Here is a 113603-nt window from a genome sequence, read left to right as displayed (position 1 = left end):
AGCGTGACCACGTCATCCAGCGTGCTGCGCAGCGGGAAGGGAATACTCTCCAGAATCAGCTTGCCCGCTTCCAGCTTCGAGAAGTCCAGTACGTCGTTAATAATGGTCAGCAGGTTGTTGGCTGAGCGTTCAATGGTATGCAGATGGTCACGCTGGGTCGGGTTCAGCTCGCTTTTGAGCGTCAGACGGGTGAAGCCAATCACCCCGTTCAGCGGCGTGCGCAGCTCGTGCGACATGTTCGCCAGGAACTCAGACTTAATACGTGCCGCCTCCTGCGCACGTTTTTTCGCCAGATCCAGCTCCACGTTCTGGATCTCCATCTGCTCCAGAGTTTCGCGCAGGTCAGAGGTGGCCTGGTCAACGTTGTGCTGCATCTCTTCGTGATAAGCCGCCAGCGACATCGCCATTGAGTTGATGCCGTTTTTCAGCATATCCAGCTCGCCGAGCATAAAGCCTTCCACGCGGCTGTCGAGCTGACCCCGGCGGATCCGGTCAACGGTATTCACCATGTTGCGGATAGGCCCCGTGACGTCGCGCATCAGTCGCCAGCCGAAGATCAGCGCGATGCCAATACAGAACAGCATCATCACGCCGGAGATGAAAATTTCTTTGTACTGCTGGAGCCGCACCGACTTGAGATCCAGCTCCAGCGCCACATATCCAAGCATATTATTGCTGGACTTCGCATCGGACTGGGCAGATTCGTCGGGTGAATAGCTTTCGGAGATAATCGGCGTGCGCAGGATCATGATATCGCCTCGCCGCAACACCGTAAGATGACGCGGGAAGGGGGTACCATCCGGGATTTTCAGCGACGTGGGATCCAGATGGAAATTCGAGGTGACGAACAGACGGTTATGCTCATCATAAACGGAAATGGCGCGTACGATCTCTGAATGACGGCGGTGCAATACGCTGATTAACTGACCAATGGATTCACGGTTTTGCAGGTTCATGCCGTACTCGCTGGAGACGGCCAGCGGTTCGATAATACTGGCCCCGGCATCTTCAAGCTGTCTCTGCAAATCGTTATAGCGATGCACCACAAAGAAAATGCTCAGCAGCAAACCGATGAGAACGGTAGGAGCGAGGATCAAAATCATCATGCGCGCGCGCAGGCTGTAGTTGGTCATGGAGTTCCGTTATGGGACAATCAGGCTAATTATGTTTATTTGAGAACAATCTCGGCGATGGCGCAATTCTACTCTGCAAAACGACGCGTGACGACGCGTCAGATCATAACTGTTGAAGCCTCTGACCTCGATCCTTTTGGACAGGGGGTGGCGCGTCACAAGGGTAAAACACTGTTTATCACAGGTTTGCTGCCAGGAGAACGTGCAGATATTACGCTGACGGAAGACAAACGTCAGTATGCGCGCGGTCAGGTCAAGCGCCGTCTTAATGATAGCCCGGAGCGCGTGACGCCTCGCTGCCCCCATTTTGGCGTCTGCGGTGGCTGCCAGCAACAGCATGCCAGCACTGAATTACAGCAAAAAAGTAAAAGCAGCGCGCTGGCCCGCCTGGTCGGGCACGACGTGAATGACATCATTGCCGATCGGCCCTGGGGCTACCGTCGCCGCGCTCGCCTGAGCCTCAGCTACCAGCCCAAAACCGAGCGGCTGGAGATGGGGTTTCGCAAAGCCGGCTCCAGCGATATCGTCTCTGTCACGCAGTGCCCTGTTTTGGTGCTCCATCTTGAGGCATTGCTCCCGGACGTGCACCACTGTCTTGCATCGCTGGATGGCGTGCGTTCGCTCGGCCATGTCGAACTGGTGTTGGCCAACAGTGCCCCGCTGATGGTGCTGCGCCACACCGCGCCGCTGTCAAAGGCGGATCGCGAAAAACTGGAACGCTTTTCGCATTCTCATGAGCTTGCGCTTTTCCTCGCGCCGCAAAGCGAGATACTTGAGCAGGTCAGCGGAGAAGCGCCCTGGTATGCGTCAGACGGGCTACGCTTAACGTTCAGCCCGCGGGATTTTATCCAGGTCAACGACGGCGTGAACCAGCAGATGGTGGCGAACGCGCTGGAATGGCTCGACGTACAGCCCACTGACCGGGTGCTCGATCTGTTCTGCGGCATGGGGAACTTTACCCTGCCGCTGGCCCGCAGAGCAGCAAGCGTGGTCGGAGTGGAAGGCGTTGAGGCGCTGGTGGCGAAAGGCCAGGAGAACGCCCAACAGAACGGTTTGCAAAATGTGACTTTCTTTCATCAAAATCTTGAGGATGATGTCACTCAGCAACCGTGGGCTAAGCAGGGCTTTGATAAGATCCTGCTCGATCCGGCGCGCGCAGGTGCGCCAGGCGTGATGCAGCATATAATTAAACTCGCGCCTGAACGCGTGGTCTATGTTTCCTGTAACCCGGCGACGCTTGCCCGTGACAGCGAAGCATTATTGAGCGGGGGTTACCAGATTCGGCGTCTGGCAATGCTGGACATGTTCCCGCACACTGGTCATCTGGAATCGATGGTGTTGTTCGAGCACATCTAATGAGTTTGGCTTGTCGACTTCGACAGGCCCTTGTCCCTAAAGGAGAGGACGATGGTTGCGGTAAGAAGTGCACATTTAAATAAAGCTGGTGAGTTTGACCCTCAAAAATGGATCGCAAGTCTGGGGATTTCCAGCCAGCAGTCGTGTGAACGCTTAACCGAAACCTGGGCCTATTGTTTACGCACAACGCAGGGGCATCCGGACGCTGAACTGCTGTTGTGGCGCGGCGTGGAGATGGTTGAAATTCTCTCCATGCTGAACATGGACATCGAAACGCTACAGGCCGCACTGCTGTTCCCCCTGGCGGACGCCGACGTGGTGACGGAAGACGTCCTGCGTGAAAGCGTCGGCCAGTCCGTCGTGGCGCTCATCCACGGCGTGCGTGATATGGCAGCCATTCGTCAGCTTAAAGCCGCGCAAACTGACTCTGTCTCTTCCGAGCAGGTGGATAACGTTCGTCGTATGCTGCTGGCGATGGTAGATGATTTCCGCTGCGTGGTGATCAAGCTGGCCGAACGGGTTGCCCATCTGCGTGAAGTAAAGGATGCGCCGGAAGACGAGCGCGTCCTGGCCGCCAAAGAGTGTACGAATATCTATGCGCCGCTGGCGAACCGTCTGGGTATCGGGCAACTGAAGTGGGAGCTGGAAGATTACTGCTTCCGCTACCTGCATCCGGCGGAATACAAACGCATTGCAAAATTGCTGCACGAACGCCGCATTGACCGCGAGCACTATATCGAGGAATTTGTCAGCGGGCTGCGCCAGTCGATGAAAGAGGAGAATGTGCGCGCCGAGGTCTACGGGCGTCCAAAGCACATCTACAGCATCTGGCGCAAAATGCAGAAGAAACACCTCGCCTTTGACGAGCTGTTTGACGTGCGCGCGGTGCGTATCGTGGCGGAGCGTCTTCAGGACTGCTATGCCGCGCTGGGGATAGTGCATACTCACTTCCGCCATCTGCCGGATGAGTTCGATGACTACGTCGCGAACCCGAAACCAAACGGCTACCAGTCTATTCATACCGTGGTGCTCGGCCCTGGCGGCAAAACGGTGGAAATTCAGATCCGTACCAAACAGATGCACGAAGACGCCGAGCTGGGCGTGGCGGCGCACTGGAAATACAAAGAGGGTACCTCCGGCGGCGGTCGCTCCGGTCACGAGGACCGTATCGCCTGGCTGCGTAAGCTGATTGCGTGGCAGGAAGAGATGGCCGACTCCGGCGAAATGCTCGACGAAGTGCGCAGTCAGGTCTTCGACGATCGCGTCTACGTCTTTACCCCGAAAGGGGACGTGGTTGATTTGCCGGCTGGCTCCACGCCGCTCGATTTCGCCTACCACATCCACAGCGATGTGGGGCACCGTTGCATCGGGGCGAAGATCGGCGGACGTATCGTACCGTTTACCTACCAGCTCCAGATGGGCGATCAGATTGAAATCATCACCCAGAAGCAGCCAAACCCAAGCCGCGACTGGCTGAACCCGAACCTCGGTTACGTTACCACCAGCCGTGGGCGCTCAAAAATTCACGCATGGTTCCGCAAGCAGGATCGTGACAAGAACATCCTTGCCGGTCGCCAGATCCTGGACGACGAGCTGGAACATATTGGCATTAGCCTGAAAGAAGCGGAGAAGTTCCTGCTGCCGCGCTACAACTTCAACGAGCTCGACGAACTGTTAGCGGCGATTGGCGGCGGTGATATCCGCCTGAACCAGATGGTGAACTTCCTGCAAGCGCAGTTCAACAAGCCAAGCGCGGCAGAGCAGGATGCGGCAGCCCTGAAACAGCTCCAGCAGAAAACCTATGCTCCGCAGCAGCGCAGCAAGGACAATGGCCGCGTAGTGGTTGAAGGGGTGGGTAACCTGATGCACCACATTGCCCGCTGCTGCCAGCCGATCCCGGGAGATGATATTGTCGGCTTTATCACCCAGGGGCGCGGGATCTCGATTCACCGCTCCGACTGCGACCAGCTTGCAGAGCTGCAATCGCATGCGCCGGAACGTATCGTGGAAGCCGTCTGGGGGGAGAGCTACTCGGCGGGTTACTCGCTGGTGGTGCGCGTCACTGCCAACGACCGCAGCGGCCTGCTGCGCGACATCACCACCATTCTCGCCAACGAGAAGGTCAACGTGCTGGGCGTTGCCAGCCGCAGCGATACCCGCGAGCAGCTTGCCACCATCGATATGACCATCGAAATCTATAACCTTCAGGTGCTGGGCCGCGTACTCGGCAAACTGAACCAGGTGCCGGATGTGATTGACGCGCGTCGTCTGCACGGCGGCTAAACATCCTCTTCTGTAGGCCGGGTAAGGCAACGCCGCCACCCGGCTCAGGCATTTAATGGAATCTGTTATGACTCAAATCGACCGCCTGCTCGGCATCATGAAACGCCTGCGCGACCCGGAAAACGGCTGCCCGTGGGATAAAGAGCAGACTTTCGCCACCATTGCGCCTTACACGCTGGAAGAGACCTACGAAGTGCTGGACGCCATTTCACGCGAGGATTTCGACGATCTGCGCGGTGAGCTGGGCGACCTGCTGTTCCAGGTGGTGTTCTACGCGCAGATGGCGCAGGAAGAGGGGCGCTTTAACTTTGACGATATCTGCGCCGCTATCAGCGACAAGCTGGAGCGTCGTCATCCGCATATCTTTGGTGATGCCTCCGCAGGCAACAGTGCGGAAGTGCTGGCGCGCTGGGAGCAGATAAAAAGCGCTGAACGCGCTGAAAAATCCCAGCACTCGGCGCTGGACGACATTCCCCTGAACCTTCCCGCGCTGATGCGCGCGCACAAAATTCAAAAGCGCTGCTCGGCGGTAGGGTTTGACTGGACCTCTCTCGGCCCGGTGCTGGAAAAAGTACACGAAGAGATCGACGAAGTGATGCATGAAGCGCAGCAGGCCGTTGTGGATGAAGCAAAGCTGGAAGAGGAGATGGGCGATCTGCTGTTTGCAACCGTCAACCTTTCACGCCACCTCGGTGTAAAAGCGGAAACCGCCCTGCAAAAAGCGAACATTAAATTCGAACGACGCTTTCGCGAAGTTGAGCGGATTGTGGCCTCGCGCGGCCTGGAAATGAGCGGGATTGACCTCGACGCGATGGAAGAAGTCTGGCAGGAAGTAAAACGCCAGGAACATGATCTCTAACGAGATTTTGCGATCAAGCGCAATTTGTGTGATTTTTTAAATGACAAGCGCTTGATTTGCGTCAAAAACATTTACCCAAAAGGGGCTATTTTCTCACTCCTTATGTTTGTCATGGCCTGGAATGGAGACGGAGAATGAAAGTTTGTGGCGCTCGTCGTGTTCGGGTATACTACTTTCCCGTCCTGGTTATTCCATCGTTTCACCCTAACTTCTCAGGTTCAGCATGACAACGAACTATATTTTTGTGACCGGCGGGGTCGTATCCTCTCTGGGTAAAGGCATTGCCGCAGCCTCCCTCGCAGCCATTCTTGAAGCCCGTGGCCTCAATGTGACCATGATGAAACTGGATCCGTACATCAACGTCGATCCTGGCACCATGAGCCCAACCCAACACGGGGAAGTGTTCGTTACTGAAGACGGCGCTGAAACCGATCTGGATCTTGGCCACTACGAGCGTTTCATCCGTACCAAAATGACCCGTCGTAACAACTTTACGACTGGCCGTATCTACTCTGACGTTCTGCGTAAAGAGCGCCGTGGTGACTACCTGGGCGCGACCGTGCAGGTCATCCCACACATCACTAACGCCATCAAAGAGCGTGTCCTTGCCGGTGGCGAAGGGCATGACGTTGTGCTGGTTGAAATCGGCGGTACCGTGGGGGATATCGAATCCCTGCCGTTCCTCGAAGCGATTCGTCAGCTGGCGGTAGATATTGGTCGTGAGCACGCGCTGTTCATGCACCTGACGCTGGTGCCTTACATGGCGGCAGCAGGTGAAGTGAAAACCAAACCGACTCAGCACTCTGTTAAAGAGCTGCTCTCCATCGGTATTCAGCCTGACATCCTGGTTTGCCGTTCCGATCGCGCGATTCCGGCGAACGAACGTGCGAAAATTGCATTGTTCTGTAACGTGCCTGAAAAAGCCGTTATTTCAATGAAAGATGTCGATTCCATTTATAAAATCCCGGGCCTGTTGAAATCACAGGGTCTGGACGATTATATTTGTAAACGATTCAGCTTGAACTGTCCGGAAGCTAACCTGTCTGAATGGGAGCAGGTGATTTACGAAGAAGCCAATCCGGGCGGCGAAGTGACTATCGGTATGGTCGGCAAGTACATCGAACTGCCAGATGCCTATAAGTCAGTTATCGAAGCGCTGAAACACGGTGGTCTGAAGAATCGCGTCTCTGTGAACATCAAGCTGATTGATTCGCAGGATGTGGAGACGCGCGGCGTCGAAATTCTCAAAGATCTGGATGCGATTCTCATCCCTGGCGGCTTCGGCTACCGTGGTGTTGAAGGCAAGATCGCCACTGCACGCTATGCGCGTGAAAACAATATTCCATACCTCGGTATCTGCCTGGGTATGCAGGTTGCGCTGATTGAATTTGCGCGCAACGTAGCGGGAATGGAAAACGCGAACTCTACGGAATTTGTGCCAGACTGTAAGTACCCTGTTGTGGCGCTGATTACGGAATGGCGCGACGAAGACGGTAACGTCGAAGTCCGTACCGAGAAGAGCGATCTGGGTGGCACCATGCGTCTTGGCGCACAGGCCTGCCAGCTGTCCGACGATAGCGTGGTACGCAAGCTGTACGGCGAGCCGGTCATCACCGAGCGCCATCGTCACCGCTATGAAGTCAACAACATGTTGTTGAAACAAATCGAAGCTGCGGGTCTGCGTGTTGCGGGCCGTTCCGGGGATGATCAGTTAGTCGAGATCATCGAAGTGCCTAACCATCCGTGGTTCGTGGCCTGCCAATTCCACCCGGAATTTACTTCAACGCCGCGTGACGGGCATCCGCTGTTTGCAGGCTTCGTGAAAGCCGCCAGCGAGTACCAGAAGCGTCAGGCGAAGTAAAAAAAGTTAGAACGGCAACGCGTACCTTTGGTACGCGTTGTTTGTCTGGAGTTTTAGTTTAACTTGTACTGAGGAAAATCTAATGTCCAAAATCGTTAAAGTCATCGGTCGTGAAATCATCGACTCCCGTGGTAACCCGACCGTTGAAGCTGAAGTTCATCTGGAAGGTGGTTTCGTCGGTATGGCAGCGGCTCCATCAGGTGCTTCTACAGGTTCCCGCGAAGCGCTGGAACTGCGTGATGGCGACAAATCCCGTTTCATGGGCAAAGGCGTACTGAAAGCGGTTGGCGCTGTTAACGGTCCTATTGCTCAGGCTATCGTTGGCAAAGATGCTAAAGATCAGGCTGGCATCGACAAGATCATGATCGATCTGGACGGTACTGAAAACAAATCTAACTTCGGTGCGAACGCAATCCTGGCGGTTTCCCTGGCGAACGCCAAAGCGGCAGCAGCAGCTAAAGGCATGCCACTGTTCGAGCACATCGCTGAACTGAACGGCACCCCAGGCAAATACTCTATGCCTGTACCAATGATGAACATCATCAACGGTGGTGAGCACGCAGACAACAACGTTGATATTCAGGAATTCATGATTCAGCCAGTTGGCGCGAAAACCCTGAAAGAAGCGGTACGTATGGGTTCTGAAGTGTTCCACAACCTGGCTAAAGTTCTGAAAGCTAAAGGTATGAACACGGCTGTTGGTGACGAAGGCGGCTACGCGCCAAACCTGGGTTCTAACGCAGAAGCACTGGCTGTTATCGCTGAAGCGGTTAAAGCAGCAGGCTACGAGCTGGGCAAAGACATCACCCTGGCGATGGACTGCGCAGCATCTGAATTCTACAAAGACGGTAAATACGTTCTGGCTGGCGAAGGCAACAAAGCGTTCACCTCTGAAGAGTTCACCCACTTCCTGGAAGACCTGACCAAACAGTACCCAATCGTTTCTATCGAAGACGGTCTGGACGAGTCTGACTGGGATGGTTTCGCATACCAGACCAAAGTACTGGGCGACAAAATCCAGCTGGTTGGTGACGATCTGTTCGTAACCAACACCAAGATCCTGAAAGAAGGCATCGAGAAAGGCATCGTTAACTCCATCCTGATCAAATTCAACCAGATCGGTTCTCTGACCGAAACGCTGGCTGCGATCAAAATGGCGAAAGACGCTGGCTACACCGCGGTTATCTCTCACCGTTCTGGCGAAACTGAAGACGCTACCATCGCTGACCTGGCTGTGGGTACCGCTGCTGGCCAGATCAAAACCGGTTCTATGAGCCGTTCTGACCGTGTTGCTAAATACAACCAGCTGATTCGTATCGAAGAAGCGCTGGGCGAAAAAGCACCTTACAACGGTCGTAAAGAGATCAAAGGCCAGGCATAAGCCTGAACCTTCGTTCTTATGAAAAAACCCGCTTCGGCGGGTTTTTTGTTTTCTATAGCAGAAGCGGCAACGTGGCGCTTGCCGTTTGCTGGCTGACGTCACCGTAACGGCTGTCTACTGCAATAAGGGAAGTGGTTAACAGTTCAACCAGCAGCATCACGCCAACCTTGGCATTGAGCGCACCCGCGCTCAGCGGTCCCTCGGGTTTGGCTGCAACCAGCTGTAAATCGCTCAGGGAGGCCAGCGGGCTGCGGGGCGTATTGCTGAGCGCCAGTACCTTAACGCCCCTCTTGCGGGCGAGTTTCACCACGTGAAGCAGATCCCGTGTAGAGCCGGAACTTGAGATGGCCACCACCAGCGTCTCTTTCGAGAGCGTTGCCGCATTCATGGCCGCGCGATGCATATCGCTAAACAGCTGCGCGGGTTTGCCCAGCCGCAGGAGCTTGTAATGCAGATATTCCCCGAGTATCGCGCTGGCGGCCACCCCGTAAATTTGCACTGACTGCGCCTGATGCAGGGCCAGTGTCGCCTGTTCAAGTTGGGCCCGGTCGAGGAGTTTTGCGGTATCTTGCAGCGCCTGGACAGACTCATCCACCACGTTATCTATTGCATCTCCTGCCTGACGCTCAGGCAAACCCTGCTGAATATCCAGCGCAAGCGCCATTTTAAATTCGTTATACCCCTTACAGCCCAGCGTGCGGCAAAGGCGTGTGACGCTGGCCTCGCTGGTGCCGCTTTCACGCGCCAGCTCGGTGATCGTCAGGTAGAGCACCCTGGCAGGATCGTTGAGAACAAACTCCCCCAGTTTTTGTTGCGTTGGGCTGTACCCGGAAGCCTCCTGGCGTAGCTTCAGCAGCAGGTTTTCATGGTCCGACATGCTAGATCCTTAATGCGTTTCTCTGCCAACTAGTGTGGCGGAAAGCGGGGGAGAGATGCCAGTCATTTCGAAAAAGTATGATCGGTGTCCTGGTTTTTTGATGGTAATTTTCACAATTAAAAATATATGTGGTAAAAATTTTCATCAATAACCAGGGGGATAAAAAAATGATGCAAATGTTCAGCGGAGCGTCTTCCGGCGGATGGTTTGAAAAAGCGCAGCGCTTCGGCAAATCCTTTATGTTACCCATCGCCATACTGCCCGCAGCAGGTCTGTTGCTGGGGATCGGCGGGGCGCTATCGAATCCAAATACGCTTACCGCGTATCCATTTTTAGACGTTGGCTGGCTACAGGCCATCTTTACCATCATGAGCAGCGCAGGCTCGATTGTGTTTGCAAACCTGTCGGTACTGTTTGCTGTTGGGGTCGCCGTTGGGCTGGCGAAAAATGATAAAGGCACGGCAGGGCTGGCGGCGTTGCTCGCTTATCTGGTGATGAATGCCACTATCAATGCGCTGCTGATCCTGACCGGAAAACTGGCGCATGAGAACCCGGGCGCCGCAGGGCAGGGCATGACGCTGGGTATTCAGACGCTTGAAACGGGCGTGTTTGGTGGGGTAGTTATTGGGCTGGTGACCTGCGCACTGCATCATCGATTTAATAAAATCGCGCTTCCGCAATTCCTGGGCTTTTTTGGCGGCTCACGCTTCGTTCCCATTATCAGCTCGCTGGCGGCGATACTCGTCGGCGCGCTGATGACCGTGGTCTGGCCGCATTTTCAGAAGCTGATCTTTGGCCTCGGCGGGCTGGTGGATGCCACCGGCTATCTGGGGACTTTGCTGTACGGCTTCATCCTGCGCATGCTTGGCCCGTTTGGTTTGCACCACATCTTCTATCTTCCGTTCTGGACCACCGCGCTTGGCGGCAGTGAAATTGTTAACGGTCACCTGGTTGAGGGCACGCAGCGGATCTTCTTCGCCCAGCTCGCCGACCCGAACACGCAGCATTTCTATGAGGGCACGTCGCGCTTCATGTCCGGGCGCTTTATTACCATGATGTTTGGCCTGCTGGGCGCCTGCCTTGCGATGTACCACACGGCCAGGCCGGAGAATAAGAAGCGCGTCGCCGGGCTGCTGCTTTCTGCGGCGTTAACCTCATTCCTGACGGGAATTACCGAGCCCATAGAGTTCTCATTCCTGTTTATTGCCCCGGTGCTGTACGTCATTCATGCGCTGTTTGACGGGCTGGCGTTCATGCTCGCGCACATTCTGCACATCACCATCGGACAAACTTTCTCCGGCGGGTTTATTGATTTCGTGCTGTTCGGCATTTTGCAGGGGGAAGCGAAAACTAACTGGATGTTCGTCCCGCTGGTGGGCGTACCGTGGTTCTTCCTTTACTACTGTACCTTCCGCTATCTGATCAAACGTTTTGATTTTGCCACGCCGGGCCGTGAAAAGGAGGCGTTGGCTGACGAGGCTACCCTGCCGCAAAGCGAGCGCGCCGCGGCGGTGATCGCCGGGCTGGGAGGAAAAGACAATCTGGATGACGTTGACTGCTGCGCCACGCGCCTTCGCGTCACGGTGAAAGACGGTAGCAAAGTCAATGAATCTGCACTGAAAGCGACCGGCGCGCGCGGCGTCATCGTGCGCGGTAACGGGGTTCAGGTCATCTATGGCCCGCACGTCACCATTATCAAAAACGAAGTGGAAGAGATCTTATCGTAATGAAAACTGTACTGGATAACCTGAAAGGAAAACTGGTCGTCTCCTGCCAGGCGCTGGAAAACGAACCGCTGCACAGCCCGTTTATTATGTCGCGAATGGCGCTGGCGGCGGCCCAGGGCGGTGCCGCTGCGATCCGCGCCAATAGCGTGGTGGATATCGTGGCTATCAAAGGGCTGGTCTCACTGCCGGTCATCGGCATCATCAAACGAGACTATCCGGACAGCGAGGTGTTCATCACCGCGACGCTCAAAGAAGTGGATGAGCTGATGGCGGTCGCCCCGGAGATCGTTGCGCTGGATGCGACCGCCCGAAAACGGCCCGGTGGCGTATCGCTGGACATGCTGATCGCGCAGATCCGCACCCGTTACCCGTCGCTGCTGCTGATGGCGGATATTGCCACCGTGCAGGAGGCCGTGACCGCGCAGGCGCTGGGATTTGATTGTGTCGGAACCACCCTTTACGGTTATACGGCGGAGACCGCGGGCCATTCGCTACCGGAAAATGACTGCGCGTTTTTGAAAGAGGTGCTGTCTGCCGTCACGATCCCCGTGATTGCCGAAGGTAACGTGAATACCCCCGATCGCGCGGCCAGGTGTCTGGCGCTGGGGGCGCACACAGTTGTCGTCGGCGGGGCGATCACCCGACCGCAGCAAATTACGGAACGGTTTATGGCGGCAATTGGCGCGCAAAGCACCGATGGAGCATGATCATCTGACGGGGATCTGCGATACTTATCGTTTATCCCCTTAACAGAGTTGACTATGCAGTACCCGATTAACGAGATGTTCCAGACCCTTCAAGGCGAGGGTTATTTTACCGGCGTTCCCGCTATCTTTATTCGTTTACAGGGATGCCCGGTTGGCTGCGCCTGGTGTGATACCAAACATACGTGGGATAAGCTCGCAGATCGGGAAGTGTCGCTGTTCAGCATTCTGGCGAAAACCAAAGAGAGCGATAAATGGGGCGCGGGCAGCGCGGAGGATCTGCTTGCCATTATTGGTCGTCAGGGCTGGACGGCGCGGCACGTGGTGATCACCGGCGGGGAACCCTGCATTCATGATCTGATGCCGCTCACCGAACTGCTCGAAAAGAACGGCTATAGCTGTCAGATTGAAACCAGCGGTACCCATGAAGTGCGCTGCTCCCATTCAACGTGGGTAACGGTTTCACCGAAAGTGAATATGCGCGGCGGGTATGACGTACTATCGCAGGCGCTTGAGCGTGCTGATGAGATCAAACATCCGGTGGGGCGCGTGCGTGACATCGAAGCGCTGGATGAACTGCTGGCGACGCTGACGGACGAAAAGCAGCGCGTGATCGCGCTACAGCCTATCAGCCAGAAAGACGATGCGACCCGTCTGTGCATTGAAACCTGTATCGCCCGCAACTGGCGCCTGTCGATGCAGACGCACAAATATTTGAACATTGCCTGATACTTTTGTGGCCCCGCTTAACGCGGGGCTTTTGTTGTTGGCAGTAAAGCCCAGGTCACGACTGCCGACCCAAGGCAAATCGCACTGTTGAACAGCAAGGCATACTGCGCGGCACTGGCCGTTCCCATCGGCAGCCATAGGGTGTACAGCGATGCGGTGACCGCGATCCCCATTGCGCCGCCCAGGGAACTGCCCATCTTATAGATCCCTGAAGCCACCCCCACTTTGTTTTCAGGGGCATTCATTACCGCCGTGTCCGTTGAGGGCGTGGCGTAACATCCGAGCCCCAGCCCGAATAAAATATTGCTCAGAAAGACGGTGACAATGTAGACCTCTTTGCTTAAGAAGGTGCATGAAATCAGCGAAATACCTGTTGCGGTCAGCAGCGGGCCGGTCATCATCGGCAGCCTGGCGCCATAGCGCTGAAGCAGTTTTTCACCCACCCGGATCATCGCCAGTACGGTAACCAGATACCCCAGCGTCATCATGCCTGTCTGTAGTGGTGACAGATGATGGCCCTGCTGCAACCAGATGCTGGCGATCATCATGGTGCCAATGCAGCCGTTGAGCAGGAAATTTGAGAATACCGAGGCGCTATAGGCCCGGTTTTTAAACAGGGCGAAATCGATCAGCGCCGCATCGCCTTTCCGTCGCCCGGTAACGACAAAACACATCAGTGCAATCACGGCTCCACACAGTACAAGAAGCGATAAACTGCTGCTCCAGCCCCAGCTGTGTCCTTTGCTAATAAACAGATTGAACAGCACCAGCATAAGGACAAAACTCACCAGGCCGCTGATATCCAGTTTGTGTCGACACGCATCAGGGCTGCGGCTTTCCGGGGTGGCGCGGATAAGCAATAGCGCGGCCAGAGCCACCACCATGGAGAAAATAAATATCCAGCGCCAGCCCAGCGTGGTGGCGATGGCGCCTCCCACAAACGAGCTCAGGCCACTGCCGCCCCAGGAGCCGATAACCCAAAAGCTGATGGCGCGCTGGCGTGCTTTACCGTCATACCAGGTCTTAATCAGCGCCAGCGTGGCGGGCATGATGCAGGCCGCTGATAGCCCCTGTATCGCTCTTCCCAACAGAAACAGGACGGGCTCCCATGAAATGAACAGCAGACCACTCCCGATCATGCTCAGTATCAGGCCAATCATGGTCAGGCGCATGCGCCCATACTTATCGGCAAACCCACCGCAGGCGACGACAAAACAGCCGCTGAACAACGCGCTAAGGCTGACGGCCAGCGTAAGGGTTTCGAGGGCAATATCGAGGCTATTCTGCATGGCCGGAACCACGTTGATAACCGACTGGGCAAACAGCCAGAATGTCAGAACGCTCATGACGATACCCGCCAGCAGCCGATCGTTACCGGCGTAGGCGGATGCGCCTGTCAGGGAAACGGTACTCATAATGCAGCCCTCCCGGGAAGGTGCGAATCAGCGCAGAAAGTGTTCGGTCAGTGCGGCCCACAGCGCCGCGCCGGTGAGGAGAATGTTGTCGTTAAAGTCGTAGCCCGGGTTATGTACCATGCAGCGGTCCGGCTCATCCCCGGCGCCAAGCGTGAAATAGCATCCATTGGGATTTTTCTCGAGCATGAAAGCAAAGTCCTCGCTGCCCATAAACGCATTGACCTCCGCGACGGCATCCTGACCGAACAGATCGGTGGCGACGCTGCGCACCATCTCGTTGGCTTGCGGATTGTTTTTCAGCACCGGGCTGCCGTTAATGTGTCGAATGGTGGCCGTCGCATTGAAACTTTCCGCCTGTGCAACGGCGATATCATGGATACGCTGTAGCACGGTTTGCCGCACGCGTTCATCCAGCGTGCGCACGGTAAGTTTCATCAATACTTTGTCGTTGATAATGTTGGGGGCGTGCCCGGCCTGAATGCTGCCTACGGTAACGACGGCTGGCTGGAAGGGGGTAATGTTGCGCGAAACAATCGACTGCAACGCGATAGTGATATGACAGGCAACCAGGGTGGCGTCAACGGTATGTTCTGGCACCGCGCCGTGACCACCCACGCCGTTAACCTCAATATGAAGGGTGTCGGAAGAGGCCATCATGGCGCCATCGCGCAGACCAATTTTTCCGAGGGGCTGTGACGGCATATTGTGTAGACCAAAGATGTGGTCGCAGGGGAACAGGTCAAACAAACCGTCCTCTACCATAACGCGTCCGCCATACAGAAGTTCTTCCGCGGGCTGAAAAATAAGGTGCAGCGTGCCGTTAAAATTGCGGGTGCGTGCCAGGTACTCCGCTGCATACAGGAGCGTTGTGGTGTGGCCGTCATGACCGCAGCCGTGAAATTTACCCTCAACGGTACTGCTCCACGCCTTGCCGTTGTTTTCCTGCATTGGCAGCGCATCCATATCGGCGCGCAGGCCCAGGCGTTTATGCCCGTTACCCACCTTCAGTGTGCCGACCACACCGGTTTTCGCCAGCCCGCGATGAACCTCATATCCCCATTCCTGAAGCAGCGCAGCAACGCGATCGCTCGTGTTGTGCTCCTCAAAACCAATTTCAGGATGCTGATGAAAATAGCGCCGTAATTCAGTGAACCGAGCTTCGTTGCCACGCAGAGCTTCGATAATTGGATGTGTCATTTTTGTTATCCTTTTTCTGCCAAACGATGATAATTTCGAGTCTATGACGATCGTACTGCCTGAAAATGCAATTTTTTGTTGTAAAGCGACGGCATTGTTTTGATTGTTTTTCATACAATTCAGTTATGACAAAAAAGAGCAGGTCATTATTTGTCTTTGATGAGGGGTAAGATGGCGCAACGGGGAGATGAATTTTGGATAGAGATTCAGGACATTCGCCACTGCGTGGAGGATGAAGGCGATACGCTAACGTTGCTCTGGGTGCTGGAAGGGCGGGCAGAGCTGAACACCGATGCGGGACGTGACATCCTGGAGGCCAATACCCTTGCCATCATAAACCGTCATCGGCGCTGGCAGTTCACGAGCGAAACGGCAAATGTCACCCTGCGCGTAACCCTTTCCGGGCGCTGGGTGGTCCAGCTCTGCAATGATTTTTTTGCCCATGATTATGCTGTACCGGCAGAAGCCGGAGGCGTCTGGCCCCAGTGCGATGCGCTTCGCGATCTGCTGCGCCAGCTTCTTGTGGTCACCCTCATCAACGACCCGCACCGCTACCGGCTGGAGGCGTACCGCTGGCTGAGCGAGATTTTGCTGTTGCTGACCAGCCGCTTTCAACAGCCCGCCCGTATGCTGTCCCGGGAACTTTCCTCAGCGCACAGCAAACGCATCGCCCGGGTGATAGAGCGGATCAATGCCAGTTATTCCCGCCGTATTACGCTTGCGGAAATCGCCGCGAGTGAATATGTCTCTGAAGCCTGGCTCTCTCGTCTCTTTCGCAAGGAGGTGGGGATCAGTTTCATGCAGTACATCACCCACCTGCGGCTGGAAAAGGCGGCCGACGCTCTCCGGCTGACGAACCGACCGCTGCACCAGATTGCGCTTGAGCAGGGTTTCGCCAGCACGCGTATGATGAGCGATCGGTTCAGGCGTGTTCACAATATGTCTCCGGGTGAGTTTCGTAAGGCCCGGCGCCAGCACCCGGAGGCGGCACGTATTCGGACGGACAGGCGTGAGCAGCGCTATCCGGTCGCCGTGGACAAGCTGTTTAGCCTGCTCAATGAACCGGTGGCGCGCGGTTGGGGAGCCTCGCCGCTCATCGTTCATCCGCAGCAGGAGCAGAGCCTGGATCTTGAGCAGCTTAATCCTCTTTCTGCCTCGCTGCGCCGTATGCGGGTGGTCATTACCCTGCGTGAGCTCGACGATTTGCTCCGTGAGGACGTTCGACAAAATCTGGAGGCGATAAATGAGGCCATTCCCATTGAGGGAATTGATATCGCCGAACCTTTTCTCAGCAGTCGTCTGTTTGCTACCGGGTGGGATGACCCCCAGATGGCGGGCTACGCCTGCTGGTACAATCTGCATCAGCTCTTCACCTGGCTGGCAAAAAAGCAGTGGACGGTGCTACTGCACACCGGCGTAACGACCCGTCGCGATCTTCTCACCCGCTTTTTACAACAGTCGGTTAATCATTTTTCGCCAGAAATCACCGCGGGCTGGCACTTCGTCATGCACTGGTCAACACAGGCGAGTGAGGAGACCCGGGAGCAGGTCTGGCTGGCCCAGCAAAAGGCAATACGAACTTATCTTCCGCAGGCAAAGTTTGGTTTATGGCACCGATTTGCCCCCGTCAGCGCGGGCGTAAGCGACGATACCCTGTTCAGTTCAGCCATCCTGATGCAGGCCGATTTTCTTGCCTGCTCTGCCGATGCCAATGAACTTCTCGATCCTGCGCAGCTGGAGGTAACCCCTCTCTCCTCAACGGAAAATTATCCGATACTGAAGGTCCGCCAGATCCTCGCTGCCCTTCGCCTGCGAAAATGTTCGCTTCCCGTCTGGCTTCTCTCCTGGAATACCCTCACCGGCAACACGCGGGCGACAAACGGCTGGTTTTTTCGTGGGGCGCTGCTGATGCAGAACCTGCTCGGGCTTTCGGAGCAGGTCTGGCTGGCGGGATTCTGGCTCAATTCGGGCCTTCAGGGAGAAGCCCGTGCGAACAACACCATCGATACCTCAAGCCTTGCGCTACAGTATAACCATGGTCTGCCGCGTCCGGTTTATTGGGTACTCTAGCTCTGGCAACGTCTGCGGGGCGAGGTGCTGGTCAATGATAAGCGTGTCCTGCTTACGCGCCATCGCAATGGTTATCAGCTGTTGCTGCGTAATGTGGTGGTTTTTAATCCGCTCCTATCCAGTGAAGAAGCCTTCATCCAGCGTTTTCGCCAGCAGTATCATTTACACCTGAAGGGAATGCGCGGTAAATGGCGAATTAAATGCCATCTGTTTGATCAGCACAACGGCGCGCTCTATCCGTTGCTTGAAGGGGTTGGCAGCGAAAGCGGCCCTGATGAAGAGATGTGGCGCTGGATAGCGCATAAAGCGCGTCCAACGCTTTCCGTACGCGATGAACGCCTTTATGACGGCTGGCAACTGAGTGAATCACTGGAGAGTAATGCGCTGGTGCTCTACGAGTTTACGCCGCTCGTGCCTCGTGAGGCCGAAACGGAGGAGATTCACTCCCCGCGGTAGACGCAGCCTGCCGTGCAGGTCTCTTTGATCATCACCGCGCTCAGCAGCGGGACCAGCGGTTTCATCTGATCCCAAATCCATTTCGCCAGCACCTCGCTGGTCGGGTTTTCAAGGCCCGGAATATCATTCAGATAGTAGTGATCGAGACGATCGTAGGTCGGCTTAAACGCGGCCTTCAGTTCGGCAAAGTCCATGATCCAGCCCGTATGGGGATCGACTTCACCGGTGATTTCAAGACGCACCATAAACGAGTGTCCATGCAGGCGGCCACATTTGTGCCCGGCAGGAACGTGTGGAAGGTGGTGTGCGGCTTCGAAGGTGAAATCTTTAAACAGTGTGGTGGACATCATAGCTCTCAGGAATGCGGAAAAAACCGCCGCATAGTACCGGAAAGCACAATTTTTATCATTAACTAAAACGGCTCTGAACGGTCACCGCCTCGCATCCATGGTGTTTATCGGCTTTTATTGTTTTATTTCAAATAGTTATTTAATCGCTTTTATCGTTAAGAACGATAACTAAAACAGGTTAGTCCATTTGGTTATTTATTATTTCCATCCCTTCTTTAATTGTTATTATCCCCGCCGTTAACCTTATCTTCAGTTTGGATTTATTCGCTTAAAGTCCGCTTTGCTACTGGAACATAACGACGCATGACAACACAGGCCCCACCTTCAAATTTGCTTCCCCTTAACCCGGAGCAACTGGCGCGCCTCCAGGCCGCGACTTCCGATTTTTCACCCACCCAGCTCGCCTGGGTCTCCGGCTATTTCTGGGGAATGCTGAACCAGCAGCCGGGTGCTGTGGCTGGCGTCCCGCCAACGGCCGTTGAAATTCCTGCCATCACGCTTATCTCCGCTTCGCAAACGGGTAATGCCCGTCGTGTGGCCGAAGCGCTGCGTGATGACCTGCTCGCCGCGAAGCTGAACGTTAACCTGGTCAACGCCGGGGATTATAAATTCAAACAGATCGCGTCAGAAAAACTGCTGGTGGTGGTGGCGTCAACGCAGGGCGAAGGCGAGCCTGCGGAAGAAGCCGTCGCGCTGCATAAGTTCCTGTTCTCGAAAAAAGCGCCAAAGCTCGAGGGCACCGCCTTTGCCGTCTTCGGCCTCGGTGATACGTCCTATGAATTTTTCTGCCAGTCCGGTAAAGATTTCGACAGCAAGCTGGCGGAGCTGGGCGCAGAGCGCCTGCTGGATCGCGTAGACGCTGATGTCGAATACCAGGCCGCCGCCGCCGAATGGCGGGCGCGCATCGTTGAGGTGCTGAAGGCCCGCGTCCCGAAAGAGACGCCAGCGCAGGCCGCCGTTACCGCAGCGGGCACCGTCAACGAAATCCACACCAGCCCTTACACGAAAGATGCGCCGCTGACGGCGAGCCTGTCGGTAAACCAGAAAATCACGGGCCGTGATTCGGAAAAAGACGTGCGTCATATCGAAATCGATCTCGGTGACTCCGGCCTGCGTTATCAGCCTGGCGATGCGCTGGGCGTCTGGTATCAGAACGATCCGGCGCTGGTGAAAGAGCTGGTCGAACTGCTGTGGCTGAAAGGCACGGAGCCGGTCCAGGTGGAGGGTAAAACCTTACCGCTCTCTGAGGCGCTTCAGTGGCATTTCGAGCTGACGGTGAACACCGCCAACATCGTTGAAAACTACGCCACCTTAACCCGCAGCGAATCGCTCCTTCCGCTGGTCGGGGATAAGGCGAAGTTACAGCAATACGCGGCGACAACGCCGATTGTCGATATGGTGCGTTTCTCACCGGCACAGCTGGATGCCGACGCGCTGATCGGCCTGCTGCGTCCACTGACGCCGCGTCTTTACTCCATCGCCTCCTCACAGGCGGAAGTGGAAAACGAAGTCCACATCACCGTTGGCGTGGTGCGTTACGACATCGAAGGCCGCGCGCGGGCGGGCGGGGCCTCGGGCTTCCTGGCCGACCGCGTGGAAGAAGAGGGCGAGGTGCGCGTCTTTATCGAGCACAACGACAACTTCCGTCTGCCGGCGAACCCGGAAACGCCGGTGATCATGATTGGCCCGGGCACCGGCATCGCACCGTTCCGCGCCTTTATGCAGCAGCGTGCAGCGGACGAGGCACCGGGTAAAAACTGGCTGTTCTTCGGCAACCCGCATTTTACCGAGGATTTCCTCTACCAGGTTGAATGGCAGCGCTACGTCAAAGAGGGTGTGCTGACCCGCATCGATCTGGCCTGGTCTCGTGACCAGAAAGAAAAAGTATACGTACAAGACAAACTGCGCGAACAGGGCGCAGAGCTGTGGCGCTGGATCAATGACGGTGCCCACATTTATGTCTGCGGCGACGCCAATCGCATGGCGAAAGACGTTGAGCAGGCACTGCTGGAAGTGATTGCCGAATTCGGCGGTATGGATGCCGAAACGGCGGATGAATTTTTAAGTGAGCTGCGCGTAGAGCGCCGTTATCAGCGAGATGTCTACTAATGAGCGAAAAACATCCTGGCCCACTGGTGGTCGAAGGCAAACTGTCTGATGCCGAGCGCATGAAGGTAGAGAGCAACTACCTGCGCGGTACCATTGCCGAAGATTTAAATGACGGCCTGACCGGCGGTTTCAAAGGCGACAACTTCCTGCTGATCCGTTTCCACGGTATGTACCAGCAGGACGACCGCGATATCCGCGCCGAACGTGCCGAGCAGAAGCTGGAGCCGCGTCACGCGATGCTGCTGCGCTGTCGTCTGCCGGGTGGCATCATCACCACTAAACAGTGGCAGGCGATCGACAAGTTTGCCCATGACAACACGATTTACGGCAGCATTCGTCTGACCAACCGTCAGACCTTCCAGTTCCACGGCATTCTGAAGAAGAACGTCAAGCCGGTTCACCAGATGCTGCACTCCGTGGGTCTGGACGCGCTGGCGACCGCCAACGACATGAACCGTAACGTGCTCTGCACCTCGAATCCGTACGAGTCCGAACTGCACGCCGAAGCGTACGAGTGGGCGAAGAAGATCTCCGAGCACCTGCTGCCGCGTACGCGCGCCTATGCTGAGATCTGGCTCGGTCAGGAAAAAGTCGCGACCACCGACGAAGAGCCGATCCTTGGCCAGACCTACCTGCCGCGTAAGTTCAAAACCACGGTGGTGATCCCGCCGCAGAACGATATCGACCTGCACGCCAACGACATGAACTTCGTGGCGATTGCCGAAAACGGCAAGCTGATTGGCTTTAACCTGCTGGTGGGCGGCGGCCTGTCCATCGAACACGGTAACAAGAAAACCTACGCCCGCACCGCGAGCGAGTTCGGCTTCCTGCCGCTGGAGCACACGCTGGCAGTGGCTGAGGCGGTGGTTACTACCCAGCGCGACTGGGGTAACCGTACCGATCGTAAAAACGCGAAAACCAAATACACTCTGGAGCGCGTAGGCGTCGAGACGTTCAAAGAAGAAGTGGAGCGTCGCGCGGGCATCAAGTTTGAGCCGATCCGCCCTTACGAATTTACCGGTCGCGGCGATCGCATCGGCTGGGTTAAAGGTATCGATAACAAATGGCACCTGACGCTGTTTATCGAAAACGGCCGTATTCTTGATTATCCGGGCCGTCCGCTGAAAACCGGCCTGCTGGAAATCGCGAAGATCCACAAAGGCGAGTTCCGTATCACCGCTAACCAGAACCTGATCGTCGCCAGCGTGCCGGAAAGCGAAAAGGCGAGAATTGAAGAGCTGGCCCGCGAGCACGGGTTGATGAATGCGGTGAGCGCGCAGCGTGAAAACTCGATGGCCTGCGTGTCGTTCCCGACCTGTCCGCTGGCGATGGCCGAAGCCGAGCGTTTCCTGCCGTCCTTCACTGATAAAGTGGAAGCGATTCTGGAAAAACACGGTATTCCGGACGAGCATATTGTTATGCGCGTGACGGGCTGCCCGAACGGCTGCGGCCGCGCGATGCTGGCCGAACTCGGTCTGGTAGGGAAAGCGCCGGGTCGCTATAACCTGCACCTGGGCGGTAACCGTATCGGGACGCGTATTCCGCGTATGTTCCGCGAGAACATCACCGAGCCGGAAATTCTCGATTCCCTCGACGTGCTTATCGGACGCTGGGCGAAAGAGCGCGAAGCGGGTGAAGGCTTCGGCGACTTTACGGTACGTGCGGGCATCATTCGCCCGGTGCTCGATCCCGCAAGGGATTTCTGGGAGTAACCACGAGAGGTAATTATGTCCGTACTCGATCTAAACGCGCTTAACGCATTGCCAAAAGTCGAACGCATTCTGGCACTCGCGGAAACTAACGCCCAACTGGAAAAGCTGGACGCCGAAGGGCGCGTGGCGTGGGCGCTGGAAAACCTGCCGGGAGACTATGTGCTTTCGTCGAGCTTTGGCATTCAGGCGGCGGTCAGTCTGCATCTGGTGAATCAGATCCGTCCGGACATTCCGGTGATCCTCACCGATACCGGCTATCTGTTCCCGGAGACCTATCAGTTTATCGACGAGCTGACGGATAAGCTCAGGCTGAACCTGAAAGTCTACCGTGCGACGGAAAGCGCGGCCTGGCAGGAGGCGCGTTACGGCAAGCTGTGGGAGCAGGGCGTTGAGGGCATTGAGAAATACAATGAGATCAACAAGGTCGAGCCGATGAACCGGGCGCTAAAAGAACTGAACGCTCAGACCTGGTTTGCGGGCCTGCGCCGCGAGCAGTCCGGGAGCCGGGCAACGCTGCCGGTGCTGGCGGTGCAGCGCGGCGTGTTCAAAGTGCTGCCGATCATCGACTGGGATAACCGCACGGTGTACCAGTATCTGCAAAAGCACGGGCTGAAGTACCATCCGCTGTGGGATCAAGGCTACCTGTCGGTAGGCGACACCCACACCACGCGTAAATGGGAACCGGGAATGGCGGAAGAAGAGACGCGATTCTTCGGGCTGAAGCGCGAGTGCGGGCTGCACGAAGGGTAATGTTTTTTCGCCCGGTGGCGCTGCGCTTACCGGGCCTACAAAGGCTTAATTCTCCCTCTCCCCGTGGGTGGTTCCCCAGTAATTCGAAAGCAAAAGCGATAACGTTGCCTCAGAATAACTGAGGGCTTTCAGCGATGCTTCGGTCCGGCTGTAAATCGCTGAGGCGTTTCCTGTAGGCCGGGGCGAGGCGCAGGGATGCGCCGAGAGGGCGGGCTTTACAGGGATGTTACCTCCGCCCGTCCCCGATAAGCCGGAATGAATAAGCCGAAGGCACCGCGAAGCGGCGATTTTCCGCCGGAAGCCCGGGTCGCCAGGGTGGTGGCGACTGAGCCACCCTGACACGTTCACCGGTCATGTCGTGACAGAGTAGCAAGGAACATAAAGTGAACGGAATGACCACCAGAGCCGTATGTTCCCCCTCACCCCAGCCCTCTCCCTCAAGGGAGAGGGGGCCGTCTGTGCAGGCATTATTTTGTGGGGAACCCTCAGCCCCGTGGGAGAGGGGTGGGGTGAGGGCGTCAGGCCGCACTATGCTTAACGACCTCAGGCTTTCCCCGCTTTCGCCAGCTCCTTCACCAGCGGCAGCATTACTTTCACGACATCCCGGCTGCGGTGCTCAATCCGCTGCGGCAGCGCTTTATCAATGTGCTGCTGATTATCCAGCCGCACATCATGCCAGCTGGTCCCGTCCGGGAAGGCTTTCGATTTGCTGCGCTGCTGATAGCCATCTTTTTTGCCCAGCGCCCAGTTCGTCGCCTCGACGTACAGCACCGGAATGCCCGCCTTATCAAACACTTCACCGTCATTACAGCAGCCTGTGCCTTTAGGATACTCCGGGTTACCGCCCGGATTTGTCGCGGCATAGACGCCATGCGTGCGGGCAAGCGCCAGCGCGCGGTCGCGGGTGAGTTTACGTACGCTGCTCGGCGTGCTCTGTCCGCTATTAAAATAGAGCTTATCCCCCACGATCAGATTATCGAGGTTAATCACCAGCAACGTATTTTTCTTCTCCTCAGCGCTCATGCGCTTAAGGAGATTCTCAGCGCCGAGTTTTCCTTCTTCTTCGCCGCTGGTCGCAACAAAGCGAATGCTGTATTTCGTCGGAATATTCTTCAGGCGTTCGGCCAGCTCAAGCATCACGCCCAGACCCGCCGCATTATCATCCAGTCCCTGAAGCGTCAGCCCGCCGAGATTATTATCGACATCGGCATCGCTCAACGGCGTGTAGGTATCAAGGTGCGCCATAATAATAATCTGCTCAGCCGCCTTTCCTTCGTGCGCCGCAATAACCGTGCTGCCAGTTACGTTATGCCAGTTTTGCGTTTTATTGCGAGTGGTATAGATGTAGCGGCTGTGGAAAGCGCGAATGTCGCTTTCATAGCCCATATCCGCAAACTGCTGACGAATATAGTCTGCCGAGAGCATCTCGGCTGGGGTTCCGGTCATACGGCCCGGAAAGACCGTCGCAATATGCCGCGCCTGCATACTGGCTATTTCACCGTAAGATGGATTTTTTGCCTGAGCCGGAAGGATAAAGCAAACGCCGAGCGCCAGGGCAACGAATCGGTGGCGCATTGCGGAAAACATAGTGAGTCCTTAAAAACAGAGCAAAATTTTAACCCGCATAGTATGAAACTGTGATCGGGTAGACACAATTTGAATTGCTCTTAAATGCCCGAAATTTCGCGTGTTAAGCACTTTTTGATATTTGCTTTTCCACGGCGTTATTCCATTGAGTAACTACTCATTCCAATTCGTAATTTCATTCGATCTAAGCCGCCCCCTATAGTCCCTTTATTCGTGGTTGTTAGTGAGTTGTTGCCTGTGGACTATCTCCCCCTTTTTGCTGCCTTAAAAGACCGACCGGTATTGGTTGTCGGGACGGGTGAAATTGCCGATCGCAAAATCGCCTTCCTGCAACGCGCCGGGGCGCAGGTGCAGATCGTTGCAGAGGCGGATTTTGCAGAGTCTCAGATCGACAGCGTGGTACTGGTGATTGCGGCAACCGAAGATCGGGCGCTCAACAGCCGAATCTCCGACGCAGCCCAGGCCCGTCACCGCCTGGTGAACGTGGTAGACGACCAGCCGTTATGTTCATTTATCTTCCCGTCGATTGTCGACCGCTCGCCGCTGCTGGTGGCGATCTCCTCCGGCGGCACCGCCCCGGTGCTGGCGCGCGTGCTGAGAGAAAAAATCGAAGCGCTGCTGCCGACCAGCCTCGGACGTATGGCGGAGAAGGCCAGCTACTGGCGCAACCATCTGAAAACGCGTCTGACCAGCGTGACGGAACGCCGTCGCTTCTGGGAGCGTGTGTTTCGCGGCCGCTTTGCCAGCCTGATGCAGGCCGGTAACGAGACGGCGGCGCAACAAATCCTCGAAGACGAACTGGATAACCCCGGCAGTACGGGCGGGGAGATCATTCTGGTGGGCGCCGGGCCGGGCGATGCCGGGCTGCTCACGCTGCGTGGCCTCCAGGTTCTTCAGGATGCGGATGTCGTGTTCTACGACCACCTGGTCACCGACGGTATTCGCGAGCTGATCCGCCGTGACGCGGAGCAAATCTGCGTCGGCAAACGTGCCGGCGAGCACTCCGTGCCGCAGCACGACACCAATCAAATGCTGATTGCCGCTGCGAAAGCGGGCAAAACCGTGGTGCGCCTGAAAGGGGGCGATCCGTTTATCTTCGGTCGTGGTGGCGAGGAGTTGCAGGCGGCAGCCGAAGCGGGCGTCCCGTTCCAGGTGGTTCCCGGCATTACGGCGGCGTCTGCCGTCACGGCCTACGCCGGTATTCCGCTGACCCATCGCGATTACGCCCAGAGCGTGACCTTTGTGACCGGGCACTATAAAGCCGACAGCACGCCGTTTGACTGGTCGCATCTCGCCCAGAGCCGACAAACGCTGGCGATTTATATGGGCACGATGAAAGCGGCAGACATCAGCGAACAGCTTATTCAGCACGGTCGCGATGCGGCGACGCCGGTAGCGGTGATCTCCCGCGGGACACGCGTCGATCAGCATGTCGCCATCGGCACTTTACAAGACCTTGCAACCCTGGCGAAAGACGCCCCAATGCCCGCCCTGATTGTGGTGGGAGAAGTGGTGCAGCTGCACAGCACGCTCGCCTGGTTCCAACACACAACCGACACAGAAGGCTTTGGCGCTTCTGTTATAAATTTGGCTTAAGGAACGGTTATGGACCAAAAACGACTTACTCACCTGCGGCAGCTCGAAGCGGAAAGTATCCACATTATCCGCGAAGTGGCCGCCGAGTTTTCTAACCCGGTGATGATGTACTCCATCGGTAAAGATTCCAGCGTCATGCTGCACCTGGCGCGTAAAGCGTTTTATCCGGGTACGCTGCCGTTCCCGCTGCTGCACGTGGATACCGGCTGGAAATTCCGCGAGATGTACGAGTTTCGTGACCGTACCGCCAAAGCCTACGGCTGCGAGCTGCTGGTGCACAAAAACCCGGAAGGGGTGGCGATGGGCATCAACCCGTTCGTGCACGGCAGCGCCAAGCATACCGACATCATGAAAACCGAAGGGCTGAAGCAGGCGCTGAATAAATACGGTTTTGATGCGGCCTTCGGCGGCGCGCGCCGTGACGAAGAGAAATCCCGCGCCAAAGAGCGTATCTACTCTTTCCGCGACCGCTTCCACCGCTGGGACCCGAAAAACCAGCGTCCGGAGCTGTGGCACAACTACAACGGCCAGATCAACAAGGGCGAAAGCATTCGCGTCTTCCCGCTCTCCAACTGGACCGAGCTGGATATCTGGCAGTACATCTATCTGGAAAATATTGAGATCGTTCCGCTGTATCTGGCGGCCGAGCGCCCGGTGCTGGAGCGCGACGGCATGCTGATGATGATCGACGACGATCGCATTGATTTACAGCCGGGCGAAGTGATCAAAAAACAGATGGTCCGTTTCCGTACTCTCGGCTGCTGGCCGTTGACCGGCGCGGTGGAATCCAGTGCGCAGACGCTGCCGGAGATCATCGAGGAGATGCTGGTGTCGACTACCAGTGAGCGACAGGGCCGCGTGATTGACCGCGACCAGGCAGGCTCCATGGAGCTGAAGAAACGTCAGGGTTATTTCTAAGGAGCCGCCATGAATACGACTATTGCCCAACAAATTGCCGATGAAGGCGGCGTAGAAGCTTATCTGCACGCCCAACAGTACAAAAGTCTGCTGCGTTTCCTGACCTGCGGCAGCGTGGATGACGGGAAAAGTACCCTGATTGGTCGTCTGCTGCACGACACGCGCCAGATCTACGAAGATCAGCTCTCTTCCCTGCACAATGACAGTAAACGCCACGGCACCCAGGGCGAAAAACTCGACCTGGCGCTGCTGGTAGACGGCTTGCAGGCGGAGCGCGAGCAGGGCATTACCATTGATGTCGCCTATCGCTACTTCTCTACCGAAAAGCGCAAATTTATTATCGCCGACACCCCGGGGCACGAGCAGTACACTCGTAACATGGCGACCGGCGCGTCCACCTGTGATCTGGCGATCCTGCTGATCGACGCCCGTAAAGGTGTGCTGGATCAGACTCGTCGTCACAGCTTTATCTCTACGCTGCTGGGGATCAAACATCTGGTGGTGGCGGTGAACAAAATGGATCTGGTGGACTACAGCGAAGCGCGATTCGACGAGATCCGTCAGAGCTACCTGACCTTTGCTGAACAGCTGCCGGGCAACCTCGATATTCGCTTTGTGCCGCTGTCGGCGCTGGAAGGGGATAACGTCGCCTCTCAGAGCGGGAACATGCCGTGGTACAGCGGCCCGACGCTGCTGGAAGTGCTGGAAACCGTTGAAATTCAGCGCGTGGTTGATACCCAGCCGATGCGCTTCCCGGTGCAGTACGTGAACCGTCCGAACCTCGATTTCCGCGGCTTCTCGGGCACCATTGCGTCCGGCGCGGTGAAGGTGGGCCAGCGCGTGAAGGTGCTGCCGTCCGGTGTGGAATCGGCCATTGCCCGAATCGTCACCTTTGATGGCGATCTGGACGAAGCCGGAGCAGGTGAAGCGGTAACCCTGGTACTGAAAGACGAAATTGATATCAGCCGCGGCGACCTTCTGGTCGACGCGCAGGAAACGCTGGCGGCGGTGCAGGGCGCATCCGTGGACGTGGTGTGGATGGCGGAACAGCCGCTGACCGCAGGCCAGAGCTATGACATTAAAATCGCCGGCAAGAAAACCCGCGCCCGCGTGGACGGCATTCAGTTCCAGGTGGACATCAACAACCTGACCCACCGTGACGTGAGCGAGCTGCCGCTGAACGGCATCGGTCTGGTGGATATGACCTTCGACGAGCCGCTGGTGCTGGATCCGTATCAGCAGAATCCTGTTACGGGCGGGCTCATCTTCATTGACCGCCTGACGAACGTTACCGTCGGTGCCGGCATGGTGCGCGAGCCTGACGCGCAGGCGAGCGTGACGTCTGAGTTCAGCGCCTTCGAGCTGGAACTGAACGCGCTGGTGCGTAAGCACTTCCCGCACTGGGGCGCACGCGATCTGCTGGGAGGCAAGTGATGGCCGCCCATGATGAGAACGTCGTCTGGCATCCTCATCCGGTCACCGTCGCCCAGCGCGAACAGCTCCATGGTCACCGTGGGGTTGTGCTGTGGTTTACCGGGCTGTCTGGCTCCGGTAAATCCACGGTGGCAGGCGCACTGGAAGAGGCGCTGCATCAGCAGGGGGTGAGCACCTACCTGCTGGACGGCGACAACGTGCGTCACGGCCTGTGCAGCGATTTAGGGTTCAGCGATGAAGATCGTAAAGAGAACATTCGTCGGGTGGGGGAAGTCGCCAGCCTGATGGCGGATGCCGGGCTGGTGGTGCTGACGGCGTTTATCTCACCGCACCGCGCCGAACGTCAGATGGTGCGTGAGCGCGTGGGGCAGAATCGCTTTATTGAAGTGTTTGTGGATACCCCGCTGGCAATCTGCGAAGCGCGCGATCCTAAAGGGCTGTACAAAAAAGCCCGCGCGGGAGAGCTGCGAAACTTCACCGGCATTGACTCCGTTTACGAAGCGCCTGAATCCCCTGAGATTCATCTGGAAGGTCAACAATTGGTAACAAATTTAGTAAGCCAATTATTAGACCTGCTCAGACGGGACGATATTATCAGATCCTGAGACGGTATCGTTCGGGAGCTGTCTTCCCGAGCGATGAGTCACGGTCACAGGATTAGCTATGCGCAACAGTGAAAACTACATGATTACCACCGGGTCGGAACCGTTAACGACCGACGACGAGACGACCTGGTCCTTCCCTGGGGCGATTGTCGGCTTTGTGTCGTGGCTACTGGCGCTGGGTATCCCGTTTTTGATCTACGGTGGAAACACCCTCTTTTTCTTCCTCTATACCTGGCCTTTCTTCCTCGCGCTGATGCCCGTTGCGGTGGTTGTGGGCGTGGCGCTGCACTCCCTTTTCAACGGCAAGCTCCTGTATAGTACGCTCATCACTATCGCCACCGTTGTGGTCATCTTTGGCCTGCTGTTTTTATGGCTGATGGGCTAACTTACGGCATAATTAAAACCCCGCAGTAGAGTCCAGCGGAAAGTTATGGGATGATGATGCCGTTTTTTCAGGGGGCAGGATGGGTAAACTAACGCTGCTGTTGCTGGCTTTGCTGGTCTGGCTGCAATATTCGCTGTGGTTCGGCAAAAACGGACTGCACGACTACAGCCGGGTGAGCGATGACGTCGCGGCACAGCAGGCGACAAACGCCAAACTTAAAGCGCGTAACGATCAACTTTTTGCTGAAATTGATGACCTCAATGGCGGCCAGGAGGCGATTGAGGAGCGCGCACGCAATGAACTCAGTATGACTAAGCCGGGCGAAACGTTTTATCGCCTGGTTCCGGATGCGTCTAAACGCAATCAGGGCTCCGCACAAAACAATCGATAATCAGGCCCAGGATTACGACATGGCAGCAACTTTTTCGGACGTCTGTGCCGTGGTGCCGGCCGCAGGTTTTGGCCGGCGCATGCAGACAGAATGTCCTAAGCAGTACCTCTCAATTGGCGATAAAACGATCCTCGAGCACGCCGTGGCGGCGCTGCTGGCGCATTCTCGGGTGAAACGCGTTGTTATTGCCATCAGCCCCGGCGATGCACGTTTTGCTCAGCTCCCGCTGGCGAATCACCCTCAGATTACCGTCGTTGACGGCGGCGCAGAGCGGGCTGACTCCGTTCTGGCGGGCATTCAGGCTGCCGGGAACGCGCAGTGGGTGCTGGTGCACGATGCCGCGCGTCCCTGTCTGCATCACGACGATCTGTCACGTCTGCTGGCCCTGAGCGAAACCAGTAACGTGGGCGGCATTCTGGCCGCCCCGGTGCGTGACACCATGAAGCGTGCCGAACCGGGTAAACCGGCGATTGCCCACACCGTCGAGCGCGTCGATCTCTGGCACGCGCTGACGCCACAATTTTTTCCCCGCGAATTACTCCACGACTGCTTAACGCGTGCGCTTAAAGAAGGTGCGACCATTACGGACGAAGCCTCGGCGCTGGAGTATTGCGGTTTCCACCCCACGCTTGTTGAAGGGCGCGCTGATAATATAAAAGTGACGCGCCCGGAAGACTTACAGCTCGCGGAATTTTATCTTACCCGTACGACCCCTCAGGAGAAGGCATAATGCGTATTGGACACGGTTTTGATGTACACGCCTTTGGCGGCGTTGGCCCAATTATCATTGGCGGCGTGCGCATTCCTTACGAAAAAGGTCTGCTGGCGCATTCTGATGGCGACGTGGCGCTGCATGCGCTGACCGACGCGCTGCTGGGTGCCGCCGCGCTGGGCGACATTGGCAAACTGTTCCCGGACACCGATCCTGCTTTTAAAGGCGCAGACAGCCGCGAACTCCTGCGCGAAGCCTGGCGTCGTATTCAGGCCAAAGGCTACACCCTTGGCAACGTTGATGTGACGATCATTGCTCAGGCACCGAAGATGCTGCCGCACATCCCTCAGATGCGCGTGTTTATCGCTGAAGATCTGGGTTGCCATATGGACGACGTCAACGTCAAAGCGACCACCACGGAGAAGCTGGGCTTTACCGGTCGTGGCGAAGGCATTGCCTGTGAAGCCGTGGCGCTGCTGGTGAAGGCGGCCAAATGACGGATTTCGACAACCTGACGTATCTGCACGGTGAACCGCAGGGCAAGGGGCTGCTGAAAGCCAACCCTGAAGATTTCGTGGTAGTGGAAGATCTCGGTTTTGAGCCGGACGGCGAAGGCGAGCACATCCTGGTGCGCATTCTGAAAAACGGCTGCAACACCCGCTTCGTGGCGGACGCGCTGGCAAAATTCCTCAATATTCACGCCCGCGAAGTGAGCTTTGCCGGTCAAAAAGATAAACATGCCGTGACCGAACAGTGGCTTTGCGCCCGCGTGCCCGGCAACGGCATGCCCGATTTAAGCAAATTTGAGCTTGAGGGCTGTAAGGTACTGGAGTACGCCCGCCATAAACGCAAATTGCGTCTGGGAGCGTTAAAAGGCAATGCCTTTACTCTGGTGTTGCGCGAAGTGACCGAACGCGAAGACGTTGAAAAACGCCTGAAGGCCATTAACGAACGCGGCGTGCCAAACTATTTCGGCGCACAGCGCTTTGGCATTGGTGGCAGCAACCTGCTGGGTGCGCTGCGCTGGGCGCAAAGCGGTGCACCGGTGCGCGATCGTAATAAACGCAGTTTTTGGTTGTCGGCGGCCCGCAGTGCGTTGTTTAATCAGATTGTGAGCGAACGGCTGAAAAAACCGGACGCGAATCAAGTTGTTGTCGGCGATGCGCTACAATTAGCGGGACGCGGAAGCTGGTTTGTGGCAACGGCCGATGAGATGGCCGATGTCCAGTCGCGCGTGGACGCTAAAACGCTGATGATTACCGCCGCCTTGCCGGGTTCAGGCGACTGGGGAACCCAGGGTGAGGCGCTGGCCGCTGAGCAGTCAGCGGTGGCGGATGCGCCAGAATTACAATCGTTGCTGGTGCGGGAAAAGGTCGAGGCGGCGCGCCGTGCGATGCTCCTCTACCCGCAACAGCTGAGCTGGAACTGGTGGGATGACGTAACCGTCGAGTTACGCTTCTGGCTGCCGGCAGGTAGCTTTGCCACCAGTGTTGTCAGGGAACTTATCAACACGTCGGGTGATTATGCGAATATTGCTGAGTAACGATGACGGGATCCATGCGCCAGGTATTCAGACGCTGGCGAAACACCTCCGCGAATTTGCGGATGTGCAGGTCGTGGCTCCCGATCGTAACCGCAGTGGCGCGTCTAACTCATTGACGCTGGAGTCTTCACTTCGCACCTTTACCTTTGAGAATGGCGATATTGCCGTCCAGATGGGGACGCCGACCGACTGCGTGTTTTTGGGCGTAAATGCGCTGATGCGCCCTCGGCCGGATGTTGTTGTCTCCGGCATCAATGCCGGGCCAAATCTTGGCGATGATGTGATTTACTCCGGCACCGTGGCCGCGGCGATGGAAGGGCGTCACCTGGGTTTCCCGGCGCTGGCGGTCTCGTTAAACGGCTACACCCACTATGACACTGCCGCCGCGGTGACCTGCTCCATTCTCCGTGCGCTTGGCCGCGAGCCACTGCGTACCGGACGTATCCTTAATATTAACGTGCCGGATCTCCCACTGGACGAGATTAAAGGGATCCGCGTGACGCGCTGCGGCAGTCGCCACCCGGCCGATCAGGTTATTCCCCAGCAGGATCCCCGCGGCAATACCCTGTACTGGATCGGCCCGCCGGGAGATAAATGCGATGCCGGGCCAGACACCGACTTTGCTGCGGTGGATGAGGGTTACGTTTCCGTTACGCCGTTGCACGTAGATTTAACCGCTTATAGCGCGCATGATGTGGTGTCGGACTGGTTAGATCGGGTCGGAGTAAACGCGCAATGGTAAGTAAACGTGTACAAACTCTTCTGGAACAATTACGCGCACAGGGGATTGCCAACGAGCAGGTGCTGGATGCGCTTGCCCAGGTTCCCCGTGAGAAGTTTGTAGATGAGGCGTTTGAACACAAAGCGTGGGAAAACGTGGCGCTGCCCATCGGGCAAGGCCAGACGATTTCGCAGCCCTACATGGTGGCGCGTATGACGGAGCTTCTGGAGTTAACGCCAGACTCCCGGGTGCTGGAAATTGGCACCGGTTCAGGGTATCAGACCGCGATCCTGGCCCACCTTGTGCACCATGTCTGTTCCGTGGAACGGATTAAAGGGTTGCAGTGGCAGGCGCGCCGTCGCCTGAAACAGCTTGATTTACATAACGTATCGACACGCCACGGCGATGGATGGCAGGGTTGGCAGGCTCGCGCCCCGTTTGACGCCATCATTGTCACGGCAGCGCCACCTGAAATCCCCGCTGCACTTCTCTCGCAGCTGGACGAGGGCGGCATTCTTGTTTTGCCCGTCGGCGATGAGCAGCAGCTTTTAAAGCGCGTTCGTCGACGCGGCGGCGAGTTTATTATCGATACCGTGGAAGCCGTACGCTTTGTGCCCCTGGTTAAGGGCGAGCTGGCCTGAGACTCGGATTTTTCCAGGGTTATTAAGGCAAATTCAGCGTATGGTGTGGCGCGATAGGTTCGTGCCATCACGGTTATTTTTAAGTCACTGGTAGTTAACACATTCCTGGGGGATAAATGAGCGCGGGAAGCCCAAAATTCACCATCAGCCGTGTTGCGGCATTATCACTGGTTTCGCTCTGGCTGGCAGGCTGTACAAGTTCAAATAACGCGCCTGCGCCCGTCAGTTCCGTTAATGGAACCAGCGGCTCGGGTAACACGTCCAGCGGAATGTTGATTACCCCTCCGCCTAAAATGGGTACCTCAACGGCGCAGCAAACGCCGCAGATCCAGCCGGTTCAGCGTCCAGTTACGCAGCCTACGCAGATACAGCCAGTGGAACAGCCTGTTCAGACTGAAAATGGCCGCATAGTGTATAACCGTAAGTATGGGAACATTCCGAAAGGTAGCTATACCGGCGGCAGTACCTATACCGTGAAGCGCGGCGATACGCTGTTCTATATTGCCTGGATCACCGGGAACGATTTCCGCGATCTGGCACAGCGAAACAACGTCCAGGCCCCGTATGCTCTGGAAGTCGGGCAAACGCTTCAGGTTGGCAACGCGACGGGGACACCGCTTACGCCAGGCAACACCGTTTCAGCAGCCGACGTAACTGCGCAAAATAACAGCGTCACCCCTGCACAAAAAACCACCACGGTGGTTGCTTCACAACCTGTAATTACGTATTCTGAGGATTCAGGTGATCAGAGTGCTAACAAAATGTTGCCGAATAATAAAGGTACTGCGACTGTTGTCACAGCACCGACTACGGCACCTGTGGTTAGCTCTACTGTACCGACTGCAAGCAGTCAGAATGCCAGCTCGTCAATTACCACCTGGCGTTGGCCAACTGACGGCAAGATCATCGAGAACTTCGCTACCTCTGAGGGGGGCAACAAAGGGATCGATATCGCAGGCAGTAAAGGACAGGCAATCATCGCGACCGCAGACGGACGCGTTGTCTATGCCGGTAACGCACTGCGCGGTTACGGTAATCTTATTATCATCAAACATAATGATGATTACCTGAGTGCCTACGCCCATAACGACACAATGCTGGTCCGGGAACAACAAGAAGTTAAGGCGGGGCAAAAAATCGCTACCATGGGTAGCACCGGAACCAGTTCTACACGCTTGCATTTTGAAATTCGTTACAAGGGGAAATCCGTAAACCCGCTGCAATATTTACCGCAGCGATAAATTGACGGGGCATGCCAGCCAGGGTGTCTCGTCCAGGGATCACGGGTAGGAGCCACCTTATGAGTCAGAATACGCTGAAAGTTCATGATTTAAATGAAGACGCGGAATTTGATGAGAACGGAGCAGAGGCTTTTGACGAAAAAGCCTTAGTAGAAGAGGAACCCAGTGATAACGATTTGGCTGAAGAAGAGCTGTTATCGCAGGGTGCCACACAGCGTGTGCTGGACGCGACTCAGCTTTACCTTGGGGAGATTGGTTACTCCCCACTGCTAACGGCCGAAGAAGAAGTCTATTTCGCACGTCGTGCTTTGCGTGGTGATGTTGCCTCGCGTCGTCGCATGATCGAAAGTAACCTGCGACTGGTCGTGAAAATTGCCCGCCGTTACGGCAATCGTGGTCTGGCTCTGCTGGATCTGATTGAAGAGGGCAACTTAGGTCTCATCCGCGCAGTTGAGAAGTTTGACCCGGAACGCGGGTTCCGTTTCTCAACCTACGCGACCTGGTGGATTCGTCAGACCATCGAACGGGCTATTATGAACCAGACCCGTACGATTCGACTGCCGATCCACATCGTCAAAGAGTTGAATGTTTATCTGCGTACCGCGCGCGAGTTGTCCCATAAACTGGACCACGAGCCAAGTGCGGAAGAGATCGCAGAGCAACTCGACAAACCGGTTGATGACGTAAGCCGTATGCTGCGTCTCAACGAGCGCATTACCTCGGTTGACACCCCGCTGGGTGGCGACTCCGAAAAAGCGCTGCTGGACATCCTGGCCGATGAAAAAGACAACGGCCCGGAAGACACCACGCAGGACGATGACATGAAACAGAGCATTGTCAAATGGCTGTTCGAACTGAACGCCAAACAGCGTGAGGTGCTGGCACGTCGTTTCGGTTTACTGGGGTATGAAGCTGCGACACTGGAAGATGTCGGCCGTGAGATTGGCCTGACCCGTGAACGTGTTCGTCAGATTCAGGTTGAAGGCCTACGCCGCCTGCGTGAAATCCTGCAAGGGCAAGGTCTGAATATCGAAGCGCTGTTCCGCGAGTAAGCAACCATTCGTCAGAAAAGGCCCGTCGTGAGACGGGCCTTTTTTATGCCTTACGGCTGCGCCGTTTCGTGCAGCAAACGCCAGGTGATGTTATCCCCTTCCTGATTAAGCACCGCGGTTGACCAGCGCACGTTGACGGGCTGGCCTGGCCGGGTTTGCGTCTCCCGGTAATGGAGCACCGCGCCGTTGTCCCATGTCTGAAGCGTTGTTAACGCATCAATACCGATCCTGAGCCCGGGTCGGGTTCCCCGCTGCGCATTTAAAAATTGGGCAAGCGCGTGATGATCTAACGGGTTGCCACTCGGTGGAACCATCAGAAAATCCGGACGGAAACGGGCGAGCAGGGCGTCCCGATTGCCTTCGCCTGCACCTAACCAGTTTTCAAGGGCGACGTGAATGTCGAGGATCTCTTGTTCGAAATGGGTCATGATTGCTCCTGTTGCAGTTGCGCAAGTAACTGCGTGTTGTTAAGACGGTAGACGTACAGTACGGGCAGTAGAGTGATGACTGCGGCAAAAACAAACATCCCGTGCCAGGCTGCCAGCTGCGAGAGATAAGCCTGCATGAAGCTCAGCGCCTGCGCCAGCAGCAGGGCACCCGCAAAAAAGCTCAACTGACGATTCAGATTCCATAGCGCGCTGGCATCAGGCATATTTTCCGGTCGCATCGTCAAAAACGCGCTGCTCTGAGCCGTACTGCTGCAAAGGCTTCCCCCCGCGCCCATCAGCGCAAACGCAACGGCAGGTAGCAGCATTGCCGGGCCGACGTTAACTAAAAGCAGAATGCCCGTCGCCTGCAAAAGGCAACCGATGACCACCAGCGGCCGGGGGCCGATACGGTTGAAATAGCGTCCTGTCGCGGTGATAGCCAAAAACGAAGCCACAGACCACGGCAGCATAAGCATGCCCGTTGCGGCGGGTGTCATATTGGCCTCGCTCTGGAGGTAATACATGCCCGTTACGTTCACGCCGATAAAAATGCCGGGTACGCACACATAGATAAGCATGGATAAGCGCAACAGCGGATCCGTCAGCAAAGACAGGTTTACTGTCCTGGTGGGGGTTATCGGCGACGGTTCTGTTTTAAGCCACGCGCAGGCCAAAGCAAAGGTGACAATGACGACGGGCAGGGTGGCAAAAAATATCCAGCGCCAGCTGAATGTCTGAACCAGCATACCGCCCACAGCCGGTGAGCACGCGGGGGCAAGCAGTGCGACCAGCATCACCGCCGAGGAGAGTCTGGCCCGCTCATGAGGCTTAAACTGTTGCCAGGTCAGCGCCTGACCAACCGGGATCAGTAACCCCCCTCCGGCGCCCTGCACGACTCGCCAGGCAATCAGACTTTCCAGCGAAGATGAGAGACCCGCCGCAACGGAGGCCGCGCTAAAGAGAAGCAGTGAGAGCAGGATAACGCGCTTCGGCCCGACGCGGCGCGTCAGGATACTGCTGAAAGGGATGACTAGCGTCAGCCCGGCAATGTATCCGTTACTTACCCAGGCAAGCGCGGAAGGTGTGGTATTGAAAGCGCGAGCCATCGCCGGAAAGGCGACGCTGGCAATAAACATGTTTATCAAATCAAGGAAAAAGCCGAGCAGAAAGACGACGGCGATTTTGCTGCGATACGTCATGGAAGTTCCTCCGGTGAGGTGGCGTATCGTATCGGCCCGCGCGTTACGGATAAACGCGACAAACCACGATATACTGTCAACATTATTTTGACAGTTAACCAGGCAAGCGATGCTTAATTTACAGCGTACGGCAATGTTTATCGCCGTAGCGGACACCGGCAGTTTCACCGCCGCGGCGGAGGCGATGGGGCTGACAAAAGCGGTGGTCAGCTTTCATATTCGTCAGCTTGAAGAGGAGCTGGGCGTCACCCTGTTGCTGCGAACCACCCGACGCCTGACGCTGACCGAGGCGGGGAAGCTCTTTCATCAACGAAGCGTGATGCTGTTACGGGATGCAGAGCGATTGCAGGATGACGTTCGCGCCAACCACGCCGGGCTGACGGGAGAACTGCGGATCACCACCACGCCCGAATATGGCTCGCAGGTGGTGGTGCCTTTGCTGGCTGAATTTAGCCAGTTGCACCCGGACCTTCGCGTGCGGCATGTCTCGTCCTCTTTGCATGCCGATCTTATCGCCGAGCGCTTCGATGTCGCTATCCGGCTCGGCACGCTTGCAGATTCGCGCTACCACGCCGCGTTGATGACCTCCTTCACCATCCTGCCCGTGGCAACGCCAGGCTGGCTGGCAAACCATCCGGTTGACTCGCTGGAACAACTGGCGGAAGCGGACTGGATCATTCACGAGCGTTTAACGTCGCCGCTGCGCTGGCAGGTAAGAGGTGTTGATGGACATCCGGTTTCCTTTGAGATCAAGAAAGCGCCGCGCCTGTATGCAGACAGCGCCCAGGCGCTGATGGCTTTTGCCCTCGCGGGATGTGGAGTGGCGCTGCTGCCGGAGTGGCTGGTGCGTAACGCACTGGATGCGGGGGAACTGGTCTCGCTGTTACCGGCGTACACGTTTGCTCAGCAGGGCATCTATGCCGTTTATCCCGATGCCCGGCATGTGCCCGCGAAAGTGCGAACATTTATTGATTTTATGCGCGTCAGGGTGACTTAACCCTGCATCATTTTTTTAATGAGCGCTGAAAATTGCTCTCGTTCCGCGCCGTTAAGGCGCCCCAGAAATACCTCATCCACCTCATTTCCAATCGGTTTACTGCTCTCAAGCAGGGCCTCACCTTCGGCAGTCAGAAAGACAAACCGACGGCGTTTGTCTGCCGGATCGTGCTCGCGCCTGACCAGGCCGCGTGCTTCCATGCGGCTCAGCATTTCTGCCAGCGTCGCTTTGGTGCTCACCGCGACTTCAGTCAGGGCAACCTGCTCAATACCAGGATTTTCAGCAATTGACCGCATCACCGCATATTGTGGCTTGGTCAGTTCGGGCAATGCGTGCTGCCACTGGGCGGTATGCTGTTGAAAAAGCTGACGTAGCAGGTGGAAAGCTTCTTGTCTTAACTCCATGGACACTCCGACGGAAAAATACTCCCTCTATGATAGCCGCTCTTGGGCTGAATTTTAACGCGAGAGTTTTTTAGCGATTAGTGTGATCGTATGCGAACGATCTTGTCAGCAGCAGGATCAAGGCGTAGTTTAATTAATATGTTCGTATACGAACAAGTTAATTGAGGTGCTGAATGAGATTGATTGTGGGAATGACGGGCGCGACGGGTGCGCCATTAGGCGTGGCGTTGTTACAGGCGCTGCGGGAAATGCCGGAGGTGGAAACGCACCTGGTGATGTCGAAGTGGGCAAAAACCACGATTGAGCTGGAAACGCCCTTCACTGCGCATGACGTTGCTGCACTGGCGGATGTCGTCCATAGCCCGGCCGATCAGGCTGCCACCATCTCCTCCGGCTCGTTTCGCACCGACGGCATGATCGTCATCCCGTGCAGCATGAAAACGCTGGCGGGTATCCGCGCGGGCTACGCCGAAGGGCTGGTAGGGCGTGCGGCAGACGTAGTGTTGAAAGAGGGGCGCAAGCTGGTGCTGATTCCCCGTGAGACGCCGCTCAGCACCATCCATCTCGAGAACATGCTTGCTCTTTCCCGTATGGGCGTGGCGATGGTGCCGCCTATGCCTGCGTACTACAACCACCCGCAAACCGCCGATGACATTACCCAGCATATCGTGACCCGTGTTCTCGACCAGTTTGGTCTGGAGCATAAAAAAGCCCGACGCTGGGAAGGTTTGCAGGCAGCGAAACATTTTTCACAGGAGAATAAAGATGGCATTTGATGATTTGAGAAGCTTCCTGCAGGCGCTCGATGAGCAAGGGCAACTGCTGAAAATTGAGGAAGAGGTTAACGCCGAGCCGGATCTGGCGGCGGCCGCCAACGCGACCGGACGCATTGGCGATGGTGCGCCTGCGCTGTGGTTCGATAATATTCGCGGCTTCACCGATGCCCGTGTGGTGATGAACACTATCGGCTCGTGGCAAAACCACGCTATTTCGATGGGGCTGCCAGCGAATACCCCGGTGAAAAAACAGATCGACGAGTTTATTCGTCGCTGGGACAAATTCCCCGTCTCGCCAGAGCGTCGTGCAAATCCGGCCTGGGCGCAGAACACGGTGGACGGGGAAGACATCAACCTGTTCGACATTCTGCCGCTGTTCCGCCTGAACGACGGTGACGGAGGCTTTTATCTCGATAAAGCGTGCGTTGTCTCCCGCGATCCGCTCGACCCCGATCACTTCGGCAAACAGAACGTCGGGATCTACCGTATGGAAGTGAAGGGCAAGCGTAAGCTCGGCCTGCAACCGGTGCCGATGCATGATATCGCGCTGCATCTGCATAAGGCAGAAGAGCGCGGCGAAGACCTGCCTATTGCCATTACGCTGGGTAACGATCCGATCATCACCCTGATGGGCGCCACGCCGCTGAAATACGATCAATCCGAGTATGAGATGGCCGGTGCGCTACGCGAAAGCCCGTATCCGATTGCGACGGCTCCACTGACCGGTTTCGATGTGCCGTGGGGGTCGGAAGTGATCCTCGAAGGGGTGATTGAAGGCCGGAAACGTGAAATTGAAGGGCCATTCGGTGAGTTTACCGGACACTACTCCGGCGGACGCAATATGACGGTTGTACGCATTGATAAAGTCTCTTACCGCACCAAACCCATTTTCGAATCCCTTTACCTCGGCATGCCGTGGACCGAGATTGATTATCTGATGGGGCCCGCCACCTGCGTACCGCTCTATCAGCAGCTAAAGTCGGAATTCCCGGAAGTGCAGGCGGTAAACGCCATGTACACCCACGGTTTGCTGGCGATTATCTCCACTAAAAAGCGTTACGGCGGTTTTGCCCGTGCGGTCGGCCTCCGAGCCATGACCACGCCACACGGTCTGGGTTACGTGAAAATGGTGATTATGGTGGATGAAGACGTCGATCCGTTTAACCTGCCGCAGGTGATGTGGGCGCTGTCATCAAAGGTCAATCCGGCAGGCGATCTGGTGCAGCTACCGAATATGTCTGTGCTCGAGCTTGACCCCGGCTCCAGCCCGGCGGGGATCACTGACAAGCTGATCATTGATGCCACCACCCCGGTTGCCCCGGACAACCGTGGTCACTACAGCCAGCCGGTACAGGATCTCCCTGAAACCAAAGCCTGGGCCGAAAAACTGACCGCGATGCTGGCGGCACGTCAATAAGGAGGAAAAAATGATTTGTCCACGTTGTGCCGATGAACATATTGAAGTGATGGCAACATCACCGGTGAAAGGTGTCTGGACGGTATATCAGTGTCAGCACTGTCTGTATACCTGGCGCGATACCGAACCGTTGCGCCGTACCAGCCGCGAGCATTACCCGGAAGCGTTCCGCATGACCCAGAAGGATATTGATGAAGCACCGCAGGTGCCGACGATCCCGCCGCTGCTGTAAAAAAAGCCCGGTGGCGCTACGCATACCGGGCCTACGGGTTTTGTAGGCCGGGTAAGGCGAAGCCGCCACCGGGCAAAAGACCGCAGAAAACTAAACCAGACTCTTCAACCGATAAATCCACTCCAGCGCCTGACGCGGCGTCAGTGAATCCGGGTCGAGGTTCTCCAGCGCTTCTACCGCCGGAGAGGTCTCTTCCGGCACCGCCAGCAGTGACATCTGCGTACCATCTATCTGCGTAGCTGCCGCATTCGGTGACAAACTTTCCAGCTCACGCAATTTCTGACGCGCGCGCTTAATCACCTCTTTTGGCACGCCCGCCAGCGCGGCGACGGCCAGGCCATAGCTCTTGCTTGCCGCGCCGTCCTGCACCGTGTGCATAAAGGCGATGGTGTCGCCGTGCTCAAGCGCATCAAGGTGGACGTTAGCCACGCCTTCCATTTTCTCTGGCAGCTGTGTCAGTTCGAAATAGTGCGTTGCGAACAGTGTCAGCGCTTTGATTTTATTTGCCAGACTTTCCGCGCACGCCCAGGCCAGAGACAGGCCGTCATAGGTGGAGGTACCGCGTCCTACTTCGTCCATCAACACCAGACTGTTCTCTGTCGCGTTATGCAGAATGTTGGCGGTTTCGGTCATCTCGACCATAAAGGTAGAGCGACCGCTCGCCAGATCGTCCGCCGCACCCACACGGGTGAAGATACGGTCGATAGGGCCAATCTCAACCTTCTGCGCTGGAACGTAGCTGCCGATGTAGGCGAGCAGCGCGATAAGGGCTGTCTGGCGCATATAGGTACTTTTACCGCCCATGTTGGGGCCGGTAATGATCAGCATTCTTCGCTGCGGTGACAGGTTCAACGGGTTGGCAATAAACGGCTCGTTCAGCACCTGCTCAACCACCGGGTGGCGGCCTTCGGTAATGCGAATGCCGGGTTTGTCAGTAAAGGTCGGACAGGTGTAATTCAGCGTGTCGGCGCGCTCAGCCAGGCTTACCAGGACATCCAGCTCGGCCAGCGCAGCGGCGCTCAGTTGCAGGTCAGCCAGGTGCGGCATCAGGATGTCGAACAGCTCGTCATACAGCTGTTTCTCCAGCGCCAGCGCTTTACCTTTCGACGTGAGCACTTTGTCTTCGTACTCTTTCAGCTCGGGTATAATGTAGCGCTCGGCATTTTTCAGCGTCTGGCGGCGAACGTAGTGAATCGGGGCCAGGTGGCTCTGCCCACGGCTGATCTGGATATAGTAACCGTGTACCGCGTTGTAGCCGACTTTCAGGGTGTCGAGCCCCAGACGTTCACGCTCGCGGATTTCCAGCTTATCCAGATAATCCGTCGCGCCATCGGCCAGCGCACGCCATTCGTCCAGCTCTTCGTTGTAACCCGGAGCAATAACCCCGCCATCCCGCGCCAGAACAGGCGGCGCATCAATGATGGCACGTTCCAGCAGTTCGCGAAGCTCGGTAAATTCGCCCATGGTTTCGCGCAGCTTTTGCACTGGCGCGCTGTCGATCTCTCCCAGCTGAGCGCGCAGTTCCGGCAACTGCTGGAAAGCATGACGCATACGGGCGAGATCGCGTGGACGCGCGGTACGCAAGGCCAGGCGCGCAAGGATACGCTCAAGGTCACCCACCTGACGCAGCACCGGCTGCAATTCGGTATAACGATCCTGCAATGCGGCAATGGTTTGCTGGCGGCCAGTCAGCGTTTCGGTATTGCGGATCGGCATATGCAGCCAGCGTTTGAGCATACGGCTGCCCATGGGGGTAACCGTGCTGTCAAGAACCGACGCCAGCGTATTTTCCATGCCGCCAGCGAGGTTCTGCGTGATCTCCAGGTTGCGGCGCGTGGCGGCATCCATGATGATGCTGTCCTGCTGACGCTCCATGGTGATGGAACGAATATGGGGCAGGGCGGTACGTTGCGTATCCTTAACGTACTGCAACAGGCAGCCTGCGGCACACAGCCCGCGCGGGGCGTTTTCCACGCCAAAGCCAATCAAATCGCGCGTGCCAAATTGCAGGTTCAACTGCTGGCGCGCGGTATCAATTTCGAACTCCCACAGTGGACGACGACGCAGGCCGCGGCGACCTTCAATCAGCGCCATCTCGGCGAAATCCTCTGCATAAAGCAGTTCTGCCGGATTAGTGCGCTGTAGTTCAGCCGCCATGGTTTCACGGTCAGCCGGTTCACTCAGGCGAAAACGACCGGAGCTGATATCCAGCGTGGCGTAGCCAAACCCTTTACCATCCTGCCAGATCGCCGCCAGCAGGTTATCCTGGCGCTCCTGAAGCAGGGCCTCATCGCTGATGGTTCCCGGCGTGACGATGCGTACGACCTTGCGCTCAACAGGGCCTTTCGATGTGGCCGGGTCACCAATTTGTTCGCAGATAGCGACAGACTCGCCCTGGTTCACCAGCTTCGCCAGATAGTTTTCAACCGCGTGATGCGGGATACCCGCCATCGGGATGGGCTCGCCTGCCGACGCGCCACGTTTCGTCAGGGAAATGTCGAGCAGCTGAGACGCACGTTTCGCATCATCATAAAAAAGCTCGTAAAAATCGCCCATACGGTAAAACAGCAGAATTTCCGGATGCTGTGCCTTCAGCTTCAGGTACTGCTGCATCATTGGCGTATGCGCGTCGAAATTGTCGATTGTGCTCATGGAGTTATGATATCCATTTCTTTGAAAATATTACGCTTTGAGCGGCTCAATGGCCGATTGTTCCTTCTATTGTCGCATGAAAAAAAGGTGCGGCGCAGAAAAAAGTCACGACTTTACGAGGCATCTTCCGCCATTAATTCAATGATGATTTTTCCGTGCTCGACGCCCACCCGCACCTGCGAGTTGGTGGTAAATCCCGCTTGTTCAAGCCAGTCGCCTTTCAGGCTTAGAGCTGCGTGTACGCTGTACCGTTTTGGAATTTTCGTTTTACGGTCTTCATGACGTTTTCTGAAGTAACCCACTTTCAAGTGACGATAGGGTTTGGCGATCGCGATCTGTTGCATAAGCGCTCCGGTGAATGCGGTCAAAGGTGATTATTTATGCCTGTATAAAATACCAGTAAAACGCGGCGGGGGGCGGGGAAATTCTGGAAGGACGCTTCAGAAAACGGAATGCAATGACTGAAAATGTGCAGATAAAAGGGTATTATAAATGCACTTTAATGTTGAGGACGGCGTTATGTCCGGTAAACGTATTTCACGAGAAAAAAAGACGATCGCCAGAATGATCGCCCTGTACGAAAACAGGTGTCCGCACGCCATAAAAGAAGAGGGGCACTATTCGGCGCTCAAGGCTTATGCTGATAAGCGGCTGGATAAATGCGTGTTTGGTGAGGAAAAACCTGCCTGCAAACAGTGCCCGGTGCACTGTTATCAGCCCGCCCGACGGGAAGAGATGAAGCAGGTGATGCGCTGGGCAGGGCCACGTATGTTATGGCGTCATCCGATTCTGACCATCCGACATCTGATCGACGATCGTCGTCCGGTTCCGGAATTACCGGAAAAGTATCGGCCCAAAAAATAATCGTCTCAGCGCCGCAGTGGACGACAAATCACGCTCAGCGCGACCGCGCTGCACAGTGGAAACACCGCCAGCAGCAGCCACGGGTAAATGGCCTCCGTCGAGGGCACCAGCGCCTTGTCCAGCAGGCTGCCTAAACCTAAATTCCCCACCAGCACCGCGATGCCGCCGGCGGTTGAGAGCGCGCCATAGTGCGCTCCAAGCGTCGACTCCTCGGCAAAATGTGGGATCAAATCTTTTGCCGACGGCACCAGCAGCATCTGTCCAAGCGTTAAAAGGGTGACAAAGCTTGCAGAGGGCAGCAGGCGCAGCCAGCCTTCCGGCGGCTCCGTCGCGGCAAAAAGCGCCACGCTGGCAAACGCGGCGGAGAGCAGCAAAAAGCCCACCGGTAAAATCCTTACCGCGCCAACCTTTCGGGCGAAGCGGGCGAGGGGCAATTGCAGAACAATGATCAGCACCGAGGCCAGCATAAACAGCGGCCCCAGATCTTTTTCGTTCCCGCCGGCGCGTTGGATCTCCACCGGCAGCGCCAGATAGAGCTGGTTATAGCTTAACAGCCACGAACTGTAGGCGATGATAAAGGCGACGAAACGCGGCTGGCGGAACGTCGTCCACCAGGGCAGAATTTTCAGCGGCTTCGTGCTGCGGTGCGCCGCGGGCAGGCAGAAAAAGAGCACCACGAGCGCAACGATAAATATTCCCGCCCCCGCGAGCGCAACCTGGCGGAAACCCAGCCCCGTCAGCAGCGCACCCATCACCGGGCCAAGAACGGCGCCAAGTTCACCGCACACCGCAAACAGCGCAAACCACTCCGCGCGGCTGCGTTTACCCTTTGCCTCACTTTGCGTTCCCGCTTTTGCCAGCAGGGCCTCTATCGACGGTGAGAACAGCGCGCCGCCAACGCCCGTCAGACAGGCCCCCAGAATGACGGGCCACAGGGATTGCCCAAAGGCCAGCAGTAAATAACCCACCACGCGGACGATGCAGCCGCTGAGGATCACGCTCTTCGCGCCAAACCGGTCTGAAAGCGCGCCGCCAACAATAAACATCCCCTGCTGGGAAAAGGTGCGCAGCCCAAGCACCAGCCCAATCAGCCCGCCGGAGAGCAGCATATCGTCACGCAAGAAGATCGCGAGGAAGGGAACGACCGCGTAAAAGCCAATGTTAAACACGAACTGGCTGCCCAGCAGAACGGGCGGCCAGAGCGTGGTGGCAGTGCGAAGAGGCATCGTTTTAACTCACCCCTACACGATAAAATGGATGTGTTTTTTGCCGTGGTACGGCGAGATCTCGATTCTGGTTTTCACCCTGAAGACGTCCCAGAGCAGCTCCTCGGATAAGATTTCCTGCGGCGTTCCGGTCGCCACAATCTGCCCTTGCTGCATCACAATCAGCGAATCGCAGAACATGGATGCGTGGTTAAGATCGTGAATGGCGACGATGCTGGTTACCGGCAGCTCACTGATAAGCTGCATGAGCTGCATCTGATGATGAATGTCCAGATGGTTGGTCGGTTCATCCAGCAGGATCTCGGTGGGCGTTTGCGCCAGCGCGCGGGCGATATGTACCCGCTGACGCTCGCCGCCGGATAAGCTCAGCCAGCCCTGTTCGCTGCGATCCAGCATATCCACGCGTTGCAGGGCGGCGGTGACGGTTTCGTCATCCTGCGCGCTCCAGTTTGAGAAGGGAGAATGGTGCGGAATTCGCCCCAGTTTGACGACGTCACGCACGCGCATATTGGCGTCGGTCATTCCGTGCTGTTCAACAAACGCCACGCGCCGCGCCAGCTGCTTTTTGGCAATGCGGGCAATGTCCTGTCCGTCCAGCGTCACGCACCCGGCATCCGGGCGGCGCAGACCTGCCAGTATGCGCAACAGTGAGGATTTACCGCAGCCGTTAGGGCCAAGCAGGCCCACCGTTTCGCCCCGGGAAACCTTCAGCGAAACATGATTCACAATGATCTTTTTACCTACCTTCCAGGTGATTTTCTCGGCGCAGATGCTCATTACTTATTCCTTGAGCGGTAGATAATCACGGCGAAGAACGGTACGCCCACCAGTGCGGTAACGACGCCAACCGGCAGGCTTTGCGGAGCAATCAGCATCCGCGAGGCGATGTCGGCCAGCACCATCAGGATCGCCCCCGCCAGCGCGCTGGCTATCAGCAGCGTGCGGTGCAGCGGCCCGAACAGGAAACGCATAACGTGCGGCACGACCAGCCCGACAAAACCAATAGAGCCCGCCATGCTGACGATGGTCGCGGTGATCAGGGCGGTGGTGGTAAACAAGGCCAGGCGCACCCAGGGCACGGCAATGCCCAACGAGGCGGCGGCATCATCACCGAACGTAAAGGCGTCCAGCGCACGGGAATAATAAAGACAGACGGCCAGCCCCGCCAGTACCACTACCAGCGCCAGCTGGAATTCCGGCCAGCGTACGCCGCTAAAGCTGCCCAGCAGCCAGAACATCACGTCGCGCGCCTGTTGCGCGCTGGCAGAGGTGCTGATGGTATAGGCGGTAATGGCGTTAAACAGCTGAGAGGCCGCTACGCCCGCCAGGATCGTGCGTTCATTGCCGCCGCGCGCGCCGTTGGTCAGGAAGGCGACGAAGGCAAAGGCGGCGAAGGCTCCGGCAAACGCGCCCGCAGAAAGCGACACTGCGCCGGTGCCGAGACCCAATACGACGACTGACACCGCCCCGGTTGACGCTCCCGCCGACACGCCGAGCACGTAAGGTTCCGCCAGCGCATTCTTCAAAAGGCTCTGCAATACGGCCCCGCAGATGGCCAACCCGGCTCCGCAGCAGGCCGCCACCAGCGCGCGGCTGAGGCGAAAGTCCCAGATGACGCTCTCGTAGATGCGGTTGAGCGGAACGTCAGTCAGCCCCAGCTTATTGCTGATGGCGTAGAACACGTTATTGAGCGGGATAGACAACTCACCGATGCTGACGCCAAGGGCGATCACCAGAAACAACAGCACGAAGGCGAGCAGGCATGACGTGGTCAGGAGCACCCCCTGCCGCATCTGAAGTACGGCGGTGGTCATCAGTTCAGTCCCAGTTTTCTGAGCTGTTCGCCGACCTGCTCAGCACCGTAAAGCGTGCGAATCGTCGGGTTCATGGCCTGGCCGTCCATCACCACAATATGACCCTTCTTCACCGCCTCCATCTGGCTGACGGCTGGATCGCTTTTCAGGAATTTGATTTTTTCTTCGGCGTTGTCCAGCGCCCAGCGGTTACGATCCAGGCTGGAGACCACAATCACGTCCGGATTAGCGGCAATAATACTTTCCCAGCCCACGGTCGGCCATTCGGTCTCAGAGGTAATGGCGTTATGGCCGCCCAGCACGTTAGCAATAAAGCCAGAGGCGCTGTTTTTGCCGCCGACATAGGCATCAGCCGAAGGTGAGGAGCTTGAGAACCAGAAAACAAAGGAGAGGTCTTTGTTGTTTTTGCCAAACTCCTGGCGCAGGTCGGCTTCACGTTTTTTGAAGTCGGCGATAACGGCCTGACCGCGCGCTTCCACGTTGAAAATCTTGGCGAAATCCTCAATCTCTTGATAAAGGTAGGTCATGTCCCACAGCGTCTGGCGGCTGCCGTACATGTCGCCTGCGGCTTTTTTAGTGGCGCACATGCCCGGGGACAAGTAGCTGTTTACCCCAACGGTGGCCAGATCTTCACGCTTTGCGACCTTACTTTCAGGCCCGAGCAGCAGCGGCAGCTGTGCAGGAACAAAATCAGGGTTTTGCGCAAGAAAGGATTCAAGTGTCGGAATTTCGACGGTCAGGGTTTTGATTTTTGCATTCTGCTCAGCCAGCTGCGGCAATACTTTGGTCGGCCAGAACGCGCTGGCTTTCACCTTATCTTCCAGACCCAGCAGAAGCAGGATCTCGACGGTATTCTGCCCCAGGGCCACAACGCGTTCCGGCGCTTTGGTGAAGGTTTCTTTATACCCGCAGTTTTCTATCGTGAGCGGGTACGTGGTAGCCAGAGCTGTACTCATTGATGCAACCGCCAGGCCTAACGCGCAGAGAACCTTTTTCATTAAACGCTACCTTCATTAAAATTATTTTGATGCAAATGAAACGCATTATTAAGGCGGAATTTTATACAGAGGAAAATATATTGTGTCAATGTGAGACAATTACGCAGAGTGATGAAAGGCGGCGCCATATACGGCGCCGGAATGACGGGTTAATTCAGGCTCTCTTTATCGATTCCCAGACGCTTCATGCGCGAGAGCAGGGTGGTACGCTTCAGCCCCAGCCGTTGCGCCGCGCCTTTCGGCCCGGCTACCACGCCGTTGGTCTCCTTCAGCACTCGCATAATGAGCTGATATTCATCCTCTCCATCCTTCGCAACCTCGGTTGCGGCCACGGTCGTTTCCGCAAGAGAAACCTCCGGCAGGGACAGCTGGAGCACGTTCCCGCGCGTCAACAGGACCGCGCGTTCAATGACGTTTTCCAGCTCGCGCACGTTCCCCGGCCACTCCATCGCCGAGAGTGTGCGTAGCGTTTCGGCAGGAATACTGTCGATATTTCGCCCCATCCGGCGGGCAATCTTCGCGGTAAAGGCTTTCACCAGCAGCGGAATATCTTCCGGGCGCTCGCGCAGCGGCGGCAGGCAGATCGGGAAGACGTTCAGGCGATAGTAAAGATCGCTGCGAAACTCGCGGTCGGCGACCATTTTTTTCAGATCGCGGTTGGTGGCGGCAATCAGACGCACGTCGGTCTGGATCAGCTTGTTGCTGCCGAGGCGCTCGAACTCCTGCTCCTGCAAAACGCGCAGCAGCTTGGGCTGAAGCTCCAGCGGCATATCGCCCACTTCGTCGAGGAACAAGGAGCTTTTATCCGCCAGCTCGAAACGGCCCAGCCGCTGGCTGCTGGCGCCAGTAAAGGCGCCGCGCTCGTGGCCGAACAGGTCGCTTTCCAGTAAGCCCGCAGGCATCGCCGCGCAGTTCATCTTCACCATCCGGCGGCTGTTGCGGTTGCTCAGGTTGTGGATCGCCCGGGCAATCAGCTCTTTCCCGGTACCGGTTTCACCGAGGATCAGCACCGTGCTGTCGCTTTGCGCCACCATCTCCACCTGCTTGAGCACGCTGTACATGGCATCGCTGCGCCCGATGATTTCGCCAAACTCGCTGTCCACGTTGTTGAGCTGCTCGGTCAGCGCCAGGTTTTCGTCCACCAGCCGCTCCTTCAGGCGGTGGATCTCCTGATAGGCGAGGGCGTTATCCAGCGCGATGGAGATGCGCTCGGCGATCTGGCGCAGCAGCTTCAGGTTGGCGGTGGTAAATACGGCTTCATCGCACTGCGCCAGTTTGAGCACGCCGAGCATGGTGTTGCCGGACATCAGCGGCAGCAGGCACAGGGTCTGGATCTTGTTGCCCCAGGTGTTGAAGAGCATCCGCTCGTAGGGGGCTACCGGATCCTGTTCATTGAGATTGAGCAGCAGGATCTCTTTGCTTTTAAATACCCGCTCGGACAGCGTTCCCGCTTCGTCCACTTCGCTCTGCTCGTGCGCCGGGTTAGCTTCATCAAGGTAGTGGGTGGAGTAGATGTTCAGCTTGCCTTTCCGGTTGCCGCGTAGCGCAATGCTGATGGCATCGATTTTAAAATAGTGATGGATCTCTTTTGATACTTCGCTGACCAGCTCATCCATGTCCAGGCGGGAGAGCACGGCGTTGGTGATGGCAACCAGAATGCGGAAGTTATCGCGCTCGCGGCTCAGCAGGTCGTAGTCCACGTTATTGGTGACGCGGCTTTGGATCTGCTCCGCGACAACGGCCACAATCTGGGTAAAGGTGTGCAGGCGTTCGTACTCCGCCTCGCTCCAGGGCTGGTCGGTATCGCGGATAAACTCGCAGCCGCCAAAAATTTGCCCTTCCACCGCCAGCGGCAGCATGCTGTAGTGGCCGAAAGGGTGGTAAAGGTTGCTCTCTGCCAGCTTCGGCCAGGCCTGGCGAAACTGGTCAAAATTGCAGTGCAGCGCTTCCGGGCGGGAGAGAATACGCCGCACCGGGCCGTGGGCAAGAAACGTTTCATCTTCATATTCGAAGATTTTGCCGTTATCACGCGTTGAGAAATAGCTCGCGCGGTGGGTTGCGCTATGCCAGAGCACAATGGCGGCGCTGTCCGCCAGCGCAGATTGCCTGACCAGCCGCGTCAGGGCATCGCTCAGTGCGCCGAGGTCGGGCTGTTGTAAAAGTGTGCGCGTGATGTCAAACAGGCCCTGCTGTCCAAGATCGCTCATCGGTGTATACGGCATTGTTGCTTTCCAATAGAAACTGGCAAAAAGAGACGTTCGGCGCTGACCGCTATTGATGCGGTCTAGCAAATACGGGGTAACGGTTCAGCGTGCGGCAGATCCAGCGTGCGCTTCACGCCGTAAAGCCCGGTCAGGCGCACCCCTTTGCGCTCAACCACGTCGCCGATGATGGCCGCGTCTTTCCCTAATGGATGCGCGCGCAGCTGTGCAAGTACGGCTTCCGCCGCCGTGCGTTCCACGCCGATCACCAGCTTGCCTTCGTTGGCAAAGTTAAGCGGGTCTAGCCCTAATAGCTCGCATAGCCCGCGCACGGCGCCTTTGACAGGCAGGCCGCGCTCGGTCAGCTCAATTCCGCAGCCGCTGCTTGCGGCAAATTCGTGCACCACGGCATTCACGCCGCCTCGCGTGGCGTCGCGCAGGGCTTTTACGCCCGGCATGTCGCGCAGCGTCTGGATCAGCGGCGTGAGTACCGCGCAGTCACTGCGCAGTTCCCCGTCCAGCCCCAGGCCTTCGCGCAGGTTCAGGATGGTTGCCCCGTGGCAGCCCAGCGTGCCGCTGACAATCAGCACGTCGCCTGCGCAAAGCTGTTGAGCGCCCCAGTGAATATCGGCGGGGATCGCCCCCATCCCGGCGGTGTTGATAAAAAGCTTATCCGCCGCGCCGCGCTGCACCACCTTGGTATCCCCGGTGACGATAGCGATCCCCGCCTCGCGGGCGGTGTGCGCCATGCTGTTGACCACCGCCGTGAGCGTTTCCATCGGTAACCCTTCTTCGAGGATAAACCCGCAGGAGAGGTAGCGGGGGATCGCGCCGCTGACGGCGACGTCGTTTGCCGTGCCGCAGACGGCGAGCTTGCCGATATCGCCGCCCGGGAAGAACAGCGGGTCAATCACGTAGCTGTCGGTAGAGAACGCCAGCCTGTCACCGTGTGCGGTGAGGGTTGAGAGCGCAATGCGCGCCTGATCTTCCTGCTCGGCGAGCCAGGGATTGTTAAAGGCGTCCATAAACAGCCGGTTAATCAGCTGCTGCATCGCCTGTCCACCGCTTCCGTGCGCCATTTCCACCGTGTTCATGCTTCACACTCCTGGTTGCGATAGTGATACCACGCGGCGCATGCCCCTTCTGAAGAGACCATCAGCGCGCCAAACGCGGTTTGCGGGTTACAGGCGTTGCCAAATAACGGGCAGTGATAAGGTTTGCATTTTCCGGTGAGTACGTCGCCACAGCGGGCGCGGGGATCGTCGCACACCTGCTGCGGCTGCGGTCGGAAATGCGCTTCGGCGTCGAAGGCGCGATACGCGGGCGTCAGGTGTACGCCGGATTCGGCAATCAGCCCCAGTCCGCGCCACTCGCTGTCGCCTTCGACGCTAAACACGTCGGCTATGGCCTGCTGTGCCCGTCTGTTACCTGCATCGGGCACCACGCGGCGATACTGATTTTCCACCGCACTCAGGGCCGCTATTTTCTGCTCAACCAGCATGGTCACGCCTTGCAGTAGATCAAGTGGCTCGAAACCAGCCACCACTAACGGACGATTGTACTGTTCAGCGATAAAACCGTAGGCTTCTGTGCCGATCACCATGCTGACGTGGCCCGGCGCCAGAAACGCGTCGATACCGTTATCCGGCGCTTCCAGCAGGCTGCGCAGCGTGGGAATAAGCGTGATGTGCTGGCAGAAAAAGTAAAAGTTTGTGACGTTGCGGGCTTTCGCCTGCTGGAGGGTAATGGCGGTGGCGGGCATGGTGGTTTCAAAACCCAGCCCGAAAAAGACGACCTTACGCTCAGGATTAGCCATCGCCAGCGTCAGGGCATCCATCGGTGAGTAGACGATCCGCACGTCCGCGCCGCGCGCCTTCGCCTGGAGCAGCGAGCCATTTTTTCCCGGTACACGCATGGCGTCGCCAAAGGTACAAAAAATCACACCGGGGCGGCTGGCGATGTCGAGACAGCTGTCGATGCGCCCCATCGGCAGCACGCACACCGGGCAGCCGGGGCCGTGGATAAATTCGATGTTCTCCGGCAGCAGCTGGTCGAGGCCAAATTTAAAGATGGCGTGGGTGTGTCCGCCGCACACCTCCATGATCCGCAGCGGTTTTTCTTTCGTGTAGTCCAGCAGCGACGCGCGGGAATTCAGGCGATCGATAAGCTGCAACACCTGCTCAGGCGCGCGATATTCATCAACGTAACGCATGTGTTATCGTTCCTCCCCATACAGCAGGGCGCCCACGTCCGGCTCGACGTCAAACATATTCTGTAGCGCGTCCAGCGTGTCGCGGGCTTCTTCCTCATTAATCACGCTCATGGCAAAACCTACGTGGACCAGCACCCACTGGCCGAGACGCGATGCGCCGGTCTCATCGTGGCTGCCTACCAGCGTCAGGTCGACATCGCGCAGGATGCCGCATACCTCCACTTTGGCCTGATTGCCGTCGATGGAATGAATTTTTCCGGGGACGCCTATGCACATCGTTCGTTCTCCAGCCAGTTCAGCCAGGCGTCCATCCCGTCGCCGCGCGTGGCGGAAACCAGCAGGATCTCAATGTCCGGGTTCACTTCGCGGGCGTAAGCCAGGCACTTATCCACGTCGAAATTCAGGTACGGCAGCAGGTCGACTTTGTTCAGCAGCATGAGGGAGGCGGCGGCAAACATATGCGGATACTTCAGCGGCTTGTCTTCCCCTTCGGTCACGGAGAGTACCGCCACTTTATGCCGCTCGCCGAGGTCGAAGCTTGCCGGGCAGACCAGGTTGCCGACGTTTTCAATGAACAGGATGCCGTTGTTCGCCAGCGGCAGGCGCGGGGCGGCGTCGGCAATCATCTGCGCGTCCAGATGGCACCCTTTCCCGGTGTTGACCTGAATCGCAGGCGTACCGGTTTCGCGGATGCGCGCGGCGTCGTTTACCGTTTGCTGGTCACCTTCGATAACGGCGCAGGAGACACGTTTATTCAGCCGTTTGAGGGTTTCGGTCAGCAGCGTGGTTTTACCGGAGCCGGGGCTGGAGACCAGGTTCAGCACCAGCTGTTCGCGCGCGGCAAAGCGGGCGCGATTGCGGACGGCGAGCTGGTTGTTTTTATCCAGCACGTTAATCTCCACCTCCAGCATCTGGCGCTGGCTGATGCCCGGCGCGTGGGTGCCCGCTTCGCCGCGGCCGTAATGCAGGTCACCCGCGTCGGAACGCTGCGGCGCGAAGGTGATGCCGGTCAGTGCCGCCGCCGGACGCGGGGCAGGGGAAAAGGGCGCGGAGCGAAACGCGGAGTGGGGGCGGTGTTCATCCCCTTCGATATACAGGTTGCCTTCAGCGCAACCGCAGGTACTACACATACTTTACTCCTTCTCGATTTCGAGGCGTTGGATCTGCATACCGTCATCCGCCACGATGCGCAGCCCGCTGCTCTGGCACTGTGGACAGCGCTGTACCTTCGATGACAGCAGCGTGACGTACTCCTGACACTGTTCGCACCAGCACTCCGCCTGCTGCTCCTCGATATGCAGTGCGCAACCTTCCGCCAGCGTGCCGCGGCACACCAGCTCAAAACAGAAGGTGAGGGCGCTGGTCTCGACGCAGGAAAACGCCCCGACCTTCAGCCAGACGCCGGTCACGCGCTTCGCATGGTTCTGCACAGCCTGCTGTTCGATAAGTTCCAGTGCCCGCTGGCAGAGGGTGATTTCGTGCATGACGCCTCCTTAATGAATTGCCCCTTCAATGCAATAACAGTGCCAGCTTGATTTGCGTTACGGCGTGACGATGTCAACGCTGTCGAAATGACACGTCGACACCGCGGCGGTGACAGTACGTATCTTGTTAAAAGATATTTAAATCAACAGATTAAAAACTGGCACGAAAACTGCTTAACAGCCGCTAACTCCATTAACCGGATACCTTTTATGACTATTTGGGAAATTAGCGAAAAAGCGGATTACATCGCGCAACGTCATCAGCAGCTTCAGGATCAGTGGCACCTCTACTGCAACTCTCTGATTCAGGGGATCACCCTGTCAAAAGCCCGTCTGCACCATGCCATGAGCTGCGCGGCGCAGGGGGACATGCGCTTTGTGTTGTTTTGTCACTTCACGATTTTTGTCACCCTGGCGGAGAGCTTCAACAGCCACACCATTGAGTATTACGTTGAGACAAAAGAGGGTGAAAAACAGTGTATTGCGAAAGCTCAACTGATGGCCGACGGCATGGTGGACGGTCACGTCAGCAACCGCGATCGCCAGCAGGTGCTGGAGCACTATCTGGAGAAAATAGCGCCGGTTTATAACGGCCTCTACGCCGCCGTTGAGCACGATCAGCCGATCAACCTGAAACAGCTGATCGACGGAAAATCCTCCGCGAACGTGGCCTGAAAAGCGAGTGTCGAGAAGTGTCGATAAGACAGTTTTTTTTCGTCAAAAATGACCATCACCAGAGGATGACCCGGTGAACCGTTTTGTAATTGCTGACTCGACGGTCTGTATTGGCTGTCGGACCTGTGAGGCGGCGTGCTCGGAAACGCACCGCCTGCACGGGCTACAGTCCATGCCGCGCCTGCGCGTCATGCGTAATGAGAAAGAGTCTGCCCCGCAGCTCTGTCACCACTGTGAAGACGCCCCGTGCGCGGGCGTTTGTCCTGTCAATGCCATCACCCGCGTTGACGGCGCGGTACAGCTGAACGAAAGCCTGTGCGTGAGCTGCAAGCTGTGCGGCATCGCCTGTCCGTTCGGCGCCATTGAGTTTTCCGGCAGCCGTCCGCTGCATATTCCGGCGAATGCCAATACCCCGAAAGCGCCGCCTGCGCCACCGGCTCCGGCACGCGTGAGTACGCTGCTGGACTGGGTGCCGGGCATTCGCGCCGTTGCGGTGAAGTGCGACCTGTGCAGCTTCGATGAGCAGGGTCCGGCCTGCGTGCGGACCTGCCCGACCCGGGCGCTGGTCCTGGTCAACATCCGCGACATCGCTCGCACCAGCAAACGCAAGCGTGAGCTGACCATCAATACCGACGTCGGCGATCTTTCGCTGCTGCGGGCGCTTAACGAGGGGGCGAAATGAACGCGATAGTTATGATGACCAGCGGCGTGGCCTGGTTTGCCGCCGCCGCTGTCCTGGCGCTGCTCCTCGCCTTCCATAAAACGCTGAGCGGCGTGATCGCCGGTATCGGCGGGGCGGTCGGCAGCCTGATGACGCTGGCGGCGGGCGGGGTTGTCCTGATCGACGGGCAATCCGTCGACACCCTCATCCCGCTGATTCACCACGCCGTTGAGCTTACGCCGCTGAACGCCATCTGGCTGATAACCTTTGGCCTGTGCGGGCTGTTTATCAGCCTGTTTAATATCGACTGGCACCGCCATCAGCACACCAAAGCCAACGGCCTGCTGGTTAACCTGTTGATGGCCGCCGCGGTCTGTACCGTTGTCGCCAGCAACCTCGGCGCGCTGGTGGTGATGGCTGAAATCATGGCCCTGTGCGGCGTGTTCCTGACCGGATGCAGCGCCTCCGGCAAGCTGTGGTTTGCGCTCGGACGTCTCGGCACGCTGCTGCTGGCGCTGGCCTGCTGGCTGGTGTGGCAGCGTTTCGGCACGCTGGATTTCGCCGCGCTTAACGGCCAGCCGCTGGGCAACGACGTCTGGCTGTTGAGCGTAGTCGGTTTTGGCCTGCTGGCCGGGATAATCCCGCTGCACGGCTGGGTGCCGCAGGCGCATGCCAATGCCTCAGCCCCGGCCGCTGCGCTGTTCTCCACCGTGGTGATGAAGGTCGGTCTGTTCGGCATCCTGACGATAACCCTGACGGGCGATCAGCCGCCGCTGTGGTGGGGCGTGGCGTTGCTGATTGCGGGGATGATCACCGCGTTCGTCGGTGGCCTCTACGCGCTGATGGAGCACAACATCCAGCGTCTGCTGGCGTACCACACCCTGGAGAACATCGGGATTATCCTGCTCGGCATGGGCGCAGGCGTCACCGGGCTGGCGCTCAACCAGCCGGCGCTGATTGCCGCCGGGTTTATTGGCGGTCTGTATCACCTTATCAACCACAGCCTGTTTAAAAGCACCCTGTTCCTCGGCGCGGGCAGCGTCTGGTTCCGCACCGGGCACCGCGATATTGAGAAGCTCGGCGGGATTGGCAAAAAAATGCCCGTCATTTCGCTGGCGATGCTGGTCGGGCTGATGGCGATGGCTGCGCTGCCGCCGCTGAACGGCTTTGCCGGCGAGTGGGTGATTTATCAATCCTTCTTCGCCCTCGGCCAGAGCGAGGCGTTTATCGGGCGTTTACTCGGCCCGCTGCTGGCGGTGGGCCTGGCGATCACCGGCGCGCTGGCGGTGATGTGTATGGCTAAAGTTTACGGTGTCACCTTCCTGGGCGCGCCGCGCACCCGAGAAGCGGAAAACGCCTGCTGCGCCCCGGTACTGATGACCACCAGCGTGGTCGCGCTGGCGCTGTGCTGCATCGCGGGCGGGGTTGCCGCGCCGTGGCTGCTGCCGCAGCTGGGCCAGGCTATTCCGCTGCCGCTGGTCACGGCGCATACCGTCGTTTCCCAGCCGATGATGGCGCTGCTGCTGATTGCCGCGCCGCTCCTGCCGTTCGTGCTGATGCTGTTCTTCAGACGCGACCGTCTCGCCTCCCGCTCGCGCGGCGCGGCGTGGGCCTGCGGCTACGAACACGAGCAGTCGATGGTCATCACCGCCCACGGTTTCGCCATGCCGGTGAAAGAGAACTTTGCCGCCGTGCTGAAGCTGCGCCACTGGCTGAACCCGGTGGGCTGGGTGCCGGGCTGGCAGGGGGCCGCCGTGCCCGTACTGTTCCGCCGCCTGGCGCTGATCGAGCTGGCGGTGCTGGTGGTGATTGTCATTTCACGAGGAGCCTGACATGAGTCTGTTACTGGCAATTCTTCAGGCGCTGGTGCTGTTCGCCGCCGCGCCGCTGCTGTCGGGCATCACGCGCGTGGCGCGCGCCCGGCTGCACAACCGTCGCGGACCTGGCGTGCTCCAGGAGTACCGCGATCTCTTCAAACTGCTCTCCCGTCAGAGCGTCGCGCCGGATGCCGCGGGCTGGGTGTTCCGCCTGACGCCGTTTGTGATGGTGGGCGTGATGCTGACCATCGCCACCGCGCTGCCGGTGGTGACGGTGGCGTCGCCGCTGCCGGTGCTGGGCGATCTGATTACGCTGATCTACCTCTTCGCCATCGCGCGTTTCTTCTTTGCGATTGCGGGCCTGGACACCGGCAGCCCGTTTACGGGTATCGGTGCCAGCCGCGAGGCGATGCTCGGCGTGCTGGTTGAGCCAATTCTGCTGCTGGGGCTGTGGGTCGCCGCGCAGGTTGCAGGCTCGACCCACATCAGTTTCATCACCGACACCGTTTACCACTGGCCGGTTTCACGTTCGCTCCCGCTGGTGCTGGCGCTCTGCGCCTGCGCGTTCGCCACGTTTATCGAGATGGGCAAGCTGCCGTTCGATCTCGCGGAAGCGGAGCAGGAATTACAGGAGGGGCCGCTCACCGAGTACAGCGGCTACGGCTTTGCGGTGCTGAAGTGGGGCATCAGTCTCAAGCAGCTGGTGGTGTTGCAGATGTTCGTCGGCGTTTTCTTCCCGTGGGGGCAGATGACGCACTTCTCTGCGGGCGGCCTGCTGCTGGCCGTGGTGGTGGCTGTGCTCAAGCTGCTTATCGGCGTGCTGGTCATTGCCCTGTTTGAAAACAGCATGGCGCGCCTGCGTTTTGTCGAAACGTCACGCATTACCTGGGCTGGTTTTGGTTTTGCATTTTTAGCGTTCGTCTCCTTGCTGGTGGCGTGATTAAAGAGAGTGTTTATGTCTGAAGAAAAGAAAGGTCAGCAGTATCTCGCCGCGTTGCATCAGGCTTTCCCGGGCGTGGTGCTGGAGGAGTCCTGGCAAACCAAAGACCAGATCACCGTCACCATTAAGGTGAACTATCTGCCGGAAGTGGTGGAGTTTCTCTACTACCAGCAGGGCGGCTGGCTGTCGGTGTTGTTCGGTAACGACGAGCGCCAGCTGTGCGGCAGTTACGCGGTGTACTACGTGATGTCGATGGAGCAGGGCGAGAAGTGCTGGATCACCGTGCGCGTCGAGGTCGACCCGAATAAACCGGAATACCCGTCCGTCACGCCGCGCGTGCCTGCCGCCGTCTGGGGCGAGCGCGAAGTGCGCGACATGTACGGCCTGATGCCGGTTGGCCTGCCTGACGAGCGTCGCCTGGTGCTGCCGGACGACTGGCCGGATGAACTCTATCCGCTGCGCAAGGACAGCATGGACTACCGCCAGCGCCCGGCCCCAACCACCGACAGCGAAACCTACGAGTTCATCAACGAGCTGGGCAGCAAGAAGAATAACGTGGTGCCGATTGGCCCGCTGCACGTTACCTCTGACGAACCGGGCCACTTCCGCCTGTTCGTCGACGGCGAGAACATTATCGACGCCGACTACCGCCTGTTCTACGTCCACCGCGGCATGGAGAAGCTGGCGGAGACCCGCATGGGCTACAACGAAGTCACGTTTCTTTCTGACCGCGTGTGCGGCATCTGCGGCTTTGCCCACAGCACCGCCTACACCACCTCGGTGGAAAACGGCATGGGGATCGTGGTGCCGGAACGCGCGCAGATGATCCGCGCCATTCTGCTGGAGGTGGAGCGCCTGCACTCGCACCTGCTGAACCTCGGCCTGGCCTGCCATTTCGTCGGATTTGACTCCGGGTTTATGCAGTTCTTCCGCGTGCGCGAGGCATCAATGAAGATGGCGGAGATCCTCACCGGGGCGCGTAAAACCTACGGCCTGAATCTGATCGGCGGGATCCGCCGCGACCTGCTGAAAGACGACATGATCCAGACCCGCCAGCTGGCGCAGCAGATGCGCCGGGACGTGCAGGAGCTGGTGGATATGCTGCTCAGCACGCCCAACATTGAGCAGCGCACCGTCGGGATTGGTCGTCTTGACCCGGAAATCGCCCGCGACTTCAGTAACGTTGGTCCGATGGTGCGCGCCAGCGGCCACGCCCGCGATACCCGCGCCGATCACCCGTTCGTCGGCTACGGCCTGCTGCCGATGACCGTGCACAGCGAGCAGGGCTGCGACGTCATCTCCCGTCTGAAGGTGCGCATCAACGAGGTATTCACCGCGCTGAACATGATCGACTACGGCCTCGATAACCTGCCGGGCGGCCCGCTGATGGTGGAAGGCTTCACCTACATTCCAAACCGCTTTGCCCTCGGCTTTGCCGAAGCGCCGCGCGGGGACGACATCCACTGGAGCATGACCGGCGACAACCAGAAGCTCTACCGCTGGCGCTGCCGTGCGGCGACCTACGCCAACTGGCCAACCCTGCGCTACATGCTTCGCGGCAACACGGTCTCCGACGCGCCGCTGATCATCGGCAGCCTCGACCCGTGTTACTCCTGCACCGACCGCATGACCGTCGTGGACGTGCGCAAGAAGAAAAGCCAGGTGGTGCCGTACAAAGAGCTTGAGCGCTACAGCATCGAGCGTAAGAACTCGCCGCTGAAATAAGGATTCGCCATGTTTACCTTTATCAAAAAAGTGATCAAAACCGGCGCGCAGACCAGCAGTTATCCGCTGGAGCCGATCCCGGTTGATAAAAACTTTCGCGGCAAGCCGGAGCACAACCCGCAGCAGTGCATCGGCTGCGCGGCCTGCGTCAACGCCTGCCCGTCGAATGCCTTAACGGTGGAAACGGACCTGAAAACCGGCGAGCTGGCCTGGCAGTTTAACCTCGGGCGCTGCATCTTCTGCGGCCGCTGCGAGGAGGTCTGCCCGACGGTCGCCATTCGCCTGTCTCAGGAGTACGAGCTGGCGGTGTGGAAAAAAGAGGACTTCCTCCAGCAATCGCGCTTTGCGCTGTGCAACTGCCGCGTCTGCAAGCGTCCGTTCGCCGTGCAAAAAGAGATCGACTACGCCATCGCGCTGCTGAAGCACAACGGCGACGTCCGCGCGGAGCATCACCGTGAAAGCTTCGAAACCTGCCCGGAGTGCAAGCGTCAGAAATGCCTGCTGCCGTCTGACCGCATCGATTTAACCCGCCATATGAGAGAGGCCAGCTGATGGAAAACTTACTCGGCCCGCGCGACGCTAACGGCATTCCGGTGCCGCTGACGGTGGAGGAGTCCATCGCCAGCATGAAGGCGTCGCTGCTGAAAAAAATCAAACGCTCGGCCTACGTCTATCGCGTGGACTGCGGTGGCTGCAACGGCTGCGAGATTGAGATCTTCGCTACGCTGTCGCCGCTGTTTGACGCCGAGCGCTTCGGCATCAAGGTGGTGCCGTCCCCGCGCCACGCGGATATCCTGCTGTTCACCGGCGCGGTCACCCGCGCGATGCGCTCGCCTGCGCTGCGCGCCTGGCAGTCTGCGCCGGATCCGAAAATCTGCATCTCCTACGGCGCCTGCGGCAACAGCGGCGGCATCTTCCACGATCTTTACTGCGTCTGGGGCGGCACCGACAAAATTGTGCCGGTGGACGTCTACATTCCGGGCTGCCCGCCGACGCCCGCCGCCACGCTGTACGGTTTTGCCATGGCGCTCGGCCTGCTGGAGCAGAAGATCCACGCCCGCGAGCCAGGCGAGCTGGACAACCAGCCAGCCACTATCCTGCACCCGGACATGGTGCAGCCGCTGCGGGTGAAGATCGACCGCACGGCACGCAGGCTGGCGGGCTACCGCTACGGACGCCAGATTGCCGACGATTATCTGCGTCTGCTCAGCCAGGGCGACCATCAGGTGGCGCGCTGGCTGGAGGCGGAAAACGATCCGCGTCTCAATGAGATCGTGGCGAACCTGAACAACATCGTGGATGAGGCGCGTATCCGATGAGTGAAACGGTGGTGTTCAGCCAGCTGAGCCGTAAGTTTATTGATGAGAACGACGCCACGCCAGATGCGGCGCAGCAGGTGGTTTACTACAGCCTGGCGATTGGGCACCACCTCGGGGTGATCGACTGCCTGGAGGCGGCGTTAACCTGCCCGTGGCCGGAATACCTGGCGTGGATCGCCACGCTGGAGGAGGGCAGTACGGCGCGGCGCAAGATGGAGGGCGTGCCGAAGTATGGCGAGATCGTCATCGACGCCAACCACATTGCGATGCTCGCTAACGCCTTTGACGCGGCGCTGAGCGTACAAACCCCGGCGCAGCAGGCGTGGAGCAAAACGCTGCTCGGCATGCTGCACGATATTCATCAGGAGAGCGCCATCTACCTGATGGTGAGGAGATTACGTGACTGACGTTTTACTGTGTGTCGGCAACAGCATGATGGGCGACGACGGCGCGGGTCCGCTGCTGGCGGAACTGTGCGCCGCAAACCCGCCGGGCAACTGGGTGGTGATTGACGGCGGCAGCGCGCCGGAAAACGACGTGGTCGCCATCCGTGAACTGCATCCGGACAGGCTGTTAATCGTCGATGCCACCGATATGGGGCTTAACCCCGGCGAGATCCGCCTGATTGACCCGGACGACATCGCCGAGATGTTTATGATGACCACCCACAATATGCCGCTGAACTACCTGGTGGATCAGATCAAAGACGACGTGGGCGAGGTGCTGTTTTTGGGCATTCAGCCGGATATTGTCGGGTTTTATTACCCGATGACGCCGCCGGTGAAAGAGGCGGTGGAGGGGGTGTATTCACGGCTTGCAGGGTGGGTTGGGGATGGAGGTTTTTCTCCGCTCTGAGCAGTGCCGGGTGGCGGCTTCGCCTTACCCGGCCTACCAAACCCATCTCCCTCTCCCTGTGGGAGAGGGCTGGGGTGAGGGCAACAGGCTACTCGAGATCCCCCCCGTTACTCGCAATCACCTTCTTATACCATCCGAACGATTTCTTGCGTTTCCGTTCCAGCGTGCCGTTCCCGGCGTCGTCGCGGTCGACGTAGACAAATCCATAGCGCTTGCTCATCTCCCCGGTTGAGGCCGAGACCAGGTCGATGCAGCCCCAGGTGGTGTAGCCCAGCAGCGGAACGCCGTCCTCAATCGCGTCGCCCATCGCGCGGATGTGCTCGCGCAGGTAGCTGATGCGGTAGTCGTCGTTGATCTCGCCGTTTTCATCAATGACATCTTTCGCTCCCAGGCCGTTTTCCACCAGGAACAGCGGCTTCTGGTAGCGGTCGTACATCATGTTCATAGTGATGCGCAGGCCGAGCGGGTCGATACCCCAGCCCCACTCGCTCACCTGAATGTGCGGGTTGCGCAGGGACTTCACGATGTTCGCCGCGCTGGTGTTGCCCGCGTTCATGTCCGCCGACGCGCAGCGCGAGGCGTAGTAGCTGAACGAGACAAAGTCGACGGTATTTTTCAGCAGTTCGTCATCGCCCGGGTCTTTCACAATCACGACGCCTTTTTCGCGGAACACGCGGGCAGAGTAGGCCGGATAGCTGCCGCGCGCCTGCACGTCGATAAAAAACAGGTTCTCGCGGTCTTTCTCCAGCGCCATCCACACGTCTTCCGGCTTGCAGGAGTAGGGGTAGAAGTTACCGCCCGCCAGCATGCAGCCGACCTGATTTTCCGGGTTCACCTCGTGGGCAATTTTGGTCGCCAGCGCGCTCGCCACCAGCTCGTGGTGCGCGGCCTGGTATTTCACCTGGTCTTCGTTTTCACCTTCCTCAAACACCAGCCCCGCGCCGGAAAAGGGGCTGTGCAGCATGATGTTGATTTCGTTGAAGGTCAGCCAGTATTTCACCAGCCCGTTAAACTCTTCGAAGCAGGTGCGGGCGTAGCGGGCGAAGAAATCGACCATCTTACGGTTGCGCCATGAGCCGTACTCCGTCACCAGGTGCATCGGCACGTCGAAGTGGCAGAGGGTCACCAGCGGCTCGATGTTGTACTTTTTGCACTCCTCGAACACCGCGCGGTAGAAGGCAATGCCTTCCTGATTCGGCAGCGGTTCGTCGCCGTTCGGGTAGAGGCGGCTCCATGCAATCGAGGTGCGGAACACCGTAAAGCCCATCTCCGCCATCAGGGCGATGTCTTCTTTGTAGCGATGGTAAAAATCAATCGCCTCGTGGCTCGGGTAGAATTCGTCGTCCCGCAACGAAAACCGTTTTTCCTTGCCGACTTTTACCGCCAGACGGTTTGCGCCGTGGGGGATCATATCGACCGTCGTCAGTCCTTTGCCGCCTTCACGGTAAGCCCCTTCACTCTGGTTGGCGGCAAGCGCGCCGCCCCATAAAAATCCTTGTGGAAAAACAGACATTCTTACCTCGCTTTCAGTTTATGCTTCTGCTGCTTTGTTCTGTACCGGTGCGGTTTGCAGGGCGCGTGCTTTTTCGGCTTCGTCTTCTACCGGGATATCCTCAAACCCTAACAGCAGGGTCAGCACAAACGACAGCACCACTGCCAGACCCATCACGCCAAACACCCAGACGATGGTCATCGGGTTGGCCGGGTCGAAGAACTGCACGCTGGTAAACAGCCCCGGCGCCGCCATCGAATGGCTGGCAAGACCGGCCATTCCTGCCACCGCGCCGCAGATAAAGCCGCTGATCAGACTCGCAATCAGCGGACGCTTCAGGCGTACCGCCACGCCGTACAGGGCCGGTTCAGAGATCCCCGCCATGATGGCGGAGGCCGCCGCGGCTAGCGCCGTCTGGCGCAGCTCCGGGTTTTTGGTTTTCCACGCTACCGCCAGCGATGAACCGCCGAGCGACAGGTTGGCGCCGATTTCCGACGGCATCACCATCCCTTCTTTGCCCGTTTCGGCAATGGTCTGGATGATGGTCGGCGTAAACACGCGGTGCATCCCGGTCATCACCAGCAGCGGCCACAGCGCGCCCATAATGGCAACGGAGAGCCAGCCCAGATAGCCGTGAATGGTGTAGACCAGCGCGGAGATGGCGCTGCCGATCCAGATCCCCAGCGGGCCAATCAGCACGATGGCGAGCGGGGCGGCAATCAGCACGATCAGCATCGGCTTGAGGAAGTTTTTCGTCACCGCCGGGGTAATGCGATCCACCCAGCGTTCGATGTACGACAGGCACCAGGTCATCACCAGCGCCGGGATAACGGTATAGGTGTATTTCACCGCCGTCACCGGAATGAACGCGAACTCAACGTGCTCGCCCTGCGCGGCCTTGGCCATCAGCTCGATAAAGCTCGGGTGAACCAGCACGCCCGCGATGGCGATTGCCAGGGACATGTTGGTTTTGAACTTCACCGCTGCGGAAGCCGCCACCATCAGCGGCAGGAAGAAGAACGCGCCGTCGCCGATAACGGTCAGGATCGTCAGCGTCGGGTCACCTTTGCCCAGCACGCCGGTCATCTCAAGGATCATCGCCAGCAGCTTGACCATCGACCCGCCGATGATCGCCGGGATCAACGGAGACATGGTGCCGATCAGCGCGTCGAGGATCCCGGCGCCAATCCGGCGCAGCGTGAGCTTCTGTGGACCTTCCGCTACGGCAGGTTGCAGGTTAGCGGGCAGCAGGCTCACCACTTCACGGTATGCCTGGGACACGGTGTTGCCGATGATTACCTGGCACTGGTTGTCGTTGCGCACCACGCCGAGCACGCCGCTGATGCTTTTCAGGCGCGCGGTGTCGGTAAGGCTTTCGTCTTTCAGAACGAAGCGCAGGCGCGTCATGCAGTGGGTGACGGCGACGATGTTCTCTTTACCGCCCAGCGCGCTAACAACGTCGTTTGCCAGCGCAGCGTAATTTTTTGCCATCGGATGTGATCCTGTTATCGTTATGAGAAGTGTAGGAAACCGGTTTCACATAATCATCATGAGTTTCTTTTAATGAAACAAGACCACTTTTTATGCATTTTTTCGTTTCGTGATGACGATCACTCGTGGCCGTAAAAAGCGTGATAACGCCGCTGCGACAATTTTTCTGCGGTGAAGTACACTGCGGCTCATCAGTTTTGAATGGAATAACACTATGACCACGATGCTGGAAGTGGCGAAGCGGGCAGGCGTGTCAAAAGCGACGGTCTCGCGGGTGCTGTCGGGGAACGGTTACGTCAGCCAGGAGACGAAAGACCGCGTGTTTCAGGCCATCGAAGAGAGTGGGTATCGCCCCAATCTGCTGGCGCGAAACCTGGCGACCAAACGCACCCAGACCCTGGGGCTGGTGGTGACAAACACCCTGTACCATGGGGTCTACTTTAGCGAGCTGCTGTTTAACGCCGCGCGGATGACGGAAGAGAAGGGGCGTCAGCTGATCCTGGCGGACGGCAAGCACAGCGCCGAAGAGGAGCGCGAGGCGATCCAGTACCTGCTCGACATGCGCTGCGACGCGGTAATCATCTACCCGCGTTTTCTGAGCGTGGAAGCGCTGGACGAAATTATTGAGAAATGCGAGCAGCCGATTATGGTGCTCAACCGCCGTTTGCGGAAAAACAGCAGCCACAGCGTCTGGTCCGATCATAAAGCGTCGTGTCAGGACGCGGTATCGCAGCTGATCGCGAAAGGCCACCGGGAGATTGCGTTTATCACCGGTTCGCTGGATTCCCCCACCGGGGTGGAGCGTCTTTCCGGCTACAGGGACGCGCTGGCGCAGCACGGGATTGCAGTTCGTGACGCGCTGATCGCCGAAGGGAAGTGGAGCCCGGCTAGCGGCGCGGCGGCGGTCTCTCAGCTGCTCACCCGCGGCGAAGCGTTTACCGCGCTGGTGGCGAGTAACGACGATATGGCGATTGGCGCCATCAGGCAGTTGCACGAGAGCGGCGTCGCCACGCCGGGCGCGGTGTCCGTCATCGGCTTTGACGACGTGGCAATCGCGCCCTATATCGTGCCGTCCCTCTCCAGCGTGCGTATTCCGGTAACGGAGATGATCCGGGAGACCATCAGCCGCCTGATTTTCATGCTCGACGGCGGTGAGTTTAAGCCTCAGCAAACCTTCTCCGGCGAGCTTATCCTGCGCGACTCCGTCATTGACGGCCCGCATCGCTGACGTCGACATCTGTCATCGTCACTAATGACGATGACAGAACTACTTCTTTTTATTTCGCTTTAAAATCAACGCATTAAATATTGGCACGGTTTATGAATAGCTTCGCGCATAACAGTTATGCCGGAGAAGCAGATGAACCGTTTTATTATGGCCGATGCCAGCAAATGCATTGGTTGCCGTACCTGTGAAGTGGCGTGCGTGGTGTCCCATCAGGCAGAGCAGGATTGCGCCTCTCTCACCCCTGATACCTTTCTGCCGCGCATCCACGTCATTAAAGGCGTGAATATTTCTACCGCCGCTATCTGTCGCCAGTGTGAAGACGCGCCGTGCGCCAACGTCTGTCCGAACGGGGCGGTTAAGCGCGAGAAAGGCTTCGTGCATGTGATGCAGGAGCGCTGCATCGGGTGCAAAACCTGTGTGGTGGCGTGTCCGTATGGCGCGATGGAGGTGGTGGTTCGCCCGGTGGTTCGCAACAGCGGTATCGGGCTGAGCGTGCGCGCGGAGAAAGCCGAAGCCAATAAATGTGACCTCTGCTACCACCGCGACGCCGGTCCGGCGTGTATGGAAGCCTGTCCGACGCATGCGCTGGTCTGCGTCGATCGAGACAAGCTCGAACAGATGAGTGCCGAAAAACGTCGCCGCGCGGCGTTCGACACCTCGTCATCACTGCTGTTCTGAACCGTATGAGCAGCAACGGCGTTCAGCTGCGGGTGCGCGGCAAGGTGCAGGGCGTGGGGTTTCGTCCCTTCGTCTGGCAACTTGCACACCAGCTGGGGCTGGCGGGCGATGTCTGCAACGACGGAGAGGGTGTCCTGGTGCGTCTCGCGGGTAGTGGGGGTGACTTTACCGCGAGACTGAGCCAGGACTGCCCACCGCTGGCGCGCATCGATCGCGTTGAAACGCAGCCGTACAGCTGGAATACGCTGCCGGACGAGTTTGTCATCCGCCACAGCGAGAGTGGGGCGATGGACACGCAAATCGTCCCGGATGCCGCCACCTGTCCCGCGTGCCTGGCGGAGATGCGCGATCCCCGCGAACGTCGCTACCGCTACCCCTTTATCAACTGCACCCACTGCGGGCCGCGGTTTACCATTATCCGCGCCATGCCCTATGACCGCCCGGCCACGTCAATGGCGCCATTCCCGCTCTGTATGCCCTGTGAAACGGAGTACCGCAACCCGGCTGACCGGCGTTTTCACGCCCAGCCGGTTGCCTGCCCGGACTGCGGGCCGCAGCTGGAGTGGCGAGCCGGGGAGGCTGCTGCTGCCCGCGAATCGGCGTTAAGCGCGGCGGTGGCGATGCTGGAAGGCGGCGGGATTGTGGCGGTCAAAGGGCTGGGCGGTTTTCACCTGGTCTGTGACGCGCTTAACCCGCAGGCGATTCGGAAATTGCGGGCACGCAAGCAGCGCCCGACCAGGCCGCTGGCGGTGATGATCCCGCATGCGAACGGTCTGCCGAAGACCATCCAGACGCTGTTACGTTCACCCGCTGCGCCGATTATGCTGACGCCAAAAGCCTGCCTTCCAGCGTTTCCTGAGGAGATTGCGCCGGGGCTGAATACGGTTGGTGTGATGTTGCCTGCGAACCCGCTCCAGCATTTGCTGATGTTGGACTGTCAGCGTCCGCTGGTGATGACCTCCGGCAACCTAAGTGGCCATCCACCCGTCATAAACAACCAGCAGGCGCTGGAAGAACTCAGTGACATCGCTGACGGCTTCCTGCTGCACAACCGCGACATCCTGCAACGGATGGATGATTCAGTGATGGACCAGGAGGGCACGATGTTGCGTCGCGCACGCGGTTTTGTGCCGGATGCCATCACATTGCCTGCCGGATTCCGCGACATCCCGCCCATGTTATGCACCGGCGCGGAGATGAAAAATACCTTCTGCCTGGTACGTGGCAACCAGGCGGTGCTGAGCCAGCATTTTGGCGATCTGAGCGACGAGGGCGTAGAGGCTCAGTGGCGCAGCGCGCTCTCGACGATGCAGGAGATCTACGCTTTCCAGCCAGAGCGCGTGGTGTGCGATGCCCATCCGGGATATCACGCCCGACAGTGGGCCCGGGCGCAGGCGCTGCCCGTTGAGTCCGTGCTGCATCATCATGCGCATGCGGTAGCGTGTCTGGCGGAGAACGGCTGGCCGCTCGACGGCGGGGATGTTATTGCCCTGACGCTGGACGGGATCGGCATGGGCGAGAACGGCGCGCTGTGGGGCGGCGAGTGCCTGCGGGTGAACTATCGCGACTGCGAACGGCTGGGCGGTCTGCCAGCCGTTGCGCTGCCGGGGGGCGATCTGGCGGCAAAACAGCCGTGGCGCAATTTGCTCGCCCACTGTCTGGCGTTCGTACCTGACTGGCAGCAGTACCCGGAAACGGAGGCGGTACAGCGTCAAAACTGGCCGCTGCTGGCAACGGCGGTGTCGCGCGGTATCAATGCGCCGCGCGCCTCCTCCTGTGGTCGTCTGTTCGACGCCGTGGCCTGTGCGCTGGGCATTGAAACGCAACGCTATGAGGGCGAAGCCGCGTGCCGGCTGGAGGCGCTGGCCGAACGCTGTGCAGGGGTTGATCATCCGGTGACGCTCCAGACGGATAACCTTGCGCTGTTCTGGCAGCAGTGGCTGGCCTGGCGGGCGGAGCCCGGCGAGCGCGCCTGGGCCTTTCACGATGCGCTGGCAAAAGGGCTGAGCGAACTGGCGGCAACGCATGCCCGCCGACGGTCGCTCTCTACGGTGTGCTTCAGCGGCGGCGTCCTTCACAACCGCCTGCTGCGCGCGCGCCTTCGTCATTACCTTTCTGATTTCACGCTTCTTTTTCCTTCGCGCCTGCCCGCAGGTGACGGAGCGATCTCCTTCGGGCAGGCGGTGGTTGCTGCCGCCCGATCATGTTTACAAAGGACTTAAAATGTTACGACTGTTACGCAATGAACCTCGTGCAGCGTGCCTGCTGCTGGCTCTCGGGATGGCTAACCTGCTGGCCTGGGGGCTGGCGTGGCACACCTTTAGCGACAGTACGGCGCTGATGGCGGCCAGCCTGCTGGCCTGGTGTTACGGACTGCGTCATGCGGTGGATGCCGACCATATCGCCGCGATTGATACCGTGACGCGTAAGATGATGCAGCAGGGCAAGCGCCCGTCCGGCGTGGGCGCATGGTTTTCCCTCGGACACTCCACCATCGTGGTGCTGGCCTCCATTGCTATCGCCGCTACCGCCACGGCGTTTCAGAAAAACATGGCATGGTTCCACGAAACCGGCAGCCTGATTGGCACCGCCGTCTCCGCCACCTTCCTGCTGGCGATGGCGCTGGTGAATATGGTGATCCTGCGCGGCGTCTGGCGCAGTTTTCAGGCACTGAAACACGGCAGGCCGGCGCAGGGCGACATCACGCTGCCTGCACAGGGTGGCGTCATGAACTGGCTGTTCGGCAAAACCTTCCGCCTCGTCAATAAAAGCTGGCAGATGTACCTGGTCGGTTTCCTGTTTGGCCTCGGCTTTGACACGGCCACCGAAATCGGCGTGCTGGGGATCTCCGCCGCCAGCGCCTCCAGCGGGATGTCGGTGTGGTCGATCATGATCTTCCCGGCGCTCTTCGCCAGCGGCATGGCGCTGGTGGATACGCTCGATAACCTGCTGATGGTGGGTGCCTACGGCTGGGCGTTTAACAAGCCGCAGCGCAAGCTGTACTACAACATGACCATCACCGGCACTTCGGTGGTAGTGGCGCTGTTTATCGGCGGCCTGGAAGCGCTGGGTCTGCTGATGGACAAGTTCTCCCTCAGCGGCGACGTGTGGGATCTAATTGGCGCGGTGAACGATAACCTGGGCGATGCCGGATTTGTGGTGGTCGGGCTGTTTGTCGCCTGCTGGCTGATCTCGATGGCGAACTACCGCTGGCGCGGTTATGACGCGCTGGTGGTGCGCTCCTGACGCTGAAAGGGTAGCCATAAAAAAAGCCCCGGGACATCGGGGCGGTGGACAATAAAATCCAAAGGTTAAGTAAGCGTGGCAGTACTGTAGGCCGGGTAAGCGGAGCGCCGCCCGGCATGACGAGGGTTAAGCAGGTAACGATTTCAGCAGCGCGAAGGCCTCCTTCATTCTGTCTTCGCTGACCACAAAGGCGCGCATCTGACCGGCAGTATCGGTGCCGCGCGCCACCATGCCCTGAGGCGAAAGGGCAATCTGCCAGTCCAGATCCTGACGCTGCGTTTCACCTGCGAGATGCAGCGGTAGTTCCGGCGTTTTTACCTTCACCAGCATGGCGGGTAATTTCACCGGGGCGTTGCCGCCGAGCAGGTTTTTCGCCAGGAACATGGCGCTTAACTGAATCGGTTGCAGGAACGGCAGCACCTGGCCGTTAATTTCCGCGCAGTCGCCCAGGGCATAAATATCCGGCTGGGTGGTTTGCAGGTAGCTGTCCACCTTCACGCCGCGATTGATCTCTGCGCCCGCGCGGTGCGCCAGCGCGGTTTCCGGGCGCAACCCCGTCGCCGCAATTACCACATCCACTTCCACGCTGCGGTTGCAGTCGAGCGTCGCACAAATGCCGGTTTCGGTTTTGCTCAGGCTCTGCAACTGCGATTTCAGCAGCAGATGCACGCCCATGTCGGTCAGACGATGCTGTAAGCGACTGCTTACTTCTGCTGGCATCAGCGCTGACAGAATGCTGGCCGCGTGGTCAACCAGGGTGACGGATTTTCCCGCCCGGCAGAAGTCCATCGCCAGCTCGGTGCCAATCAGCCCGCCGCCGACAATCATCACCCGCGTGGCGTCGCGTAACAGGGTCTCGCTGGCCTGATACTCCTGCTGGCTGTTGAGCGTGACCATTAGTTCGCGGCCCTCAACCGGCGGCACAAACGCCGATGCCCCCGTCGCCAGCACCAGCTTGTCGTAGTGCCAGGTTTTATCTTTCGCGTTCACCACGTGGGCGTCGGCGTCGATATCGGTCACCCAGGTGTACGGAAACAGACGCAGGTTAAACTGTTCTGCAAACTCCCCCGCCGTCTGGCGGGTGAGATCGTCGGCGCGCTGATTCTGGCTAATGACGTGGCTTAAATCAGGCTTGTTGTACTCATCCATGCTGTCGGCGGCGATTACCGTCAACGGCACGTTAGCATCCTGTTTGCGGATATTTTTCACCAGCTGGCGGGCGGCAAAGCCCGAGCCGATAATGACGATGCCGTGGCTCATTTTGCCTCCGTTGCCAGTTCATCAAAGACGTCTTTCCCGAGGGAACATTCCGGGCAGAGGAAGTTGTCCGGCACCTCGCTCCATGGCGTACCCGGCGCGACATCCTGCAACGGCTCGCCCAGCTCAGGATCGTAAATCCACTGGCAGACGCTGCACTGCATGCAAGGGCCGAGGTCGGCAGCGGCAGGAGCGGCTTCTGCTACGGCTTCCGGCGCAACAGCCGCGGCGGGTGCGGTTTCCGGCAGTGGCGCAAGCGCCCACTGGCGGGCAATGTCGCGACCGTGCTGGCGACAGATTTCCAGCGCGTCGAGATCCGGACGCCATTTCGCCTTCAGGCTCAGGGACATCTCAAAACCGGCATCCTGTAAACGGGTGGAGAGACGGTCTACCGCGCCGCCGCTCCAGCCGTGTGAACCAAAGGCGCTGGCGCGTTTGTTACGGAAGCGCAGGCCGGTCATCTCTTCCACCAGTCCGGCAATTTTCGGCATCATCACGTTATTCATGGTGGAGGTACCCACCAGCACGCCTTTGGAGCGGAAGACGTTGGTCAATACCTCATTCTTATCGCTGCGCGCCACGTTGAAGATTTTCACCGCCACGTTCGGGTCAACTTCGTTGATGCCCTGGGCAATGGCGTCCGCCATCATGCGGGTGTTGTTGGACATGGTGTCGTAGAAGATCGTAATGCGGTCTTCCTGATAGTCCGCCGCCCACTTCAGGTACAGTTCGACAATCTGGGTTGGATTTTCACGCCATACCACGCCGTGGGAGGTGGCAATCATATCCACCGGCAGGTTGAAGCCGAGGATCTCGGTGATTTTTGGCGTGACCAGACGGCTGAACGGGGTCAGGATGTTGGCGTAGTAGCGTTGGCACTGTTCGAACAGCTCGGTCTGATCCACTTCGTCGTTGAACAGACGTTCGTCGCAGTAGTGCTGGCCGAAGGCGTCGTTACTGAACAGCACCGCGTCACCGGTCATGTAGGTCATCATGCTGTCCGGCCAGTGCAGCATTGGGGTTTCCACGAAGATCAGCTGTTTGCCGTTGCCGATATCCAGCGTGTCGCCGGTTTTCACAGTGTGGAAGTTCCACTCCGGATGGTGGTGGTGGCCGTTGATGGAGTCAATGGCGTTAGTGGTGCAGTAGATCGGGGTATCCGGAATGTGGGACATCAGCTCGGTCAGCGCCCCGGCATGATCCTCTTCCGCGTGGTTGATGATAATGTAGTCGATCTCATTCAGATCGATTTCGCTGCGCAGGTTCTGCACGAACTCGCGGCTGAATTTGTGATCGACGGTATCGATCAGGACGTTTTTACCTTCACGAATGAGATAGCTGTTGTAGCTGCTACCGCGCAGCGTTTTGTATTCCGTCCCGTGAAAATCACGTACTTCCCAGTCACGTTGACCCACCCAATGAATGTTATTTTTAACCAGAATAGACATAGCAACCTCAACTTAATACGGCGTTTTCAAATAAGATGACTGTCATATATCAAGTTGCGTGCCAACTTTTTAACTTATTGAAAATAATGGATTTATATTTTGATGCTCCCAAATAGGTAGTCATTTTGACTATCTTAAAAATTGTCAATATGACACTATGTATTGTCAAAATGACAGTGAGGCAGAGATGAGCTTTTCCGTAGATGTGCTGGCGAAGATCGCTATAGAACTGCAAACCGGTATTGGTCATCAGGACCGCTTTCAGCGGCTGATCTCCACGTTGCGTCACGTGCTGGATTGCGATGCCTCGGCGCTGCTGCGTTACGAAGGGCGGCAGTTTATTCCGCTGGCTATCGACGGTCTGGCGAAGGACGTACTCGGGCGGCGCTTTACCCTGGAGGGCCACCCGCGTCTGGAAACCATCGCCCGTGCGGGTGACGTGGTGCGTTTCCCGGCGGACAGCGATCTGCCCGACCCTTACGACGGCCTGATCCCCGGGCAGGAGAGCCTGAAGGTGCACGCCTGTATCGGCCTGCCGCTGTTTGCCGGGCAGAACCTGATTGGTGCGTTAACCCTCGACGGCATGTCGCCGGATCAGTTCGATACCTTCAGCGACGAAGAGCTACGGCTGATTGCTGCGCTGGCGGCCGGGGCGCTGAACAACGCCCTGCTGATAGAGCAGCTGGAGAGCCAGAATATTCTTCCGGGTAGCCCGACGGCGTTTGAGCAGGTGGCACACACCGAAATGATCGGCCTTTCGCCAGGCATGGCGCAGCTCAAAAAAGAGATTGAGATTGTCGCCGCGTCTGATTTGAACGTGCTGATCTTCGGAGAGACCGGCACCGGTAAAGAGCTGGTGGCGAAAGCGATCCACGAAGCCTCGCCCCGTGCGGTGAATCCGCTGGTCTATCTCAACTGCGCGGCGCTGCCGGAAAGCGTGGCGGAAAGCGAGCTGTTCGGACACGTCAAAGGGGCCTTTACCGGGGCGATCAGCAACCGCAGCGGCAAGTTCGAAATGGCCGATAACGGCACGCTGTTCCTCGATGAAATTGGCGAACTCTCCCTTTCGCTCCAGGCCAAACTGCTGCGGGTGTTGCAGTATGGCGATATTCAACGTGTGGGAGACGATCGCAGCTTACGCGTGGATGTGCGCGTGCTGGCGGCGACGAACCGCGATCTGCGCGAAGAGGTGCTGGCGGGGAATTTCCGCGCCGATCTGTTCCACCGTCTGAGCGTGTTCCCGCTCACGGTGCCGCCGCTGCGCGAGCGGGGCGAGGATGTGGTGCTGCTGGCGGGCTTTTTCTGCGAACAGTGTCGGCTCAAAATGGGGCTTTCCCGCGTGGTGCTAAGCCCCGGTGCGAGGACGCACCTGCTGAGCTACGGCTGGCCAGGTAACGTGCGTGAACTGGAACATGCGATTCACCGCGCGGTGGTGCTGGCGCGGGCTACGCGTTCGGGGGATGAAGTGGTAATTCATGCGCGCCATTTCGCGCTGCATGAGGAAACGACGCCGTCCGTGAAGCCGGTGATACCTGAGAGCGTGAACGAAAACCTGCGCGAGGCGACGAATGCGTTCCAGCGTCAGATGATCACCCGCGCGCTGGAGCAGAATAACCGCAGCTGGGCGGCGTGCGCGCGGGCGCTGGAGATGGACGTCGCCAACCTCCACAGGCTGGCGAAACGTCTGGGGCTGAAGGGTTAAATAATCCCCGCCTGGTAGAAGTCTTGCAGGTTGATCGCGCCGCACAGCCTGCCGTGCTCGTCCACCACCGGCGCGGCGGTGATTTTGCGCTTCATCAGCACCTCTTTGGCTTCAATGGCGCGGCTGTCGGCATTCAGCGTCAGTCCGCCCTGGGTCATTGCTTCGGATACCCGCGCCTCCAGCTTGCCGCCGCCCACCAGCCAGCGGCGCAGGTCGCCGTCGGTGAAGACGCCCTGCACCTGGCGGTCATTGTCGCATACCGCAACCAGCCCCAGCCCGGTGCGGCTCAGCTCCAGCATGGCGTCCATCACGCTGGTGTCGAGTTTGACCTGAGGAATGGCATCGTCGGTGCGCATCAGGTGGTGAACCTTGTTGAGCAGACGTGCCCCAAGCGCGCCCGCAGGATGGGAGCGGGCGAAATCTTCCTCATTAAAACCGCGCGCCTGCATCACCGCCATTGCCAGCGCGTCGCCCATCATCAGGGTGTTGACGGTGCTGGAGGTCGGTGCCAGGTGCATCGGACAGGCTTCGCGCTCAACGGAAATATCCAGCGTTGCTTTCGCGGCCAGCGCCAGCGGCGATCGGGATTTGCCGGTCATCGCTAACAGGGCCACCGATTTTTCCTGCAGGCGTGGAATAATGAGATCCAGCTCTTTCGCCGAACCGGAGTAGGAGATAAACAGCATCACATCGCGGCTCTCAATCATTCCCAGATCGCCGTGCAGCGCTTCGGCAGGGTGCACGAAGAAGGCCGGGGTGCCGGTGCTGGCCAGCGTCGCGGCAATCTTTTTGCCGATATGGCCGGATTTACCGATGCCCGCCACGATCACTTTGCCTTCGCAGTGGATAATGGTGTTGGCCGCGCGGACAAAATCCTCGCCCAGACGTTCCGGCAGGCGGCTGGCTTCCTGCAGCTCCAGCATCAGCGTCTGGCGGCCCGTTTCTAACAGAAAATCACTCATCTCTCTCTCCGGTTACGATCACGTCGATGCCTTTTTCTTCCAGCGCTTTTTTGAACGCCGGGTCGATACCCGCGTCGGTAATCAGCTTGTCGACGCTTTCAAGGCTACAGACAATGTTGGGGCTTTTGCGGCCAAACTTCGACGAGTCTGCCATCAAAATCACTTCCCGCGCGGCGTTGCACATGGCTTTACTGACGCTGAACACCTCGTTAAACGTCGTGACGCCCGCGTTCAGGTCGATGCCGTCGGTACCCATAAACAGTTTATCGAAGCTGAAGTGGTCGAAGGCGTTCTCCGCCAGCTGCCCGTGAAACGACGCCGATTTTTTACGGAAGGTGCCACCGGGCATCAGGATGGTCTGCTCGCTGTCGAACTCTGACAGGGCATTGACGATGTGCAGGCTGTTGGTCATCACGGTGATGTTATTAAAGCGGCTGAGCAGCGGGATCATCTGTAGGACAGTACTGCCTGCGTCGAGGATAATGGAATCGCCGTCATGGATAAATTTGACGGCGGCTTCGGCAATCAGCGCTTTCTGGTGAGTATTGATCAGCGTTTTGTGGTCGATAGGCGGGTCGGCTTCGTCTTTATTGAGCACCACGCCGCCGTAGGTACGAATGACGGCGCCGGAGTTTTCGAGCAACACCAGGTCCTTGCGTATTGTCGTGCCGGTGGTGTCAAAGTAGTGGGCCAGATCCTCTACCGAGCACTTTCCCTGCTTTTGCAGATGATCAAGTATGGCCGCCTGCCGCTGACGTGGTTTCATAGGCGCTTCGTTCCTTACGTTGCGAAATGATAATTCCGCAAGTTTATAACTTTCACAACGAAATTATCCATGTTTCAGATTAAGCGCTAATGATAGTGCATTCTGACAGAGTGAATCATGGGGGAAGATCACATCAGGTTGTAATTCATGCAGCGAAATGCCGTTGATCGCCTGAATTTTGGTCGGACGGGCAAACACCGTTACGCCGCGCATGATGAGGGAATCGCTCACCCGGTTGTGTTCATCCAGCGCAACGGCAACCACCACGCGCGGCTTAAAGCGCCCCCCGGAACGCCCGACGCCGACGCGTCCCTTCTGACACAACGCATCAAAGGCGCGGTTAAACTGGTAGATCTGCCAGCCGCCAAACGCCATCTGGCAGATCCAGGCGAGGGCGGCGACGGTGATGAGTGCGGTTACCATATCGGCTCCTTGTTATATTCCCTCTCCCGGTGGGAGAGGGGGAGGGTGAGGGCATCACCCTGCTCGATCAGAACATCACCTGCCCACCGGTGACGTTAATCGACTGTCCGGTGCAGTACGAGGCTTTCGGGCTGGCGTAAAACAGCAGCATGTTCAGCACGTCCTGATAGTCGCACCCGCGCTTGAGCGGCACTTTGTCGATGTAGTACTGTTCCACTTCTTCAGCTTTGATGCCAAGTTTGGCGGCGTACTGCGGCAGCAGGGACTGGAACATCGGGGATTTCAGCAGGTTACCCAGCATCAGCGCGTGAACGGTAATGCCGTATTCGGCCAGATCCAGCGCCAAAGACTGTGTCAGCCCGACGCCGCCAAACTTCGCCGCGCTGTAGCCGGAGTTGTGCTTGCTGCCCACTTTCCCCGATTTTGAGTTGATCTGAATGATGCGACCCTGAATACCGTCGCGGATCATCAGACGGGAAAATTCGCGGGCGCAGAGGAAATAGCCCACCAGATTCACCTGCAACGAGCGGTCAAAATCCCCCAGCTCGAAATCGCTGATAAACGCCGCTTTCGCGATCCCCGCGCTGTAGACCAGCAGGTCGATACGCCCAAATATCTCGTCCACGCCGCGGGCCAGCGCCATCACGCTCTGCTCGCTGGTGGCGTCGGCACCAAATCCGTACGCCATCCCTTCGCCAAACTCGGTGTTGATGGCGTCCGCTACGCGGGCGGCTTTCTCACTCTGAATATCCACGACCGCCACGCGGTAGCCCTCTGCGGCAAGCCCATGGCAGAGGAACTCGCCTAAGGTTTGTCCCCCACCAATGACAACGGCAACCTGACTCATGTGTCTCTCCTTTATTACGAAATAAATTTTAACGTGCAGCCTGGGGTGACAGCCTGCGGAACCGGGCCCACTACGTGAACCGTACCGGGATACTCCGCCTGCGGCTGGCCGTCGAAACGTAGGGTGATATGCCCCAGCTCGCGCAGGTTTTGCTCGGCGACGTCGCCGACGGCGGTCACGGCATAGCGCGCCTCGCCCAGCTGTAGCTGGCTCCCTGCCTTTAGCTCGCCGTTCAGCTCGCCGTGGCAGTGGATAAAGCAAAACTCTTCGATATCTGCCGGGGCGCCTTCGCGGAAGGTGATCAGCATCTGGTCGCTCAGCGCATCCGCCGCGCTCTGGCCGATGCGGGTAATGGTGGTCTGGTAAATCACAGTCATGGCAGGCACCTCTTATTGATAAATAAAGCCGGAAACAAACCAGGCAATCAGCACCGTCGGCGCGCCCGTCAGGAAGCGGCTGACCAGCACGGACGGCACGCCCACGCGCACGGTCTCCTGGCGTGCTTCCGCCAGCGACAGCCCCACGGGGATAAAGTCGCACGCTGCCTGGGCGTTAATGGCAAACAGGGCGGGCAGGGCGAGGTGCGGAGGAATATTCCCCAGACCAATCTGCACGCCAATCAGCACGCCGATAACCTGAGCAATCACCGCGCCCGGGCCGAGGAACGGCGACAGCAGCGGGAAGGAGCAGATCAGCGCCAGCGTCACCAGGCCGAGCGGGTGGCTGGCAAGCGGGGCGAGGCCGTGGGCAATCCAGTCGCCCAGGCCTGAGGCCATGATGATGCCGATCAGCGCCGAGACGAATGCCATAAACGGCAGAATGGTCTTCAGCACCGTGTCGATGGTGTCGCGCCCGGACTGGAACAGCACCGCCACGGCGGACCCCATCCCCATCCCGACCTTCGCCAGCAGGCCATCGCTCTGCTCGGTGATTTTTTTGCTGGTGTCGTACTCGCGCGGGGCCGCTTTTTGCGGCGCAGATGTGCCATTCACCAGCGTGATGTTGTCTTCCTTCACGCCTGACACATAAATATCTTCAACGATGTACTGAGCCAGCGGGCCGGATTTCCCGGTGGAGTGAATATTTACCGTCGGAATGCGGCGCTTCGGATAGATGCCGCAGCGCAGCGTGCCGCCGCAGTCGATCACCGCCACGCCGATTTCCGCTTCCGGCGGTTCGCCTTCCTTGAAGCCGTCGACCGCTTCCCAGCCGGTCAGATCGCGCAACTTGTCGACGATCGCCGGGCGCGTGCCCGCGGTGATGTACACAATCTTTTTGCCTTCGGTGGCGTCGAACTCCAGCGGGCCGCCCCAGCCGCCCGTGCCTTTCTCAATGCGGATCCGGTTCATGCTGTGGCTCCTGAAAGATGGACTTTCTGTTCAAGCTGGATGCCCATTTTTTTCTCGAAAATGGCGGTGGTGAGGTCAGTCACCCAGCCGCGGAAGAAGTTGGTCACCAGACCGACCAGCAGGTAGCTCACCGCCAGCGGGCCGAGCGGCAGGCCAAGCGTGGTCAGGCCGCTGGCGATCCCGAGATAGACAAACAGTTCGCCGGGGTTGATGTGCGGGAACAGGCCGTTCATGGAATGGCAGCTGTAGGAGGCGGCGGCGTAATAGCTCGGCTTGTACTTCTCTGGCATAAAGCGGCCGAGGCTTAAGGTCATCGGGTTGCAGAACACGAAGGTGCCGATAAAGGGCAGTATCAGGTAGCGGGACAGCGGGTTTCCGGCGCAGCGCTGGGCGAAGCGCTCGATGCGCTGCTGGCCGATAAAGTTAATCAGCGCGTTCATGATCACCAGCAGGCTGATCAGCAGGGGCAGGATCCCGGTCACCATGCCAGTGAACACTTCTCCGCCTTTCTGAAACAGCCCGATGAACCACTCGGCGCCATGGGTGATGGTTTCTATCATTCTTCTCTCCTGTAGGGCGTTTGTTTTTGTCTATCTGCGGCTAATAATAATCACTTTGAAAGGTTTTAAAGTGTTAGTTAGATCTCACAATGAAAGAAAAATGTATTATTTTGAAAGTTTATTGGTGAGGTGAATAATTTTTGGTGGAAAAAGGCACGGATTTGCGTTGGGGAGGTGCGTACCGCTTCCTTGAGGAGTTGGGGATGCTTTACCATACTGGGTTCTTACCGAACTCGTTAAATGGATGCCACATGTTCAAGCGTCGTTATGCAGCGCTGTTGCCTGCGCTTATTCTCCTGTCCGCCTGTAGTAGCAAACCCAAGACCGAAGCCGTTCAGCCAACGGCGGGCGCGCCTTCCGGAGGATTCCTGCTGGAGCCGCAGCACAATATGATGCAGATGGGAGGCGACTTCGCGAATAACCCTGCGGCCGAACAGTTCATCGATAAAATGGTGAGCAAGCACGGTTTTGATCGCCAGCAGCTGCATGCCATTTTGTCTCAGGCGAAGCGTCTGGACTACGTGCTGCGCCTGATGGACAGGCAGGCGCCGACGGCCCAGGTGCCGACCGGGCCAAACGGGGCGTGGCTGCGTTATCGCAAACAGTTTATTACCCCGGACAACGTGCAAAATGGCGTGGTGTTCTGGAATCAGTATGAAGACGCCCTGAACCGCGCGTGGCAGGTCTATGGCGTGCCGCCGGAGATCATCGTCGGTATTATTGGGGTTGAGACCCGCTGGGGACGCATTATGGGTAAAACCCGCATCCTCGATGCGCTGGCGACGCTCTCCTTCAACTACCCGCGTCGCGCGGAGTATTTCTCTTCCGAGCTGGAAACCTTCCTGCTGATGGCGCGAGACGAACAGGACGATCCGTTAGATCTGAAAGGGTCGTTCGCCGGTGCGATGGGCTACGGCCAGTTTATGCCGTCCTCCTATAAGCAGTACGCGGTAGATTTTAACGGGGATGGTCACATCAACCTGTGGGATCCCGAAGACGCTATTGGCAGCGTGGCCAACTACTTCAAAGCGCATGGCTGGACGCCGGGCGGCCAGGTGGCGGTACAGGCGAACGGCGAAGCGTTTGGTCTGGAAAACGGATTTAAAACCAAATACAGCGTGGCGCAGCTGGCAGCGGCAGGCTTAACGCCGTCTCAGCCGCTGGGCAATGTTGACCAGGTGAGCCTGCTGCGCCTGGATGTCGGAACCGGTTATCAGTACTGGTTCGGGCTGCCGAACTTCTACACCATTACCCGCTACAACCACAGCACGCACTATGCGATGGCGGTGTGGCAGCTGGGGCTGGCGGTGTCTCAGGCGCGTGTGCCAGCAGCGTCACCGTTTAGCCAGTAAGTCCCCTTATGCCTCCCTCTCCCTGTGGGAGAGGGCTGGGGTGAGGGCACCCGCCCGCACCTGTTTCCCGCAGAAACATTTCGCCACACTCCCATTTAACTCCCGCCGTTTACATCTCAATCGCCTTTCATTATTGTTATGTTATAACATTATTTAATTGAGATATCCATGTCCCTGTTTTCTCTCTCATCCTCGCTTCGGCTGCTGCTGGCGCTGGTGCTCATTCTGTTTCTCGGCCTGGCCGTGCGCTGGGCGGTGGCGTTGCCATGATTGTGATGAACGACCTGGTGGCGGGTTACGATCGCCAGCCCGTTACGCGCGCGCTGTCCGGCGTGATTGAACGCGGGAGCATGACCGCCATCGTCGGGGCCAACGGCTGCGGCAAATCCACGCTGCTGAAAACGCTCGCTGGCTTTATTCCGCCCGTCAGCGGTACGTTTCGCTGGCAGGGGAGACGTCCGGTGGTGGGCTGGCTGGCGCAGCGTCACGCGCTGGAGGCGCAATTTCCTCTGACCGTGCAGGACGTGGTGAGCATGGGCTGCTGGCCAGCAATCTCTCTGTTTGCCGGTTTTCGTCGGGATGCCCGCATGCGCATTGCCGGCGCGCTGGAGCGCGTGGGGCTGGAGTCCATGGCGTTCTCCACTATTGATGAACTTTCCGGCGGGCAATTCCAGCGCATGCTGTTTGCCCGCGTTTTAGTGCAGCAGGCACCGCTGGTGATGCTGGACGAACCCTTCACTGGCGTCGATGAAGCGACCTGCAACGTGCTGATGGATCTGATGCTGGAGATGTATATGCAGGGGCAGACTCTGCTGGCGGTACTGCACGACAGCGAACGCGTCTCGCGCCACTTCCCACAAACATTGCGGCTGGACGCTGATACGCCGCACTGGAAAACCGAGCGGGTGAGGGTGGCATGATCTGGCATCTCTTCTTCCAGCCGTTTATTGAGTACGGCTTTATGCGGCGCGCGCTGGTGGTTTGCCTGGCGCTCTCCGTCAGCACCACTGCGCTGGGTGTATTCCTTCAGCTGCGTCGGATGAGCCTGATGGGGGACGCCCTTTCTCACGCCATTTTGCCGGGTGTCGCGGTGGGCTATCTGCTCAGCGGAATGTCGCTGCTGGCAATGACTGTCGGCGGGTTTATTGCCGGTATCGCCGTTGCGCTGGTGGCCGGGCTGGTCAGCCGCCGTACACCTCTTAAAGAAGATGCCAGCTTCGCGGGGTTTTACCTGGGTTCCCTGGCGCTGGGCGTCACGCTGGTGTCGCTGCGCGGTTCAAATGTCGATCTGCTTCATCTTCTGTTTGGCTCCATTCTCGCCGTGGATAGCGCGTCAGCCCTGTTCGTGACGGGGGTCTGCATGTTCACGCTCCTCACGCTGGCGATTTTTTATCGTGGGCTGGTCAGTGAAGCGTTCGATACTGCGTGGTTGCAGGTGAACGCGCGCTGGCTGCCCGGGATGTTACACGGTCTGTTTCTGGCGCTGCTGGTGCTCAACCTGGTGGCCGGTTTTCAGGTACTCGGCACGTTGATGGCCGTCGGGCTGATGATGTTACCCGCCGTGGCGGCACGCTGCTGGGTGCGCACACTGCCAGGGTTACTTTTGATGGCGGGTATCAGCGGTATTTTTTGCGCGTGGCTGGGCTTAAGTCTTTCCTGGGCAGTGAGTCTGCCCGCCGGGCCCTCCATTGTGCTGACCGCCAGCGCATTGTTCTTTATTTCAGTTTTATTTGGCACGCGCAGCAGGCTGGCGGATAGCCTGCGGGCGCTTTTTTAACGCAAGGGGAAACGATGAAACGTACAGGGTTAGCCGTGGCGCTCGCGCTCGGCATGATGACGCACGGCGTAATGGCGAAAACGCTTAATGTGGTGACCAGCTTTTCCATCCTGGGAGACATCACGCAGCAGGTTGGCGGCGATCGTGTGAAGGTGACGACGCTGGTGGGGCCAGACGGTGATCCCCATACTTTCGAACCCTCGCCCAAAGACAGCGCGGCGCTGAGTAAAGCTGACGTGGTGGTGGTCAATGGGCTGGGGCTGGAGGGTTGGCTCGACCGTCTGGTGAAAGCCTCCGGATTCAAAGGCCAGCTGGTAGTTGCTTCAGACGGCGTGAAAACGCACACGCTGGAAGAGGACGGTAAAACCGTGACCGATCCGCACGCGTGGAACAGCGCGGCGAACGGCGCGCTGTATGCGCAAAATATTCTCTCAGGGCTGGTGAAGGCCGATCCTGAAGATACGGCGGCGCTTGAAGCTACCGGTAAACCCTATATTGCGCAGCTCTCTCAGCTGGACGGTTGGGCTAAAAAGCGTTTCAGCGACATTCCACAGGCGAAGCGCAAAGTGCTGACCAGCCACGACGCCTTCGGCTATTTCAGCCGCGCCTACGGCGTGATGTTTATGGCGCCGCAGGGGCTGTCGTCTGAGAGTGAAGCCAGCGCGGCGCAGGTAGCGGAGATCATCAACCAGATTAAAGCTGACGGCGTGAAAACCTGGTTCATGGAAAACCAGCTTGACCCGCGCCTGGTGAAGCAGATTGCGACCGCCACGGGCGCCCAGCCGGGCGGTGAACTTTACCCGGAAGCGCTGTCCGCGAAGGGCGGCGTGGCGGACACCTACGTCAAGGCGTTTCGCCACAATGTGGACACCCTCGCTAACAGCATGAAATAAGCGTCTCTCTGGCCGGTGCGCCCGCATCGGCTTTTTTCTGAAGCCCCCTCGTAAAACCCGACGCGCATCCCCATATTTGATGAGAAAGTGCTATCTTGTGCTGCATGTTTTTCTAAGGCCTGGAGCGAGAATGACTGACCATGAATTGATGCAGTTAAGCGAAGTGGTGGGGCTGGCGCTGAAACAGCGCGGCGCGACTCTCACGACCGCAGAATCCTGCACCGGCGGCTGGGTGGCGAAAGCAATTACCGATATTGCTGGCAGTTCCGCCTGGTTTGAACGCGGCTTTGTGACCTACAGTAACGAGGCTAAAGCGCAGATGATTGGCGTGCGTGAAGCTACGCTTGAGCAGCATGGCGCGGTCAGCGAACCGGTGGTGATCGAGATGGCGATTGGCGCGCTGAAAGAGGCGCGCGCAGATTACGCTATCTCCATCAGCGGTATCGCGGGGCCGGACGGCGGCAGCGACGTGAAGCCTGTCGGCACCGTCTGGTTTGGCTTTGCCACCTCAAAAGGTGAAGGGATCACCCGCCGGGAATGCTTCAGCGGCGATCGCGAAAGCGTGCGTCGTCAGGCAACGGAATACGCGTTAAAAACGCTCTGGCAACAATTTCTACAAAATACTTGATACTGTATGACTATACAGTATAATTGCCTCAACAGAACAGAAGTCCATGGTGAAGCGCAGTTGCTTCTCCCGGCATGACAGGAGTAATAATGGCTATCGACGAAAACAAACAGAAAGCGTTGGCGGCAGCACTGGGCCAGATCGAAAAGCAATTCGGTAAAGGCTCCATCATGCGCCTGGGTGAAGACCGTTCCATGGATGTGGAAACTATCTCCACTGGTTCGCTTTCTCTTGATATCGCACTGGGCGCTGGCGGTTTGCCGATGGGCCGTATCGTAGAAATCTACGGTCCGGAATCCTCGGGTAAAACCACCCTGACGTTGCAGGTTGTTGCGGCGGCACAGCGCGAAGGTAAAACCTGTGCGTTTATCGATGCCGAGCACGCGCTGGACCCGGTCTATGCCCGTAAACTGGGCGTTGATATCGACAACCTGCTGTGCTCCCAGCCGGACACCGGCGAGCAGGCACTGGAAATTTGTGACGCGCTGGCGCGCTCAGGTGCGGTTGATGTGATCATCGTCGACTCCGTTGCGGCGCTGACGCCAAAAGCGGAAATTGAAGGTGAAATCGGTGACTCTCACATGGGCCTCGCGGCACGTATGATGAGCCAGGCGATGCGTAAGCTGGCGGGTAACCTGAAGCAGTCCAATACGCTGCTGATCTTCATCAACCAGATCCGTATGAAAATTGGTGTAATGTTCGGTAACCCGGAAACTACCACCGGCGGTAACGCTCTGAAATTCTACGCTTCTGTCCGTCTGGATATCCGCCGTATCGGCGCGGTGAAAGAGGGGGATAACGTAGTCGGTAGCGAAACTCGCGTGAAGGTTGTGAAGAACAAAATCGCAGCACCGTTCAAACAGGCTGAGTTCCAGATCCTCTACGGCGAAGGTATCAACTTCCTCGGCGAGCTGGTTGACCTGGGCGTGAAAGAGAAGCTGATTGAAAAAGCGGGCGCATGGTACAGCTACAACGGTGACAAGATTGGTCAGGGTAAAGCGAATGCTATCTCCTGGCTGAAAGAGAACCCGGCGGCGGCGAAAGAGATTGAGAAGAAGGTGCGTGAACTCCTGCTGAACAACCAGGACTCTAAACCTGATTTCGTGGTCGACGGCGCGGATGCTGAAGAAACCAACGAAGACTTTTAATCCTCTCGGATAAAAATGAAGGGCTGCTGATGCGGCCCTTTTTGCATTTCTGAATCGACAGGTTTTTTATGAGTGAACCGACATCACGCCGACCAGCCTACTCACGCTTGCTGGATCGGGCCGTGCGTATTCTTGCCGTGCGTGACCATAGCGAACAGGAGCTGCGGCGGAAACTGTCAGCGCCCGTCATGAGCAAAAACGGTCCGGAAGACATTGATGCCACCGCGGAAGATTATGACCGCGTGGTTGCCTGGTGCTACGAGCATCACTATCTGGATGACGGCCGTTTTGCCGCTCGCTTTCTTGCCAGCCGTGGTCGTAAAGGCTATGGGCCAGCGCGTATCCGCCAGGAGCTGAACCAGAAAGGCGTAGCCCGTGAATCGATTGAAAAAGCCATGCGCGAAAGTGAAATTGACTGGTGCGAACTGGCGCGTGAGCAGGCGGTACGAAAGTACGGTGAGCCGCTGCCGCGTGAATTTTCAGAAAAAGTTAAAATCCAGCGCTTTTTGCTCTACCGCGGCTTCCTGATGGAAGATATTCAGGATATCTGGCGTAATTTTACCGATTGAACGCATGCGGGATTTTACTTCCCACTAAAGAAAACTTATCTTATTCCCACTTTTTCCAGTAGCTGGTCCGTCCAACTGTTTACAGATACAGATCTGCTGCGACATTTCGTTAGCTTGATTTCAGGATAATTATGAGCAAGAGCACCGCTGAGATCCGTCAGGCGTTTCTCGATTTTTTCCATAGTAAGGGACACCAGGTTGTTGCCAGCAGCTCCCTGGTACCGAACAATGACCCGACTCTGCTGTTTACCAACGCCGGGATGAACCAGTTCAAGGATGTGTTCCTTGGTCTCGACAAGCGTAATTATTCCCGCGCCACAACCTCACAGCGTTGCGTGCGTGCGGGCGGTAAACACAACGATCTGGAAAACGTCGGTTACACCGCGCGCCACCACACCTTCTTCGAAATGCTGGGTAACTTCAGCTTCGGCGACTACTTCAAACACGACGCCATTCAATACGCGTGGGAACTGCTGACCGGTGAAAACTGGTTCAATCTGCCGAAAGAGCGTCTGTGGGTGACCGTGTATGAGACCGATGACGAAGCGTTCGACATCTGGGAAAAAGAAGTGGGTATCCCTCGCGAACGTATCATCCGTATCGGTGACAACAAAGGCGCGCCTTACGCGTCTGATAACTTCTGGCAGATGGGCGACACCGGCCCTTGCGGTCCGTGCACCGAGATCTTCTACGATCATGGCGACCACATCTGGGGCGGCCCTCCGGGAAGCGCGGAAGAAGATGGCGATCGCTATATTGAGATCTGGAACATCGTCTTCATGCAGTTCAACCGTCAGGCCGACGGCACCATGGAGCCGCTGCCAAAACCGTCCGTAGATACCGGTATGGGCCTTGAGCGTATCGCGGCCGTTCTGCAACACGTTAACTCCAACTATGAGATTGACCTGTTCAGCACCCTGATCAAAGCCGTTGCTGAGGTAACGGGCGCAACCGATCTGAGCAACAAATCACTGCGCGTTATCGCAGACCATATTCGTTCCTGTGCGTTCCTGATTGCTGACGGCGTTATCCCGTCAAATGAAAACCGTGGCTATGTGCTGCGTCGTATCATTCGTCGTGCGATCCGCCATGGCAACATGCTGGGCGCGAAGGACACCTTCTTCTATAAACTCGTTGGGCCACTGATTGGCGTGATGGGCTCTGCCGGCGACGAGCTGAAACGCCAGCAGGCGCAGGTTGAACAGGTTCTGAAAACCGAAGAAGAGCAGTTTGCCCGTACGCTGGAGCGCGGTCTGGCGCTGCTGGACGACGAGCTGGCGAAACTCAAGGGCGACACGCTGGATGGCGAAACCGCTTTCCGCCTGTACGACACCTACGGCTTCCCGGTTGACCTGACGGCGGACGTTTGCCGCGAGCGCAACATCAAAGTTGACGAAGCAGGCTTTGAAGCCGCAATGGAAGAGCAGCGTCGTCGTGCGCGTGAATCCAGCGGTTTTGGCGCAGACTACAACGCGATGATCCGCGTTGATAGCGCGTCTGAATTTAAAGGCTACGAAGAGCTGGCCCTGACCAGCAAGGTGACCGCGCTGTTTGTTGACGGTAAAGCCGTAGACAGCATTAGCGCGGGTCAGGACGCGGTTGTTATCCTGGATAAAACGCCGTTCTATGCGGAATCGGGCGGTCAGGTTGGCGATAAAGGCGAACTGAAAGGCAATGGCTTCAGCTTCAGCGTAAGCGATACCCAGAAATACGGTCAGGCGATTGGTCACCAGGGCAAACTGGTTTCCGGTTCTCTGAAAGTGGGCGAGGGCGTTCAGGCCAACGTTGACGAAGCTCGCCGCGCGCGCATTCGTCTGAACCACTCGGCAACCCACCTGATGCATGCAGCCCTGCGCGAAGTGCTGGGTACGCACGTTGCACAGAAAGGTTCTCTGGTTAATGACAAAGTGCTGCGTTTCGACTTCTCACATTTTGAAGCGATGAAGCCATCTGAAATTCGTGCGGTGGAAGACCTGGTGAATGCCCAGATCCGCCGTAACCTGCCAATCGAAACCCACATCATGGATCTCGAGGCAGCGAAGAAGAAAGGTGCGATGGCGCTGTTTGGCGAGAAATATGACGACCGCGTTCGCGTGCTGAGCATGGGCGACTTCTCTACCGAACTGTGTGGCGGTACTCACGCATCCCGCACCGGTGACATCGGCTTGTTCCGCATCGTTTCCGAGTCGGGGACGGCGGCAGGCGTGCGTCGTATTGAGGCGGTGACCGGGGAAGGCGCAATTGCCAGCCTGCATGCGCAGAGCGACCAGCTACACGAGATCGCGCAGCTGCTGAAAGGCGATAGCCAGAACCTAGGCGAAAAAGTGCGTGTCGCGCTGGATCGTACCCGTCAGCTGGAAAAAGAACTCCAGCAGCTGAAAGAACAGGCTGCGGCGCAGGAGAGCGCAAACCTCTCCAGCAAAGCGGTAGACATTAAGGGCGTCAAACTGCTGGTCAGCGATCTGGCGGGCGTTGAGCCTAAGATGCTGCGTACCATGGTCGACGATCTGAAGAACCAGCTTGGTTCGACGGTTATCGTGCTGGCAACGGTCGCAGAGGGTAAGGTTTCTCTGATTGCGGGCGTCTCTAAGGATGTGACGGATCGTGTCAAAGCAGGGGAACTGATTGGCATGGTCGCCCAGCAGGTGGGTGGCAAAGGTGGCGGTCGTCCGGACATGGCGCAAGCCGGTGGTACGGATGCGGCGGCACTTCCCGCGGCATTAGCCAGCGTTGAAAGCTGGGTAAGCGCGAAACTGTAATAACTACAAAGCACAAGCAGACGCCATAGCGGTAACGTTATGGCGTCTTGCTCACTGCGCTATCGATAACGATAAAGTCAGGTTGAGTTTGTGTATATCGGCTAAACTTACGTTTAACAGAATGTGATGCCGTGACTGCTTACACTTTACGTGTTTGTCATCGCTTACTTTTTGGCGTTATATGATGGATAATGCCGGGATACAAGAGACCCGACTCTTTTAATCTTTCAAGGAGCAAAGAATGCTGATTCTGACTCGTCGAGTTGGTGAGACCCTCATGATTGGGGATGAGGTCACCGTGACAGTTTTAGGGGTAAAGGGTAACCAGGTACGTATTGGTGTTAACGCTCCTAAAGAAGTATCTGTCCACCGTGAAGAGATCTACCAGCGTATCCAGGCTGAAAAATCCCAGCAGTCCAGTTACTGATATTGTCGCGTCTCGCTGTCGGGCGAGACGCAACCCTCCTGCTATTTTTCCTGCATAAAGTTACCGTTCTATTTCAAACGCTTCGTTTTTGACCACTCTCATAATCTTATCTCATCCAAAAGACGCGCTTCTCTCAACAGAATTCTGTGAAGATGTCTGCAAAATCCGCTTATAAAACACTCTCTTTGCGGCTTTTACATGCGAATTGCGTGCGAATTGTGCAAACGAAAAAAGCATGTGGAAAATTGTTTGACTTATAAGTCCCAGAAAGTAATATATGCGCCACGCAGCGACGAGAAGCTCTTAACGAGTTGCTCGAAGCACTCGAAAGAGGCGTTGTGTGGTGAGGTGGCCGAGAGGCTGAAGGCGCTCCCCTGCTAAGGGAGTATGCGGTCAAAAGCTGCATCCGGGGTTCGAATCCCCGCCTCACCGCCATTTTGCATCCGTAGCTCAGCTGGATAGAGTACTCGGCTACGAACCGAGCGGTCGGAGGTTCGAATCCTCCCGGATGCACCATCTATTACTTCATATTGCTTTCGAAGTGATATGAATATCGAGCAGTACAGTAGTAAATCCCGATGCATCCGTAGCTCAGCTGGATAGAGTACTCGGCTACGAACCGAGCGGTCGGAGGTTCGAATCCTCCCGGATGCACCATCTATTACTTCATATTGCTTTCGAAGTGATATGAATATCGAGCAGTACAGTAGTAAATCCCGATGCATCCGTAGCTCAGCTGGATAGAGTACTCGGCTACGAACCGAGCGGTCGGAGGTTCGAATCCTCCCGGATGCACCATTTTTTACTTCATATTGCTTTTGAAGTGATATGAGTATCGAGAAGTACAACAGTAAATCCCGATGCATCCGTAGCTCAGCTGGATAGAGTACTCGGCTACGAACCGAGCGGTCGGAGGTTCGAATCCTCCCGGATGCACCATATTCTCCTTCTTTGTTCATTCCTTCGACGTTTCGTCAGCAATCACGCTCTCTGTCAGCGACAAAAATCCCCTTTTACGATAAAGTAATGCTTTGTTAATCGTTTAGCGAGAGCACGATGTACGCACAGTATGACGGTTTGATCTTCGATATGGACGGCACCCTCCTGGATACCGAACCCACGCATCGTCAGGCCTGGACCGAAGTCCTGGGCCGTTACGGTATGCGTTTCGATTTACAGGCGATGATTGCCCTCAACGGATCGCCCACCTGGCGTATCGCACAGGCCGTGATTGAGCTGAATCAGGCCGATCTCGACCCTCATCAGCTCGCGCGTGAAAAAACCGACGCGGTAAAAGCCATACTGTTAGACACCGTGCAGCCTTTACCACTCATTGACGTCGTCAAGGAGTGGCACGGGCGTCGTCCTATGTCTGTCGGTACGGGCAGCGAGAGCGCGATTGCTGAAGCGCTACTCAACCACCTTGGCCTGCGCCACTATTTTTCTGCCGTCGTTGCCGCCGATCATGTTAAACATCACAAACCCGCACCGGATACCTTCCTGCTCTGTGCAGAATTAATGGGTGTTCCACCTGCAAAATGCGTGGTGTTCGAAGATGCTGATTTTGGCATTCAGGCCGCGCGTGATGCCGGAATGGCGGCGGTGGACGTTCGCTTACTGTGAGTGACGCGCTGTCACTCGCTTCATTATTCGCCAGCAGTTTTTTAAGCTCCACCCTCTTACCGGGGAATTCGGAAGTGGTGCTGGTGGCGATGCTGTTGTCCGGCGTAAGTCAGCCCTGGTTGCTGGTCTTAATAGCAACAATGGGTAATAGCCTTGGAGGGCTGACTAACGTTATTCTTGGACGTTTCTTTCCGCTACGCGAAAAATCTCGCTGGCAGGAAAAGGCAGTGGGCTGGCTAAAACGCTATGGCGCTGCCACGCTGTTATTAAGCTGGATGCCTGTAATAGGCGATTTACTGTGTCTGCTGGCGGGATGGATGCGCATCTCCTGGGGACCGGTGCTCTTTTTTTTGTGCCTTGGCAAGGCGTTACGCTATGTTTTACTGGCATGGGTAACACTACAGGGTATGACGTGGTGGCACTAATTGGTGGAATGAATTCGCGACCTTCAATCGTCAACCATTACAATTATGCTGAGTGACAATTTTTTGACAGGCGGGAGGTCAAATTGATCCCGGACGTATCACAGGCGCTGGCCTGGCTGGAAAATCACCCTCAGGCACTGAAGGGGATTCAGCGTGGGCTTGAGCGCGAAACGCTGCGCGTAAATGCGGATGGTAGCTTAGCGACTACGGGACACCCGAAGGCGTTAGGCTCGGCGCTGACACATAAATGGATCACAACCGATTTCGCCGAAGCGCTGCTGGAGTTCATCACGCCAGTAGACGGTGATATTGATCATATGCTGACGATCATGCGCGACGTGCATCGCTTCACCGCCCGCAACCTCGGCGACGAGCGTATGTGGCCGCTCAGCATGCCGTGCTATATCGAGCAGGGGCAGGATATCGAGCTGGCGCAGTACGGCACCTCGAATATTGGTCGGCTGAAAACGCTGTATCGCGAAGGACTGAAAAACCGCTACGGCGCATTGATGCAGACGATCTCTGGCGTGCACTACAACTTTTCTCTGCCGATGGCGTTCTGGCAGGCGAAGTGCGGTGAAACGGATAAAGAAGCGATCTCCGCGGGCTACTTCCGCCTGATCCGCAACTACTACCGTTTTGGCTGGGTTATTCCGTATCTGTTCGGCGCGTCCCCGGCTATCTGTTCATCGTTCCTGCAAGGGAAACCGACCACGCTACCGTTCGAGAAGACCGAAAGTGGCATGTATTACCTGCCATACGCGACCTCCCTGCGCCTGAGCGACCTTGGCTATACCAATAAATCGCAAAGCAATCTCGGAATTACGTTTAACGATCTGCACGAATATGTGGCAGGCTTGAAGCGGGCGATAAAAACCCCGTCGGAAGAGTACGAAAAAATCGGCCTCGAAAAAGACGGCAAACGCCTGCAAATTAACACCAACGTGTTGCAGATTGAAAATGAACTGTATGCGCCGATTCGTCCGAAGCGCGTGACGCGCAGCGGTGAAACGCCGTCGGATGCGCTACAGCGCGGCGGGATCGAATACATTGAAGTGCGCTCGCTGGATATCAACCCGTTCTCACCGATTGGCGTTGACGAGCAGCAGGTTCGTTTCCTTGACCTGTTTATGGTCTGGTGCGTACTGGCGGATGCGCCGGAAATGAGTTCCGACGAACTGCTGTGTACCCGTGCCAACTGGAATCGCGTGATTCTGGAAGGGCGCAAGCCGGGCCTGACGTTAGGTATTGGCTGTGAAACGGCTCAGTTCCCACTGTCTAAGGTAGGGAAGGATCTGTTCCATGACCTGAAGCGCGTAGCCCAGACGCTGGATAGCGTGTACGGCGGCGAAGCTTACCAGAAGGTCTGCGACGAACTGGTTGAAAGCTTTGATAACCCGGAACGGACATTCTCAGCACGTATTCTGCGTTCTATGATTGAGCAGGGAAATGGTGGCACAGGGCGTTCACTCTCAGCGGAGTACCGTGAGATGCTGATGCAGGAGCCGTTAGAGATCCTGAGCGAAGCGGATTTTGTGGCAGAGCGCGATGCGTCGGTTGTGCGTCAGAAAGAGGTCGAAGCGGCAGATACTGAGTCGTTTGAGGCGTTTCTGGCGAAGCAGGCCTGAACCAAAAGAAAAAGGCCACATCGCTGTGGCCAAAATATACATCTCTGAATTCAGGGATGATGATAACAAATGCGCGTCTTTCATATACTCAGACGCGCATTCTGTAGAAGAGTTCAGTTTATTTTAAAAAAAATCACTATCGGAGGTGACGTATGCCGTTATTAGATAGCTTTACTGTCGACCATACCCGTATGGAAGCACCAGCAGTCCGCGTGGCGAAGACCATGAACACGCCGCACGGCGACACGATCACCGTTTTCGACCTGCGCTTCTGCGTGCCGAATAAAGAAGTGATGCCAGAGAAAGGCATTCACACGCTGGAACACCTGTTCGCCGGATTCATGCGCGACCACCTGAACGGCAACGGCGTGGAGATCATCGATATCTCTCCGATGGGCTGCCGCACCGGTTTCTACATGAGCCTGATTGGTCAGCCTGAAGAAAAACGCGTCGCGGATGCGTGGAAAGCGGCGATGGAAGACGTGCTGAAGGTGAAAGAGCAGAACCAGATCCCTGAGCTGAACGTTTACCAGTGCGGCACTTACCAGATGCACTCTCTGGAAGAAGCTCAGGAGATTGCCCGTCATATCATCGAACGTGATGTTCGTGTAAACAGCAACGACGAGCTGGCCCTGCCAAAAGAAAAACTTCAGGAACTGCACATTTAGTATCGTGCCTGTGGATGCCCGGTGGCGCTTCGCTGACCGGGCCTACAATCCTGATGACGACAACCACCACCTTCTCCTTTACCCATCGCCCGCTTGTGCCGTTTTCGCATGATTATGCTCATGGCGACAGCGAGCCGTGGCATCAGCACGACTGCGCGCAGCTCCTGCACAGCCTCACCGGCGTCGTGCGGGTGGATACCGCATCCGGCTGCTGGGTGGTGCCGCCCGGTCGCGGCGTCTGGCTACCTGCGGGTACGCAGCACGCCCTGCGCATCACCGGCAACGTTGCCGCCCGCACGCTGTTTATCGACCCGCTGGCGCGCGCCGATCTCCCGGCGACCTGCCAGATCGTGCAGATCTCGCCCCTGCTGCGCGAGCTGATCCTGACCTCCCTTACGCTTCCTGAATCTTACGCACCCGGAAGCCGCGATGAACGTGTTTATGAGCTGATCCTCGATGAAATTCGTCTCATGCCGGTGCTGCCGTTTCACCTGCCCGAGCCGGAAAGCGAAGCGCTGCGCCATCTCTGCCAGCAGATTCGAATGGCCCCGGGAGAAAGCTGGAGCAGCGCCCAGGCCGCAGGTATTGTGGGGATGAGCGAACGCACGCTGAACCGTCATTTTCAGCAGCAGACAGGCCTGAGCTACGGCGAGTGGGTGAGAAGGGCGCGACTGCTGGAAGCCTTAGTGCGGCTGGCGCAGGGCCAGCCGGTATTACGCGTGGCGCTGGATCTGGGGTATGGCAGCCACAGCGCCTTTACGGCAATGTTTCGCCGGGTAATGGGTCTCTCACCCAGCGATTACTTCAGGAACGACTGACCGCGTTAAAAAGCGCCTGAATCGACGCGCGTGCTACGTCGCTGTCGATGCCCACGCCCCAGCGGCTGGTCCCATCCTGGAACAGGCAGCGGATATAGGCCACCGAGCGGCTGTCGCTGCGTTCGCCTAACGTATGTTCGTGATAATCCTTGATCACAAACGACGCGTTGATCCAGCGGCTTAAGCCGTGAGCGGCGGCGGAGAGCAAACCGTTTCCCTGGCCTTCCAGCTGGCGGGTGCCCCCATGCGTGGCGACGCTTGCCGTCAGCCGCAGCTGGCCGTCCTGCTGGCTGTCGCTGCGGTACGATTGCAGCGCTAATGGCGGGCTCGCCACCAGGCCGTAACGGGCGCGGAACAGCTGCCAGAGCGCATTCTGCGTCATCTCTTTTCCATGGTTATCCGTTTCCTGCTGCACGTGCTGGCTAAAATCCTGTTGCAGGGCGCGAGGCAATTTCAGGCCGTGGTTTTGCTCAATAAGCCAGGCGCTTCCGCTTTTTCCTGACTGGCTGTTCACGCGGATCACCGCTTCATAGGTACAGCCAATATCCTGCGGGTCGACGGGCAGATAGGGCATCTCCCAACGTTCGCCAGGCTTACGGGCATCGAAACCTTTCTTGATGGCATCCTGGTGCGAGCCGGAGAAGGCGGTGTAAGCCAGACGACCCGCCCACGGATGGCGCGGATGGACGGGCAGCTGGTTGCAGGTTTCTACCGTTTCAACCACCCGATTCATATCGCTGAAATCCAGATTCGGGCTAATGCCCTGGCTGTAGAGGTTCATCGCCAGCGTCACCAGGCAGACGTTGCCCGTGCGCTCACCGTTGCCAAACAGGCAGCCCTCCACGCGGTCAGCCCCGGCCATGACGGCCAGCTCCGCGCTGGCGACGCCCGTTCCGCGATCGTTATGCGGATGTACGCTGATACAGACGTCACTGCGGCGGCTGAAGTGGCGGCAGAAATACTCGATCTGGTCAGCATAGACGTTCGGCGTGCTCACTTCGACGGTAGCGGGCAGGTTGACGATCATCGGACGCGCCGCGCACGGCTGCCAGATCTCCGCCACGGCTTCACAAATCTCCAGCGCAAACTCCGGTTCGGTAAAGCAGAAGGTTTCCGGGGAGTATTCGTACTGCCAGCGGGTGTCAGGGTTCTCTTCACACAGCTGACGAATCAGGCGCGTCGCGCGCGTCGCCAGCTCGACGATTTGCGCTTTCTCCATGCCGAATACCAGACGGCGGAACAGCGGGGCGGTAGCGTTATACATGTGAACGGTGGCCTGCTTCGCGCCGCGCAGGGAGTCGAAAGTGCGATGGATAAGATCGTCCCGCGCCTGCGTTAACACCTGAATGGTGACGTCATCCGGGATGCGGTTCTCCTCAATCAGCTGACGTACAAAATTAAAGTCCGTCTGCGAGGCGGACGGGAAGGCGACTTCTATTTCTTTAAACCCGCAGGTCAGCAGCAGATCCCAGAATTGCAGCTTGCGCGCGCTGTCCATCGGCTCGGCCAGCGCCTGGTTACCGTCGCGTAAGTCGGTCGAGAGCCAACGCGGGGCGCAGGTGATAATCTGCTCCGGCCAGCGGCGGTCGGGCAACGAAAGGGTGGGGTAAGGCTGGTATTTGTCGGCGGGTGTGTTCAGCATGGTGCGCTCCTGTTGTCTTTTCACTATCGTGAATCGATTTCAGGCGCGCTGCTTTATCGGAACTGACAATCGCTGTCGCGTTTTGGACAACCGTAGAAGTTGCCCGGTGGCGCTGCGCTTACCGGGCCTACGATCGTAGGCCGGGTAAGGCGTCCTGTAATGAGGGCTAATGCGCCCCACCGCCCCCGCTACCGGCCCCAAACGGTGGTTTGGCAAACCACACCAGCCCCAGCAGGACGATAAAGATCCCTGCCGATATCCAGAAAATCTCGTTTGCCGAGATAATCAGCCCCTGGTTGGTGATCTGCTGGGCAAGCCAGCCGGACGCCTGCTGCTCCGTCATCCCCATCCCCTCAAGCTGGCTATACATCTGCTGAGCGTTAGGGTTGAACGGGTTCACCGCTTCGGTGAGTTGAGCATGGTGCATCGATTCCCGGTTGGTCCACAGCGTGGTGGTGATCGATGTCCCGATGGAGCCCGCCAGCGTACGGGTGAAGTTCGACAGGCTCGATGCCGCCGCCATCCGCTCAGGCGGCAAGCCGGAAAGCGTAATGGTGGTTAGCGGCATGAAGAAGCACGCTACGGCGAAGCCCTGAATAAACTGTGGCCACGCGGAGGCGCCAAAGTCCATTCCCGGTTCAAACGTATACGCGCGCCAGTAGAAGCACACGGCGTACATGATGAAGCTGAACGTCACCAGCCTGCGCATGTCGAGCTTATGGGCGAAACGGCCAATAATCGGCGACAGCAGAACCGGAATTAACCCCACCGGCGCGGAGGCCAGCCCCGCCCAGGTTGCGGTATAGCCGTACACCTCCTGCAACAGCTGCGGCAGCAGAACAATCGCGCCGAAGTAGAGCATATAGGCGAGGCTGATACACAGGCAGCCGATGGTGAAGTTTCGCGATTTAAACAACGAGAGGTCGACTATCGGGTTATCGTCCGTCAGCTCCCAGACAATCAGGAAGCTGATGGCCACCACAGCGACCACCGTCAGTACGATGATTTCCGTAGAGGCGAACCAGTCCAGCTCTTTACCGCGGTCGAGCATGATTTGCAGGCTGCCGATGCCGACAACCAGCAGTGCCAGTCCGATGCCGTCGATCCGCCGCTGTTCGGTCCGCGTTTCGCGACCACGCAGAGACTGTAGCGTCATCAGTACCACCAGCGCACCGATGGGCACGTTGATGAAGAAGATCCAGCCCCAGTGATAGTTATCGCTGATATAGCCGCCGAGGATTGGCCCGCAAATCGGAGCGACGATCACCGTCATCGACCACAGCGCGAGCGCGATGGAGCGTTTGGCGGGCGGATAGTTGTTCAGCAGCAAACTCTGCGACAGCGGAATCAACGGCCCGGCGACAATCCCCTGGATGACGCGGAAGAAAATCAGCATCGTCAGGCTACTGGACATGCCGCAGGCCCAGGAGGCCAACACGAACAGGATCGTCGACCAAAGGAACAGCTTCACTTCACCGACGCGTTTCGCCAGCCAGCCGGTGATGGGAATGGAGATGGCGTTCGCCACCCCGAACGAGGTAATGACCCAGGTCCCCTGGCTCAGCGATGAGCCAAGGTTCCCGGCGATCGTAGGGATCGCCACGTTTGCGATGGTGGAGTCCAGCACCTGCATGAATGTCGCCAGCGACAGCGCAATGGTCATAATGACCAGTTGCGCCCCCTCCAGCGGTTTTTGCGGCTTTTGCTGTTGCATAACGCTCACCTTCGGCTTAACCGGCGTTTGCCTTCACGATGTCATCGATCAGCTTATTGACCGGATCGAGGCTAATTTCACGGGCGTTACTTTCATAAGCTGGCGTACTGCGCACCTGGCTTGCGAGGATCTGACCGTCGCGGTTGGCGGTATCGACCGTCACCAGCGTAGAAAGGCCAATTCGCAGCGGATGGTCTGCCAGCTGCTTAGGATCCAGTTCGATACGCACAGGCAAGCGCTGTACCACTTTGATCCAGTTGCCGGTGGCGTTCTGTGCAGGCAGCAGGCTAAACGCGCTGCCGGTCCCCATGTCCAGACCGACCACTTTCCCGGTGTACTTGATGTCATCGCCGTAAATATCGCTGACCACAGTTGCGGTTTGGCCGATACGCATATGCGCCAGCTGGGTCTCTTTGAAGTTCGCATCGACCCACAGGTTGTTCGCCGGAACGACCGCCATCAGCGGCGTGGTGGTGCTAATCTGCGCCCCTGGCTGTACGGAACGACGGGAAACGTAGCCGGTCATCGGGCTGACGATTTTGGTACGTTGCAGGGCAAGCCACGCGTTACGCACTTCGGTCGCCGCCTGTTTCACCGCCGGCTGGTTTTCCAGAGAAGTACCCAGCACCATCGCCTGATTAGCGTTGTACTGTTGGATCGCCACATCCAGCTGCGCCTGTGCGCTGGCCACCGCATCGCGGGCGTGCTGCAACTCTTCACGGCCAATCAGGTTGGCGGTGCCGAGAGGAACACGACGATTGAGGTCGCTCTGCGCCTGAGCCAGCGCCGTTTTCTGCACGTCGATATTGGCCTGAAGCTGCTTGCTGTTGATCATCAGCTGGCGGGTCTGGCGAACGCTGGAGGCCAGAGCCGTCTGTGCTTTTTCAAAAGCCTGTTGGGCGTCGGTTGGATCGAGCGTGACCAGCACATCGCCTTTTTTCACAAAGTCGGTGTTATCAGCCCAGACTTTCGTCACGCTGCCTGACACCTGGGCCATGATTTGAACCTGATTCCCTGCCACGTATGCATCGTCTGTCTCTTCAACATGACGCAAGACTAAAAACCAATAGATCCCATATGCCACGGCAATAATAATAAAGAGCAAGGTCAGCAGAATAAGGGCGCTCTTACGTTTGCCCTTTTTGTTGACCGGTTGCTGCGGGGGGGTGTTCTCCGCATTTGCGCTCATTGTTGTTCTCCACGATCTTTTTATTTTCACATCGGCTGAGCCGACCTGTTGTCAGAAAGGCCAGCAGTTTCACGTGCTGGCCTGTCAGTTTTTCTTTTTAGCAATCTGGAATGTTGAGCGGATCGTCGCGTTAGCGCAGCGCCTCAAGGATGACGCCATCTTCATCCATCTGGTCCAGACGGGTGAGCAGCTTGCGAGTAATATGCTCAAGCTGGTCGCGCTCGGCGGTGCTGAGGGCAGACCAGAGCTGGTGCAGGCAGTTGTGCTGCGGTGGCAGCACTTCGCGCAAGAATTCGTGACCTTTCTCGGTCAGTTGCAGATGCAGGCAGCGGCGATCGTTATCGCTTTCACGGCGTTCAATCCAGCCGCGCTTTTCCAGTTCATCCGCGATACGGGTTGCATTGGTACGGGATGACCCCAGCGCACAGCTCAGTTCCGATGGCTGAATGCTGTGATTTTCCTGAGACTCCAGCGTAATCAACGCCATAAACAACGTCTCGTTAATCCCTTGCGCTTTCAGCATCTTGTTACGATTTTCTAGCAGCTTGCCCTGCATGTGCATGCACAGGCGGGTCAGCAGAATTTCCTGATACGGGAAGTCCTCATGACGACTGGCGCGGAACTTAAGCATTTGTTCAATGGGCGTAAACGAACTATCCATTTTGGGCATAACCTCATTAATTACAGCCGATATAGTAACGACAGTGACAAATAATGTAAATGAATTATTTGTGCGGTTATATCCGCCAAACGTATGTCACCATCAGAAAGCGCCGGGTAAATCCGTGACCCGGTGAGCACAGAGAGCGTGGGGTGTGTACCCGCGAAAGAGGGGATGTGAGGACAGGGGTCTGAACTATTCATGCCGGTAGTAAATATGTCACCCACAGTAAAATTTCTGGGATAAATGATTGCTGTTACCTTAACAGATGCAGGCCCCCTTTACACCCCGGGGGGCCCAAAGCAATGTAAAACTTAGTGAATTGCTTCCTGACGGTGATAGCCGCGCCACCATACCAGCAGATTTATCGCCGCGACGATGGCGCCGATGGCGCATACACCCGTCCAGCCCGCATGCTGCCAGGCGGAGGCTGAGATGAGCGAGCCCGCCGCGCCGCCGATAAAGTAGCTGGTCATGTACCCGGCCGTCAGACGGTTACGGGCGTCCGGCTTCACGCGGTAAATCACGGTCTGGTTGGTGATGTGTACGCCCTGCACGGTGAGGTCTAGCACCAGAATACCGACAATCAGCGCCAGCACGGAGACGTGTCCGTACCAGATGGCCGCCCAGGAGAGGAGGAGTAAAACCAGCCCTGCGGAGGTGGTCATATGAGATTTACCTTTATCGGCCAGCCCACCCGCCGGGCGCGCGCCCAGTGCGCCAGCCGCGCCTGCCAGCCCGAACAGGCCAATCACGCCTTCTGAGTAGTTAAACGGTGGCGCGGCGAGCAGAAACGCCATCGACGTCCATAAGATGCTGAAGTTGGCGAAGGTGAGACACCCCAGAATGGCGCGCGTGCGCAGGAGTTTATCCCGGGTGAAAAGGCTGAAAACGGAGGCGAGGAGCTGCGGATAGTTCAGGTGATTTTCATGCTTCACCTTTGGCAGGCCGCGCCACAGGGCCAGCGCCATGATAAGCATCAGCACGCTCGCCACCCAGTAAACGGTGCGCCAGCCGCCGAGGCTCGCCAGCAGCCCGGCAACGGTTCGCGCCAGCAGGATGCCCAGCAGCAGGCCGCTCATGATAGTACCGACCACTTTGCCGCGTTTTTCCGGGGAAGCCAGCGTCGCGGCGAGGGGCACCAGAATTTGCGCCACCACCGAGAACAGCCCCGTCAGCGCGGTGCCGATAATCATCATCGTTAACGACTGGCTGCTGGCGGTGATCAACATTCCGCCCGCCGCCAGCAGCGTCATGGAGACGATAAGCATCCGGCGCTCAAACATATCGCCTAATGGCACCAGGAACAGCAGCCCGGCCGCATAGCCGAGCTGTGCTGCGGTGACAATAAAGCCGGCGGAGCTGGCTGAAAGATCGAAGGCGCGTGCGATGGTGTCGAGCAGTGGTTGTGCGTAATAGTTGCTGGCGACGGCCAGACCCGTTGCCACGGACATTAAAAGGATGAGTGCGGGGCTAAGCCCTTGAGTTGTTTTTGTCATTAGTTTCAGGAATCGTGAGTTAAGTGATTATTTTTCCGGAAACATAATAACCAATGATGGTGAATGTTGGGGAATTGTTATGTGTGTGTTTGTGCGGTTAAGCCCCTCACCCTAACCCTCTCCTGAAGGGAGAGGGAACGCTAACACCCCCTCCCTTCGGGAGAGTGCTGGGGTGAGGGGAAAGTACTTTACTTCTGCGCCTCAAGCGCCTCTTTCACCCAGCCATCGAACTGCTGCTGGTGGGCTTTGATCCAGCCATCCACGTGGCCTTTGATATCTGCTTCGGATGATTTACCCGCGTGCATCATCGCGTTCTGGGCGTTAATGTCAGCCAGCGGCAGTTTCATCACCGAGAACAGCTTCGCCGCCGCAGGGTTTTTCTCGGCCCAGGCTTTGTTCGCCACGATATGCATGGTATTCACCGGGAAGCCATAGTTCATGCCATTTGGCAGTTTGGTGTCGATATCTTTCTGCTCGCCCGGCAGGGAAGAGAAGGGCACCTGCAACCACACCACGTCTTTGCCCGGCTTCAGCACGTCGCTCACCCAGTACGGCGTCCAGGTGTAGTAGATCACTGGCTTGCCTTCTTTAAAGCGGGCGATAGTGTCGGCCATCATCGCAGAGTAATTGCCGTGGCTCACGTCGACGGTCTTCGCCAGATCGAAGGCTTTGTTCTGGTGGTTAATCACCGCTTCACAGCCCCAGCCCGGCGAGCAGCCCATCATGTCGGCTTTACCGTCACCGTTGGTATCAAACAGTTTGGCGATCTTCGGATCTTTCAGCTGTTCAATATTGGTGATGTGATACTTATCGGCGGTTTTCTTGTCGATCAAATATCCCTGCGCAGCGCCGGTCACAAAGGTGCCTTCACGGTAGAATTTCTTGTCACCGCCTGCGGCGGCATACATATCGTCGTGCAGCGGTTGCCAGTTCACGGCGGTAAAGGTGGCATCGCCGGAGGCAATGGAGGTATAGCCCACGTTGTAATCCACTTCGCTGGCGGTATTCACCGTATAGCCCAGTTTCTCCAGCGCACGGCTGACAATCTGGGTCTGGAAGGACTCTTCCGAAATGGTGCTCTGCACCGGCTGCACGGTAATGCCTTTGCCCGGCAGGTCAGCGGCAACTGCGCTGGTGGAGACAAGGGTCGCAAACGCTGTGGCAAAAAGTACGTTATGTCGCATCGTTGTTCCTTATTTTGTGAATGGGCGGGTGAGTAACCCGACAGGGCCGGTGGTGTACCAGCGACGGTTGCCGCGACTGCGTGAATCACGACCGACAGCCTGGGTCAGGCGGTCAAGAATGATGGCGAGGATCACAATCCCGACGCCGCCGACGGTCGCCAGCCCCATATCGAGACGGCCAATGCCGCGCAGTACCATCTGACCTAACCCGCCAACGGCAATCATTGAGGCGATCACCACCATCGACAGCGCCAGCATCAGCGTCTGGTTAACACCTGCCATAATGGTCGGCATCGCCAGCGGAAGCTGAACCTTAAACAGCATCTGACGCGGGCTGGCGCCGAACGAGCGCGATGCCTCTATCAGATCCGCAGGCACCTGGTTAATGCCCAGAATGGTCAGACGAATAATTGGCGGAAGGGCGAAGATAATGGTCACGACCACCCCCGGTACGTTACCGATGCCGAACAGCATCACGATAGGCACCAGGTAAACGAACGCTGGCGTGGTCTGCATCGCATCCAGCAGCGGGCGGATAATTTTCGCGGCCCGGGGGCTGCGCGCCAGCCAGATCCCCATCGGCAGGCCGATCACCACGCAGAACAGCAGGGCGGTCAGCACCAGCGCCAGGGTGATCATCGCCTGAGACCACGCGCCAATCGCGCCGATGGCAATCAGGGAGATCAGCGTGGCGATCCCCATACCCGCGCTGCCGAACTGCCATGCGATCAGCGAGAACAGGATAATCGCCACCGGCGCGGGCATGCCCAGCATCAGCTGCTGGAAGCCGTTCAGGATGTAATCCACCGGGATGCGGATCCCCTGGAACACCGGACGGAAGTGGGTAACGACCCAGTCGATCCCCTCCGTTACCCAGCTATCCAGCGGGATCAGCGTCTTGTGGAACGGATCCATAATATTGAAATGCTCTGGGGCAGGCGCTGGTGCGCTGTTGAGCCAGTCTGCCGCGCCGCCGCCATCGGCAGGCGCAGGCGTCGAACCCCACGCATCGGCAGATTGCGCCGCGCTGTCCGCTGCTTCAGTGGTGCCCCATGGGTTTGATTGATCAGCCATTGTTTGTCCCCTCGCGATCTAAAGCCTGTAGCAGCATCCGTTTTGAGATGATGCCAACGTACTGTTGTTCTTCACCGACGACCGGCACGGCGCACGGCGCCTGACCCACGTGAGAGAGCAACTCGCTGAGCGGCGTTTCGGCGTCCACGGCAAGCGGAGCGTCAATCAACGCTGCATCGATTCCCTGGTTTTCGCTCAGGGCGGTTTTCAGGGAGTCGATGGAGACAACGCCGACAAATTTATTGCCGCGTTCAACCAGATAACCGTATTCACGGTCTTCGTCCTGCAACAGCTTCAGCGCGGAGCGCGGACCAAAACCTGGCGTTTTTCGAATAATGCCGTTTGGTGTTCGACGGGCAATATCTTTCGCACTGAATACGTGGCTAATATCCACGCCGCGGAAGAAGGTGCGCACATAATCATTCGCCGGATTATTGAGAATTTCATCCGGTGTGCCGACCTGCACCACTTCACCATTTTGCATAATGGCGATACGGTCACCAATACGCATGGCTTCATCCAAATCGTGAGAAATAAAAACAATAGTGCGCTGATGTTTGGCCTGTAATTTTACCAGCTCATCCTGCATCTCGGTGCGAATTAAGGGATCGAGCGCCGAGAAGGCTTCGTCCATTAATAAAATATCCGGATTAATCGCTAATGCGCGCGCTAATCCCACACGCTGACGCATACCGCCGGAGAGTTCATCCGGATACGCATGAGCATAATTTTCCAGCCCGACCTGACGCAGTGCATCAAGGGCTTTTTCCTGACGTTCCTGAGCGGGGATACCGGCTAACTCCATGCCAAAGGCGGTATTATCGAGTACCGTCATGTGCGGCATCAGTGCAAATGACTGAAACACCATCGCAATTTTCTTTCTGCGCACCTCGCGGAGTTCCGCGTCTGATATTCTGGCGATATCAACGCCGTCAATCAGCACCTGTCCGCGGGTGGGTTCAATCAGGCGATTGAGAAGGCGAACCATAGTGGATTTACCCGAACCGGATAATCCCATGATGACAAAAATCTCGCCTTCTTCAATGGCCAGACTGGCGTCTTTAACGCCAAGCGATAGCCCGGTTTTTTCCAGAATTTGCTCTTTCGAAAGGCCTTTCTCAATATATTTGAAAGCACGCTGCGGGTGCTCGCCAAATACTTTATAAAGATTTTTCACTTCTAATTTAATTGCCATGCAATAGAGAGTGTCCTGTTATTTGTTTATGTCGATATGATTACCATGGTAAATAGTTAACTGGCATTACCCTAACATACTCAGAATCTGAGACAACCCTGGGCCAGCCGAAGGCCAGAATTTTGCCGCAAGCGAAACGGCTGAATTTCCCATGAATAAAGGGCTGAGGGCGGTTTGAATTTTTCTCAATTTTTTGCTGCTGGATGGGGAAATTTCGCCTGAATCGGTGTGTTTCAGGCGAATATGACGGGGAAATTACAGTGTAGTACCTGGTGGAATATTTGGCTGGAAATAATGAAATGCAGAGTTAATTAATGAACGTTAATTCATTCATTAAAAATCCCAGTCCTCGTCTTGCGTCTCCACCGCTTTACCCATCACGTACGACGAGCCGGACCCGGAAAAGAAGTCGTGGTTTTCATCGGCGTTGGGCGACAGCGCCGCGAGGATCGCCGGGTTCACTTCCGCCATTTCCGGTGGGAATAACGCTTCGTAGCCCAGGTTCATCAGCGCCTTGTTGGCGTTGTAGCAGAGGAAGGCTTTTACGTCCTCTTCCCAGCCCGTTCCGGCGTACAGCTCCTCGGTATAACTCAGCTCGTTGTCATACAGATCCATCAGTAAATCGAGGGCAAAACCTTTGAGTTCCTCGCGTTTTTCCGGGGTGACTTTCTCCAGTCCTTTCTGGTACTTATAGCCGATGTAATACCCGTGTACCGCTTCATCGCGGATGATGAGGCGAATCAAATCGGCGGTGTTGGTGAGCTTGCCCCGGCTCGACCAGTACATAGGCAGCCAGAAGCCGGAATAGAAGAGGAAAGATTCCAGGAATACGCTGGCGATCTTCTTCTTCAGCGGCTCGTCGGCCCGGTAATATTCCAGCACCAGATCTGCCTTGCGCTGCAATGACGCGCTCTCTTCACTCCAGGCGTAGGCGGCGTCCACGTCCCTGGTCTGGCACAGAGTGGAGAAAATCGAGCTGTAAGAGCGGGCATGCACCGCCTCCATAAAGCTGATATTCGACATTACCGCCTCCTCGTGCGGGGTCAGCGCATCACTCATCAGCGCGGGCGCACCCACGGTATTCTGAATGGTGTCCAGCAGCGTCAGGCCGGTGAAGACGCGGATTGTCAGCTGCTGCTCGGCATGGCTCAGAGTTTGCCAGGCCGGAATATCGTTGGAGAGCGGCACCTTTTCCGGCAGCCAGAAGTTGCTGGTCAGGCGGTTCCATACCTCCAGGTCTTTATCATCCTGAATTTTGTTCCAGTTAACGGCGCTTACGCGTGACAGTTTCATCCTTTCTCCTTACAGCGGGCAGGACACGCAGCCTTCAATTTCGGTGCCTTCCAGCGCGAGCTGGCGCAGGCGAATGTAGTACAGCGTTTTGATGCCTTTCTTCCAGGCGTAGATCTGCGCTTTGTTGATATCCCGCGTGGTGGCGGTGTCCGGGAAGAAGAGCGTCAGCGACAGCCCCTGATCCACATGTTTAGTCGCCTCGGCGTAGGTATCAATGATCTTTTCCGGGCCAATTTCATAGGCGTCCTGGTACAGAGCCAGATTCTCATTGGTCATAAACGGGGCAGGGTAGTAGACGCGCCCGGTTTTGCCTTCCTTACGGATTTCAATCTTCGACACGATGGGGTGGATGCTCGACGTGGCGTGATTGATATAGGAAATGGAGCCGGTTGGCGGCACCGCCTGAAGGTTCTGGTTATAAATGCCGTAGCGCATCACCTCTTCACGCAGCTGTTGCCACATCTCACGCGTCGGCAGGGTGATGCCAGCGCGGGCAAACAGCGCGCGTACTTTTTCGGTTTTCGGCTGCCAGTCGCCTTCCAGATACTGGCTGAAATACTCTCCGCTGGCGTAGCGGGACTGCTCAAAGCCTGCGAACCGCTGGTGGCGTTCGCGCGCCAGCATCATCGAGGTATGCACCGCATGCCAGGTGACGGTGTAGAAATAAAGGTTGGTGAAATCCAGCCCTTCGGGGCTGCCGTAGGCGATGCCCTCCCGCGCCAGATAGCCGTGCAGGTTCATCTGCCCAAGGCCGATGGCATGCGACGCGGCGTTGCCCGCTTCAATAGACGGTACGCTGCGGATGTGGCTCATGTCTGATACCGCCGTCAGTCCGCGAATGGCGGTCTCTACCGTGCGGCCAAAATCGGGAGAGTCCATGGTGTGGGCAATATTCAGCGACCCGAGGTTACAGGAGATATCCTTGCCCACGTCCGCGTAGTCGAGGTTCTCGTCGTAGCTGGACGCGCTGTTGACCTGCAAAATCTCCGAGCACAGATTGCTCATGTTGATGCGCCCGCCAATCGGGTTGGCGCGGTTCACCGTATCCTCGTACATGATGTACGGATAACCGGATTCAAACTGAATTTCAGCCAGCGTCTGGAAGAAATCCCGGGCGTTGATGGTTTTTTTACGAATGCGATCGTCGGCCACCAGCTCGTCGTACAGCTCGCTTATCGCCACGTCGCCAAAGGCTTTGCCGTAAATCCGCTCAACATCATACGGTGAGAAGAGCGCCATGTCGGCATTCTCTTTAGCCAGCTTAAACGTGATATCCGGGATCACCACGCCGAGCGACAGGGTTTTAATGCGGATCTTTTCATCGGCGTTTTCACGTTTGGTATCCAGAAAACGCAGAATGTCCGGGTGGTGCGCGTGCAGATAAACCGCACCCGCGCCCTGACGCGCGCCAAGCTGGTTGGCGTACGAAAAGGCATCTTCCAGCATCTTCATCACCGGGATGACGCCGGAGGACTGATTTTCGATGCGCTTAATCGGCGCGCCCGCTTCCCGCAGGTTCGAAAGCAGAAATGCCACACCGCCGCCGCGTTTCGAAAGCTGTAGCGCCGAATTTACCGCACGGCCAATCGACTCCATATTGTCTTCAATACGCAGCAGGAAGCAGGAGACCAGCTCGCCGCGCTGGGCTTTCCCGCAGTTAAGGAACGTTGGCGTGGCGGGCTGGAAGCGGCCGGAGAGGATCTCCTCCGTGAGACTTTCGGCCAGCACTTCATCGCCCTGCGCCAGCGTCAGCGCCACCATCACCACCCGATCTTCAAAGCTTTCTAAATAGCGTTTGCCGTCAAAGGTTTTCAGGGTGTAGCTGGTGTAATACTTCCACGCGCCGAGAAACGTCTGGAAGCGAAAACCGCTGGCGTGCGCCCGTTCAAACAATGCCACCACGAAGGCGCGGTCGTAGCGGGTCAGGACACGCTCTTCGTAATAACCCTCTTTTACCAGCCAGTCGAGACGTTCCTGCTGGCTGCCAAAAACGATGCTGTTCGGGCGCACATGAGCGGCAAAAAAGGCGTCCACCGCCTCACGATCTTTATCAAACTGAATGCGCCCCTCCCGGTCATAGAGGTTTAGCATGGCGTTTAATGCGTGGTAATCCGGCGTTGCCTGAATCACGCGCTCTGCGGTTGTCGTTGCCAAAATTCGTTCACTCCTTTACGCACGTTCTCTACGTCCTGCTGTGTCCCCATCAGTTCAAAACGATAGAGATACGGCACGCCGCATTTTTGAGAGATGACATCCCCGGCGCGGGCAAAGGCCTCGCCGAAGTTGCGATTGCCTGCGGCGATCACGCCGCGAATCAGCTGCCGGTTATGGGGATCGTTCAGAAAGCGGATCACCTGACGAGGCACAGCCCCTGCGGTGCCGCCACCGCCATAGCTGGGCACCACCAGAATGTAGGGTTCGTCTACCTGAATACGCTCCCGCTCGTTCAGCGGAATGCGTATCGCGGGCAGCCCGAGACGCTCCATAAACCGAAGCGTGTTTTCCGAGCTGCTGGAAAAGTAGACCAGCGTGCTCATGCACTGACGCCCTGAGCGGCAAGGCGGTTGATCATGTCCGGACGGAAGCCAGACCAGCTGGTGTCGCCGGCAACCACAACCGGAAGCTGACGGAAACCCTGCGCCCGCAGGGTGTCTGCCGCGTCGGGCACCTGATCAATATTGACCATCTCAAATGCCACGCCGCGGCTCTCCATCGCCCGTTTCGTGGCGTGGCACTGAACACAATCGTTACGAGTGTAAATAATAATGCTCATGATTCGCATTTCCATTTAGAGTGAGAGGACGGCGCGAGTAAACGCGTCATATTGTGTGTGTCTTACTAAAGGGAATACTAGATGTAGTTTATATAAGTTTCAACCACACAAGATATGGGAAATTCAGATTAATAAGGCCCCGATGATGAGCCTGGCGGGGCAGGGCGGGCTGTACGGTTTTTTCAGGTTGTCAGGCAAAGAAAAGCCCCGGCGCCTGAGGCTACCGGGGCTAAGAACGCGCGCTTACTTACGCAGACTAAGCAGGGCGCCGACAAAAATCCCGACCGCCGCGACCGTTCCCAGCGTACAAAGCGGTTTTTCACGTACGAAGGTGGTGGCGCAGCTGGCCATGTCGCAGGCCGCCTGAGTGGTACGTGAGCGGCCATTCATCCTTGCCCGCGTTTCACGCAGCAGAGACTGAGCCTTACGTTTCGCGGCATCTGCTTCGTCCTTCGCGTCAGAGCCCCAGGATTTCAATACGGCTTCCAGCGTGTCCGCTAATTGGCTGACATCGTTACGAATATCCTGTGTGTCGTCATTAATATCGTTTCGGTTCGGTCTGTTAAACATACGATCCTCCATAATTTGTGTTCCCGTTTAGTTTAGTCCAGAAATGTAATATCTGAAGCGAGTCACGGCTTATCGGGCAGTTTATGGAATATTCTGAAAGCCCTGCTAATGCTGAATACTGTAAGGTTGCCGGGCAGGAATGATAATGAGGAAAAGATATGTATTTACGACCCGATGAGGTGGCGCGCGTTCTTGAAAAAGAAGGGTTCACCATGGATGAGGTAACATCAAAAGCGTACGGATATCGCCGTGGTGAGAATTATGTTTACGTCAACCGTGAAGCAAGAATGGGGCGTACTGCTCTCATTATTCACCCGACACTCAAAGACAGAAGCCTGTCATTTGCTGAGCCCGCCTCGGATATTAAAACCTGCGATCATTATCAGCAATTTCCGCTCTATTTAGGCGGCGAGACGCATGAACATTATGGTATTCCGCACGGTTTCAGCTCGCGTATGGCGCTGGAGCGATTCCTGAAAGGGCTGTTTGGCGACGTACAATAACTCTGCGACTGGCATGAGCCAGTCGCCTTACCTTACGCTTTTGCCTGGCTATAAGGGCTGACTTTGAACAGGCGGCGGCAGTAGTCAAGAAAGTAACCGTACACCGCACCCATCAGCATGGATACCACGATATTTGAACTTACCGCAGCGGCGATTTGATGCCAGTCTGCGCCCACCGTCAGCAAAATAAACACATACACCGGGGACTGGAACGTCACGTAAGCCAGCACGTCCGCCAGGTTTTTTACCCAACCCGCCGGGCTAATACGCCGGGCTAAACGCATCACTGCATCGCGGTACAGGCCGTACGGCCAGGCGATCATGATATTCACCGGAATGGCCACCAGGCGCGACGAGAGAGATTGCTCAAAGGACATTCCCGACAGGAAAATTTCAATCAGCATATTCACGACGGAACAGTAAACGACCATCGCGAACGTATCCGCTACCGCATGGCGCAGGCGAGACTGCGGTGAGAACATGTCTGAACTCCTCGAACAGGACAAAAAAGTGGCGTTTTACCTGCGGCCTTTAGTGCTTTAGGTTGGTTTGTTTTGAGTGTATAGCGTATCTCTCTGGCTTTTAACTAACAAGTAGTGATTAATTTTTATTTACTGGCGCTTTAGCCATAAAATTCTCTAAAATTGTGCGTTTTTTGCGCGCTTCGTTATTTTCTCTCCTCGCGCCTATTTTAGTGAAATATATCAATGAATTAGATTATCTATGCGCGTGTGAAACCTTTGTTGTGTGGGATTTTGGAGGCGGTTTTTTGAACGGTTTAAAACAGGGTTTTTTGGCCTGGGGAAGGGCGGTATATTACGCTTTAAAACAGACATATATTTCAGGGTTATATTAACGGGATATTCTAAAACATTTACAATAATGTCAAAACGTCACGGTGGGTAGATATCAGAACCAAAATCAATTATTCTGTTGCCTGATTTATGTTATACACAAGAAGAAAGGTTTTTCATTATTATGGCTTTAACGTTACAGAATCTTAATAATATTCGTACCCTCCGGGCGCTGGCACGTGAATTATCCATGGATGTTCTGGAAGAAGTGCTGGAAAAATTCCGGATTGTCACTGAAGAAAAACGCAGCGAGCAGGCTGAATTAGAGCGTCAACGCGCTGAACAGCAGGATAAAATTAATGCTCTGCTGGAACTGATGAAAGCTGACGGTATTTCTCCGAGCGATCTGTTAGGCAGTGACCTGGCGCAGGCGGGTCAGCCGACGAAAAAACGTAAAGCGCGTGCGGCGAAATATCGTTTTATTGACGCGAACGGTGAAGAAAAAACCTGGACCGGTCAGGGACGTACGCCAAAGCCAATTGCGACCGCACTGGCAAACGGTAAATCGCTGGACGATTTCCTGATCTGATGATTATTCGGGCGGTGTATTCCGCCCGATTATTGACTTAGCAGACGCCAAAGTCACCTTCTTCGGAGTACAGAACTACGTCCGCCGCTTTCAGGTGATATTTCTCGCCCTGCTCATCGCTGGCCTGCACGGCCACAATGTTTTCACCATTCACTTCGAGCACTTTCAGTTTCGGACCGCCCTGACGCGGTTGGACATAATCACCGACAGAAAACATAGCACCTCCTCATCATTGTCATGATCTTCACCATAGCCCACGTCCGGGACGGGGTACAGCCTAATCTTTCAGATACTCCTTATCAGGTACGTCGGTTCCACGGCATCACTTTCAGAAGTCGCGCCATACCGCAAAAACCTGTCACTCCGGCGAACAGCAGCCCGGCGCCCACAAAACCGCTCAGCAGGAAAAAACCGCTGGAGACGCTGTAACCCAACACCACGCCGCAGAGGATCAGCAGCCCGGCAGCGATCTGCACCTGACGCATCAGCGGAAGCGGCTGCGATCGATCTTCAACGGTCAGCAGCCCGGCCTGTTTCCAGCCCTGAATGCCTCCCTCAACCACACAGGCGTTCGCAGGGGATGCTGCCTGCGCCAGACGAGCAGCATTGTTTGAGGTTCGTGCGCCGGACTGACAGTGGAAAATCACCGTTTCTCCCGGCGCCGCGTTAAGCCCGCCGGGTAACGAATCCAGCGGAATGGAGTGCGCCGCCGGAATATGCTCGCGGGCATACTCGTCGGGGTCGCGAATATCGATAAGTTTGGCGCCTTCAGCAATAAGCGCGTTTGCCTGCTGCGGCGAAATAAGAGGAAGAGACATTATGTTTCCTTACGGTCAATTTCAGAACAGTAGAGCATTTAAGGCCGGGTTTAAGCCAGTGTAAAGAGGGTAAAGGCAGGTAAAAGCGCGAGAGATGAATGGCAGTTACCCTTAAACTGGCTACGCTTAGAGAAGTGTCTTTTATAATTTTCAATTGGTTAGCTTGCACGGAGTTATTTATGGGTTTTTGGCGCGTTCTTTTTACGATTATTCTCCCGCCGCTGGGCGTGCTGCTTGGCAAGGGGCTGGGCTGGGCGTTTATTCTGAATATCCTTCTGACCATCCTGGGCTACTTCCCCGGTCTTATCCACGCATTTTGGGTTCAGACGAAGAGCTAGGTACGCCACAGTAAGTCACTGTAGATCCGGGTCAGCACGCCTTCGGGGCCAAATTGCTGTTTTATCCAGCGCGTGACCTGACCGGTCGCCGCATGCTGCGTGGCGAGCAGCATGCGCGAATCCTGGCGCGGATTATTGATTCGCCGCGTTACCAGCAGCCCATCCTCCACCGCCTCACGCGTCATGTATTCCGGTAAAAATCCAATACCTTCCCCCAGGATCTGACACTGGCATTTCGTGTTGAAGTCCGGCACCAGAATCGCCTCCTGACCGTGAAGCAGCCAGCCCACCTTCTTATTGATGGTATGCGCGGTATCCTCGACCATGATATTGGGATACAGACGCAGCTGACTTTCGGAGATGGGCTCCGGGGCGAACGCCAGCGGATGCGTGGGCGCGATGGCAAATACCCAGCGGATCGCGCCTATCTCGGTATAATCAATGCCGCCGCCGTCCAGCAGCGTATCCGGCGCGCCAATGGCGATATTGGCCTGATTATTAATGATGGAATCCCAGACGCCGTTATACACCTCGGTCGTCACCGTGATCTGGCAGGTGGGAAACTGTTTTTTCAGCACCTGGAGCAAACGCGCGGTATGGCGTGGCGTATACAAAAGCTGATTTATGCAGATGCGCACTCGCGTCTCAATGCCCTGAGAAATGGTATCAATCCCGCGCTTGATGGCATGAAAGTCATTCAGCAGGTCGGTCGCTTTACGATAAAAATAAAAACCGGATTCGGTCAGCTCAATGCTGCGCGTGTTGCGTACAAACAGCACCACGTCCAGGCCGGTCTCCATGCGTTTGATGGTGTAACTGATTGCCGAGGTGGGTAATGACTCCAACTTACTGATAGTGTTTTATGTTCAGATAATGCCCGATGACCTTGTCATGCAGCTCCAGCGATTTTGA

110 protein-coding genes, 5 tRNA genes and 2 pseudogenes (1 of these 117 running past the window's edge) are annotated in these 113603 nt (G+C 57.3%); 66 read left to right on the top strand and 51 right to left on the bottom strand.

From position 1 onward, the window contains the following. Positions 1-1133, bottom strand: the 5' portion of a protein-coding gene (gene barA, locus ACOTYB_RS09270) for a two-component sensor histidine kinase BarA (RefSeq protein ID WP_003862726.1). The gene continues 1627 nt to the left of window position 1, outside the view; only the first 1133 of its 2760 coding nucleotides appear in the window; it begins with the start codon at positions 1131-1133; its stop codon lies beyond the left edge, outside the window. Between the two features lie 57 nt (positions 1134-1190). Between barA and rlmD the strand changes: the two genes are divergently transcribed. The 5 genes from rlmD (at position 1191) to eno (ending at position 8873) form a co-directional block, all read left to right on the top strand. Continuing rightward, on the top strand, positions 1191-2489 hold the full coding sequence (gene rlmD, locus ACOTYB_RS09265) for a 23S rRNA (uracil(1939)-C(5))-methyltransferase RlmD (protein WP_421765799.1): 1299 nt from the start codon (positions 1191-1193) through the stop codon (positions 2487-2489). Between the two features lie 51 nt (positions 2490-2540). Continuing rightward, positions 2541-4772 carry a GTP diphosphokinase gene (relA, locus tag ACOTYB_RS09260; protein ID WP_003862722.1) on the top strand — a complete coding sequence of 744 codons (2232 nt, stop codon included), beginning with the start codon at positions 2541-2543 and terminating at the stop codon, positions 4770-4772. 67 nt (positions 4773-4839) lie between these two features. Continuing rightward, positions 4840-5631, top strand: coding sequence for a nucleoside triphosphate pyrophosphohydrolase (mazG, locus tag ACOTYB_RS09255; RefSeq protein ID WP_003862720.1), 792 nt, complete (start codon positions 4840-4842; stop codon positions 5629-5631). A 223-nt stretch (positions 5632-5854) separates the two neighbouring features. Further along, positions 5855-7492: a glutamine hydrolyzing CTP synthase gene (pyrG, locus tag ACOTYB_RS09250; RefSeq protein WP_003862718.1), complete on the top strand. Its 1638-nt coding sequence runs from the start codon at positions 5855-5857 to the stop codon at positions 7490-7492. 82 nt (positions 7493-7574) lie between these two features. After that, complete coding sequence (eno, locus tag ACOTYB_RS09245; RefSeq protein ID WP_006811784.1) at positions 7575-8873, top strand: phosphopyruvate hydratase; 1299 nt, start codon at positions 7575-7577, stop codon at positions 8871-8873. Between the two features lie 52 nt (positions 8874-8925). Here the strand turns inward: eno and ACOTYB_RS09240 are convergent, their stop codons facing one another. Further along, positions 8926-9750 carry a MurR/RpiR family transcriptional regulator gene (locus tag ACOTYB_RS09240; RefSeq protein ID WP_063944438.1) on the bottom strand — a complete coding sequence of 275 codons (825 nt, stop codon included), beginning with the start codon at positions 9748-9750 and terminating at the stop codon, positions 8926-8928. Between the two features lie 167 nt (positions 9751-9917). On the opposite strand from ACOTYB_RS09240, the gene ACOTYB_RS09235 reads away from it, so the two are divergent. From ACOTYB_RS09235 to queE, 3 genes are read left to right on the top strand one after another with little or no spacing between them, the layout of a single operon-like run. Further along, on the top strand, positions 9918-11477 hold the full coding sequence (locus tag ACOTYB_RS09235; RefSeq protein WP_045343911.1) for a PTS transporter subunit EIIC: 1560 nt from the start codon (positions 9918-9920) through the stop codon (positions 11475-11477). After that, a complete protein-coding gene (locus tag ACOTYB_RS09230; RefSeq protein ID WP_063979320.1) occupies positions 11477-12184 on the top strand; it encodes an N-acetylmannosamine-6-phosphate 2-epimerase in 708 nt (235 codons plus the stop codon). Before ACOTYB_RS09235 ends, ACOTYB_RS09230 begins: the two co-directional genes overlap by 1 nt. Positions 12185-12238: 54 nt before the next feature. Next, positions 12239-12910 carry a 7-carboxy-7-deazaguanine synthase QueE gene (queE, locus tag ACOTYB_RS09225; protein WP_006811780.1) on the top strand — a complete coding sequence of 224 codons (672 nt, stop codon included), beginning with the start codon at positions 12239-12241 and terminating at the stop codon, positions 12908-12910. Positions 12911-12927: 17 nt separating this feature from the next. Here queE and ACOTYB_RS09220 read toward each other — a convergent pair whose 3' ends face one another. After that, a complete protein-coding gene (locus ACOTYB_RS09220) occupies positions 12928-14325 on the bottom strand; it encodes an MFS transporter (protein WP_220153312.1) in 1398 nt (465 codons plus the stop codon). A gap of 27 nt (positions 14326-14352) precedes the next feature. Then, positions 14353-15522, bottom strand: a complete 1170-nt coding sequence (locus tag ACOTYB_RS09215) for a M20 aminoacylase family protein (RefSeq protein WP_220153311.1) — start codon at positions 15520-15522, stop codon at positions 14353-14355. A 171-nt stretch (positions 15523-15693) separates the two neighbouring features. On the opposite strand from ACOTYB_RS09215, the pseudogene ACOTYB_RS09210 reads away from it, so the two are divergent. Beyond that, positions 15694-18048, top strand: a pseudogene (locus tag ACOTYB_RS09210) (helix-turn-helix domain-containing protein). Here ACOTYB_RS09210 and queD read toward each other — a convergent pair. Continuing rightward, a complete protein-coding gene (queD, locus tag ACOTYB_RS09205) occupies positions 18033-18398 on the bottom strand; it encodes a 6-carboxytetrahydropterin synthase QueD (protein ID WP_006811776.1) in 366 nt (121 codons plus the stop codon). The pseudogene ACOTYB_RS09210 and the gene queD sit on opposite strands and share 16 nt — an antisense overlap. A gap of 303 nt (positions 18399-18701) precedes the next feature. Here queD and cysJ point away from each other — a divergent pair, with 303 nt between their 5' ends. The 3 genes from cysJ to cysH are packed head-to-tail and all read left to right on the top strand — an operon-like array spanning position 18702 to position 22969. After that, positions 18702-20507 carry an NADPH-dependent assimilatory sulfite reductase flavoprotein subunit gene (gene cysJ, locus ACOTYB_RS09200; RefSeq protein WP_220153309.1) on the top strand — a complete coding sequence of 602 codons (1806 nt, stop codon included), beginning with the start codon at positions 18702-18704 and terminating at the stop codon, positions 20505-20507. Further along, on the top strand, positions 20507-22219 hold the full coding sequence (gene cysI / locus ACOTYB_RS09195; RefSeq protein ID WP_409248824.1) for an assimilatory sulfite reductase (NADPH) hemoprotein subunit: 1713 nt from the start codon (positions 20507-20509) through the stop codon (positions 22217-22219). Before cysJ ends, cysI begins: the two co-directional genes overlap by 1 nt. A gap of 15 nt (positions 22220-22234) precedes the next feature. Continuing rightward, positions 22235-22969 carry a phosphoadenosine phosphosulfate reductase gene (cysH, locus tag ACOTYB_RS09190; RefSeq protein ID WP_003862694.1) on the top strand — a complete coding sequence of 245 codons (735 nt, stop codon included), beginning with the start codon at positions 22235-22237 and terminating at the stop codon, positions 22967-22969. Between the two features lie 543 nt (positions 22970-23512). Here the strand turns inward: cysH and ACOTYB_RS09185 are convergent. After that, positions 23513-24556: an aminopeptidase gene (locus ACOTYB_RS09185; protein WP_023314743.1), complete on the bottom strand. Its 1044-nt coding sequence runs from the start codon at positions 24554-24556 to the stop codon at positions 23513-23515. Between the two features lie 237 nt (positions 24557-24793). Here ACOTYB_RS09185 and cysG point away from each other — a divergent pair, with 237 nt between their 5' ends. The 11 genes from cysG (at position 24794) to ACOTYB_RS09130 (ending at position 33502) form a co-directional block, all read left to right on the top strand. Continuing rightward, entirely contained in the window at positions 24794-26152 is a 1359-nt protein-coding gene (cysG, locus tag ACOTYB_RS09180; RefSeq protein WP_022651777.1) for a siroheme synthase CysG, read from the top strand. A gap of 9 nt (positions 26153-26161) precedes the next feature. Then, positions 26162-27070, top strand: a complete 909-nt coding sequence (gene cysD / locus ACOTYB_RS09175; protein ID WP_006811770.1) for a sulfate adenylyltransferase subunit CysD — start codon at positions 26162-26164, stop codon at positions 27068-27070. A gap of 9 nt (positions 27071-27079) precedes the next feature. Further along, complete coding sequence (gene cysN, locus ACOTYB_RS09170; protein ID WP_023314741.1) at positions 27080-28504, top strand: sulfate adenylyltransferase subunit CysN; 1425 nt, start codon at positions 27080-27082, stop codon at positions 28502-28504. Continuing rightward, positions 28504-29109, top strand: coding sequence for an adenylyl-sulfate kinase (gene cysC / locus ACOTYB_RS09165; RefSeq protein WP_015571713.1), 606 nt, complete (start codon positions 28504-28506; stop codon positions 29107-29109). The genes cysN and cysC overlap by 1 nt, the downstream gene beginning before the upstream one ends. Before the next feature lie 58 nt (positions 29110-29167). Next, the gene (locus ACOTYB_RS09160; RefSeq protein WP_006811767.1) at positions 29168-29494 is read left to right on the top strand and encodes a DUF3561 family protein; all 327 of its coding nucleotides are present in this window, start codon (positions 29168-29170) and stop codon (positions 29492-29494) included. Between the two features lie 79 nt (positions 29495-29573). Further along, positions 29574-29885: a cell division protein FtsB gene (gene ftsB, locus ACOTYB_RS09155; RefSeq protein ID WP_003862095.1), complete on the top strand. Its 312-nt coding sequence runs from the start codon at positions 29574-29576 to the stop codon at positions 29883-29885. Positions 29886-29904: 19 nt separating this feature from the next. Continuing rightward, positions 29905-30615, top strand: a complete 711-nt coding sequence (gene ispD, locus ACOTYB_RS09150; protein ID WP_022651774.1) for a 2-C-methyl-D-erythritol 4-phosphate cytidylyltransferase — start codon at positions 29905-29907, stop codon at positions 30613-30615. Continuing rightward, a complete protein-coding gene (ispF, locus tag ACOTYB_RS09145) occupies positions 30615-31094 on the top strand; it encodes a 2-C-methyl-D-erythritol 2,4-cyclodiphosphate synthase (protein WP_003862097.1) in 480 nt (159 codons plus the stop codon). Before ispD ends, ispF begins: the two co-directional genes overlap by 1 nt. Next, complete coding sequence (truD, locus tag ACOTYB_RS09140) at positions 31091-32140, top strand: tRNA pseudouridine(13) synthase TruD (RefSeq protein WP_023323677.1); 1050 nt, start codon at positions 31091-31093, stop codon at positions 32138-32140. Before ispF ends, truD begins: the two co-directional genes overlap by 4 nt. Continuing rightward, a complete protein-coding gene (gene surE / locus ACOTYB_RS09135) occupies positions 32121-32882 on the top strand; it encodes a 5'/3'-nucleotidase SurE (protein WP_104468730.1) in 762 nt (253 codons plus the stop codon). Before truD ends, surE begins: the two co-directional genes overlap by 20 nt. Further along, positions 32876-33502: a protein-L-isoaspartate(D-aspartate) O-methyltransferase gene (locus tag ACOTYB_RS09130; protein WP_015571709.1), complete on the top strand. Its 627-nt coding sequence runs from the start codon at positions 32876-32878 to the stop codon at positions 33500-33502. Before surE ends, ACOTYB_RS09130 begins: the two co-directional genes overlap by 7 nt. A 94-nt stretch (positions 33503-33596) precedes the next feature. On the opposite strand, the gene ACOTYB_RS09125 is transcribed toward ACOTYB_RS09130, so the two are convergent. Continuing rightward, positions 33597-33728, bottom strand: coding sequence for a peptidase (locus ACOTYB_RS09125; RefSeq protein ID WP_306173474.1), 132 nt, complete (start codon positions 33726-33728; stop codon positions 33597-33599). Here ACOTYB_RS09125 and nlpD point away from each other — a divergent pair. Together nlpD and rpoS are read left to right on the top strand one after the other, a co-directional pair. Then, positions 33670-34743: a murein hydrolase activator NlpD gene (gene nlpD / locus ACOTYB_RS09120; RefSeq protein WP_306173475.1), complete on the top strand. Its 1074-nt coding sequence runs from the start codon at positions 33670-33672 to the stop codon at positions 34741-34743. The two genes, ACOTYB_RS09125 and nlpD, sit on opposite strands and share 59 nt — an antisense overlap. A 59-nt stretch (positions 34744-34802) precedes the next feature. After that, positions 34803-35795 carry an RNA polymerase sigma factor RpoS gene (rpoS, locus tag ACOTYB_RS09115; RefSeq protein ID WP_013098493.1) on the top strand — a complete coding sequence of 331 codons (993 nt, stop codon included), beginning with the start codon at positions 34803-34805 and terminating at the stop codon, positions 35793-35795. 50 nt (positions 35796-35845) lie between these two features. Here rpoS and ACOTYB_RS09110 read toward each other — a convergent pair whose 3' ends face one another. Both ACOTYB_RS09110 and ACOTYB_RS09105 read right to left on the bottom strand, forming a co-directional pair. After that, the gene (locus tag ACOTYB_RS09110; protein WP_003862105.1) at positions 35846-36223 is read right to left on the bottom strand and encodes a DUF4440 domain-containing protein; all 378 of its coding nucleotides are present in this window, start codon (positions 36221-36223) and stop codon (positions 35846-35848) included. Further along, a complete protein-coding gene (locus tag ACOTYB_RS09105) occupies positions 36220-37422 on the bottom strand; it encodes an MFS transporter (RefSeq protein ID WP_045343677.1) in 1203 nt (400 codons plus the stop codon). Before ACOTYB_RS09105 ends, ACOTYB_RS09110 begins: the two co-directional genes overlap by 4 nt. A gap of 109 nt (positions 37423-37531) precedes the next feature. Here ACOTYB_RS09105 and ACOTYB_RS09100 point away from each other — a divergent pair, with 109 nt between their 5' ends. Then, positions 37532-38419, top strand: coding sequence for a LysR family transcriptional regulator (locus ACOTYB_RS09100; RefSeq protein WP_003862107.1), 888 nt, complete (start codon positions 37532-37534; stop codon positions 38417-38419). On the opposite strand, the gene ACOTYB_RS09095 is transcribed toward ACOTYB_RS09100, so the two are convergent. Then, positions 38416-38823 (bottom strand): MarR family winged helix-turn-helix transcriptional regulator, encoded by a 408-nt coding sequence (locus ACOTYB_RS09095; protein WP_220153306.1) that lies wholly within the window; start codon positions 38821-38823, stop codon positions 38416-38418. The two genes, ACOTYB_RS09100 and ACOTYB_RS09095, sit on opposite strands and share 4 nt — an antisense overlap. 173 nt (positions 38824-38996) lie before the next feature. Here ACOTYB_RS09095 and ACOTYB_RS09090 point away from each other — a divergent pair, with 173 nt between their 5' ends. Genes ACOTYB_RS09090 through ACOTYB_RS09080 form a run of 3 tightly spaced genes read left to right on the top strand, consistent with a single transcriptional unit; the run spans position 38997 to position 41248 of the window. Then, on the top strand, positions 38997-39599 hold the full coding sequence (locus ACOTYB_RS09090; RefSeq protein WP_023323673.1) for a non-oxidative hydroxyarylic acid decarboxylases subunit B: 603 nt from the start codon (positions 38997-38999) through the stop codon (positions 39597-39599). Further along, positions 39589-41016 (top strand): non-oxidative hydroxyarylic acid decarboxylases subunit C, encoded by a 1428-nt coding sequence (locus ACOTYB_RS09085; RefSeq protein WP_023314736.1) that lies wholly within the window; start codon positions 39589-39591, stop codon positions 41014-41016. The genes ACOTYB_RS09090 and ACOTYB_RS09085 overlap by 11 nt, the downstream gene beginning before the upstream one ends. Positions 41017-41026: 10 nt before the next feature. Next, complete coding sequence (locus ACOTYB_RS09080) at positions 41027-41248, top strand: non-oxidative hydroxyarylic acid decarboxylases subunit D (RefSeq protein ID WP_003862116.1); 222 nt, start codon at positions 41027-41029, stop codon at positions 41246-41248. A gap of 90 nt (positions 41249-41338) precedes the next feature. Here ACOTYB_RS09080 and mutS read toward each other — a convergent pair whose 3' ends face one another. Both mutS and ACOTYB_RS09070 read right to left on the bottom strand, forming a co-directional pair. Continuing rightward, on the bottom strand, positions 41339-43900 hold the full coding sequence (gene mutS, locus ACOTYB_RS09075; RefSeq protein WP_409248825.1) for a DNA mismatch repair protein MutS: 2562 nt from the start codon (positions 43898-43900) through the stop codon (positions 41339-41341). 113 nt (positions 43901-44013) lie between these two features. Then, on the bottom strand, positions 44014-44244 hold the full coding sequence (locus tag ACOTYB_RS09070) for a SymE family type I addiction module toxin (protein WP_045335710.1): 231 nt from the start codon (positions 44242-44244) through the stop codon (positions 44014-44016). A gap of 175 nt (positions 44245-44419) precedes the next feature. Here ACOTYB_RS09070 and ACOTYB_RS09065 point away from each other — a divergent pair, with 175 nt between their 5' ends. Next, positions 44420-44764 (top strand): nitrous oxide-stimulated promoter family protein, encoded by a 345-nt coding sequence (locus tag ACOTYB_RS09065; protein WP_022649174.1) that lies wholly within the window; start codon positions 44420-44422, stop codon positions 44762-44764. 5 nt (positions 44765-44769) lie between these two features. Here the strand turns inward: ACOTYB_RS09065 and ACOTYB_RS09060 are convergent, their stop codons facing one another. The 10 genes from ACOTYB_RS09060 to hypA form a co-directional block, all read right to left on the bottom strand. Beyond that, positions 44770-45990: an MDR family MFS transporter gene (locus ACOTYB_RS09060; RefSeq protein ID WP_045331302.1), complete on the bottom strand. Its 1221-nt coding sequence runs from the start codon at positions 45988-45990 to the stop codon at positions 44770-44772. A 15-nt stretch (positions 45991-46005) separates the two neighbouring features. Beyond that, positions 46006-46767 carry an ABC transporter ATP-binding protein gene (locus ACOTYB_RS09055; protein WP_022651751.1) on the bottom strand — a complete coding sequence of 254 codons (762 nt, stop codon included), beginning with the start codon at positions 46765-46767 and terminating at the stop codon, positions 46006-46008. After that, complete coding sequence (locus tag ACOTYB_RS09050) at positions 46767-47804, bottom strand: FecCD family ABC transporter permease (protein WP_022651750.1); 1038 nt, start codon at positions 47802-47804, stop codon at positions 46767-46769. Before ACOTYB_RS09050 ends, ACOTYB_RS09055 begins: the two co-directional genes overlap by 1 nt. After that, complete coding sequence (locus ACOTYB_RS09045; RefSeq protein WP_409248826.1) at positions 47804-48802, bottom strand: ABC transporter substrate-binding protein; 999 nt, start codon at positions 48800-48802, stop codon at positions 47804-47806. Before ACOTYB_RS09045 ends, ACOTYB_RS09050 begins: the two co-directional genes overlap by 1 nt. A gap of 149 nt (positions 48803-48951) precedes the next feature. Beyond that, positions 48952-51024: a formate hydrogenlyase transcriptional activator FlhA gene (flhA, locus tag ACOTYB_RS09040; RefSeq protein ID WP_022651748.1), complete on the bottom strand. Its 2073-nt coding sequence runs from the start codon at positions 51022-51024 to the stop codon at positions 48952-48954. A gap of 62 nt (positions 51025-51086) precedes the next feature. Then, a complete protein-coding gene (hypE, locus tag ACOTYB_RS09035) occupies positions 51087-52097 on the bottom strand; it encodes a hydrogenase expression/formation protein HypE (protein WP_003862131.1) in 1011 nt (336 codons plus the stop codon). Continuing rightward, on the bottom strand, positions 52094-53215 hold the full coding sequence (gene hypD, locus ACOTYB_RS09030; RefSeq protein WP_023323666.1) for a hydrogenase formation protein HypD: 1122 nt from the start codon (positions 53213-53215) through the stop codon (positions 52094-52096). The genes hypE and hypD overlap by 4 nt, the downstream gene beginning before the upstream one ends. Positions 53216-53218: 3 nt before the next feature. Then, positions 53219-53491 carry a HypC/HybG/HupF family hydrogenase formation chaperone gene (locus ACOTYB_RS09025; protein WP_022649170.1) on the bottom strand — a complete coding sequence of 91 codons (273 nt, stop codon included), beginning with the start codon at positions 53489-53491 and terminating at the stop codon, positions 53219-53221. Continuing rightward, positions 53482-54345 carry a hydrogenase nickel incorporation protein HypB gene (gene hypB / locus ACOTYB_RS09020; protein ID WP_023323665.1) on the bottom strand — a complete coding sequence of 288 codons (864 nt, stop codon included), beginning with the start codon at positions 54343-54345 and terminating at the stop codon, positions 53482-53484. Before hypB ends, ACOTYB_RS09025 begins: the two co-directional genes overlap by 10 nt. A 3-nt stretch (positions 54346-54348) precedes the next feature. Next, entirely contained in the window at positions 54349-54699 is a 351-nt protein-coding gene (gene hypA / locus ACOTYB_RS09015) for a hydrogenase maturation nickel metallochaperone HypA (protein ID WP_022651745.1), read from the bottom strand. Between the two features lie 210 nt (positions 54700-54909). Here hypA and hycA point away from each other — a divergent pair, with 210 nt between their 5' ends. From hycA to hycI, 9 genes are all read left to right on the top strand, one after another. Further along, a complete protein-coding gene (hycA, locus tag ACOTYB_RS09010) occupies positions 54910-55374 on the top strand; it encodes a formate hydrogenlyase regulator HycA (protein ID WP_220153303.1) in 465 nt (154 codons plus the stop codon). A gap of 73 nt (positions 55375-55447) precedes the next feature. After that, positions 55448-56056: a 4Fe-4S dicluster domain-containing protein gene (locus tag ACOTYB_RS09005; RefSeq protein ID WP_017692772.1), complete on the top strand. Its 609-nt coding sequence runs from the start codon at positions 55448-55450 to the stop codon at positions 56054-56056. Beyond that, complete coding sequence (gene hycC / locus ACOTYB_RS09000) at positions 56053-57867, top strand: formate hydrogenlyase subunit 3 (protein WP_045346944.1); 1815 nt, start codon at positions 56053-56055, stop codon at positions 57865-57867. The genes ACOTYB_RS09005 and hycC overlap by 4 nt, the downstream gene beginning before the upstream one ends. Before the next feature lies 1 nt (position 57868). Next, positions 57869-58792 carry a respiratory chain complex I subunit 1 family protein gene (locus ACOTYB_RS08995; protein WP_022651742.1) on the top strand — a complete coding sequence of 308 codons (924 nt, stop codon included), beginning with the start codon at positions 57869-57871 and terminating at the stop codon, positions 58790-58792. Positions 58793-58807: 15 nt separating this feature from the next. Continuing rightward, complete coding sequence (gene hycE / locus ACOTYB_RS08990) at positions 58808-60517, top strand: formate hydrogenlyase subunit HycE (protein WP_023314721.1); 1710 nt, start codon at positions 58808-58810, stop codon at positions 60515-60517. 9 nt (positions 60518-60526) lie between these two features. After that, positions 60527-61069: a formate hydrogenlyase complex iron-sulfur subunit gene (locus ACOTYB_RS08985; RefSeq protein ID WP_003862138.1), complete on the top strand. Its 543-nt coding sequence runs from the start codon at positions 60527-60529 to the stop codon at positions 61067-61069. Next, positions 61069-61836 (top strand): NADH-quinone oxidoreductase subunit B family protein, encoded by a 768-nt coding sequence (locus ACOTYB_RS08980; protein ID WP_003862141.1) that lies wholly within the window; start codon positions 61069-61071, stop codon positions 61834-61836. Before ACOTYB_RS08985 ends, ACOTYB_RS08980 begins: the two co-directional genes overlap by 1 nt. Next, the gene (locus ACOTYB_RS08975) at positions 61833-62243 is read left to right on the top strand and encodes a formate hydrogenlyase maturation HycH family protein (RefSeq protein WP_003862143.1); all 411 of its coding nucleotides are present in this window, start codon (positions 61833-61835) and stop codon (positions 62241-62243) included. Before ACOTYB_RS08980 ends, ACOTYB_RS08975 begins: the two co-directional genes overlap by 4 nt. Continuing rightward, positions 62236-62691: a hydrogenase maturation peptidase HycI gene (gene hycI, locus ACOTYB_RS08970; protein WP_003862145.1), complete on the top strand. Its 456-nt coding sequence runs from the start codon at positions 62236-62238 to the stop codon at positions 62689-62691. The genes ACOTYB_RS08975 and hycI overlap by 8 nt, the downstream gene beginning before the upstream one ends. Before the next feature lie 88 nt (positions 62692-62779). On the opposite strand, the gene ACOTYB_RS08965 is transcribed toward hycI, so the two are convergent. Together ACOTYB_RS08965 and ascF are read right to left on the bottom strand one after the other, a co-directional pair. After that, positions 62780-64204: a 6-phospho-beta-glucosidase gene (locus ACOTYB_RS08965; protein WP_045335695.1), complete on the bottom strand. Its 1425-nt coding sequence runs from the start codon at positions 64202-64204 to the stop codon at positions 62780-62782. Positions 64205-64222: 18 nt separating this feature from the next. Next, entirely contained in the window at positions 64223-65674 is a 1452-nt protein-coding gene (gene ascF, locus ACOTYB_RS08960; RefSeq protein WP_023314719.1) for a PTS cellobiose/arbutin/salicin transporter subunit IIBC, read from the bottom strand. Between the two features lie 214 nt (positions 65675-65888). On the opposite strand from ascF, the gene ACOTYB_RS08955 reads away from it, so the two are divergent. The 4 genes from ACOTYB_RS08955 to ACOTYB_RS08940 all read left to right on the top strand — a co-directional run bounded on the left by ACOTYB_RS08955 (position 65889) and on the right by ACOTYB_RS08940 (position 70826). Continuing rightward, on the top strand, positions 65889-66902 hold the full coding sequence (locus tag ACOTYB_RS08955) for a LacI family DNA-binding transcriptional regulator (RefSeq protein WP_126524992.1): 1014 nt from the start codon (positions 65889-65891) through the stop codon (positions 66900-66902). Positions 66903-67034: 132 nt separating this feature from the next. Continuing rightward, entirely contained in the window at positions 67035-67580 is a 546-nt protein-coding gene (hydN, locus tag ACOTYB_RS08950; RefSeq protein ID WP_409248827.1) for an electron transport protein HydN, read from the top strand. 5 nt (positions 67581-67585) lie between these two features. After that, positions 67586-69802, top strand: coding sequence for a carbamoyltransferase HypF (gene hypF / locus ACOTYB_RS08945; protein WP_217202513.1), 2217 nt, complete (start codon positions 67586-67588; stop codon positions 69800-69802). Position 69803: 1 nt separating this feature from the next. Next, positions 69804-70826, top strand: coding sequence for a HoxN/HupN/NixA family nickel/cobalt transporter (locus tag ACOTYB_RS08940; protein WP_045346952.1), 1023 nt, complete (start codon positions 69804-69806; stop codon positions 70824-70826). A 126-nt stretch (positions 70827-70952) separates the two neighbouring features. Here the strand turns inward: ACOTYB_RS08940 and norW are convergent, their stop codons facing one another. After that, complete coding sequence (gene norW / locus ACOTYB_RS08935) at positions 70953-72086, bottom strand: NADH:flavorubredoxin reductase NorW (protein WP_032610015.1); 1134 nt, start codon at positions 72084-72086, stop codon at positions 70953-70955. Beyond that, positions 72083-73531: an anaerobic nitric oxide reductase flavorubredoxin gene (gene norV / locus ACOTYB_RS08930; RefSeq protein ID WP_022651734.1), complete on the bottom strand. Its 1449-nt coding sequence runs from the start codon at positions 73529-73531 to the stop codon at positions 72083-72085. Before norV ends, norW begins: the two co-directional genes overlap by 4 nt. Positions 73532-73718: 187 nt before the next feature. Between norV and norR the strand changes: the two genes are divergently transcribed. Beyond that, positions 73719-75233: a nitric oxide reductase transcriptional regulator NorR gene (gene norR, locus ACOTYB_RS08925; protein WP_032610014.1), complete on the top strand. Its 1515-nt coding sequence runs from the start codon at positions 73719-73721 to the stop codon at positions 75231-75233. On the opposite strand, the gene gutQ is transcribed toward norR, so the two are convergent. The 7 genes from gutQ to srlA form a co-directional block, all read right to left on the bottom strand. Continuing rightward, positions 75230-76195 carry an arabinose-5-phosphate isomerase GutQ gene (gene gutQ / locus ACOTYB_RS08920; RefSeq protein ID WP_045350942.1) on the bottom strand — a complete coding sequence of 322 codons (966 nt, stop codon included), beginning with the start codon at positions 76193-76195 and terminating at the stop codon, positions 75230-75232. The two genes, norR and gutQ, sit on opposite strands and share 4 nt — an antisense overlap. After that, entirely contained in the window at positions 76188-76961 is a 774-nt protein-coding gene (gene srlR, locus ACOTYB_RS08915; protein ID WP_045350941.1) for a glucitol operon DNA-binding transcriptional repressor SrlR, read from the bottom strand. The genes gutQ and srlR overlap by 8 nt, the downstream gene beginning before the upstream one ends. 63 nt (positions 76962-77024) lie before the next feature. Beyond that, on the bottom strand, positions 77025-77384 hold the full coding sequence (gutM, locus tag ACOTYB_RS08910) for a transcriptional regulator GutM (RefSeq protein WP_023323656.1): 360 nt from the start codon (positions 77382-77384) through the stop codon (positions 77025-77027). Positions 77385-77451: 67 nt separating this feature from the next. Beyond that, complete coding sequence (gene srlD, locus ACOTYB_RS08905) at positions 77452-78231, bottom strand: sorbitol-6-phosphate dehydrogenase (protein WP_003862162.1); 780 nt, start codon at positions 78229-78231, stop codon at positions 77452-77454. Between the two features lie 14 nt (positions 78232-78245). Then, complete coding sequence (gene srlB / locus ACOTYB_RS08900; RefSeq protein WP_022651730.1) at positions 78246-78608, bottom strand: PTS glucitol/sorbitol transporter subunit IIA; 363 nt, start codon at positions 78606-78608, stop codon at positions 78246-78248. Between the two features lie 12 nt (positions 78609-78620). Continuing rightward, positions 78621-79580 carry a PTS glucitol/sorbitol transporter subunit IIB gene (srlE, locus tag ACOTYB_RS08895; protein WP_045331261.1) on the bottom strand — a complete coding sequence of 320 codons (960 nt, stop codon included), beginning with the start codon at positions 79578-79580 and terminating at the stop codon, positions 78621-78623. Next, positions 79577-80140, bottom strand: coding sequence for a PTS glucitol/sorbitol transporter subunit IIC (gene srlA, locus ACOTYB_RS08890; protein WP_003862164.1), 564 nt, complete (start codon positions 80138-80140; stop codon positions 79577-79579). The genes srlE and srlA overlap by 4 nt, the downstream gene beginning before the upstream one ends. A 251-nt stretch (positions 80141-80391) precedes the next feature. Here srlA and mltB point away from each other — a divergent pair, with 251 nt between their 5' ends. The 19 genes from mltB (at position 80392) to ACOTYB_RS08795 (ending at position 94855) form a co-directional block, all read left to right on the top strand. After that, on the top strand, positions 80392-81492 hold the full coding sequence (gene mltB / locus ACOTYB_RS08885) for a lytic murein transglycosylase B (RefSeq protein ID WP_057979986.1): 1101 nt from the start codon (positions 80392-80394) through the stop codon (positions 81490-81492). Positions 81493-81758: 266 nt separating this feature from the next. Next, complete coding sequence (locus ACOTYB_RS08880; protein WP_023323655.1) at positions 81759-82412, top strand: metal ABC transporter ATP-binding protein; 654 nt, start codon at positions 81759-81761, stop codon at positions 82410-82412. Further along, on the top strand, positions 82409-83269 hold the full coding sequence (locus ACOTYB_RS08875; protein ID WP_015571669.1) for a metal ABC transporter permease: 861 nt from the start codon (positions 82409-82411) through the stop codon (positions 83267-83269). The genes ACOTYB_RS08880 and ACOTYB_RS08875 overlap by 4 nt, the downstream gene beginning before the upstream one ends. A gap of 14 nt (positions 83270-83283) precedes the next feature. After that, positions 83284-84162, top strand: coding sequence for a metal ABC transporter substrate-binding protein (locus ACOTYB_RS08870; RefSeq protein ID WP_023314712.1), 879 nt, complete (start codon positions 83284-83286; stop codon positions 84160-84162). A gap of 130 nt (positions 84163-84292) precedes the next feature. After that, a complete protein-coding gene (gene pncC, locus ACOTYB_RS08865; protein ID WP_003862172.1) occupies positions 84293-84790 on the top strand; it encodes a nicotinamide-nucleotide amidase in 498 nt (165 codons plus the stop codon). Between the two features lie 89 nt (positions 84791-84879). Then, positions 84880-85938 carry a recombinase RecA gene (gene recA, locus ACOTYB_RS08860; RefSeq protein WP_015571667.1) on the top strand — a complete coding sequence of 353 codons (1059 nt, stop codon included), beginning with the start codon at positions 84880-84882 and terminating at the stop codon, positions 85936-85938. A 68-nt stretch (positions 85939-86006) separates the two neighbouring features. Continuing rightward, on the top strand, positions 86007-86507 hold the full coding sequence (recX, locus tag ACOTYB_RS08855; protein ID WP_017382782.1) for a recombination regulator RecX: 501 nt from the start codon (positions 86007-86009) through the stop codon (positions 86505-86507). A 131-nt stretch (positions 86508-86638) separates the two neighbouring features. Beyond that, entirely contained in the window at positions 86639-89266 is a 2628-nt protein-coding gene (gene alaS, locus ACOTYB_RS08850) for an alanine--tRNA ligase (protein WP_045897690.1), read from the top strand. A 241-nt stretch (positions 89267-89507) separates the two neighbouring features. After that, complete coding sequence (gene csrA / locus ACOTYB_RS08845) at positions 89508-89693, top strand: carbon storage regulator CsrA (protein WP_000906486.1); 186 nt, start codon at positions 89508-89510, stop codon at positions 89691-89693. 342 nt (positions 89694-90035) lie between these two features. Further along, positions 90036-90128: transfer RNA gene (locus ACOTYB_RS08840), tRNA-Ser, on the top strand. Between the two features lie 4 nt (positions 90129-90132). After that, a tRNA-Arg gene (locus ACOTYB_RS08835) sits at positions 90133-90209 on the top strand. Positions 90210-90273: 64 nt separating this feature from the next. After that, positions 90274-90350 (top strand) — tRNA-Arg (locus ACOTYB_RS08830). A 64-nt stretch (positions 90351-90414) separates the two neighbouring features. Then, positions 90415-90491: transfer RNA gene (locus tag ACOTYB_RS08825), tRNA-Arg, on the top strand. Positions 90492-90555: 64 nt separating this feature from the next. Then, positions 90556-90632, top strand: a tRNA-Arg gene (locus ACOTYB_RS08820). Between the two features lie 117 nt (positions 90633-90749). Further along, on the top strand, positions 90750-91316 hold the full coding sequence (gene yqaB, locus ACOTYB_RS08815) for a fructose-1-phosphate/6-phosphogluconate phosphatase (RefSeq protein ID WP_015571665.1): 567 nt from the start codon (positions 90750-90752) through the stop codon (positions 91314-91316). After that, positions 91313-91741: a YqaA family protein gene (locus ACOTYB_RS08810; protein WP_017692791.1), complete on the top strand. Its 429-nt coding sequence runs from the start codon at positions 91313-91315 to the stop codon at positions 91739-91741. Before yqaB ends, ACOTYB_RS08810 begins: the two co-directional genes overlap by 4 nt. Before the next feature lie 83 nt (positions 91742-91824). Then, positions 91825-93369, top strand: coding sequence for a glutamate--cysteine ligase (gene gshA / locus ACOTYB_RS08805; protein WP_045343766.1), 1545 nt, complete (start codon positions 91825-91827; stop codon positions 93367-93369). Between the two features lie 152 nt (positions 93370-93521). Then, positions 93522-94037: an S-ribosylhomocysteine lyase gene (gene luxS, locus ACOTYB_RS08800; RefSeq protein WP_003862180.1), complete on the top strand. Its 516-nt coding sequence runs from the start codon at positions 93522-93524 to the stop codon at positions 94035-94037. A 53-nt stretch (positions 94038-94090) separates the two neighbouring features. Continuing rightward, complete coding sequence (locus ACOTYB_RS08795; RefSeq protein ID WP_003862181.1) at positions 94091-94855, top strand: AraC family transcriptional regulator; 765 nt, start codon at positions 94091-94093, stop codon at positions 94853-94855. Here ACOTYB_RS08795 and leuA read toward each other — a convergent pair. The 13 genes from leuA to ACOTYB_RS08730 form a co-directional block, all read right to left on the bottom strand. Continuing rightward, positions 94842-96497 (bottom strand): 2-isopropylmalate synthase, encoded by a 1656-nt coding sequence (gene leuA / locus ACOTYB_RS08790; protein ID WP_213782162.1) that lies wholly within the window; start codon positions 96495-96497, stop codon positions 94842-94844. The genes ACOTYB_RS08795 and leuA overlap by 14 nt on opposite strands. Positions 96498-96663: 166 nt before the next feature. Next, positions 96664-98211 carry a multidrug efflux MFS transporter permease subunit EmrB gene (gene emrB, locus ACOTYB_RS08785; RefSeq protein WP_006811709.1) on the bottom strand — a complete coding sequence of 516 codons (1548 nt, stop codon included), beginning with the start codon at positions 98209-98211 and terminating at the stop codon, positions 96664-96666. 16 nt (positions 98212-98227) lie between these two features. Beyond that, entirely contained in the window at positions 98228-99400 is a 1173-nt protein-coding gene (gene emrA, locus ACOTYB_RS08780; RefSeq protein ID WP_022651722.1) for a multidrug efflux MFS transporter periplasmic adaptor subunit EmrA, read from the bottom strand. A gap of 130 nt (positions 99401-99530) precedes the next feature. After that, positions 99531-100061, bottom strand: a complete 531-nt coding sequence (gene emrR / locus ACOTYB_RS08775; RefSeq protein WP_017694792.1) for a multidrug efflux transporter EmrAB transcriptional repressor EmrR — start codon at positions 100059-100061, stop codon at positions 99531-99533. Between the two features lie 314 nt (positions 100062-100375). After that, positions 100376-101560, bottom strand: coding sequence for an MFS transporter (locus tag ACOTYB_RS08770; RefSeq protein ID WP_220153300.1), 1185 nt, complete (start codon positions 101558-101560; stop codon positions 100376-100378). A gap of 188 nt (positions 101561-101748) precedes the next feature. Beyond that, positions 101749-102744 (bottom strand): glycine betaine/L-proline ABC transporter substrate-binding protein ProX, encoded by a 996-nt coding sequence (gene proX / locus ACOTYB_RS08765; RefSeq protein ID WP_017382774.1) that lies wholly within the window; start codon positions 102742-102744, stop codon positions 101749-101751. A gap of 9 nt (positions 102745-102753) precedes the next feature. Further along, the gene (gene proW / locus ACOTYB_RS08760) at positions 102754-103818 is read right to left on the bottom strand and encodes a glycine betaine/L-proline ABC transporter permease ProW (protein ID WP_015571659.1); all 1065 of its coding nucleotides are present in this window, start codon (positions 103816-103818) and stop codon (positions 102754-102756) included. Beyond that, positions 103811-105013: a glycine betaine/L-proline ABC transporter ATP-binding protein ProV gene (proV, locus tag ACOTYB_RS08755; RefSeq protein WP_022651720.1), complete on the bottom strand. Its 1203-nt coding sequence runs from the start codon at positions 105011-105013 to the stop codon at positions 103811-103813. Before proV ends, proW begins: the two co-directional genes overlap by 8 nt. Before the next feature lie 333 nt (positions 105014-105346). Beyond that, positions 105347-106306 (bottom strand): class 1b ribonucleoside-diphosphate reductase subunit beta, encoded by a 960-nt coding sequence (gene nrdF, locus ACOTYB_RS08750; protein WP_022649130.1) that lies wholly within the window; start codon positions 106304-106306, stop codon positions 105347-105349. A 9-nt stretch (positions 106307-106315) separates the two neighbouring features. Then, entirely contained in the window at positions 106316-108460 is a 2145-nt protein-coding gene (gene nrdE / locus ACOTYB_RS08745; RefSeq protein WP_409248829.1) for a class 1b ribonucleoside-diphosphate reductase subunit alpha, read from the bottom strand. Then, positions 108433-108843, bottom strand: coding sequence for a class Ib ribonucleoside-diphosphate reductase assembly flavoprotein NrdI (gene nrdI, locus ACOTYB_RS08740; protein WP_003862188.1), 411 nt, complete (start codon positions 108841-108843; stop codon positions 108433-108435). The genes nrdE and nrdI overlap by 28 nt, the downstream gene beginning before the upstream one ends. After that, on the bottom strand, positions 108840-109079 hold the full coding sequence (gene nrdH / locus ACOTYB_RS08735) for a glutaredoxin-like protein NrdH (protein ID WP_017382770.1): 240 nt from the start codon (positions 109077-109079) through the stop codon (positions 108840-108842). The genes nrdI and nrdH overlap by 4 nt, the downstream gene beginning before the upstream one ends. A gap of 243 nt (positions 109080-109322) precedes the next feature. Continuing rightward, complete coding sequence (locus ACOTYB_RS08730) at positions 109323-109649, bottom strand: DUF883 domain-containing protein (RefSeq protein ID WP_017382769.1); 327 nt, start codon at positions 109647-109649, stop codon at positions 109323-109325. 158 nt (positions 109650-109807) lie between these two features. Here ACOTYB_RS08730 and ACOTYB_RS08725 point away from each other — a divergent pair, with 158 nt between their 5' ends. Continuing rightward, positions 109808-110152, top strand: a complete 345-nt coding sequence (locus ACOTYB_RS08725; RefSeq protein ID WP_006811693.1) for a DUF2002 family protein — start codon at positions 109808-109810, stop codon at positions 110150-110152. A gap of 32 nt (positions 110153-110184) precedes the next feature. On the opposite strand, the gene alaE is transcribed toward ACOTYB_RS08725, so the two are convergent. Further along, a complete protein-coding gene (gene alaE / locus ACOTYB_RS08720) occupies positions 110185-110634 on the bottom strand; it encodes an L-alanine exporter AlaE (RefSeq protein ID WP_022651718.1) in 450 nt (149 codons plus the stop codon). Positions 110635-111130: 496 nt separating this feature from the next. Here alaE and stpA point away from each other — a divergent pair, with 496 nt between their 5' ends. Further along, the gene (stpA, locus tag ACOTYB_RS08715; RefSeq protein WP_022651717.1) at positions 111131-111535 is read left to right on the top strand and encodes a DNA-binding protein StpA; all 405 of its coding nucleotides are present in this window, start codon (positions 111131-111133) and stop codon (positions 111533-111535) included. A gap of 37 nt (positions 111536-111572) precedes the next feature. On the opposite strand, the gene ACOTYB_RS08710 is transcribed toward stpA, so the two are convergent. Both ACOTYB_RS08710 and ACOTYB_RS08705 read right to left on the bottom strand, forming a co-directional pair. After that, positions 111573-111752, bottom strand: coding sequence for a hypothetical protein (locus tag ACOTYB_RS08710; protein ID WP_003862199.1), 180 nt, complete (start codon positions 111750-111752; stop codon positions 111573-111575). 82 nt (positions 111753-111834) lie between these two features. Beyond that, a complete protein-coding gene (locus tag ACOTYB_RS08705) occupies positions 111835-112353 on the bottom strand; it encodes a rhodanese family protein (protein ID WP_032609995.1) in 519 nt (172 codons plus the stop codon). Between the two features lie 179 nt (positions 112354-112532). Between ACOTYB_RS08705 and ACOTYB_RS08700 the strand changes: the two genes are divergently transcribed. Then, on the top strand, positions 112533-112691 hold the full coding sequence (locus tag ACOTYB_RS08700; protein ID WP_023314704.1) for a YqaE/Pmp3 family membrane protein: 159 nt from the start codon (positions 112533-112535) through the stop codon (positions 112689-112691). On the opposite strand, the pseudogene ACOTYB_RS08695 reads toward ACOTYB_RS08700, so the two are convergent. Next, positions 112688-113527 (bottom strand): annotated as a pseudogene (locus ACOTYB_RS08695) (LysR substrate-binding domain-containing protein); the annotation flags it as partial. The gene ACOTYB_RS08700 and the pseudogene ACOTYB_RS08695 overlap by 4 nt on opposite strands. Before the next feature lie 10 nt (positions 113528-113537). Further along, positions 113538-113603 (bottom strand): IS1 family transposase (locus ACOTYB_RS08690; RefSeq protein ID WP_421765773.1); only part of this gene is annotated, 66 nt, incomplete at its 5' end.

It is taken from the genome of Enterobacter cloacae complex sp. IR5450 (assembly GCF_049238665.1).
Classification (GTDB): domain Bacteria; phylum Pseudomonadota; class Gammaproteobacteria; order Enterobacterales; family Enterobacteriaceae; genus Enterobacter; species Enterobacter hormaechei_C.
The sequence above is the reverse complement of the archived record's forward strand: the minus strand, read 5'-3'. Positions and strand labels throughout refer to the sequence as shown.

Excerpts from the sequence above, each read along its gene's own strand:
- rlmD (WP_421765799.1), top strand. The coding sequence starts at position 1,191 with ATGGCGCAATTCTACTCTGCAAAACGACGCGTGACGACGCGTCAGATC.
- relA (WP_003862722.1), top strand. The coding sequence starts at position 2,541 with ATGGTTGCGGTAAGAAGTGCACATTTAAATAAAGCTGGTGAGTTTGAC.
- mazG (WP_003862720.1), top strand. The coding sequence starts at position 4,840 with ATGACTCAAATCGACCGCCTGCTCGGCATCATGAAACGCCTGCGCGAC.
- pyrG (WP_003862718.1), top strand. The coding sequence starts at position 5,855 with ATGACAACGAACTATATTTTTGTGACCGGCGGGGTCGTATCCTCTCTG.
- eno (WP_006811784.1), top strand. The coding sequence starts at position 7,575 with ATGTCCAAAATCGTTAAAGTCATCGGTCGTGAAATCATCGACTCCCGT.
- ACOTYB_RS09240 (WP_063944438.1), bottom strand. The coding sequence starts at position 9,750 with ATGTCGGACCATGAAAACCTGCTGCTGAAGCTACGCCAGGAGGCTTCC.
- ACOTYB_RS09235 (WP_045343911.1), top strand. The coding sequence starts at position 9,918 with ATGATGCAAATGTTCAGCGGAGCGTCTTCCGGCGGATGGTTTGAAAAA.
- ACOTYB_RS09230 (WP_063979320.1), top strand. The coding sequence starts at position 11,477 with ATGAAAACTGTACTGGATAACCTGAAAGGAAAACTGGTCGTCTCCTGC.
- queE (WP_006811780.1), top strand. The coding sequence starts at position 12,239 with ATGCAGTACCCGATTAACGAGATGTTCCAGACCCTTCAAGGCGAGGGT.
- ACOTYB_RS09220 (WP_220153312.1), bottom strand. The coding sequence starts at position 14,325 with ATGAGTACCGTTTCCCTGACAGGCGCATCCGCCTACGCCGGTAACGAT.
- ACOTYB_RS09215 (WP_220153311.1), bottom strand. The coding sequence starts at position 15,522 with ATGACACATCCAATTATCGAAGCTCTGCGTGGCAACGAAGCTCGGTTC.
- queD (WP_006811776.1), bottom strand. The coding sequence starts at position 18,398 with ATGATGTCCACCACACTGTTTAAAGATTTCACCTTCGAAGCCGCACAC.
- cysJ (WP_220153309.1), top strand. The coding sequence starts at position 18,702 with ATGACAACACAGGCCCCACCTTCAAATTTGCTTCCCCTTAACCCGGAG.
- cysI (WP_409248824.1), top strand. The coding sequence starts at position 20,507 with ATGAGCGAAAAACATCCTGGCCCACTGGTGGTCGAAGGCAAACTGTCT.
- cysH (WP_003862694.1), top strand. The coding sequence starts at position 22,235 with ATGTCCGTACTCGATCTAAACGCGCTTAACGCATTGCCAAAAGTCGAA.
- ACOTYB_RS09185 (WP_023314743.1), bottom strand. The coding sequence starts at position 24,556 with ATGTTTTCCGCAATGCGCCACCGATTCGTTGCCCTGGCGCTCGGCGTT.
- cysD (WP_006811770.1), top strand. The coding sequence starts at position 26,162 with ATGGACCAAAAACGACTTACTCACCTGCGGCAGCTCGAAGCGGAAAGT.
- cysN (WP_023314741.1), top strand. The coding sequence starts at position 27,080 with ATGAATACGACTATTGCCCAACAAATTGCCGATGAAGGCGGCGTAGAA.
- cysC (WP_015571713.1), top strand. The coding sequence starts at position 28,504 with ATGGCCGCCCATGATGAGAACGTCGTCTGGCATCCTCATCCGGTCACC.
- ACOTYB_RS09160 (WP_006811767.1), top strand. The coding sequence starts at position 29,168 with ATGCGCAACAGTGAAAACTACATGATTACCACCGGGTCGGAACCGTTA.
- ftsB (WP_003862095.1), top strand. The coding sequence starts at position 29,574 with ATGGGTAAACTAACGCTGCTGTTGCTGGCTTTGCTGGTCTGGCTGCAA.
- ispD (WP_022651774.1), top strand. The coding sequence starts at position 29,905 with ATGGCAGCAACTTTTTCGGACGTCTGTGCCGTGGTGCCGGCCGCAGGT.
- ispF (WP_003862097.1), top strand. The coding sequence starts at position 30,615 with ATGCGTATTGGACACGGTTTTGATGTACACGCCTTTGGCGGCGTTGGC.
- truD (WP_023323677.1), top strand. The coding sequence starts at position 31,091 with ATGACGGATTTCGACAACCTGACGTATCTGCACGGTGAACCGCAGGGC.
- surE (WP_104468730.1), top strand. The coding sequence starts at position 32,121 with ATGCGAATATTGCTGAGTAACGATGACGGGATCCATGCGCCAGGTATT.
- ACOTYB_RS09130 (WP_015571709.1), top strand. The coding sequence starts at position 32,876 with ATGGTAAGTAAACGTGTACAAACTCTTCTGGAACAATTACGCGCACAG.
- rpoS (WP_013098493.1), top strand. The coding sequence starts at position 34,803 with ATGAGTCAGAATACGCTGAAAGTTCATGATTTAAATGAAGACGCGGAA.
- ACOTYB_RS09110 (WP_003862105.1), bottom strand. The coding sequence starts at position 36,223 with ATGACCCATTTCGAACAAGAGATCCTCGACATTCACGTCGCCCTTGAA.
- ACOTYB_RS09105 (WP_045343677.1), bottom strand. The coding sequence starts at position 37,422 with ATGACGTATCGCAGCAAAATCGCCGTCGTCTTTCTGCTCGGCTTTTTC.
- ACOTYB_RS09100 (WP_003862107.1), top strand. The coding sequence starts at position 37,532 with ATGCTTAATTTACAGCGTACGGCAATGTTTATCGCCGTAGCGGACACC.
- ACOTYB_RS09095 (WP_220153306.1), bottom strand. The coding sequence starts at position 38,823 with ATGGAGTTAAGACAAGAAGCTTTCCACCTGCTACGTCAGCTTTTTCAA.
- ACOTYB_RS09090 (WP_023323673.1), top strand. The coding sequence starts at position 38,997 with ATGAGATTGATTGTGGGAATGACGGGCGCGACGGGTGCGCCATTAGGC.
- ACOTYB_RS09085 (WP_023314736.1), top strand. The coding sequence starts at position 39,589 with ATGGCATTTGATGATTTGAGAAGCTTCCTGCAGGCGCTCGATGAGCAA.
- ACOTYB_RS09080 (WP_003862116.1), top strand. The coding sequence starts at position 41,027 with ATGATTTGTCCACGTTGTGCCGATGAACATATTGAAGTGATGGCAACA.
- mutS (WP_409248825.1), bottom strand. The coding sequence starts at position 43,900 with ATGAGCACAATCGACAATTTCGACGCGCATACGCCAATGATGCAGCAG.
- ACOTYB_RS09070 (WP_045335710.1), bottom strand. The coding sequence starts at position 44,244 with ATGCAACAGATCGCGATCGCCAAACCCTATCGTCACTTGAAAGTGGGT.
- ACOTYB_RS09065 (WP_022649174.1), top strand. The coding sequence starts at position 44,420 with ATGTCCGGTAAACGTATTTCACGAGAAAAAAAGACGATCGCCAGAATG.
- ACOTYB_RS09060 (WP_045331302.1), bottom strand. The coding sequence starts at position 45,990 with ATGCCTCTTCGCACTGCCACCACGCTCTGGCCGCCCGTTCTGCTGGGC.
- ACOTYB_RS09055 (WP_022651751.1), bottom strand. The coding sequence starts at position 46,767 with ATGAGCATCTGCGCCGAGAAAATCACCTGGAAGGTAGGTAAAAAGATC.
- ACOTYB_RS09050 (WP_022651750.1), bottom strand. The coding sequence starts at position 47,804 with ATGACCACCGCCGTACTTCAGATGCGGCAGGGGGTGCTCCTGACCACG.
- ACOTYB_RS09045 (WP_409248826.1), bottom strand. The coding sequence starts at position 48,802 with ATGAAAAAGGTTCTCTGCGCGTTAGGCCTGGCGGTTGCATCAATGAGT.
- flhA (WP_022651748.1), bottom strand. The coding sequence starts at position 51,024 with ATGCCGTATACACCGATGAGCGATCTTGGACAGCAGGGCCTGTTTGAC.
- hypE (WP_003862131.1), bottom strand. The coding sequence starts at position 52,097 with ATGAACACGGTGGAAATGGCGCACGGAAGCGGTGGACAGGCGATGCAG.
- hypD (WP_023323666.1), bottom strand. The coding sequence starts at position 53,215 with ATGCGTTACGTTGATGAATATCGCGCGCCTGAGCAGGTGTTGCAGCTT.
- ACOTYB_RS09025 (WP_022649170.1), bottom strand. The coding sequence starts at position 53,491 with ATGTGCATAGGCGTCCCCGGAAAAATTCATTCCATCGACGGCAATCAG.
- hypB (WP_023323665.1), bottom strand. The coding sequence starts at position 54,345 with ATGTGTAGTACCTGCGGTTGCGCTGAAGGCAACCTGTATATCGAAGGG.
- hypA (WP_022651745.1), bottom strand. The coding sequence starts at position 54,699 with ATGCACGAAATCACCCTCTGCCAGCGGGCACTGGAACTTATCGAACAG.
- hycA (WP_220153303.1), top strand. The coding sequence starts at position 54,910 with ATGACTATTTGGGAAATTAGCGAAAAAGCGGATTACATCGCGCAACGT.
- hycC (WP_045346944.1), top strand. The coding sequence starts at position 56,053 with ATGAACGCGATAGTTATGATGACCAGCGGCGTGGCCTGGTTTGCCGCC.
- ACOTYB_RS08995 (WP_022651742.1), top strand. The coding sequence starts at position 57,869 with ATGAGTCTGTTACTGGCAATTCTTCAGGCGCTGGTGCTGTTCGCCGCC.
- hycE (WP_023314721.1), top strand. The coding sequence starts at position 58,808 with ATGTCTGAAGAAAAGAAAGGTCAGCAGTATCTCGCCGCGTTGCATCAG.
- ACOTYB_RS08985 (WP_003862138.1), top strand. The coding sequence starts at position 60,527 with ATGTTTACCTTTATCAAAAAAGTGATCAAAACCGGCGCGCAGACCAGC.
- ACOTYB_RS08980 (WP_003862141.1), top strand. The coding sequence starts at position 61,069 with ATGGAAAACTTACTCGGCCCGCGCGACGCTAACGGCATTCCGGTGCCG.
- ACOTYB_RS08975 (WP_003862143.1), top strand. The coding sequence starts at position 61,833 with ATGAGTGAAACGGTGGTGTTCAGCCAGCTGAGCCGTAAGTTTATTGAT.
- ACOTYB_RS08965 (WP_045335695.1), bottom strand. The coding sequence starts at position 64,204 with ATGTCTGTTTTTCCACAAGGATTTTTATGGGGCGGCGCGCTTGCCGCC.
- ascF (WP_023314719.1), bottom strand. The coding sequence starts at position 65,674 with ATGGCAAAAAATTACGCTGCGCTGGCAAACGACGTTGTTAGCGCGCTG.
- ACOTYB_RS08955 (WP_126524992.1), top strand. The coding sequence starts at position 65,889 with ATGACCACGATGCTGGAAGTGGCGAAGCGGGCAGGCGTGTCAAAAGCG.
- hydN (WP_409248827.1), top strand. The coding sequence starts at position 67,035 with ATGAACCGTTTTATTATGGCCGATGCCAGCAAATGCATTGGTTGCCGT.
- hypF (WP_217202513.1), top strand. The coding sequence starts at position 67,586 with ATGAGCAGCAACGGCGTTCAGCTGCGGGTGCGCGGCAAGGTGCAGGGC.
- ACOTYB_RS08940 (WP_045346952.1), top strand. The coding sequence starts at position 69,804 with ATGTTACGACTGTTACGCAATGAACCTCGTGCAGCGTGCCTGCTGCTG.
- norW (WP_032610015.1), bottom strand. The coding sequence starts at position 72,086 with ATGAGCCACGGCATCGTCATTATCGGCTCGGGCTTTGCCGCCCGCCAG.
- norV (WP_022651734.1), bottom strand. The coding sequence starts at position 73,531 with ATGTCTATTCTGGTTAAAAATAACATTCATTGGGTGGGTCAACGTGAC.
- norR (WP_032610014.1), top strand. The coding sequence starts at position 73,719 with ATGAGCTTTTCCGTAGATGTGCTGGCGAAGATCGCTATAGAACTGCAA.
- gutQ (WP_045350942.1), bottom strand. The coding sequence starts at position 76,195 with ATGAGTGATTTTCTGTTAGAAACGGGCCGCCAGACGCTGATGCTGGAG.
- srlR (WP_045350941.1), bottom strand. The coding sequence starts at position 76,961 with ATGAAACCACGTCAGCGGCAGGCGGCCATACTTGATCATCTGCAAAAG.
- gutM (WP_023323656.1), bottom strand. The coding sequence starts at position 77,384 with ATGGTAACCGCACTCATCACCGTCGCCGCCCTCGCCTGGATCTGCCAG.
- srlD (WP_003862162.1), bottom strand. The coding sequence starts at position 78,231 with ATGAGTCAGGTTGCCGTTGTCATTGGTGGGGGACAAACCTTAGGCGAG.
- srlB (WP_022651730.1), bottom strand. The coding sequence starts at position 78,608 with ATGACTGTGATTTACCAGACCACCATTACCCGCATCGGCCAGAGCGCG.
- srlE (WP_045331261.1), bottom strand. The coding sequence starts at position 79,580 with ATGAACCGGATCCGCATTGAGAAAGGCACGGGCGGCTGGGGCGGCCCG.
- srlA (WP_003862164.1), bottom strand. The coding sequence starts at position 80,140 with ATGATAGAAACCATCACCCATGGCGCCGAGTGGTTCATCGGGCTGTTT.
- mltB (WP_057979986.1), top strand. The coding sequence starts at position 80,392 with ATGTTCAAGCGTCGTTATGCAGCGCTGTTGCCTGCGCTTATTCTCCTG.
- ACOTYB_RS08880 (WP_023323655.1), top strand. The coding sequence starts at position 81,759 with ATGATTGTGATGAACGACCTGGTGGCGGGTTACGATCGCCAGCCCGTT.
- ACOTYB_RS08875 (WP_015571669.1), top strand. The coding sequence starts at position 82,409 with ATGATCTGGCATCTCTTCTTCCAGCCGTTTATTGAGTACGGCTTTATG.
- ACOTYB_RS08870 (WP_023314712.1), top strand. The coding sequence starts at position 83,284 with ATGAAACGTACAGGGTTAGCCGTGGCGCTCGCGCTCGGCATGATGACG.
- pncC (WP_003862172.1), top strand. The coding sequence starts at position 84,293 with ATGACTGACCATGAATTGATGCAGTTAAGCGAAGTGGTGGGGCTGGCG.
- recA (WP_015571667.1), top strand. The coding sequence starts at position 84,880 with ATGGCTATCGACGAAAACAAACAGAAAGCGTTGGCGGCAGCACTGGGC.
- recX (WP_017382782.1), top strand. The coding sequence starts at position 86,007 with ATGAGTGAACCGACATCACGCCGACCAGCCTACTCACGCTTGCTGGAT.
- alaS (WP_045897690.1), top strand. The coding sequence starts at position 86,639 with ATGAGCAAGAGCACCGCTGAGATCCGTCAGGCGTTTCTCGATTTTTTC.
- csrA (WP_000906486.1), top strand. The coding sequence starts at position 89,508 with ATGCTGATTCTGACTCGTCGAGTTGGTGAGACCCTCATGATTGGGGAT.
- yqaB (WP_015571665.1), top strand. The coding sequence starts at position 90,750 with ATGTACGCACAGTATGACGGTTTGATCTTCGATATGGACGGCACCCTC.
- luxS (WP_003862180.1), top strand. The coding sequence starts at position 93,522 with ATGCCGTTATTAGATAGCTTTACTGTCGACCATACCCGTATGGAAGCA.
- ACOTYB_RS08795 (WP_003862181.1), top strand. The coding sequence starts at position 94,091 with ATGACGACAACCACCACCTTCTCCTTTACCCATCGCCCGCTTGTGCCG.
- leuA (WP_213782162.1), bottom strand. The coding sequence starts at position 96,497 with ATGCTGAACACACCCGCCGACAAATACCAGCCTTACCCCACCCTTTCG.
- emrB (WP_006811709.1), bottom strand. The coding sequence starts at position 98,211 with ATGCAACAGCAAAAGCCGCAAAAACCGCTGGAGGGGGCGCAACTGGTC.
- emrA (WP_022651722.1), bottom strand. The coding sequence starts at position 99,400 with ATGAGCGCAAATGCGGAGAACACCCCCCCGCAGCAACCGGTCAACAAA.
- emrR (WP_017694792.1), bottom strand. The coding sequence starts at position 100,061 with ATGGATAGTTCGTTTACGCCCATTGAACAAATGCTTAAGTTCCGCGCC.
- ACOTYB_RS08770 (WP_220153300.1), bottom strand. The coding sequence starts at position 101,560 with ATGACAAAAACAACTCAAGGGCTTAGCCCCGCACTCATCCTTTTAATG.
- proX (WP_017382774.1), bottom strand. The coding sequence starts at position 102,744 with ATGCGACATAACGTACTTTTTGCCACAGCGTTTGCGACCCTTGTCTCC.
- proW (WP_015571659.1), bottom strand. The coding sequence starts at position 103,818 with ATGGCTGATCAATCAAACCCATGGGGCACCACTGAAGCAGCGGACAGC.
- proV (WP_022651720.1), bottom strand. The coding sequence starts at position 105,013 with ATGGCAATTAAATTAGAAGTGAAAAATCTTTATAAAGTATTTGGCGAG.
- nrdF (WP_022649130.1), bottom strand. The coding sequence starts at position 106,306 with ATGAAACTGTCACGCGTAAGCGCCGTTAACTGGAACAAAATTCAGGAT.
- nrdI (WP_003862188.1), bottom strand. The coding sequence starts at position 108,843 with ATGAGCACGCTGGTCTACTTTTCCAGCAGCTCGGAAAACACGCTTCGG.
- nrdH (WP_017382770.1), bottom strand. The coding sequence starts at position 109,079 with ATGAGCATTATTATTTACACTCGTAACGATTGTGTTCAGTGCCACGCC.
- ACOTYB_RS08730 (WP_017382769.1), bottom strand. The coding sequence starts at position 109,649 with ATGTTTAACAGACCGAACCGAAACGATATTAATGACGACACACAGGAT.
- ACOTYB_RS08725 (WP_006811693.1), top strand. The coding sequence starts at position 109,808 with ATGTATTTACGACCCGATGAGGTGGCGCGCGTTCTTGAAAAAGAAGGG.
- alaE (WP_022651718.1), bottom strand. The coding sequence starts at position 110,634 with ATGTTCTCACCGCAGTCTCGCCTGCGCCATGCGGTAGCGGATACGTTC.
- stpA (WP_022651717.1), top strand. The coding sequence starts at position 111,131 with ATGGCTTTAACGTTACAGAATCTTAATAATATTCGTACCCTCCGGGCG.
- ACOTYB_RS08710 (WP_003862199.1), bottom strand. The coding sequence starts at position 111,752 with ATGTTTTCTGTCGGTGATTATGTCCAACCGCGTCAGGGCGGTCCGAAA.
- ACOTYB_RS08705 (WP_032609995.1), bottom strand. The coding sequence starts at position 112,353 with ATGTCTCTTCCTCTTATTTCGCCGCAGCAGGCAAACGCGCTTATTGCT.
- ACOTYB_RS08700 (WP_023314704.1), top strand. The coding sequence starts at position 112,533 with ATGGGTTTTTGGCGCGTTCTTTTTACGATTATTCTCCCGCCGCTGGGC.